Below are 115,343 nucleotides of genomic sequence, written 5' to 3' on the forward strand. Positions count from 1 at the left end.
ATCGACGTGCTTGCCACCGAGCTGGCGCTGGCCAATCCTGAAAACAATCAAGAACGTCTGCGGCGGATCAAACTCGCCCTCGACGATTACCGCGGCGGCGACGATCACTTGCCGCTGGGAGACTGACATGATGTACGACACACTGATCCGCAACGCCCTGGTCATCGACGGCAGCAACCGCCCCGGATACTCCGCCGATGTGGCGATTCTGAATGGCCGCATCGCGCGCATCGGCGACCTGTGCGATGACACCGCCCACGAAGAAGTTGACGCCGCCGGCCGCGTGCTGGCGCCCGGTTTTATCGATGTGCACACCCACGACGACACCGTGGTAATCCGCCAGCCGCAGATGCTGCCCAAGCTCAGCCAGGGCGTGACCACGGTGATTGTTGGCAACTGCGGGATCAGCGCGTCACCGGTGAGTTTGCGCGGCGATCCGCCGGACCCGATGAACCTGCTGGGTACCTCGGCAGCCTTTGTTTATCCTACGTTCAGCGATTACCGCGCAGCGGTCGAAGCCGCGAACACCACGCTGAACGTGGCGGCACTGGTCGGCCACACTGCGTTGCGCAGCAACCATCTCGACGACCTGTTCCGCACCGCCACGCCGGATGAAATCAGCGCGATGCGCGAGCAATTGCGTGAAAGCCTGGAGGCCGGCGCGTTGGGGTTATCCACCGGTCTGGCCTACGCCAGCGCATTTTCGGCGTCCACCGATGAAGTGATGCAACTGACCGAAGAACTGACCGCTTTCGGCGCGGTGTACACCACCCATTTGCGCAGCGAATTCGAACCGGTGCTGGAGGCCATGGACGAGGCGTTCCAGATCGGCCGCCATGCGAAATCCCCGGTGATCATTTCCCACCTCAAATGCGCGGGGGCCGGTAACTGGGGTCGCAGTCCGCAACTGTTGGCCTCGCTTGAGGAAGCGGCGAAAACTCACCCGGTGGGCTGCGATTGTTATCCCTACGCGGCGAGTTCTTCGACCCTGGACCTTAAGCAAGTCACCGACGCCCATCGCATCACCATTACCTGGTCCACGCCGCACCCGGAACTGGGCGGTCGCGACCTGATGGACATTGCCGCCGAGTGGAACGTGCCCCTGCTCGACGCTGCCCGCCGCCTGCAACCGGCCGGCGCGGTGTACTACGGAATGGACGAGGCCGATGTACGAAGAATCCTCGCTCATCCATTGTCGATGGTCGGCTCTGACGGATTGCCGGAAGACCCGTTCCCGCATCCGCGCTTGTGGGGCGCTTTCCCACGGGTGCTCGGGCACTTCAGTCGCGACGTCGGGCTGTTTCCGCTGCACACCGCCGTACACAAAATGACCGGGCTGTCGGCGGCGCGTTTTGGCTTGAAGGAGCGCGGCGAAATCCGCGAAGGGCATTGGGCGGACCTGGTGTTGTTCAATCCAGTGACCATTCGCGACGTGGCGGACTTCAACGACCCGCAACGGGCAGCAGAAGGAATTGACGGGGTATGGGTCAACGGCGTGTTGAGTTACAGCGAAGGCCAGGCGAACGGAAAGCGGGAAGGGCGGTTTCTTGCGCGGGAAGGGGATTTGCGTGGCGGGTTTCAGTAAAGATTCCGAGGAGTCCGTCACAGTGGTGGCACATTGCAATTAAAGAAAGCCATCGCCAAGCCGAAGCGCTGACATCCAGCCCAACTACAATGGGTGTCTTTTCAGTCAGGGAGCAACCCAATGAGCTTCGGCAAAACTACCCCGATCCTGCGGATTTTCGACGAAGCCAAGGCATTGGAGTTCTACGTCGACTTCTTGGGATTTACGGTCGACTGGCAACATCGATTTGAAGCCAACTTCCCGCTGTACCTGCAAGTCTCCCGGGGCGAATGCGTGCTGCACTTGTCCGAGCACCATGGCGACAGCACGCCGGGTTCGGCATTGCGGATCGAGACGGATGAACTCGAGGCGTTCCAGCAGCAATTGTTGGCCAAGGAATACACGTTTGCGCATCCACAGATTCAGGCCATGCCGTGGGGCAGCCAGGACATGACTATTGCCGACCCGTTCGGGAACCGGTTGGTGTTTACCAATGCGATTAGTGCGTAAGGCCGTTCGGCAGCTAAGCAAGTGTTGATGGGACAAGGTGTGATAGCCTCAATCAATGATTTCATTGATTGCAGGAGGCGTCATGGCCAGCATCACGATTAGAAACCTGGATGATCAGATTAAGGAACAGTTGCGTATAGCCGCGGCCCACAATGGGCATTCGATGGAGGAGGAGGCTCGTCTGATACTTGGAAGAGCCTTGGCAACCGTTGATCGCGCGGGAGGGCTTGGTAGCCGAATCCGTAACAGGTTCAACGCTGTCGGTGGGGTTGAGCTTGATCTTCCTTCTCGTCACGAGAAAGCGACAGCGGTGGATTTCTCCGAATGATAGTGCTCGATACCAATGTTCTTTCAGAGTTCATGCGGGTTGAGCCCAATACACAAGTGCTTGCCTGGGTTGATGCACAGCCAGCGATGGAATTGGCTATCAGTGCTGTCACCGTGGCGGAAATTCTCCATGGCATCGCCCGACTCCCGTTTGGCAAGCGCAAACAGAAACTTGAAGCTCATGCCATGGCGATGTTTGAAGAGGACTTTGTCGGAAGGATTTTGCCTTTTGACGCCCACGCCGCCGTGGAGTACGCGACGTTGGTAGCCGGCTGTGAAGCTAATGGTCGGACGGCGTCGATGGCCGATGCGCAGATTGCCGCCATCTGCCGAAGCCACGGAGCTCCTATTGCCACCCGTAATGTCCGGGACTTTGAATTCCCCGGCATAGAGGTGATCAATCCTTGGCAGACCTGAGCGCTTTTGGTGACGGGTAGATAACGATCGCGGGTAAGCCCGCACCCACAGGTTACTGATTGAACGTGTGGGAGCGGGCTTGCTCGCGAATGGTTCTTTCATTCACCGCAAAGCGGATGTCAGACGCGGAAGTGGCTCACCATCTGCTGCAACTGACCACCCAGCCGCGCCAGCTCAACACTGGATTTAGCGGTTTCGTCGCTGGCGGCGGCGGTCTGTTCCGACACGTCGCGCACGTTGATGATGCTGCGGCTGATTTCTTCGGCCACGGCGCTTTGTTGCTCGGCAGCGGCTGCGATCTGCTGGTTCATCGACTGGATGTTGGACACCGTGCGGGTGATGTTCTCCAGCGACACGCCCGCCTTGCGAGTCAGGGCGACGCTGCTGTCGGTGAGGGCGCGACTGTTGTTCATCACGGTGGACACTTGTTGAGTGCCATTTTGCAGACCGGCCACCAGACCTTCGATTTCTTCGGTGGATTTCTGTGTGCGCTGGGCCAGGCCACGGACTTCGTCGGCCACCACCGCAAAACCACGACCGGCTTCACCGGCACGCGCCGCTTCAATCGCGGCGTTGAGGGCCAGCAGGTTGGTCTGTTCGGCGACGGCTTTGATCACGTCCATGACGCTGCCGATCTTGTCGCTTTCCTGTTGCAACACGCTCATGGCCTCGGTGGAACGCGCCACTTCGCTGGCCAGACGCTCGATCTGGGCGATGGCTTCGTTGACCACTTTGTCGCCTTCGCGAGCTTCGCCGTCGGCGGCGGCTGCGGCCTGGGAGGCTTCTTCGGCGTTGCGCGCGACTTCCTGCACGGTGGCGGTCATTTCGTGCATGGCGGTGGCCACTTGATCAGTCTCGATCTTCTGGCTGTTGACGCCGGCACTGGTTTGCTCGGTGACGGCGGACAATTCTTCCGCGGCGCTGGCGATCTGCGTGACGCCGTCGCGGATGCCGCTGATCAAGTCACGCAGGGTCACGCCCATGCGCGCAATGCCTTGTTGCAACACGCCGAGTTCGTCGCGGCGCGTCACTTTAACGTCCTGGGACAGGTCGCCACTGGCGATGCGTTCGACCACGGCCAGGGTGTCGCGCAACGGGCCGGTGATCTGACGGGTGATGATCACGGCAGCGATGATGCCCACCAACAACGCCAGCAACGTGCTGATCAGCTGTAGGGTGCGCGCCTGGGCACTTTCGGCGTCACGACGATCGAGTTGGATCTGATACAGCTGATCGCTCAGGGTCACGATCGCGGCACCCTGGTCGGTCATTTCCTTGCGAGCCTGCACGGCATCGGTGTTGGCCGCTTTATAAGCTTGTAAGGCGCTGCGGTAGTTGCCCAGCGCGGTTTCCAGCTGGCGCAGGGCGTCTTGCTGAGTGTCGGCAAACTGCACGTTGAGGGGTTTCAGGCTGGCAATCGCTGAATCCAGTTGGACGACAGCTTTTTGCTCGGTCTCGGCATTGGTGGTGGCGGTGTAGCCGCGCACTTCGTAGCGGGCCAGGATGAACGCTTCCTTGGCGGCGGTGACGGCCTGGAACTGTTCGAAACGCTGATCGCCAAGAGGCATTTGTTGCACGCGGGTGCCGATGGCATCGATCAGCGTGCTGGCCGTTTCGGCATTGGCGGCCATGGTGTCGCGGGCGCTGTTGCCGGTGCGGTAGGCGCTGCGCATTTTGTTCAGCGACGTCTTGTAGGCGTCGATGTAAGTGCCTTGTTCTTTGAGCAGCTTGAGGTTTTCCGGGCTCTTGAACTTCGACAACAGCGATTGTTGCTGAGCGGAAAAGGCGTCAAGGGTGGTCTGTACGTTCTGAGCGGCGGTTTCATCGCCGTTGGTCAGCATGTATTGCAGGCGCACCACACGAAGTTTGGTCAGACCAGAGTTGAGCTGGGTGATGTCGCTCATCCAGTTGCTGCGGTCAATCAACCCGCCCAGGCTCGTCCAGCCGGTCAGGGCCAGTATGCAGGTCAGAGCCAGGACCAGGCCGAACCCCAGGCCCAGTTTCATGTTCACGCTGATGTTGCCGAACCAGCTATTCATCAAATTCCTCCAGGAACGTTGCGCTTTCGATCGTCGGTTGGCTGGAAGATTGTTGTTTTTAGGTGCCAGCAAGGGATGTAGCAGGTTTGTATCGGCAGCAATCACTAGAGCTGAAAGGATTTTGTCGGACGGATTCTGTAACAAGGTTTTTGTGGGCGGCTTAAGCTTTTTTTCACATGGGTTTCACCGGCCGCCGACGCGCGCCTCTCTACCCTCGCGGCATCGAATGACAAGGGTGCACGCGGGTGAGGCCGTTTGATGTGGAATTGAGACTGAGTCTGTTCGGGATCAAACGCTCGATCAATCTGAGCGTTTTGGCCCGGCATCGAAATATCGCGGTGGTACTGGCCTCGGCATTGCTGGTGGTTCCGCTGACGGTATGGCTGTTGCAGCCCGCCGCGGTGCCGGACCTGGCCCATGGCAATGTGGCGGGCGCACGAATGTTGGAAGCCGAATGGGCCAAAGGCGACGTCATTGTGCTGGTCCGCCACGTCGAGCGCTGTGATCACTCGAAAGCCGCGTGCCTGAGCGGCAACGATGGCATTACCGATCGCTCGCGCAGCGTTGCGGTGAATGTCGGTGCGCGGTTCGAACAGTTGGGGCTGGACAAGACCGATATCTACAACAGCCCGATGGTTCGCACGTCACAGACGGCTGGCTACATGTTCAACAAGGTCGGCGTGGGCGAGGACTGGCTGGTGAGCTGCAAGGGCACGATGCTGCGTGATGCCCTGGCGCACAAAGTGGCAGGCCGCAATTTGATTCTGGTCACCCACAGCGAATGCATGGCGCAACTTGAAAAAGACCTCAAGGTGTCGACCTCCACGCTCGGTTATGGCGCTTCGTTGTTTATCTCCGCCAAAAAACCTCTGACACCGCGCATGCTCGGCTTCATAGAAGCTTCCGACTGGCGTTCGGTGGCCACCCAATGAATTTTCCTCTGGATCAGGACGCACCATGCTGACTTCTTCCCGCAATCGCTTTTATTGGGCGAACTTCGGTATCCCGCTGGCCTGCGCGGCCGTGGTTTTCCTGATGTTCGACATGACCAACATCGACATCGCCTTCAGTAATCTGCTGTTTGATCCCGTCGCCCAGATCTTTCCCCTCGACAAGGTTCACTTCTTCGAGAAGTTGACCCACAAGTGGGCGCGGATCATTCCGAACTGGACCGGGGAAATCGCCGTGATCGGCGCGATGCTGTCGTTTGTCTGGCCGTTGTTAAACGTTCAAAGGCATCCGCGTCTCGGCAGTTTCATGGAACGCAGCAAAGCCACCCCGGTGCTCCGGTTTGCCTACGAGCATCGTCGCGATTTCCTGTTTGTGGTTGTCGCGTTCGCCATTTGCACCGGCGTGATCCATTTCCTCAAGGCGCACACCAGCGTGTACTGCCCGATTGAAACGACCCTCTACGGCGGGAAAATGGCCCACATAGAGTGGTACGAAAACTTCCAGCTGTTCAAGGAAGCCGGTGACGGCCGTTGCTGGCCGGGCGGCCATGCTTCCGGCGGCTTCACCATGCTCGCGTTGTACTTCGTGGCTCGCCGCTACCGCTGGCGATACTCCAAAGCGCTGATGTACGGCGCGTTGCTGCTCGGTTTCGTCTACGGCACGACACGGGTCCTGCAAGGCTGGCACTACATGTCCCACACTTTCTGGGCCGGGATCTTCGTGTGGCTGGCGTGTTTGCTGACGGCGCTGGCATTTTACGGTCGAGCGCGGCTGGAAGTGCCGGTGCTGCAAAAGGCAGGCGCGCAGACCGCTGAGCCGCTTACTGGTTTACAAAGTAGTAAGCCTGACGCCCCACCTTCATGGTCTTGAGCACTTTCAAGGGCGCGGTTGGTTCGGTTTCACCGGACATGACCGCCACGTTGGAGGGCGAGGCCGCCAGAAACTCATGCAGCTGCGCCTCGGTGTCCAGGCCCTTGAGCACTTGCCGGGTATAGAACACGCTGGCGCCGCCGACCCGTTCGTTGGCCTGGAACAGGGCGACGTGTTGTCCATTGGCTTGCATCGTTTGAATCTGCTCGGTCAGCGGCATAAACGACAATTTGCGGTCCGCGTGGGGCAGCGCCCATTGAGCGGCGGCCAGGTAGCTGCCGATCACCAGCATGATCATGCCAATCGCCACACCGCGTCGATGCCGTGCGATGTGCCCCAAAAGGTTCGAGGCCCCTTCGCGCATCTTCAGCCGCTCGAACAGAACGCCCGCATACTCCGCCGCAATCACCGCCGCCGCAGGCGTCATCGACATGAGATACACCGTGCGCTTGCTCGACGCCAATGTCAGCATCACAAACTGCGCCACGATCCACAGGGTGAAAAACAGCAAGTAACGATTGGCCATCAGGCGTTTGCGAAAATGCCACAGCCCCAGGTACACCAGAATATTCCACGGCAGAAACGCCTGGGGCAGCTTGGTCAGGTAGTAGTAGTACGGTTCGTAATGCCCGGCCTCGACAAAGGATCCACTGAAGCGCCCGACACTGTTGGTCAGCAGCACTTCCCCCACGGCCTGCGCGCCACCACGCTGGTACAGCACGGCGAGCCAAATCATCAGCGGGATCAATCCAGCCAGTGTCAGTAAACCGGGACGCAACCAGTCACGGATTTTCAGGCGCCTGTCCATCAAGGTCTCGGCCAGCAGATAGGCGAAAATCACCACGCCCGGCATCGCCAGGCCGAGGACGCCTTTGCTCAGTGTGGCGATAGCGATTCCCGAGGCGAACAGCAGCGCGTTGCCGGGCGTCGATTGACGTTGCCCCTGAAAGAACGCCAGCAACGCCAGGGTCACGCCGAGGGCGAGTAACGCGTCTTCACCGACGCCGCGCACGTTGCTCCAATAACTGGCCATGGTTGCCAGAAAGATTCCCGCCGTCCAGGCAATCGCCTTGGGCCGGCCGAACCGCCGCAGCATCGCGTACAACAGCATCACGCTGAACAGCCCGGCGAACGCCGAGGCCAGTCGCACCGCCCACGGCGTGCCGCCAAATGCACGGATGGCGCCGGCATCGAGCCACAAGCTCAAAGGTGGTTTTTCCAGAAACGGTTCGCCGAACAAACGGGGCGTTACCCAGTCGTTGTCCAGGTGCATCTGCATGGCGATCCCGGCCACCCGGGCCTCGGTGGACCCTTGCAGTTGATGATTGCCCAAGGCAAAGAAAAACAGCATGGCGGCAAGCAGAAACAGTGAAGTGGCGGGACGCGACATAGACTTCTGGCTTCCGGGAAGGTGGACCGGGAAGCCCGAGCATAAGGGGCAAATGCTTAATGAATTGTGAACAGCCGCGAAGTATTACGAGAGACGTCTGGACCAGCGCTGTTCCGGGGCTTCAAAGCGATCATTGATCAACGCCGTCAACACGTGATCCTGCCAGCGCCCGGCGATACTCAGGTAAGCCTTGGCGTAGCCTTCACGTTCAAATCCCAGACGCTCCAGCAACCGTGCGCTGCGTTCATTGCCGGGGATGTAATTGGCCATGATCCGGTGCAGTTTCTGCTCATCGAACATATAGCCGATGGCCGCTTCCAGCGCTTCCTGCATCAAGCCCTGACCTTGATGGGATTCGTCGATGTGGTAACCCAGATAACACGCTTGAAACGCCCCGCGAGTGATGCCGCTGAAATTGCAGGCGCCAATCATCTGGCCGTTGTCCGGGTCCAGCAACGCGAAATGCACCGCGAGGCCTGCCTGGAACGCGCTGGCTTGCACTTCAAGGCGCGGACGGATGTTTTCAGGGCTGTGGTAATCGGTGGGGCGAATCGGCGACCAGCGGGCGAGATGCCTTTGGTTGCGCCGGTAGAAGTCGCTTTCCAGTGCTGCCTGTTCAGGGTCGAGCACCGCCAGCGTCAAGCGTTTACAGGGCATGGACAACAGCGGCATAGGGCGCTCCGTTTCGGGGGGATCGTCGCGCAAGCATTGCGTGGTCAGCGGAAAAACTCAAACCGCCAAGGGCAATGTCACGATAAAGGTGCTGCCTTTGCCGTCACCGTCGCTATTGCCAATCACAGTGCCGCCATGGGCTTCCACCAGTTCGCGAACCACAGTCAGGCCAATGCCCAGGCCTGCTCCGTTGAAGCCGACGGCATGCACGTCTTGCACAAACGGCTCGAAGATAAACGGCAGTGCCTGGGCGGAAATACCGATGCCGTCATCACAAATGCTCATCTCCAGCACGTTGTCATTGGCCCTGGCCGACAACGTGACATGGCCCCCCGCAGGTGTGTACTTGGCCGCATTGCCCAGCAGGTTGCCGAGAATCTGCGTGAGCCGCACCGGGTCGCCGTCCACCAATAACGCGCAGGTGGGCAGTTCGGCGGTGAAATGCAGCTGCCGGGTGTTCAACAAAGGGCGGCACACCTCGATGGCCTCGTGGATAATTTGCACGATGTCGACGATCCGGCAATCGAGGCGCAGCTTGCCGGTGCTGGCGCGGGACACGTCGAGCAAGTCATCCACCAGCCGCGTCATGTGCCGCACCTGGCCCTCGATCAATGCCTGCATGCGCGGCAACTCTTCACTGGGCACCCGCACCAGGCGGCCGGCGATCATGCTGATGGGCGTCAGCGGGTTGCGCAGTTCATGGGCGACCGTCGTGAGGAGGTTGCGTTGCTGCGCCAGCATGTGTTCAGCCGAGGCTTGCAGGTTTTGCGCGCTGAGGGCGGCGATCACCAATTGTGCGTTGGCCTCGCGCATCTCCAGGAACAGCCGCTGCTCTTCTTGTGATCGATGGGGTTTTTCCGCATCCGATTGCGCCAGCAGAATAGCCAGCACCAGTTGCTGGTTGGCTTCGACCAATTGTTCAATTTGCTGGGCGTCCACCAGGCGGTTATTGGTATCGTTCAATTCCTTTTTCAGCGCCGCCAGCACCGCACGCGCTTCCACGGTCTTCTGGCCGAGCAGGAACAACTCACGAGCGGCGGTGGCCATCGTTTGTGCGTTCGTGCCATTGGCCTCGGTCATGGTCCTGGTTTACACCTCGTCCTTGTTGATCTGCCGGGTAGGCCGGCCCCCTAGTAACCCTTCTTGATCCGGCAACATCTCGCCGATCTGCAGACCTTTATCGTCGATGCGGTACAGGCGCAACTCATCGGAATGGGCGCTGGCCCGAACCTTGACCACCGCCATGATGCGCAACAAGCGACTCTCTACTTCAATATAGCGTTGGACGATGATGGCGTCGGTGAGAAATGCCGTGCCGTATGGGCTGAAGCGCAGGTCGGTGTAGCGGTCTTCCAGTTCCGAGGTCATCAAGACACTGACGCCGATGCTGGTCAGTGCCGTGACCATGCGCGACAGCGATTCACGGAAGTCTTCGCGGAAGGTCGGTGCCAGCGCCAGTTCGAAGCCCGACAACGAATCGATCACCACCCGGGTGGCTTTCAGTCGGCGGATCTCGCTGAGCAGCAACTGCACGATTTCGTCGATGGACAGGTCCGGCGCGCGGCTGTCCACCAGGCCGACTTGCCCGCTCTCGATCAGTCCCGCAAGGGCGGCATTCTGAGTGTGATTAGGCCGTTGCTCGAACACCGCGATCACGCCGGTCTCGCCATTGCGCGCGCCTTCGGCGAGGAAGGTTGACGCCAGGATGCTTTTGCCCGAGCCCGACGGCCCGGCGACCAGCAAGGAATAGCCACGGGGCAGGCCACCACCGAGCATTTCATCGAGCTGCGGCACCCCCATTTTCAGGCGCTGAATCGGAAACTTCAGTGGCGCTTCAACCCGGTTGAGTGGGGGCGGCGCGAAGACCTTGATGCCGGAGGCGGCGATACGGAAGGTGTGCAGCCCCGGCAACGTCGGCTGGCCGCGCATCTTCATGATTTCCATCTTGCGCACCATGGAGTTGCGCTGGACGCTCTGGCGCAGCCAGATCAGGCCATCGGCCACGGTGAAAATCGGGTTGGTGTCGGTTTCGGTGAAATATTCGCCAATCAGGAAGGTTGTCGCCTGCCAGGTGGTCATCAACATGCCCAGTTGCTGAACGAACTGCGGCAGGTTGTTGTTGGGGTTGTCCTGGGTCTGGCTGGCCAGCACCACGGAGCGGAACGAGTCGACGAACACCAGCGCCGGTGAGTGAGCCTCTACCTCGCTGATAATCCGTCGCAGCACCTCGTCCAGATTCCCGGCCAGGGTGTCGGTGGACAGGTTGATATAGCGAATCGACTGATTGATCGCTTCGCTGTCGAAAAAATCGAATTGCTGCTGATAGCGCAGCATCTTCAGCGGCGGCTCCCCCAGCACGGTGAAGAACAGCGCCGGACGTTCAGGCGTTGCCAGGGCGAACATCATCTGGTGCGCGAGGGTGGTTTTGCCGCAACCGGGAGGGCCTGCGATCAGGTTGAACGAAAACTCCGGCAAACCTCCGCCCAGCACCTCGTCCAGTCCTGGCACGCCGGTGGCCAGACGGTTGATAGTCACTTTGGTGCTCATGGCGAATTTTCCTGCGAAGGGGTGTCGCTCAAAGAAGGTTCCCACATGCCACGAAGCAAGCGTTCGGTGAGCGAGGGTCCGATGAGCGTGGACAGCAGTTCGTAAAAGGTCGTCAGCAACACTTCACCGAAAAACAGCGCATCGGCGTCGCTTTGCTCAACAATTACGGACTTGAGGGCCGCCATGTCCATGCCGGCCGGCACTTTGTCGCGGGTGCTGGCTAAACGCGGATGAGTAATGGCGCACAGGTGGAGGCTGCGGCGATAAAGCGCGGCAACCCCTTGCTGGCCGATGATGGGCGTGAGGGCTACTTCCATATCCCGCAAGGTTGAAATGATCGCTTGGGCGATCCTTGCGATGTCAGCGTCGGGGCCAACACGGTGCGCCAGAGAAGCAACGATCTGACGGCTCTCTTCGCTTTGCGTGGACATGGCTAACTGATATCTGATGAACAGACATCGATGGTACACCCAATAAGGTGGCTGGACGTGATTTGCAACAGTTCCGGGGAAGGTATTGGGTTATGGGCCGCCGCTCATCAATCAAAAGGCAAAAAAAAGCCCGCGGGAGGGCGGGCAAACCGTAGTTTCTTGAATGAGCGAGGGCAATGTACCGGCTGGAGAGGGTTGATGGGGTGAAGAAAAATTCATATGGATGGACCCGCGTTGCCCGCTCAGGGCAAATGATCTGCCGCAAAGTCTGCCTCGGAGCGAGCTTGTAACCGGCCCGTACGGCAGGCTTGCTGGAATCGCTCAAAGTCTTGCTCATTCTGCGTTGCATAACTTTTCGCATACTTGAACAGCGCGTCCGCCAGTGCATCGCTCTTGCCGATGTAACCGCTGATCTGCGCGGCCTGTCCGGACGATTTGGCATGTGCGCGGGCGAGGGCGCGACCACAGACGCGTCCATACGCGGCGAAGGTGTCCGCATCGAAAGTCTCGAGTTCTGCCGAAATTTTCATGTCGCGCAACTGCCGCACGTAGAAGTGTCGACCGCCGGGGCCGGTGGTCCAGCCGAGAAACAGGTCACTGGCCGACTGCATCAACCGTTGACCCTCGACCACCCGCTGACCGTTATGCCGCACTGTTGATTTTGTCTTCACGTAGTCGGCCAGTACCGAGCGCCGTGCTTCCTTGAATTGCAGGAACAGCGGGAACGCCTGATCATCAGTCAGCAAGGCCACCAGACAACGGGTACCAACACTGCCGACGCCCACCACTTTGAACGCCATGTCCTGAACGTGAAAACGTGAAAACAACGCTCGACGGTCAGCCTGCAGCGTGCCTGGATACTTGCGCATGAAGGCGTCGTAGATCGGTCGCCAATCCGAGTGGAGCAGCCAGTCATCGTCGGCATTCAGCAATGTGGTTTTTTTGTGCATGTGGAAAATTTCCGGCAGGTCATCGCGAATGATCAGACAGCCATCAGCGTCACGCTCGCTGATTTTCGGCAGCAGTTCGGCGTGCGAATGACCCTCGGCCTTTTCGATGGCACGCTCGATATGCTCCAGCGTTTTTTTGTTCGCCTGCTTGCGCAGGTCGTCGTAACGGATGGATTCGTACCAGGTTTCCAGGGAGCTTTGTTCGGCGCACTCGAGCATGGTTTTCTGATAGGCGCTGACCACGTCGCGGCAGACCGATTCTTCGACCGTTTCCCCATGACGCAGATCGCGGGCAGCCACCACGATACTTGTCACCAGCCGTTTGATATCCCACTCCCAGGGGCCGGGATGGACCTCGTCGAAGTCGTGGACGCCAAACAACAGATTGCGTTCGGGCGTGGCGAACCCGCCGAAATTCATCAGGTGGCAATCGCCGCAGATCGGCGAGGTCAGGCCCATATTCGGCGTGGAGGCCAAGTCGTGGGCCTGCAAAAGCGCGGTGCCGCGATAGAAGCTGAAGGGGGAGACGAGCATGCGGCCGTAGCGGAGTTCGACCAGGGATTTGATTCGGCCTTCGCTGGAGGCTTTGATCAGCGGGAGTGGGTCGCGGTTTGTTTTGCCCGTGGACGCTTGAGCATTGCGGGGGCAATTCTTGCGGGCATTTTTGCCTTGCTTCAAGCGGTCTTTTAGGGTGGTCATGGGAGCTCTTTTGGAAAGTGTTTTGGGCGTATGCGGGTTGAGTGTAGAAGGAGCCTACTGAGTCGACAGAAAGTTACAGTTTATGAAACCTTCTGTTGAGTCATCAGCCTCAGCGATGTTCTGTTTACGTAACATTCGGCTCCCAATGTCACGTATACGGAACATCGCACTCATTAAACTCAAAAAAGGCACCTGCGATATTCTCGTCAGGTGCCTTTTTCGTTACATCGACGAAACCTGCGCCTGCAATCTTCGCCCGACCACATCCATCAAATCGCAGCCATCGCGCAGCGAAGTCACCAACACCCGCGCCAGTTCAATGTGAACCCCCTCGTTCACAGCAAAACTCTCCAGCAATTGAGTCACCGTGCGAATTCGGTAAGCCGCAGTTTCGTGCAATACGTCCAGCGGTGCTTCAGTGTCGATCAGCAGCGACGCGATGGTGCAGTCGATGCCGGTGACAGGCATGTATCGATCCATGACAAAACCTCCATTTGGTAAAAGAGCGCGACCACTCAGGGGTGGCTGGCGGACGGAGCTTCGGATACGCCATCGGGCGGATCGAGGTTGTCCAGCGCCCGGTTTACCAACAGTTCACCCAGCACCGCCAACTGCTGAATCGCCAGAGCCACGTTGCGGCGCGAGCCTTCGAGATCGCAGGCCATGTCGGTGGTCATGACGTTGAGGGAGGCGAGTGTTCCGCAGGCGTGAGCGAGTAGGGTTGGTGTGTCGACGTCGGGGAGGATTGTGAAGACGTGGCTGATGGGATCGGGGTGGTTTGGGTTGCGGAGGCGGGCGCTGATGAACTGCCGTTGTACTGGCTGCCGATAGCGCTGTTACCGTCACATCGTGGAAGGATGGAAATCAAGAGCGCAGGTATTTCAAAGGTGCCAACAAGCTGTACGAGCTGTCTCGGGGAGGGCCAGTAGGGTTGATGATTTACGGATCAGCCGGGCTGCAAGGTGTTCCTTGGGAGCTACCTATCAAAGCGTTTCGAGAAACCCTCGGTAGCGACCAGTTTGACCGACTGGAAACGTACCCAGAGCGTTTTTTTGAGTTTCTACAGCACAACGACAAGCTCTTTTCTGAGGAGACCAAAAATAAAGCGCTTATTAATTTAGTCGGTGCGGCAGTGTTCCGGCTTCAGATGCTAATCGCTGTCTATGCAGAAGTGGATAAGGTTGAAGGCCTTGCCGATAAAACTGACGAAGAAATTGAGGCTGCGCTCACTCTTGCAGAAGCCCAAGTCGATGCAATGGAGCTGCCTCTACTTCTGACAGAAGCAGACTGTAGTGGTCAACTAATCCCGGACACGACGTTAAGTTTTTCCTCGGCCCGCGCTGGAGCCAACCCATCGTTGAATTGATGAGGCCGAATCCAGTTGTAGCGATGCATCAAAAAATGGCTGATATCGCGCTGTGCTTCCTGCGCAGTTCGATAGCCCACGGTCGGTATCCATTCTGTTTTCAAGCTGCGAAATACGCGCTCCATCGGTGCGTTATCCCAGCAGTTTCCTCGTCGACTCATGCTTTGGCGCATGCGGTATCGCCACAACCGCTGGCGAAAGAGTCGGCTTGCATATTGCGATCCCTGGTCTGAGTGGAATAGCAGATCCGAAGGCCTGCCACGCTGCTCGTAAGCCATATCCAGCGCTTTGATCACCAGCTCAGCGTCTGGCTTTTCCGACAGCGCCCAGCCCACGATCCGACGCGTACAAAGATCCAGGACGACAGCCAGGTAATGCCACTTTCCTTGCGCCCAAATGTAGGTGATATCGCCGCACCAGACTTGATTGGGCGCAGGCACGTCGAACTCGCGGTTCAATGTGTTCGGGATATCCAGTCTTTCAACTGTTGCTCGTTTGTAGGCATGGGAGCCGGGTTGTTTGCTGACTAAATCAAGCTCGCGCATCAAGCTACGCACTTTGAATCGACCGAGTTGCTCACCGTCTTCACGCATCAGTGACAGGATGCTGCGACTGCCCGCAGAGCTGCGACTTTGCGAGAACAGCTCACTTACGCGACTACGCAATCGAAGCCGTTCAACATCCGGCGTGCGGCGCCGCAGGCGCTGGGCGTAGTAACACGAGCGAGTGACATCAAACACCTTGCACAGCCAATCAACCGGCTCATGTGCCCTCAACTGGTCAATCAGCGCGAACGCTCGTGATCTTCCGACATCAAGAGCGCGGTAGCCTTTTTTAGTATTGATTTCTCTCGCTCAAGCCGAGCAATCCGGGCTTCCAGCTCCTGAATTTTTTGCTGTTCCGGAGTCAGTGCCTTGCTCTGCGGGGTGACGCCTTTATGTTCTTTCTGAATCTGGTCAACCCAGCGGCGTAATGCCGATTCACCAATGCCGAGTGAACGGCTGGCTTCGATGTAGCTGTAGTTTTGTTTGAGCACAAGGTCGGCAGCCTCGCGCTTGAATTCAGGAGTAAAGGAGCGGCGTTGTTTGGTCATCTGACACCTCGATCTGGCGAGCATTCTCGCCTAAATGGGTGTCCGGTTTCATTAGACCACTACATAATGAGCCAAGGATGATGGATGCCAATTCGCCTGCAGTGATTCAGCCCTTCGCTACTACTCACATGATCGATACGTTCCGCACAGGGGTAGCTCCGGATGTACTTGGCTCAATTTACGGCTCGACCAACCAAGCCTTGACGGACTTAGGTACACGAGTGATGGCTGAGTGCGGTGCCCAGGTGCCGTTAACCGAGGAGCGCTTGAGTATCCTCGTGCAAGAGGCTCATACCGAACACACCGACCGGTGGTATCAGCAGATACGAAACCAGCATGTATTTCCACTTTCCAATATTATACATTCGCTCCCTCTGCCGGATATGGCAGGCTTGGCAAAGAGCTTAATTGAGCTAGAGTCACTGAAAGAGAGGGTGACGCGGCCTAGCGAGTCTGTTTCTGGCCCGATTGACGTTGCCGTCATTAGTAAACATGACGGGTTCGTATGGATCGATAGGAAGCATTATTTTAGACCTGAATTGAACCCTCGATTCTTCAAGCGAGCAGAATAATGGAGTCAGATATGATCTTCTCAGCGCCACAACCATCGAAACCTTCGGCGTCGGCTGACGCAAGGGATGCGTTGAGCATCGAGAATCAGCAGATCCGCCCCGCTCGGCAGCTAAAGGGTGTCAGTCAATACGATCTGATGATGCGTAAGCTGGATAGCAAACCTAGCGTACATGAGATTCTTGTGGCTTATTCGCAAACGTAAACTCGTTCGATTTTCTAAATCCGTGCATAGCGCGGGTTTTTATGTTTTACAGTCGTCAGTAATCGGAATCACCGAAGGACCGAACCATCCATCTCTAACCAAGGGGCGAAGGGAGGGTTTTAACCTTCGGAGCTTCGCCTAATCTGAATGTTCCTAATACTCCACAACCCCATCCCCCCGCAAAACCCACCCAGCCTCCCCAGCTACCAACCGATACCGAATCTCCCGCATCTTCCCCGTCCGTCCCGCGCCCTCATCTGCACTTTCATACACCGGAAACCGCCGCACCAACACACCCTCCACCACCGCAAACTCATCTTCGCCCTGATACCCCTCCGCTGCTTTCGCATTCTCACTAACAACCGGAAGATAAATCTCGCTCAACGATTTCTTGCGATTGGCCGCGTATGCAACCAACTCCCCCGGCATCCCTCGCCCAGGGGATCTGGCGAAAACGTAAATTTCCGGCGAACCATCCCGATCAAGGTCCGCCACCTCGGCCCGAACAATATTGCCGGTCAGCGACCGTGTGACTTCTGCGTTATCGATCTCCAGCCCTTGGGGCGAGATGCGTACGGCAGGGTTGCCGTCGACCCATTTCCCCGTCACATGAAAACGAATGCCCTGCAATTCAAGCGTCTGGTCAAATGGCTGACTGCTGTCCGAGGTGTCGGAGGGGCTGAGGTTCAAGGAAAGGTTGTAGTTCGCCACTTCATTGCGCCGTGCGGCGTTGCGCATGAGGTACACCTGAACCGTGTATTCGCCATCGGTGGGCAACGGCCCCATGAAGTGGTTGCCCATGATCGAGCCGTTAAACAGCGCGTAGTCCGCGCCTTTGGCGGTGATGTTGAAATAGGCCGAGGTGTTGGAAGGCTTGAGGTCGACGGTCAGTATCTGGCCTGCTTTCGCACTCACACGGTATTGCGCCGTGAGCCGGCCCTGGATGGACTGCTTGATCTCGACGGCATTGTTGCCTTTGTCAAAAGGGACTTGCTCTACACGAGGCGCGACGTCGGTGGCGGCCTGTGCCGACAGGGAAACCATGACTGTCAGGGCGGCAGTGATCCAGATGTTCATATTTATCTTCCTTAGAACAGCGCACCCAATTGATTACAGCTCATCCGACCTCACCGTGCGCTTGAAATGATGCTCCCAAAGCTTCATCCGGGGCAGGTTTTTGATGAGTTTTTGAACGCCGTTAAGGAGCCATTGCGGCGGATCGAAGTTGGGTTGGACATCGATGATAAGCAAGGCGTGATGCATGGCGTAGGCTCCGCTCTAGACGAGTCTGTGGGTCGCGCGTGGCAATTGTATGACAGCCTGTAGCTAATAAATGCCGCCAAATAAATGACTGTTTTCTGGCGGAATAACCGTTCGGCGACAAAGCAGACAAACTATTGACACTCTCTTTCTGATCTCCCATTATCGGCCGCGTTTTGATGGCCTTGCGCCATAGATCAGCGGACTTTAGCCACTCGTATCCGCTCTACTGTTCAGGGAGAGATTTCATGTTTGTTGAGCGAATACTGGTGACTGGCGGTGCCGGATTTATTGGGTCGCACCTCGTAGAAGCGTTGCTTGACAAGGGCTACAAGGTTCGTGTGCTGGATAATTTGTCGACCGGCAAGGTCAGCAATTTGCCGATGGATAATGCCAATCTGAACCTGGTCATTGGTGATGTCGCGGACGGCGCAGTAGTGGCACAAGCCATGCGCGATTGCGGTGCTGTCGTTCACTTGGCCGCAGTGGCCTCGGTGCAAGCGTCGGTGGATGATCCGGTCAGCACTCATCAAAGCAACTTCGTCGGCACCCTCAACGTGTGCGAAAGCATGGTGAAGGCCGGGATCAAGCGTGTGGTATTCGCGTCCAGCGCCGCTATCTACGGCAACAACGGCGAAGGCACGGCGATTCACGAAGACACGCCAAAATCCCCGCTCACGCCGTATGCCAGCGACAAACTGGCGAGCGAGCAATACCTCGATTTCTATCGCCGCGAGCATGGCCTGGAACCGATGATCTTTCGGTTCTTCAACATCTTCGGCCCGCGCCAGGATCCGTCATCGCCGTACTCCGGCGTGATCAGCATCTTTACCAAGCTGGCCTTGGCCGAGCAGTCGGTGGCGATTTTCGGTGACGGTTCGCAGACCCGCGACTTTGTCTATGTCCAGGACTTGGTGAGCATTCTCGTGCAGTCCCTGGAAGTCAGTGAACCGAGCCCCGGCGCGGTGAACGTTGGCCTGAGTCGTTCCACCAGCCTCAACGATCTGATCGCCGAATTGGGCACCGTCACCGGCAGCCCGTTGAAGGTGATTCATCACGCGCCACGTCAAGGCGACATTCGCCATTCGCGCGCCAACAACAGTCGCCTGCTGGAGCGTTTCAAGCTCCCGGAACCGACCGCCATCGGCAAGGGGCTGTCGCAGCTTATTCGCAGCCTGTAACCCGGCCGGTTCCACTGTCCGACATCCAAGCAGTATCGGTTCAGTCCATTCAAGAGTGAGTTATGGAAATCGTTTTTCGCAGGACGCGTGTCCGCGCGGCCGCTAAACGGCTGCTCGCCGCTTTAGCGTTGTTCGTGAGCGGGCCCGCGGTCCAGGCCGCAGCATTACCGCAACCCGCCAGCGTGGTTTTCTGGTACGCCGATCAACCACCCATTTCCGAGTTGGCTCAGTTCGACTGGTCGGTGGTCGAGCCGGGGCATATGACCGCGGGCGACGTCAAAACCCTGCGCAAGTTGGGCAGTCAGCCGTTCGCCTATCTGTCGGTGGGCGAGTTCCATGGTGGCAAGGCCGAACTCGAAAAGGCATCCCTCACGGGAGCGGTCAGCCCGGTACGAAACGGCGCGTGGGACAGCCAGGTCATGGACCTCGCGGCACCCGCCTGGCGCGAACATTTGTTCGGCCGAGCCAAGGCGTTGCAGGCTGAAGGCTACGCCGGGTTGTTCCTCGACACCCTCGACAGCTTCCAGTTGTTGCCGGAGTCGTCGCGAGAAACACAGCGTGTGGCACTCGCCGGTTTCCTGCGGGAATTGCACCAGCGTCAGCCGAACCTGAAGCTGTTTTTCAACCGTGGCTTCGAAGTGTTGCCCGACCTCGATGGCGTCGCTGCCGCCGTGGCAATCGAATCGATTCACGCCGGTTGGGACGCTACCGCCAAGCGCTATCGCCCGGTGCCTGAAGCCGACCGCGAATGGCTGGAAACCCAGATCCAGCCATTGCGCACCAAAGGCATCCCGCTGGTAGCCATCGACTACCTGCCGCCGGAGCGCCGCGATGAAGCGCGCAAACTGGCCAAGCGTCTGCGCGAAGAGGGCTTCATTCCTTACATCGGCACGCCTGAGCTGGACTCGATGGGCATCAGCAGCATCGAAGTCCAGCCGCGCCGCATCGCGCTACTTTACGATCCGCGCGAAGGTGACCTGGTGCGTAACGCCGGGCACACCTTGCTCGGCGGTTTGCTCGAATACCTCGGCTACCGGGTGGATTACCTGCCCGTCGACGGCTCCCTGCCGCAACACCGTTTCAGTGGTTTGTACGCCGGGATCGTGACCTGGATGACCAGCGGCCCGCCGCAGGACGCATCGGCTTTCAATAGCTGGATCGGCAAACGTCTGGACGAACAGGTGCCAGTGGTGTTCTTTTCCGGCCTGCCGATTCAAGACCCGCTGCTACTCAAGCGCCTGGGCCTGAACCGCTCGGCGCCGATCGGTACTCAGGCCTTGACCATCAGCTATCAGGACAAGGCGCTGATCGGCGCTTTCGAAGCCCCGGTGCAGCCCCGGTCCCGTGACCTGACCGCAATCTCCCTGCTGCCCAAAGGCCCGAAAGCCGCGTTGCTGCTGACCGCTGCCGACGGCCAGACATTTGCTCCGGTGGCGACGGCCGAGTGGGGCGGTGTTGCCCTTGCGCCGTACATTCTCGAAACGAATAACGAGCGCAGCCGCTGGATTCTCGATCCGTTCGCTTTCCTCCAGGCCAGCTTGCGCCTGCCGGTTCAGCCACGCCCCGACACCACCACCGAAAACGGCCGCCGCATCGCCACCGTGCACATCGACGGCGATGGTTTTCCGTCGCGCGCTGAAGTGCGCGGCACGCCGTATGCCGGCAAGCAGGTGCTCGACGATTTCATCCGGCCCAACCCGTTCCTGACTTCGGTGTCGATCGTCGAAGGCGAGATTTCACCGCGCGGCATGTTCCCGTTCCTGGCGCGCGAACTGGAACCCATTGCCCGTGAGTTGTTTGCCAACCCGAAAGTCGAAGTCGCCACCCACACCTTCAGCCATCCGTTTTTCATGCAGCCGGAAGTGGCGCAGAAACGTGAGAACTTCAACCCGGAATACGGCTTGAAGATGGCCATTCCGGGCTACGACAAAATCGATTTCCGCCGCGAGATTTTTGGCTCGCGCGACTACATCAACCAGCAGCTCACCACCCCGGAAAAACCGGTGAAGCTGGTCTTCTGGCCGGGCGATGCCTTGCCCTCGGCAGCGACCTTGAAACTGGCCTACGACGCGGGCCTGAAAAACGTCAACGGCGCCGAAACCATGCTGACCAAGGCCAACCCGTCGCTGACCGGTCTCAATCCATTACTGCGCCCCACTGAAGGCGGCTTGCAGTACTACGCGCCGATCATCAACGAGAACCTCTACACCAACCTGTGGAAGGGGCCGTATTACGGTTTTCGCGATGTGATCGACACCTTCGAACTCACCGACAGCCCACGGCGTTTGCGCGGCCTGCACCTGTATTACCACTTCTATTCGAGCACCAAGCAGGCCTCGATCAAGGCGATGAACGAGATCTACGGCTACATGAAGGACCAGCAACCGATGTCGCTGTGGATGAGCGACTACCTCGATCGTGTGCACGGCTTGTATCAAGCCAGTCTGGCGCGCACCGCCGAGGGCGACTGGCAGGTTCGCGGCATGGACGCGCTGCGCACCCTGCGACTCGACCCGCAAATGGGCTGGCCGGACCTGCTGCGTTCGCAAGGCGTCGCCGGTGTTCGCGATTTGCCGCAAGGTCGGTATGTGGCGTTGAGCAGTGACAAGGCATTGCTGGTGTTGCGTCCCGACCGGGATCAACGGCCGGCGCTGGAGGAGGCCAATCTGCCGTTAGTGGACTGGAAGTATGTAGACGAAAAACAGGTGAGCTTTTCGTTTGCCGGGCAGGTCGACCTGACCTTCTCCGTGCGCTCGGCGAGCAGTTGCCGGGTGGAAGTGGACGGGCAACCTTTTGCAGGCAAGGCATCCGCCGGCCTGTGGACTTTTCAATTACCAATGAAGCAGGTGAGTCATGGTCAGCTCTACTGCATCTAACTCCTCAGCAACTAAAAGCCGACGCCTGCTCAATCCCTGGGCATTGGCGGTGGTGGCGGTCGCCGTGGGCGGCCTGCTGTGGCTGACGTTCCAGCGCGAAGAAGTGTTCCAGCCGGACGGCCGCGAGCCGGATGCGGTCTCGGCCAATTACGCCGAATTGCTGCTGGCGGCGCACCCGGATGACGATCAGTTGCGCTTGCAACTGGTCGATCTGCTGATCCGTCTCGGCGACTACCCAAAGGCGCGCCAGCACCTTGAGAACTGGCCGAAGCCGGTCGTCGAGTTGCAGGCCTATTACCGTCTCGAACTCGATGCGCTGGAAGCGGCGAAGGTCGACGATCCGGTGGCGCAGAAAGCCTTGATCGAACGCCTGAAAAGCTTTGATCACCGCCTGCTGCCGCTACCGCAATTGCAGAACCTGGCCAAGCTGGCGCTGACGTTACAGGCACCGGCCTTCGCTGCCAGCGTCTACGAAGAAATCGCCGACCGCGATCCGGCTCAGCGCATTGCTGCGCTCAAGTCTGCCGCACAGTGGTACCTGGCCGGTGAGCAACCTGGCCGTGCCGCCGACATTTATCTGCTGCTCAAGCAAGACAGCCAACAAGCGTCCGAGCGTCGTGAATACGCGCAACTGGCGTTCAACAGTCTGTTGGCCGCCGGTCGCGGTGAACAGGCCGCGCGTGTGCTGGTCGATGAACTGGATCAGCTCAAGGATCCGCAAACCGATTCGCCGTGGCTGGAGCAGGGCGTCGACGTTGCCGTCGGCAGCAAGCGCTTCGATCTGGCCCAGCGTTTTCTGGATCAGTGGCGCGTGTTGCAGCCGGACAACCCGCAAATCCTGCGCAAGGAATTCAACATGCGCCTGGCCCTCGGCGACCTGGCCGGTGCGTGGGACAGTGGCGAGCAGCTTGTAGCTGAGCACCCGGATGACCTGGCGTTGCTCGAACAAATGGGGCATCTGGGCGAATGGCGTGGCGACATTCAGGCCGCGCTGAGCTACTGGATTCGTCTGCTGAAACTGCACGAAGACCCGCAAACCCGTGAACACGCTTGGCGTCTGGCCAGCCAGCAGTTCGATTTCGACCGGGCGATCCCTTTGCTCGCCGACATCATGGAGCAGCGTGCGCTGACCGATATCGAACTCGACGCGCTGAACTACGCTCACGAATCCCGTGGCACACCGACCCAAGCCGAAGCCTGGTTGCACGCTTACTTGCGCAAGTACCCGGCGCATCGTCTGGCCTGGACACGCCTGCTGCAAAACCTCGAAAACACTGGGCAGTTTGCGCAGAAAACCGAAGTCTACCAGCGCTACTCGAAACGCTTCGCACTGACCACGACCGAGCGCATTGACTGGGCCAACACCGACCTCAAGCTGTTTGATAATCAGGCGGCGTGGGACGTGTTGCAGGTCGATAACCGCAAGATCACCGATGAGGGTTACTGGCGCCTGCGCGCCGCCTTGGCGTGGGATCTGGAACTCGACGACGAACTTCAGGCTTCCCTGGAACGACTCCTCGCGCTCAAGGGTTCGCTCAACAGTGGCGACGAGAGTCAGCTGATCACCCTGTATCGAACCAGCGATCCGAAGCGCGCCTTGACCATGATGGTCGGCAGCTGGAAGCGCACCCGTGATCCGCAGCGTTTGGTCGAATCCTTGCAGCAAGCTCAGGAATTGCAGGACTGGCCGCAAGTGGTTGCGCTGCTCAAAGACGCCGAGCAGTTCCCGGAAGCCAACGAGCAAGCACAAGTGTTGGCGGTTCGCGGTGCCTTGGCGGTGCAGCAAGGAAATATCGACGAGGCACAGCGTTTGTATCTGTTGGGCCTGTCGCGTTTCCCGGATGACAACCTGTTCCGCGAGCGCCTGATGTGGCTGTACGTCGACCAAGGCAACACCGCTGCGCTCAAGCCTTTGCTGGCGGAATGGAAGCCCCAGGCGCGTCAGGACCGAATCCTCTGGCTGCCGTTTGCCAGTGCCAGTCAGATGCTCGGTCGCGATACCGAAGCGTTGGCCTGGTATCGCCTGTACCTCAAGACCAGTCCGCAGGATTGGCTGGTGCGCGCGGCCTATGCCGATGCCCTCGAAAGCGCCGGTTATCAAGACGCGGCGCAACGCTTGCGCTTGAAGCTGCTGCGCAGTCCCGAAGGCGAAAACATTCAGCCATCGTCACAGCGTTACGCGATCTGGTTGCGCTTGATGGCCAGCAGCTACTCGCCGGGCAAGGCGCAGCAGGAAGTGGCGAAGTGGAAGGATGGCTCGCCGGCGATGCTGCAGTTGTGGTTCGAACGCTTGCTGGCGCGTCTCGACGCAACCAACCAGGAATCGCAGAAAGACCAGTGGCTTGATTGGGCACGCAGCCAGGGCTTGAAGGTCCAGCGTTACGAAGAAATTCAGCAAGCCTTGCGCAGCCGTAACAAGGCACAAGTCGAAACGCTGTTGGCCAGTAGCGACCTCAACCCGGCGCAACGCGCTCAGGCGTTGAGTCGTCTCGGCCGCTTCGACGAGGCCCTCGACCTCAGCCAGTCCGCACTGGGTGATGACCAGCCGGCCGCCGTGCGTGAGCAACTGCGCCGACAGGCTGTTGAGCTCCAGGAACTGACGCCGCAAGGCGCGCAGATCTCCTGGCATCAACAGGATTTCGGTGGACTGGAATTCAACGCCCCGCGCCTGCAAATCGCGCACAACCTTGGCGCTCAGTGGTACGCCAACCTTGAGCTTGAAAACGGCACCTACAACAGCGATCAACTGATCGAATCGCGCATGGGCGATGAGCGCAACGCCGCGCTGACCCTGCAACGTTCGGTGGAGGACGGCGGCTACAAACTGTTCGCCGACACCAGCCAGCGCAAGGACGATGACCGTACCGGTCTGGGCCTGTCCCGGTCCTGGCAGTTGAGTGCCAGCGACCAGATCGAGACCGGTCTGGACTGGCATCGCAAAAGCGAAGACAGCGGCCTGATGCGCGCTTTCGGCCAGCACGACAGCGTGTGGGTCGGCGGTCGTCACGGGCTCTCGGCGCGGGATCAGATCAGCTGGGAGGTGGCGCAGAAATCGTTCTCCACCCGTGCGGGCGATTCCCTGGGCAACGGCCAGGCGCTGAAGATGGAATACAACCACACGCTGGAATTCGCCGGGCCGAACTGGACCGTGCGCAGCGGTGTGGATTATCAGCACAACAACGTCAAGGACCGCACCCTGGACTACCTGTCCAGCGCCAACGGCGGCCCGGTGAAAAGCGTTGATGACTCGGACGACCCCGCGGTCGTGACGGCCGACGATCTGCTGCAAAGCCGTTACGGCCAACTGTATGTCGGCAGCTCATGGCGTCGCGGTTTGCCGGGCGCGCTGGTGCGCACTCGCCCGCAATACACCTGGCTGGTGGACGTGACGGCGGGCTGGCAATGGCTGGATCAAACCTTCAACTACGGCATCAACACCGGGATCGGCGTCGAGGTGCTGGGCGGTGACGAATTGGCCCTCACCGTCGGCTACCAGTCCGCGCCACAAGGCGGGGATGGTCAGGCAGGCGGAACACTGGGTGTGAGCTACGGCGTGCGATTCGGACGCTGATCATGAAATGTTTACAGGAGAAAAACTGATGCAAGCAATTCGTAATCTGAGCCTGGCTCTGGCAGTCCTGTTCGTCGCCGGTTGCGCGAGCTTCACCGGCGACACCAGCCCGAACCTTGCGCGTAATGCGAAGTGGGGTACCGTGCCGATGATCAACTATTCGCAAACCCCGCAAGCCGGTGAACGCGCCGAGCAGATTTTGCTCAGCGTGCTCAGCAGCCATGGTCTGCAACCACGGGTTTACCCGGTCAGCACTCAGGGCGAACAAGCGCTGATGGACGACAACGAACGCCTGGCTGGCGCCCTCGACTGGGCACGGGATCAGAAGCTTGATTACGTGGTCGCCGGCAGCGTTGAAGAGTGGCAGTACAAGAACGGTCTGGACGGAGAACCGGCCGTGGGCATCAGCCTGCGCGTGCTCGAAGCCAGCAGCGGTCGTGTGCTCTGGAGCAAAAGCGGCGCGCGTGCGGGCTGGTCCCGTGAAAGCCTCGCCGGCACCGCGCAAACGGTGCTCGACACACTTGTTGGCGCCCTTCGGTTCGAGTGAATGCAATGAATTCTCCTCACATGGATTACACCCTCGCGCCGCGTGCCAGCGGCCCGGTGTCTTGGCTGGAAACGCTGTTGGTCACCGGCGCGGCGATCGGCCTGGGCTTGTGGCTGACCCCGCAAGACCCGTTGCAAATGCACGCCGGTTTCCCTTGGCCGGTGCTGGCGCCGCTGCTGTTGGGTGTGCGTTATGGTTTTGTGCGTGGCCTGCTCAGCGCCAGCCTGTTGGTGGCGGCACTGTTTGCGCTGCGCTATATCGGGCATGAAGCCTACGCGCAGCTTGATCCGTCGTTTATTGTCGGCGTACTGGTCAGCGGCATGCTGGTGGGCGAGGTTCGCGATCTGTGGGAACGGCGCTTGCAGCGTCTGCAGATGGCCAACGATTACCGCCAGTATCGACTCGACGAATTCACCCGCGCGCACCAGATTCTGCGGGTCTCCCACGACCTGCTGGAGCAGCGCGTGGCGGGCAGCGATCAGAGCCTGCGCAGTTCGTTGCTGGGTTTGCGCGACAAGCTGCGGGTGATGCCGGATGAAGGTGATGCACTGGCCGTGTTGGCCGATCCGATCGTGGCCATGCTGGGTCAGTACGGCGCGTTGCGTGTGGCCGGTCTGTATCGCGTCGATGAGCGCGAAGAAAACGTGTTGCCCGAAGCCTTGGCGACCATCGGCGTCATGGGGCCTTTGGGCACCGAAGACGGTCTGGTCAAGCTGTGCCTGGAGCGCGGTGAACTGGTCAGCGTGCGTCAGGAACTGATTGATGCCGGCAGCTCGGCGCAGTTCTCGTCGTTGCAGGCCTGTATTCCGTTGATCGATGCCGAAGGGCGTTTGCTGGCGATCCTGGCGGTGCGGCAGATGCCGTTCTTCGCGTTTCAGGATCGCACGCTGAGCCTGTTGGCGTTGCTCGCCGGGCACATCGCCGACCTGCTGCGCCGCGACCCGCAAGTGCTGCAACTGGCCGACGCCGATGCGCAGCAGTTCACCCTGCAACTCAAGCGTTCACTGGTGGATGTCGAGCAGCACAAACTGGCGGCCGGCCTTTTCGCCTTTGAAATGACCCGTCCCAACGATGAGCTGTCGCGTCTGTTCGAACGCAGCCAGCGTGGCCTCGACCTGCAATTGCCGCTGCGCAACAACCGCGACCATCAGCTGTTGCTGGTGCTGTTGCCGTTGACCAGTCCGCAAGGCACCGAAGGTTATCTGGCGCGGATGAACCTGATGCTGCACGAACACTTTGGCATTGAAAGCAGCCTCGACAGCCTCGGCGTGCGCGTGTTGCCGTTCAACCTGGAGCCTGGCTGTGAACGCAACGGGCTGCGTAATTTCCTGTTCAACGAGTGTGGCCTGAATGATCAGCAAGTGGCTGTTTAGCGGAGCCTTGTTGTTAGAGGCGGGCAGTTGGGCCAGCTTGTGGCTCGCGGCGCCTGAGTTACAACAATTGCTGGTGTTCACCCTCAGCCATGGCTTGGCGTGCGTGATGTTGTGCGCGGCCGTGTGGCTGTTGCTGCCGGCGCGCTACCGTTCGCCGCTGCCGTGGAGCCCGCTGTTTATCTTCAGTCTGGCGTTCTTCGTGCCGGTGCTCGGCGCGGTCGGCGTGGTGGCGGCGATCTTCCCGGCGCTGTACCTGCCGCGCAAACGCGACAAGCAAGCGTGGCAAGCGGTGGGCATTCCGAAACTGCCGTTCCGGGCGCAGTTGCAACTGCACTCGCCGATCTTCGCCGATGGCGGTTTGCAGGACGTGTTGCGCCATGCGCCGGATCCGGATCAGCGTCTGGCCGCCCTGTTGGCGACGCGCCGCATGCCCGGCAAAGAAGCGGTGCCGATCCTCAAACTGGCCCTCGGTGACCCGAGTGACGATGTGCGCCTGCTGGCGTATTCGATGCTCGACAAGCAGGAAAGCGACATCAACCTGCACATCCAGATCGCGCTCGGCGAACTGGCCGGTGCCACTGCCAAAGCGGCAGGTGCGCTGCACGGCAGGCTGGCGCGCTGGTATTGGGAGCTGGCGTATCTGGGCCTGGCGCAAGGCAGTGTGCTCGATCACGTGCTCACTCAGGCCAGCGAACATGCCGAGCAAGGTCTGAAAGCGGGCGAGGGCGGTGAACTGTTCTTGCTGGCCGGGCGCATCGCTCTGGAGCGTGGTGACGTCGAGCGTGCCGAAGTGCTGCTGAGTCAGGCGCAAGAAAACGGCATGGGCGCCGCGCAGGTGCTGCCGTTTCGCGCCGAGCTGGCGTTTGAGGCCGGTCGTTACCACGAAATTCCCGGACTGCTCGCACGCCTTCCCGAGGAAACCCGTCAGCGGCCGCCGTTCGCCGCATTGGTCAGGAGCTGGACATGAGTCACAAGGAACAGGCACCGGTTGCCGACATCTGTCTGCTGCTCGAAGGCACCTGGCCTTACGTGCGCGGGGGCGTTTCCAGCTGGATTCACCAGATGATCCTCGGCCTGCCGGAACTGACCTTTTCGGTGATGTTCATCGGTGGCCAGCGTCAGGCCTATCCGTCTCGGCGCTACGAAGTGCCGGCGAACGTGCTGCACATCGAAGAAGTCTTCCTTGAAGATGCGACCCATCCGACCGACAGGCTAGTGGAGCCCCGCGAGGCTGATGAACAGCAGTTGCAGGATTTGTATCGCTTCCTGCATCACCCGGACGCGCCAGACCCGGCACTGGGCGAGCGCTTGCTTGACTGCATCGCCCAGGGTCGCATGACCCTCGACGACGTGCTGCGCAGCCGCGCCAGTTGGGAGTCGTTGAGCGAAGGCTATCGCCAGCATTGCGCCGACCCTTCTTTCGTCAATTATTTCTGGACCCTGCGTGCGATGCAGTCGCCGTTGCTGATGCTCGCCGAAGCCGCGCAACGGATGCCGAAGGCGCGGGTGCTGCATTCGATTTCCACCGGGTATGCGGGCTTCCTCGGCTGCATCCTCAAGCAGCGCTGGAACTGCACTTATCTGCTCAGTGAGCACGGAATCTACACCAAGGAACGCAAGATCGACCTGGCCCAGGCCAGCTGGATCGCCGAGAGTTCCGGCCAGGCGCTGAACCGCAGCCTCGACGCCGGCTCGGGTTACATCCGCACGTTGTGGGTGCGTTTCTTCGAACGCATCGGCCAGCTGACGTACAACAGCGCCGACAACATCATCGCGCTCTACGACGGCAACCGTCAGCGCCAGATCAAGGATGGCGCCCTCGCGGCCCGCACCCAAGTCATTCCGAACGGCATCGACTTGCCGGTGTGGACCGCAGCGCTGGAATCCCGCGCCCACGGCATTGCGCCTGTGGTCGGTTTGATCGGCCGTGTGGTGCCGATCAAGGACGTGAAAACCTTTCTGCGGGCCATGCGCGGCGTGATCAGCGCCATGCCGCAAGCCGAAGGCTGGATCGTCGGCCCGGAAGAGGAAGACCCGGAATACGTCAGCGAATGCCGCAGCCTGATGGCCAGTCTGGGCCTGGAGGGCAAGGTGCATTTCCTCGGCTTCCAGCGCATTCAGGACATCCTGCCGAAACTCGGCCTGATGGTGCTGACCTCGATCAGTGAAGCGCAGCCGCTGGTGATCCTCGAAGCCTGGGCCGCCGGTACACCGGTGGTCAGCAGCGACGTGGGGTCATGCCGCGAGTTGATCGAAGGCGGCAGCTCTGATGACCGCGACCTCGGGCACGCCGGCAAAGTGGTGGCGATTGCCGATCCACAAGCCACGTGCGCCGCGATCCTTGAACTGTTGCGCAGCCCGCGACGCTGGCAGGCCGCCCAGGCCAGCGGCTTGTTGCGGGTCAATCGTTATTACACCGAAGCCTTGATGTTGCAGCGTTACCGCGACCTGTATCAAGCCGCCATGGAGAACAGCTAAATGGCCGGTATTGGCTTTGAACTGCGAAAAATCCTTTCGCGCGATTCCTACACGGCGACCTTGCACGCCTACGTCTACGCCGGACTGATCAGCTCCGGGCCGTGGGTGTTGTCGATCATCAGTGTGATGCTGGTGGGCATCATCAGCATCGGCCTGCTGCTGCCGAACATGCTGGTCGGGCAGTTCCTGGTGACGGTGACGTACCTGATGGCCACCTCGTTGATCCTGACGGGTGGCTTGCAGTTGTTCTTCACACGCTTCGTCTCCGACCGCTTGTTCGAGCACAAGTACGATCAGATCCTGCCCAACCTGTTGGGCGTGTTGTTGCTGGTCACCCTCGGCGCCGGACTGCTGGGCATTGTCGTGCTGGGCTTGTTATTCGACGAACCGCTGATTTACCGCGTGTTGGTATTGGCGAACTTCGTGGTGCTGTGCAACTTGTGGCTGGTGATCATCTTCCTCTCGGGGATGAAGGCCTATAACCGCATCCTGCTGGTGATGCTGGTGGGTTACACGCTGATGGTCGCGAGCGCCTACCTGCTGAGCTTTTTGCAGATGCCGGGCTTGCTGCTGGCGCTGTTGATCGGGCACAGCACGCTGCTGTTCCTGTTCCTCTACGACATCCTGCGCGAGTACCGCGCCGAGAAACTGATCGCCTTCGATTTCCTCGACCGGCGCAACGTTTTTCTCAGCCTGCTGGCCACCGGCTTCTTCTACAACCTGGGGATCTGGATCGACAAATTCATGTTCTGGTTCAACCCCGGCACCTCCAACGAAATCGTCGGCCCGCTGCGCGCCTCGATCCTTTACGACTTGCCGATCTTCCTCGCGTACCTGGCGATCATCCCCGGCATGGCGGTGTTCCTGGTGCGCATCGAGACTGATTTTGCGGAGTGGTACGACCGCTTGTTCCGGGCGATCCGCGAAGGCGAAACCCTGCAACACATCGGGCAATTGAAAACCGAAATGACCTTGTCGATCCGCCAAGGTCTGCTGGAAATCTGCAAGGTCCAGGGGCTGACGGCGGTGCTGTTGTTCCTGTTCGCACCGCGCCTGCTGGAATGGCTGGGCATCTCCAGTTATTACCTGCCGCTGTTCTACATCGACCTGATCGGTGTGAGCATTCAAGTGGTGTTCATGGCGTTGCTCAACGTGTTCTTCTACCTCGACAAACGCACCGTGGTGCTGGAGCTGTGCGTGCTGTTCGCGGTGTTGAACGCGATGCTGACGCTGTTCAGCATGTACCTGGGGCCAAGCTTCTTCGGGTACGGGTTTACGCTGTCGTTGCTGATTTGTGTATTGCTGGGTTTACACAGGCTTTCGACGGCGCTGGAAGATCTGGAGTACGACACGTTCATGTTGTCTCGCTGACGTTACGGTCAGACAAAAAAGGCACTGGCGATGATCGCCAGTGCCTTTTTTTGTCCGACTGACGTCACTTGTGAGTCGAATTTACGCTGCTAGGCTTGTTCAGTCGGTCCATTCCGGCATGCTCAAAAACTGCTTCAGACTGTAGAACGTTGTACGCGGGAACCCATGTTTTTCTACTGGAGGTTTTCCCATGAGACTGCAGCTATTCAACGCAGCGATCATTGTCGCCAGCATGGCGGCCACCGGCTTGTCTCTCGCCGGTGAAGCAGCGTCCACATCCGCTTCACAACCCGACAAGACACAACCCGCCAACGCGGTAAAACAGCAGATCAAGCTCACCCGCATCACCCCCGAGTATTGGCGCGTCACCTTCCACAATCCGCCGTACAACATCTACGGCCCCGAGACCATGCCGCAGTTGAATGAGGTCGTCACGGCCATCGAGACCGATCCGAAAGTGGTGGTCGTGGTCTTCGACAGCGACGTCCCGGACTTCTTCCTCACTCACTACGACTTCGTCCCGCCGCTGACCGACACCACCAGCCTGCCCAACGGCCCGACCGGCCTGCCGCCATTGCCTGACATGCTGGTTCGTTTGAGCAAGGCGCCGGTGGTCTCGATCGTGTCGATCCGCGGTCGTGCCACTGGCGTTGGCAGCGAGTTGGCACTGGCCAGCGACATGCGCTTCGCCAGCCGCGAAAAAGCCATCCTCTCGCAATGGGAAATCGGCGCCGCCCTGGTGCCGGGCGGCGGCCCGATGGCGCGCCTGCCACGGCTGATGGGCCGCGGGCGCGCGCTGGAAGTGCTGCTCACCGGCAACGACATCAATGGCGAACTCGCCGAGCGTTACGGCTACGTCAATCGCGCGCTGCCCGACGCCGAACTCGATAAATTCGTCGACACCATGGCCCGGCGTATCGCCCGGTTCGACAAGCAGTCGATCACCGACATCAAACGTCTGGTCGACGCCGCCAGCCTGCCACCCAACGAAGCCATCGCCGCCGAATGGGAGGGTTTCATCGGCTCGGTCAAACGCCCGGCAGCGCAGCAACGCATCACCCAACTGATGGAGCTTGGCCTGCAGAAAAAAGCCGACGTCGAAAAACGCCTGGCGCACTACACCGGCACCTTGGGCGAGGCCTCGAAATGACCTCGCGGTTGTTCAATCCTGATCAGGAGTCACTGTCATGAGTGCAGCACTGGAAACCGTTCTCTACACCGCCAAAACCCACACCGTCGGCGGCCGCACCGGCACCGGCAAATCCAGCGACGGCGAACTGGACGTCAAATTCAGCTCCCCCGGCTCGGGCAAACCCGGCACCAATCCGGAGCAACTGTTTGCGCTGGGCTATTCCGCCTGCTTCATCGGCGCCATACAGGTGGCGGCGGGCAAGATGAAAATCAAATTACCGGAAGACACGTCGGTGGATGCCGAAGTGGACCTGGGTAAAACCGCCAGCGGGGACTTTCAGCTGGCGGTCAGGTTAAACGTCAACTTTCCTGGATTGGAGGAGGGCGTGAAACGAGAACTGGCTGACGCGGCGCATCAGCTCTGCCCGTATTCGCGGATGACGCGGGGGCATGTGTCGGTGGATTTGAAAGTGCTTTGAATGCGCTGAAGAAATCCCCGCCATACCCCTGACCAATGTGGGAGCGGGCTTGCCCGCGATAGCTGTAGGTCAGCCGATAAATATGTCGACTGACACACCGCCATTGCGGGCAGGCTCACTCCCACAGGTGATCTCCAGCGAAAACAAAATCTGTGTGCGACAAAAATCCACTGTGGGAGCGGGCTTGCCCGCGATAGCTGTAGATCAGCCGATAAATATGTCGAATGACACACCGTCATCGCGGGCAAGCCCGCTCCCACAAGGAATCAACTGCGTGGCGCAGATTTCGGCACGACGACGTTATCCAGCATCCGATTCACCGCCAGTTCCGCCAGCATCACAATCTGCTGGATCGCCATCGCCGTATGCCGATGCGGCCCTTCCAGATACCCCGCAAAATCACCCGCCATCACACTGGCTTGGGCCAATGATTCACAGGTATGGGCGAGCAGGTCTTCGTCCTTGATATCTGGGGCAACGAGAAACATCGTGCTCGGTTTGCGGGAAACAGGGGATTTCAGGGCGGAGGGGTTGAGGTAATGATCGAGCGCGCGGTCGGCGGCGTCGTGGAGTTTTTTGGAGTCGAGGGATTCGTAGGGGGAAACGTCGTCCGGGGCGGGCGGGTTTGGTGTTTCTTTGATCATGGCAATCGTCCTTTTAAGTCATTGGAGCTGCCACTCTTCCGATTCCACTCGAATAGGTGGCAACTGTGCGCGGGGTGGAAAAACCGAGATAAACGGACAAAACCCGGCAGACCCGAAGGCCTCCCACGCACAGCCGCCATAACTTGAACCTGCGGCCGAAAAAAGCGCCACAGTATGCCATGGGGGCATGTTTGTTTATCTTCGGGTTTCCACACCCGATCGCTGATGTGCAGCGACCGCCAAAGACTATCTACTCAGCTTCCTACCCGACAACCGCCGGGACTTGTCGGAAACCTCCCCGGAAATCATGGCGTCTGTAGGATCAGGGCGAGATTTGTTGTTTAAAAGAACCCCTTCAATCCCGGCGCTTCTTACAAGACCAGAACCTAGTTCGAAGCCCCAACCCCAAACTTCAACCCACCCCAACTCCAGCCCTTCGACTGCTTCGTATAACAGCCGGCCTGATTCCTGGGCTCGGCATCACAGGCAATCCGCCCGTTTTTGTTGGTGTCAGTGGTGCGGTCGTTGTAATGCGCACAACCGGACGCCAGGAACAGGGTAAACGCGACAACCAGTGCTTTGAATTTCATGGCGGCATCCTTGCGGGTAGATCGCCAGCATAGGTCTGGTTGTGTTTAACCACAAATCACCAACCCCCAGATGCAACAAAACCCGCACTTGGCGGGTTTTGTCTTGCTTCGTATTTGGTGGAGCCGGGGGGATTTGAACCCCCGTCCGCCAGTACTCCGCTGTCGGTACTACATGCGTAGCCGTTTCTATTAAGTTAACCCTCAGCGACCCGAAGGGCAGGGTGCTTTGGGCGAGTTGTGTAAGTTTTAGCCGCTTCGTCCACAACGTACTGCACGGCGATTCTGTTCTATATGACAATCACTTTGGGTTTACAGACATCCCCTGATGATTGCTGGACCCGAAGGTACCAGGAGGGAAGGGCTAAGGCTGCTTACGCAGCGAGAGCGTATTCCCCGTAGGTTTCGTCATTGGCAACTATAGAAAGTTGCAACAGTGGATTTACGAGTTCTGTTACCAACTCGGCATGCACCTAAAGTTTCGCAACCGGCGTCGAATCCTAAACGGCCCCGAGCCTGTTGCTCGGTGAATCAAAGTGAGCAACAAGCCTGCGCAGTGTACGCCAACACGCGTGAGAAGGCCAACCCGAAGGTTGGCCGCGAGTGGTTACGGGTTGGGTTTGTTGCTCAGTTTGTCAGCGCCAATGCCTGGATGGCCTCGGTGGCGCATTTTTTGTCGTCTCCGGCGGCTTTTGAAGTTTTGGCGCTGGCCAGCAGTCTTTTGATCTCCGGTGCGTTGGTGGAGGTCGCTGGTAGCGCATTCACTTTGGCTTCGAGCTCCTGCAGTTTGCTCGTACAAAGGTCGTTGTCCGCTGCAAATACGGGAGAGGCCAACATTGCAGCAGAGATGAACAAACCAGCGAGTGCGGTACGTTTCATGGATATCTCCTTGTACTGATGGTCTCGGTGCTGCCGTATGAGCGGGCGGCTCGGGCGAGTCCGAAAAGTAAGCCACGATTGATGAGGGCTTACCTAAAAGACTACGACGCCGCGCAGAAATTCGGTTTTTTCAGAAAGGCTATGAAAAGACTGTTTGATAGTCGATAGGGGCAGTGGCACTAAAAATGGGGGGCAATTGCTTCTGTATCGCTGGTGTGCCTCATCAAGGACAAATCGGATCGCTGCACCGCTCGCTCCTACGGGATTAGCGCCTTCCACGGGTTTTGGCTTGATGTCGAGTTTTTTTCTCAGCGACGCGGGCGGTTCACACATGACCAATCCTCCGATGCAACAAACCCGCACTTGGCGGGTTTGTTTTGGGGCGAGTTGTGTAAATTTTAGCCGCTTAAACCGGCGTCGAATCCTGAACGGCTCCGAGCCTGTTGCTCGGTGATTGAAAAGTAAGCAACAAGCCTGCGCTGTGTACGCCACCGCAGTGGATAAGGCCAACCCGAAGGTTGGCCTGGTCACACGGGATTACTTGTTGGTTGGGTTGCGCGTTTGAATTTTCTCAAGCAAACCGCTAGTGATTCCAACGCACCCCTTGTCGTCCCCTGCGGCTTGGGCTGCTTTTGCTTTGTCCAAGTCGGCTTGTACGTTGTCCTTGGCGTTTTCTGATGTGGCGGGATCAGAGTCCAGTACCTGCTGAATTTGGCTCATGTTTTGTTTGCAAAGGTCTTTATCTGCCGCAAACACCGGCGAGGCCAACAGTGCGGCGGTGATGAACAATCCAGCAATTGCAGAGTGCTTCATGGGTATCTCCTTGCGCATGAGGGCTCGGTGCTGCCGGTGAAGTAGGCTGCTGGCCGAGGTGGTTATAAGCCCGTTCACAGGGCTTAGCTAAATGACTATAGCCGCATGCTGGAGTTCGGTTTTTTTTTGAAGGAGTGTCGAGAAGTTCGGCGCAACGGCAGTGCATGAAAAAGGGGCGAAATCGCCCCATTTTCACCAAAGTACCCTCAAGCCGGACGCACTTGCGTCACACGATCCACCAAGTAAACCAAGCCGTGATAGTCGATCCCGCCATGTTGGCTCAGGCCGATTTCGCAGGTGCGGCTGGTGGAAATGCCTTCTGCGCAGAACTGCACGGCGTCTTTCAGGCTGCGCAGTGAGTGAGCGTTCAGTTCGGGAGTGGTGAAGCCCTTGTCCCCGGCAAACCCGCAACAGTGAATGCCCTCGGGAATGACCACGTTGTTGCTGCACTTACGCGCCAGATCAATCAGCGCCTGACTCTCGCCAAGGTGCTGGGTGCTGCAAGTGACGTGCACCGCGATCGGCGCTTCCTGCGGTGTGAAATCCAGGCGATCCATCAAATGCGTACGGATGAATCGCACCGGGTCGTAAAGGTCGAGTCGGACTTCGCCCAAATCCTGAACCAGCCGTAACGTGCACGGGCTGGTGTCGCAATAGATCGGGTCAAGCCCACCGCGACTGGCGTGCAGCAACGCGCCGATCAGTTCCTGGCGTTTGTGTTCGGCCTGTTCGGCGTAGCCCTTGGAGGCAAACGGCTGACCGCAGCAGAGGCTGTCCTGATTGTCCGGAAAGACTACCTGGTAACCGGCCTTTTCCAGCAGCCCACGGGTTTTGTCGTACAACGACATCTGCTCTTTATCACCCGCCGCCGGGCCCATGACTCGCGAGACACAGGCCGCCAGATAGACCACGCGGGGGCGCTCGTCCGATACGACCGGGCTGAAGCGAATGGCTTTTTCCGGCTGCGGCATGGCGTTGGTCCATTGCGGGACCTGGCCTTTGGACAACTTGGTCAGCGTTGCCGACAGCTTGGCCAGACGCGGCGCGCCCAGCAGCATCCGCGCGCCGTTGGCCACATGCAGGGTGAAGCGCGCGCCTTGCAATGCGGTGGCGAAATTTCCTTCAAGCCAGTTGGCGGTTTTCGTATGCGTCGCCTTACGGCTGCGGAGCTTTTTCACCAGCTCGCCGGTGTTGATGCCTACAGGGCAACGTTGCGCACATAACCCTGTGGCGGCACAGGTGTCGATGCCTTGATATTCGTAAGCAGCTTCAAGCTCGGAGGTGTCGACGCCTGCGCGTTTCTTCGCCTGGATATCCCGCCAGATCACGATGCGCTGGCGCGGGCTCAGGGTCAGTCCTTTCGACGGGCACACCGGTTCGCAGAAACCGCACTCGATGCACTTATCCACAATCTCATCGGCGGCCGGCAGCGGTTTCAGATGCTTGAGGTGGATCTGCGGATCCTCGCTGAGCACCACGTCCGGGTTGAGAATGCCATTTGGGTCCAGCAGGCGTTTGAGCTGCCACATCAACTGGTAAGCATCGCTGCCCCATTCCAGTTCGACGAAGGGCGCCATGTTGCGGCCGGTGCCGTGCTCGGCCTTCAGCGAACCGCCGAATTCCACCGCCACCAACTGCGCCACGTCGTCCATGAACGCTTGGTAGCGTGCGACTTCTTCCGGGTTGTTGAAACCTTGGGTGAAGACGAAGTGCAGATTGCCTTCCAGCGCGTGTCCGAAAAGGATCGCTTCGTCGTAGTGATGTTTGTCGAACAGCTCGATCAGTCGGTTCACGCCGATGGCCAGTTGTTCCACAGGGAAGGTCACGTCTTCGATGATCACCGTGGTGCCGGTTTTGCGCACCGCGCCGACAGCGGGGAAGGTGTCTTTGCGGATCGCCCAAAGCCGTGCGTTTTCTACCGGGTCCTCGGTGAAGTCGACTTGTTTCTCCACGGGGAACGAGGTCAACGACGCCATGATCTGCGCCAGTTGTTCCTGTAGCAAAGTGGACGATGCGGCGCGGGACTCGATCAGCAGCGCGCAGGCATTGTTCGACAGCTGTTGTACGAAAGCCGGCATGCCGGGTTTGTCCTGCACCGAACGCAGGCTGCGACGGTCCAGCAGTTCGACGGCGGACACCGGCTGGCTTTTCAGCACGGTGACGGCGTTGCAGCAGGTTTCCACATCTGGGAATACGATCAGTGCCGAAGCCTTGTTCGGGTGGTCGATGACCGTGTCGTAGGTCACCGCGCTGATGAAGCCGAGCGTGCCTTCGGAACCCACCAGCAAGTGGCTCAAGATATCCACAGGCTCGTCGAAATCAACCAAGGCATTGAGTGACAGGCCGGTGGTATTTTTCAGACGGTATTTGTGGCGGATTCTTGCGGCCAGTTCGGCATTGGCGCGGGTTTCGCGACCCAAGGTCGCCAGGCGCTCAAGCAGCGAAGCATGACTCTGGCGAAACGCCGCGACACTCGCCGCATCTTCGGTGTCGAGACGGCTGCCGTCAGCCAGCACCAGGCGAATGCCGGCCAGCGTGTGGTAGGTGTTCTGCGCGGTGCCGCAGCACATGCCGCTGGCATTGTTGGCAACGATGCCGCCGATTTTGCAGGCGTTGATCGAGGCCGGGTCCGGGCCGATCTTGCGCCCAAAAGGCGCCAGCCAAGCGTTGGCCTGCGCGCCGATCACGCCCGGTTGCAGGCGGATTTGCGTGCCTTGGCCGCGGATCTCGCGACCGTTCCAGTTATCCCCAAGCACGATCAGCACCGAGTCGCTGATGGCTTGGCCGGACAGGCTGGTGCCGGCAGCGCGGAAGGTCACCGGGACCTGATCCCGTTGCGCCAGTTTGAGCAGCGCGACCACTTCGTCTTCGGACTCGACGCGGATCACCAGTTTCGGAATCAGCCGATAAAAACTGGCGTCGGTGCCGAAGGCCAATGTCGACAGCGGGTCGTCGAAACGTCGCTCTTGAGGGATCAGTTGCTGCGCATCGCGCAGGAAAGCCGCGGGTAGACTCATTGGTCCTCCAGAATCAAAACCACCAGGTCTTTCGGGCCGTGCGCGCCGTAGGCCAGGACTTGCTCGATGTCAGCGGTTTTCGACGGACCGGACACCAGCAAGGCGTTGGTGGGCATGCCTTGGGCCCAGTTGAATTCCTGTTGCACCTGATAGAAGTTGTCGCGGATTTCACTGGCCTTGAGCAGGGCAAAATGCACCGGCGGTACCAGGCTCATCAGGCGCGGTTCTTCCCGCGTCGGCCAGAGAATCAGGCTACCTGTCGCGGCAATGGCGCCGAGGGTGGTGGTCAGGCTGGCTGGGGTGTCGTTGAACAGCTCGGCTTTCCATACTTCAACCGGGCGGACGTAGGACTTGAGTGTCGGCAGACCCGGATTGTTCGCCCAGTGTTGAGTGACACGTTGCCCATGAGGCGTCGTCGGTGCGATCAACAGACTCGGCAATTGGCGGTCCCACAGCAACTGTGCGAGCAGCGCCGGCCAATCTGCGCCGGACGTCAGATGGATTTCGGTGTGCACCGCTTCCATCAGCTTGCGCAGTTGCGGGATGCGTTGTTCGGCGGTGTAGGTATAAGGCGCAGTCACCAGCTCGACGTCGAATTCATCGGGCACGGGCGTGGTGCCTGTCAGACTTTTCCGTAACTTGGCGAGGATGTTTTGCTTGGCGCTCATCAACGATCTCCCTGTTTGGCCAGATGCTCGCGGGCCATGTCATGCAGTGAGCGGGCAGCGGGTTTCGGTGCGCTGTGGTTTTGCGTCCACGGGCCAACATTACTCGGTGCCAGGGCGCGCAGCCGTGTGGCGAAAAAGCCGAACAGACGATACAGCGTCGGCGAGCTGTTGAGCCTGGCCCAGGCGTTCCAGATAAAACGTTCCTTGCGCGAATACTTGCTGCCCTGGCCGCGCATGACTTGATGCGGACTGTCCGGGGCTTTGACGTTCTCTTCCCGCAGGCGACGCAGCAGGGCCGGGATCGGAATTTTTACCGGGCACACTTCACCGCAAGCACCGCACAGCGACGACGCGCTCGGATGGTCCGGGACGTTCGCCAGGCCGACCATGTGCGGGGTGATGATTTTTCCGATAGGCCCAGGGTAAACCTCCCCATAGGCGTGACCGCCGATTCGAGTGTAGACCGGGCAATGATTCATACACGCGCCGCAGCGGATGCAGTTCAGGGTCTGGCGCAATTCACTGTCGGCGAAGGCCTGACTGCGACCGTTGTCGAGCAATACCAGGTGCACTTCCTGAGGGCCGTCGAGTTCATGTTCCTTGCGCGGGCCGGAGATCATGTTGACGTAGGTGGTGATCGGCTGGCCGAGGGCCGAGCGGGTCAACAGTGATAGCAGCGGCACCACGTCGCGCAGGTTTTCCACGACTTTTTCGATGCCGGTGACGGCGATATGAACCGGCGGCACCGTGGTGGTCATGCGGCCGTTGCCTTCGTTTTCCACCAGCAGCAGGGTGCCGGTTTCGGCCACGGCGAAGTTGACGCCGGAGACGCCGATGTCCGCTTCGAAGAATTTCTGTCGCAAGACTTTGCGACCGATCTGAATGAGTTGGTCAACGTCCTTGGTGTACTCCACGCCAAGTTTGTCGTGGAACAAGGACGCGACCTGACCGGCATTCTTGTGGATCGCCGGCATAATAATGTGTGAAGGCTTCTCGTGGTCGAGCTGGACGATGTACTCGCCCATGTCCGATTCCAGGCATTCAATGCCCCGATCAGCGAGGAAGTGATTCATCTCCATCTCTTCGCTGACCATCGATTTGCCCTTGATCACTTGCCGCCCCTCGTGAGCGCGGATGATCGAGAGGACGATGCCATTGGCTTCGTCCACCGTTTCCGCCCAGTGCACTGTCACACCGTTGCGGGTCAGGTTCTGTTCAAGCTGCTCGAGCAGGTCGGGCAGCTTGGATAACGCTCGGGCGCGGACAGCATTGCCCAGCGCGCGCAAATGTTCTCTTTCGTGGGCATCGCTGAAGGACGCTGCCCGTTTGGTCATCAGAGAATCCATCGCAGTGCGAAAGTTATTTCGCAGTTGCTGGTCACCCAACGCCTTGTGAGCCCGGGTGCGAAAATCTTCTTCCACTGCAACCGTAGGAATAATCGCGGAAGCGTTCATAGAACACCTCCGGTTCGCCGCCAAAGGAAACTGGCCAGATGTTGGCCGCGCAACGCTTCCTTCTGTTTCTCCAGCGAGCCGTTGATGTTCATCAGGCAACCGCAATCGGCACTGAGTACCTTGTGCGCGCCGGACTCCTTCAACGACCGGGTCTTGTCAGCCACCATCGCGCCGGAAATGTCTGGCATACGGACGCTGAAAGTCCCACCGAAGCCACAGCATTCACTTTCATGGCTGTGGTCGACTCGCTCCACGTTGCTCAATTGCGACAACAACTCGCGACCGTGCAGGTGGGTGTTCATCTCACGACGCGCCGAACACGAGGTGTGCAAGGCCACTTTCACCGGCTCACCGCTGTCCTTGAGCTGCACCTTGCAGACAAACAGCAGGAACTCGGCGAGTTCATAGGTCCGGGCCGCCAGTGCCTGAACCTGTTTCAGCGTTTGCGGCTCGTCCTTGAACAAGTCTGCATAGTGTTCGCGCAACATCCCGGCACACGATCCCGACGGCACCACCACCGGGTAATCCCCGGCGAACAGCGCCAGTTGCGAGCGCGCCACGGTCCTTGCCTGCTCGGTGTAACCCGAGGTGTAGGCCGGTTGTCCGCAGCAGCTCTGCCCTTGCGGGTACTCGACACGAATGCCTTCACGTTCCAGCAAGTGGATCGCATCCATCCCGGCTTCGGGGTAGAACAGATCCACCACGCAGGTCCCGAACAGGTAGACCCGTGACGGTTTCTCGCTGGGGTATTGCCGAGGCTCAGGCAGTGGCGGGGCCACGCGGGTCGCGTTCGGCACGGCGTTGTAAAAAAGCTCGCTCATCAGGCGTGTCTCCGGGTGGTCCCGGTTATCCGTCCGTTGAGGCTGCTGAATATAAAGAGGGAAGCTTTCAGCAGCCTTACAGACCGGGTTGTGAATAGCTGACGCCGGAATCGTGGTCCGGCGTCGGTTTTTTCGATGCTGCTTGTAGGTCTTAGTGCACCAGCATGCCGGTGAGCCAGTAGGCCTGGATGTAGGTGATCAGGCCGACGATCGTTGCAAAGAACAGGCTGTGCTTGAGGGTGAAACGGAACAGATCCGATTCCTTGCCCACCAGGCCAGTCGCGGCGCAGGCCACGGCGATCGATTGCGGCGAGATCATCTTGCCGGTCACGCCGCCGCTGGTGTTTGCCGCGACCAGCAGCACATCGCTGACGCCGATCTGGTGCGCGGTGGTCGCTTGCAACGAACTGAATAGCGCGTTGGACGACGTGTCGGAACCGGTCAGGAACACGCCCAGCCAGCCGAGAAACGGCGAGAAGAATGGGAATGCCGCGCCAGTGCCAGCCAATACCAGCGCCATAGTCGAAGACATGCCCGAATAGTTGGTGACGAAGGCGAACGCCAAGACCATGCCGATGGACAGAATCGGCCAGCGCAGTTCGTAGAGAGTCTCTTTAAAAGTGGTCAGACCAGTTTTGATATTGATCTTCAGCACCAGCATCGAGATCAGTGCGGAGAAGAAAATCGCCGTGCCGGTTGCGGAAATCGGGTCGAGCTTGAACACCGCTGGAATGGCGGTCGGCGCGGTCACGATCGGCGCGACCTTGATCACCATCTGATCCAGGTGCGGGATGGCGAAGTTAAACACCCAGCTGTACATCGAACCGCCGGCAGCGAACATTGCCTTGAACGGTTTCAGGGTCCAGATGGTGACCAGCACGGTGAGAATCAGGAACGGCGACCAGGCTTTGATGATTTCGAACAGGCTGTAAGGCGACGCCACGCTGGTGCGCGGCTGGCCGAAACCACCGGCGCTGGCGGTCACCACCGAGGCCGAGACGGCACCGACGATGTGTTGGCCGGCGGCGCGTTTCGGCTGCCAGACTTTCAAGAACAGCGTCAGGGAAATCAGGCTGGCCAGGGCCGAGGTGATGTCCGGCAACTCAGGACCGATGAAGTTCGACGTGAAGTATTGGGTGATGGCAAAGCTCAAGCCGGCCACCAGCGCAGCAGGCCAGGTCTCACGAACGCCGCGCAGGCCGTCCATCATGAACACCAGCCAGAACGGCACGAACAGCGACAGCAGCGGCAGTTGACGACCGGTCATGGCGCCGATCTTGAACGCGTCGATGCCGGTCACTTGCCCGGCCACGATGATCGGAATCCCCAAGGCACCGAAGGCCACTGGCGCGGTGTTGGCGATCAGGCACAGACCTGCTGCATACAGTGGGTTGAAGCCCAGTCCTACCAGCAATGCGGCGGTAATCGCTACCGGTGCACCGAAACCGGCGGCACCTTCAAGGAACGCACCGAAGCAGAAGCCGATCAGCAGCACCTGCAAACGCTGGTCGTCGGTGATTGACAACACCGAGCTGCGGATGACCTCGAACTGACCACTCTTGACCGTCAGTTTGTAGAGGAACACGGCCGCGACAATGATCCACGCAATCGGCCACAGACCGTAGGCGAAGCCATACCCGGCGGCGGCGAACGCCATGTCGACTGGCATCTGGAAGGCGAAGATTGCGACGGCGATGGACAACGCCAGCGTGATACTGCCGGCCACGTGCCCTTTGAGGCGGAACACCGCCAACGCCAGGAAGAAAAACACGATGGGGATAACGGCGGCGAGCGCGGAGAAGCCAAGGCTGCCGAGCGGGGTATAGAGCTGTTGCCAGGTTTGCATATGGGGTGGCCCCTAATTGTTGTTGGTCAGGCACTGGTCAGCGTTCTTGGATAATTGGTAATACCAATTTACAATCGCTGTTGGCTAGGGTAAAAGCGTTGTGTGTGGCGTGTCAATTTGTCGCCCTAGAACTTTTGTCGAATAAGCGCTGTGACGCGTGCTTGATCCGCTTTAACAAATGCCGTCTGGTAGGTGCTGGCACAGCGCCGATAGGCCAGAATAGAGAGCCCGGCGAGCCGTCGGGACCGTGGAGAATTGAGTTATGGGGTTTGATCAGATTCGTCAGCGCCGTTTGTCTGACGATATTGTCGAGCAGCTCGAGGGCATGATCCTCGAAGGCACGTTGAAGTCTGGCGAGCGCTTGCCGGCCGAACGCGCGTTGGCCGAGCAGTTCGGCGTGTCACGCCCTTCGTTGCGTGAAGCGATTCAGAAACTGGCGGCCAAGGGCTTGCTGGTCAGTCGCCAGGGCGGCGGCAATTATGTGGTGGAGTCGCTGGGTTCGACCTTTAGCGATCCGCTGTTACATCTGCTGGAAAGCAACCCTGAAGCGCAGCGCGATCTGCTGGAGTTTCGCCATACGCTGGAAGCGTCCTGCGCCTATTACGCGGCATTGCGCGCGACGGATGTCGATCGCGAGCGTCTGACGGCAGCTTTCAATGAATTACAGGACTGCTACACGCGTCACGATGAAGTGAGCCGGGCGGAAGAGGGCGCGGCGGACGCGAAATTTCACTTGGCGATTGCCGAAGCCAGTCACAACGCCGTGTTGCTGCACACCATTCGTGGGCTGTTCGATCTGCTCAAGCGCAACGTGGTGACCAACATTGGCGGCATGTACAAACAGCGTACGGAAACCCGCGACATGCTGATCACGCAGCACCGGGAGTTGTACATGGCAATTATCGAGGGGCGGGCAGAGCAGGCGCGGGAAGTGTCCAGCCGACACATTCTGTATGTGCAAGAAGTGCTGGAAGAGGTGCGTCAGGAAGTGCAGCGCGTGGCCCGGGCGGAACGGCGCAAGGGGATGTAGTCAGGTGACCTGATGACCTGTGGCGAGGGAGCTTGCTCCCGCTGGGGCCCTAAGTGGCCCTCGCTAGTCGCCGCTGTCATGAAGACTGCTGGCGACTGCTGGCGACTGCTGCGCAGCCGAACGGGAGCAAGCTCCCTCGCCACAATCGGGTGGAAGATTATTCTTCCTTGCCCTTGTTGCGCACCGCACGCTGCAACTCGCGACCGGCATCGCGTTCGCGTTCGGTATCACGCTTGTCGTATTCCTTCTTGCCCTTGCCCAGAGCGATCTCGCACTTGACCATGTGCTTGCTCCAGTACCAGGACAGGCACACGCAGGCATAGCCTTTTTGTTGCACGGCGGCGGCCAGCTTTTCCAGCTCGCGGCGGTTGAGCAGCAATTTGCGGGTGCGGGTCGGATCGGCGATGACGTGGGTGCTGGCGGTCATCAGCGGCGTAATGTGGCTGCCGAGCAGCCAGGCTTCGCCATCTTTGAGCAGCACATAACTGTCAACCAGTTGCAGCTTGCTTGCCCGCAGACTTTTTACTTCCCAGCCGGCCAGGACCAGACCAGCCTCGAACTTATGCTCGATGAAGTAATCGTGTCGCGCCTTTTTATTTTGCGCGATGGTCCCTGTAGGGTGTTTCTTCTGTTTAGCCATAGGGGCGGCATTATAGGGAGTTGCAAGCAAGTCGGCTACGGTATCGCTACGTGCTTGAGCAGGTTGATTGAATCCCGGACAATGCGGCCTCTTTTTTGAACGCTTGGGCGTGATAACGATGTCGACAGACAAGGTTTCTGTCCACGGCAGTTGGGCTAGCCGCTGGGTCTTCATACTCGCCGCGACCGGTTCGGCCGTGGGCCTGGGTAGTATCTGGAAATTCCCGTACATGGTCGGCGTCTACGGCGGCGGCGCCTTCGTGCTGATGTTCCTGGCCTGTATCGCGCTGATCGGTGTGCCGGTCATGCTGGCCGAAACCCTGATTGGCCGCCGTGCGCGGCAGAGCCCGGCCAACGCCTTGAAGGTGCTGGCACAGGAAGCAGGGCATTCGGGCAAGTGGTCCTGGGGCGCATTCGCCGGGATGATCACGGCGTTGCTGATCCTGTCTTTCTATAGTGTGGTCGGCGGCTGGTCGCTGGATTACATCATCGACATGGGTCGTGGCGACTTCCAGGGGGCGACGCCTGATCAGGTCGGCGCGTACTTTGGCAATGTGATCGCCGATCCGTGGCGCCTGACACTTTGGCACACGATTTTCATGCTGCTGTCTGCCGTCGTCATCGCCAAAGGTGTGGTCGCCGGGCTTGAACGCAGTCTGCGGATCATGATGCCGCTGCTCTTTGTGATGATTCTGGTGCTGCTGGGCTATAGCATGACCACCGGGCATTTCATGGAAGGCGTGCATTTCATGTTCGACTTCCACCCGGAAAAAGTCCTCGACGGCTTGTTGCCGGCCATGGGGCACGCGTTCTTCTCCCTGAGCGTGGGTGTTGGTTCGATCATGATTTACGGCGCTTACATGCCGAAGCATTCATCCATCTCCGGCACCGTGGTCGGTGTGGCGCTGCTCGATACCTTCGTTTCGCTGGTGGCGGGTCTGGCATTGTTTCCGATTGTGTTCGCTGCAGGCCTCAACCCGAGCGAAGGCCCGGGCCTGATGTTCGTCAGTCTGCCGTTTGCCTTCGGTAACGTAGCGTTCGGCCAGTTGATGGGCGTAGTGTTCTTCGTACTGGTCGCGGTGGCAGCCTGGAGCTCGGCGATTTCCCTGCTTGAGCCGATGGTGGCTTACCTGGTCGAACGCACGAAAATCAGCCGCGCCTGGGTGACTTTCTGGCTGGCGTTTATCTGCTGGTTCGTGGGGCTGGGCACGGTGTTTTCCTTCAATATCTGGAAGGAAGCCAAATTTTTCGTGAACGAAGGCGGGATGTTCCATCTCTATCAATGGGGTGCGGCCAGTGGCTTGGACTTCTTTGGCGTGATCGATTTCTTCACTTCGCGGATCATGTTGCCACTGGGTGGTTTGTGTTTCGTGGTCTTTGCAGGTTGGATCATGGGCCGTGAAGCAGTACGCGATGAGCTATCGATCCGCAGTCCCATATTGTTCGGTCTGTCCCTGTTCTTGATGCGCTATGTGGCGCCCATCGGCATTCTCGTAGTGTTTGCCGCACAGCTGTGGAAGTGACGCTTACATGACGACACACATTCAACGTTCGGCGTTGCTGCCATATCCGGCGCAAGCGCTTTATGACCTGGTCAATGACGTGGCGCGTTACCCGGAATTCCTGCCGTGGTGTTCGACCGCCGAAGTGCTGGAAAGCACACCCGAGCACATGCGCGCGAGCGTCGGAGTGGCCAAGGGCGGGTTGAGTCAGCATTTCGTCACCAGAAACACGTTAGTGCCCGGTCATTCGATCGAGATGAACCTTGAGGAAGGTCCTTTCACCCAGCTGCATGGCATTTGGGTGTTCAAGCCGTTGGGCGAAAAGGCCTGCAAGATCAGTCTGGACCTGTCGTTCGATTACGCCGGGCCGATTGTCCGCGCGACCTTGGGGCCGCTGTTCAATCAGGCAGCGAATACGTTGGTGGATGCGTTTTGCCAGCGCGCCAAACAAATGCATGGTTGAGTCGATGGTTGACGTCGAGGTGGTCTACGCCGCGGTTGATCGTCAGGAGCTTCTTTGTGTGACGGTGCCGGCTGGAACGACCGTGCGCGCGGCTTTGCTGAAATCGGGCGTTGGCGAAACCTTTGCGGAGCTTGATCTGACGGATTGCCCGGTGGGGATTTTCGGTAAAGTGATCACTGATGCGGACAATCGTGCTGTCCAGGCGGGTGATCGCATCGAGATATACCGGCCATTGCTGGCCGATCCGAAAGAGGTTCGTCGGCTGCGTGCCGCCAAGGCTGCCGAGGCCAAAGCCCGGAATCAGTGAATCGCCCAAACGCCAGACAATAAAAAACCCGGAAATTCCGGGTTTTTTATTGCGTCGCAAATTATTGCGGCGAAGTATCCAGCGGTTCTGGCGTCGGGACCGGAACGGTTTCTACGCCGTCTACGTCCTTCTGGATCTGGTCCAGCAACGAACCTGGCTTGACCGGTTTTTCCGGTTTCGGCTTCTCGGCGTTTTCTGCCGGTGCAGTGACTGTCGTGCCACTGTCCTTGCCGAGAATGGCTTCGTCGCGGCTCACGCCTGGCATGAAATCACCAGAGAGGCTGACAAGCTGGTCATTTGGGTTGAAGATAACGCTAATGCGTTCCTGTTGGCGTTCACCGCCACCCGGTTGCAGGCTGTACAGATAATCCCAGCGATCGGCATGGAACGTGTCGGTCAGCAGGGGGTTGCCCATGATAAACCGTACTTGCTTACGGGTCATTCCCGGGCGTAACTGGTTTATCATGTCCTGCGTGACGACATTGCCCTGCTGGATGTCGATTTTGTAAACCCCGGGGAATGAACAACCGGCGAGTGCGAGCAGTCCCACAAAGGTGAAACTGGTTAGCAAGAGCTTGGTGTTTTGCATCGGTGGGCGACTTCCACTATCTTGGCTGGGACAACGTAAACGCCGATCATACCCGCATTAAGAGAAGCTGCGAAGCAGCATCGCGAGAAAGCTGACCATGGTTGAAAATAGCGAACTACGCAAAGCCGGCCTCAAAGTGACCCTTCCACGGGTCAAAATTCTGCAAATGCTCGATTCCGCCGAGCAACGCCACATGAGTGCCGAGGATGTTTACAAGGCGCTGATGGAGGCTGGTGAGGACGTCGGTCTGGCCACGGTTTACCGTGTACTGACTCAGTTCGAGGCAGCTGGCCTTGTGGTGCGGCACAACTTCGACGGAGGCCATGCGGTCTTCGAGCTGGATGACGGCAAGCATCACGACCATATGGTCAACGTCGAAACCAGCGAAGTGATCGAATTCTTCGACGAAGAAATCGAGCGCCTGCAGAAAGCCATCGTCGATAAGTACGGCTTCGAGATGGTTGATCACAATCTGGTGCTGTACGTGCGCAAGAAAAAGTAAGCATGTCGCGCGAATTTCACATTCGCGAAACGAGCGAAGGCGACCCCGTGGTCGCCTTCGTGCTTTCTGCCGTTCTCAAATTTTTGCGGTGACAACCATTTTTTTCGCGTGAGCCAGGGATTCCTTGGTCAGGTCGATGCCGCCCAGCATCCGCGCCACTTCTTCGACGCGATCATTCTTGCTCAACTTGGAAACAGCCGTGTGGGTTGCCTCCTCACCGCGCACCTTGTGCACGAACAGATGTTGATGGCCCTGAGCGGCCACTTGCGGCAAGTGAGTCACCGTCAGCACCTGTCCGCGCTCACCAAGGCGACGCAGCAATTGGCCAACGATTTCGGCAGTTGGGCCGCCGATGCCCACGTCCACTTCGTCGAACACCAGCGTCGGTACGCGCGAGGTCTGCGCGGTGATCACCTGAATAGCCAGGCTGATCCGTGACAACTCACCGCCTGAAGCGACTTTGGCCAAGGCTTTCAATGGCTGGCCGGGGTTAGCGCTGACCAGCAACTCTACCTGCTCAAGTCCATTAGGCAGCAGTTCATCGCTGCTGTTTGGGCGTAATTCGATGGTGAAGCGCCCACCGGGCATGCCCAGGCGCTGGATTTCCTGCTCCACTGCACTGGCCAGGCTGTTCGAGGCTTGATGACGCAAATCACTTAGCTCCCGAGCCTTCTCCTGATAATGACGGGCATAAGAAGCCAGCTCATCGCTCAGTCGCTCGATGGATTCGTCGTTGGCGTTCAGGGTTTCGATTTCATCCAGCAAACGCTGCTGCATCTCCGCGACCTCGGTCGGCTGGATGCGGTGCTTGCGCGCCATGGTGTAGATCGCGTCCAGGCGTTCTTCCAGGTACTGGAGTCGTGCCGGGTCGGCGTCGAAATTGTCGAGGAAGCGGTTCAGTTCACCGACGGCTTCTTCAACCTGTATCTGTGCGCTGGTCAGCAGGCTGCTGGCTTCGCCCAGTGCGCCGATCGAGTTATTGACGCTCGATAGACGATTAAGGCTGGCGGTCAGCGCGTTCAGGACATTCCCGGAATCACTTTCGCTGCATTGCTCGACCACTTGCCGGCAGATACCCAGCAGGGTTTCGGCGTTGGTGAGGTTCTTGTGTTCCTGTTCCAGTTGCTCCAGCTCGTTTTCGCCGAGGCCAAGGTTTTCCAGTTCTTCAAGTTGATAGCTGAGTAATTGATGGCGAGCGCGCTGCTCGTCGCCGGAATTGGAGAGACGCTCCAGCTCCTGGCGAGTCTGGCGCCAGCGTTGGGCTGCCAGTTGTACCTGGCGGGCAAGGTCGGTGGCGCCGGCGTATTCGTCCAGCAGGCGGCGGTGGGTGTCGGTCTTGAGCAGGGATTGGTGTTCGTGCTGACTGTGGATATCGATCAGCAGTTCGCCGAGGGCCTTGAGATCGCCGAGCGGGCAGGGCGTGCCGTTTATATAGCCGCGCGAGCGTCCTTCGGCGGTGATCACCCGACGCAGGATGCACGGGCCATCGCTCTCCAGATCGCGTTCGGCCAGCCAGGCGCTGGCTTCCGGGATGTCGACCAGGTCGAAGGTTGCGAGGATGTCGGCCTTGTCGGCGCCGGGACGGACCACGCCGCTGTCGGCGCGATCGCCCAGGGTCAGGCCGAGGGCGTCGAGCATGATCGACTTGCCGGCGCCGGTTTCCCCGGTTATCACGCTCATCCCGCGATCGAGTTCGAGATCGAGATGTTCAACGATGGCGTAGTTATGTACGGACAGGTGCACCAGCATAAAGGCCGCTCCCAGGCTTTAGGTCTGGTTATTTATACAGTGTTTTATTTGCGGCTGACAATGCCCCCTCTTAGCTCGATTTGCTCGGTCTGACGAAATGCTTGGTCCGTCGAGCAATCGCAATGCAGCGTTTTTTGTAGGGTTAATCGCAGTCCACCCCTTGAAGCTGATTTTTGCGGCCCCATATACCGGGACAGAAGCGCGAGTTGAGCTCGCGGACGTTATTGAAAGGAGAATTCTATGGCTGACGAACAGACAGTGGATACGCAAAATCTAGACGCCGATCAGGCTGCCCAGGATTCGGGTGATGAGCTGGCGGCTCGTGTACAAGTGCTCGAAGAGCAATTGGCTGGCGCTCATGATCAAGCTTTGCGTGTAGCGGCTGATCTGCAGAACGTCCGCCGTCGCGCCGAGCAAGATGTAGAAAAAGCGCACAAATTCGCCCTGGAAAAATTTGCGGGCGATTTGTTGCCGATTATCGACAGCCTGGAGCGGGGTCTGGAGTTGTCCAACCCGGATGACGAAAGCATCCGTCCAATGCGCGAAGGCATCGAGCTGACTCTGAAAATGTTCCAGGACACCCTGAAACGTTATCAGCTGGAAGCGATCGATCCGCATGGCGAACCGTTCAACGCCGTTCTTCATCAGGCGATGGCCATGCAGGAAAGCGCCGACGTAGAGCCGAACAGCGTTCTCAAGGTGTTCCAGAAAGGTTATCAGCTCAACGGTCGTCTGCTGCGCCCGGCCATGGTTGTGGTCAGCAAGGCCCCTGCGCCAGTTTCGCCTTCTATTGATGAGCAGGCTTGAAATTAGCCGCAAGGCCCCCATTTAGAAGTCAAGCGTTTAAGTGCTACCGCAGTTAGCCACCACTGCTGCGGCAACCAAATCCAAAGTTTCGGGAGAGTGAACATGGGCAAAATTATCGGTATCGACCTGGGGACTACCAACTCCTGCGTCTCCGTGATGGAAAACGGCAAAGCCAAAGTTATTGAAAACGCTGAAGGCGCGCGTACCACGCCGTCGATCATCGCTTACGCCAACGATGGCGAAATCCTGGTTGGCCAGTCGGCCAAGCGTCAGGCTGTGACCAATCCGCATAACACCCTGTACGCGGTGAAGCGTCTGATCGGTCGTAAGTTCGACGAAGAAGTCGTTCAGAAAGACATCAAGATGGTGCCTTACAAAATCGCCAAGGCTGACAACGGCGACGCGTGGGTAGAAGTGAACGGCCAGAAAATGTCGCCGCCACAGATCTCGGCTGAAATTCTGAAGAAAATGAAGAAGACCGCCGAAGACTACCTCGGCGAGCCAGTGACTGAAGCGGTGATCACCGTTCCGGCCTACTTCAACGACAGCCAGCGTCAAGCCACCAAAGACGCCGGCCGTATTGCTGGCCTGGACGTAAAACGCATCATCAACGAACCAACCGCAGCCGCTCTGGCTTACGGTATGGACAAGGCGAAGGGCGATCACACTGTGATCGTTTACGACTTGGGCGGCGGTACTTTCGACGTTTCCGTGATCGAAATCGCTGAAGTCGATGGCGAGCACCAGTTCGAAGTGTTGGCCACCAACGGTGACACGTTCCTGGGCGGTGAAGACTTTGACATTCGTCTGATCGACTACCTCGTTGACGAATTCAAGAAAGAAAGCGGCATGAACCTTAAAGGTGATCCGCTGGCCATGCAGCGCCTGAAAGAAGCCGCTGAAAAAGCCAAGATCGAACTGTCCTCGAGCATGTCGACCGACGTGAACCTGCCGTACATCACTGCAGATGCCACCGGTCCCAAGCACTTGAACGTGAAAATCTCCCGCGCCAAGCTCGAAGCGCTGGTAGAAGACCTGGTTCAACGCACCATCGAACCTTGCCGCATCGCTCTGAAAGACTCCGGCATCGACGTTGGCGCGATCAACGACGTGATCCTGGTCGGCGGTCAGACCCGTATGCCACTGGTTCAGAAGCTGGTGACCGAGTTCTTCGGTAAAGAAGCTCGTAAAGACGTAAACCCGGACGAAGCTGTTGCCATGGGTGCTGCGATCCAGGGCGCCGTACTGGCTGGTGACGTGAAAGACGTCCTGCTGCTCGACGTCAGCCCGCTGACCCTGGGTATCGAAACCATGGGTGGCGTGATGACCGCGCTGATCGAGAAAAACACCACGATTCCTACCAAGAAATCGCAAGTGTTCTCGACTGCCGACGACAACCAGGGCGCCGTGACCATTCACGTACTGCAGGGCGAGCGTAAGCAAGCCGCTCAGAACAAGTCCCTGGGCAAGTTCGACCTGGCCGAGATTCCACCAGCACCACGCGGTGTGCCACAAATTGAAGTGACCTTCGACATCGACGCCAACGGCATCCTGCACGTAGGCGCCAAAGACAAGGCCACCGGCAAGACTCAGTCGATCGTGATCAAGGCCAACTCGGGTCTGTCCGAGGAAGAGATTCAGCAGATGATTCGCGATGCTGAAGCCAACGCCGAGGAAGACAGCAAGTTTGCAGAGCTGGCCGCTGCCCGTAACCAGGGTGATGCACTGGTTCACTCGACGCGCAAAATGGTCGCCGATGCTGGCGATAAAGTGACTGCTGAAGAGAAAACTGCAATCGAAGCCGCTGTTGTTGCCCTGGAAGCCGCTGTCAAAGGCGACGACAAGGCTGCAATCGAAGCCAAGGTTGAAGAGCTGTCGAAAGTCTCCGCTCCAGTGGCGCAGAAGATGTACGCCGAACAGGCTCAGCCTGCTGAAGGCGCGGCACCGCAGGACGACAAGGCTGAAAAGGCTGACGACGTTGTCGATGCCGAGTTCGAAGAAGTCAAAGACCACAAGTAAGTTGTTGGTCGCCCGGTTGACTGCCTTCAGGCGGTGACTGGTAGGATGTCGCCGCGCGGGAGCTTGCTCCCGCGTTGGCGTGTCTGGAGTTAGCGAATTTTTACAGCATGCGACAACGCTCGGATGCTGATGGTATGGCCGGGAATGCTCCTGCTTTTCGAGCCGAAAGTACCGCATAGAATCAAAGACCAGGATCGTTGAATTGACGTGAGTTGGGTCCGGGCCTGTATTGGGGCTCAACGAGTTTGGCGAGGCTCAGGAGGGGTTTGCCGAACGTCCTTAAGAGTGCAAAGACTTATGGCAAAGCGTGACTATTACGAAGTATTGGGTGTTGAGCGTGGCTCAAGCGAAGCGGACCTGAAAAAGGCCTACCGTCGCCTGGCGATGAAGCACCACCCGGACCGTAATCCTGACGACAAAGCGTCGGAAGAGATGTTCAAAGAGGCCAACGAGGCCTACGAAGTGCTGTCCGATTCCAGCAAGCGCGCGGCGTACGATCAGTACGGTCATGCCGGCGTCGACCCGAGCATGGGTGGCGGCGGTGCCGGGTTTGGTGGTCAGAACTTCTCCGACATCTTTGGTGATGTCTTCAGTGACTTCTTCGGTGGCGGTCGCGGCGGTTCCCGTGGCGGCGCCCAGCGCGGCAGCGACTTGCGCTACACCCTGGAGCTGAACCTGGAAGAAGCGGTGCGCGGCACGACGGTGAATATCCGCGTTCCGACACTGGTCAACTGCAAGCCATGCGATGGCTCGGGTGCCAAGAAAGGCTCCTCGCCGGTCACCTGCCCGACGTGCGGTGGTATCGGCCAGGTGCGCATGCAGCAGGGCTTCTTCTCGGTGCAGCAGACCTGCCCGCGTTGCCATGGCCAAGGCAAAATCATTTCCGACCCGTGCAACTCCTGCAACGGCGAAGGCCGTGTGGAAGAGTACAAAACCCTTTCGGTGAAAGTGCCGGCCGGTGTCGATACCGGTGATCGCATTCGTCTGTCCGGCGAAGGCGAGGCGGGTGCGCAGGGCGGTCCGACGGGCGACCTGTACGTGGTGATCAATGTGCGCGAGCACGCGATCTTCCAGCGTGACGGCAAGCACCTGTTTTGCGAAGTGCCTATCAGCTTCGTTGATGCTGCGCTGGGCGGCGAGCTGGAGATTCCGACCCTTGATGGTCGAGTCAAACTGAAAATCCCTGAAGGGACCCAGACCGGCAAGCAGTTCCGTGTTCGCGGCAAAGGCGTTGCGCCCGTGCGTGGCGGCGGTGCCGGTGACTTGATGTGCCGTGTGGCGGTCGAAACCCCGGTCAACCTGGGCCGTCGTCAGCGCGAATTGCTGGAAGAGTTCCGCAGCTCGCTGGCAGACGATAACAGCCATTCGCCGAAAACCACCGGTTGGTTCGAAGGCGTGAAGCGCTTCTTCGGCGATTTGTAAGGAGACAGGCATGCGACGTATTGCAGTGATGGGCGCCGCGGGGCGCATGGGCAAAACCCTGATCGAAGCCGTGCAGCAGCAGCCGGGCGCCGGTCTGACGGCGGCCATTGATCGTCCGGACAGCTCGCTGGTCGGCGCCGATGCCGGTGAGCTGGCTGCGCTGGGTCGTATCGGTGTGCCGCTGTCGGGTGATCTGGATCGCGTGGTCGACGAGTTCGACGTGCTGATCGACTTCACGCACCCGACGGTGACCCTGAAGAACCTCGCGTTTTGCCGCAAGCATCACAAGGCGATGATCATCGGCACCACCGGTTTCAGCGTTGAAGAGAAGCAGTTGCTGGCAGAAGCGGGCAAGGACATTCCGATTGTCTTTGCGGCTAACTTCAGCGTCGGCGTCAACCTGTGCCTGAAGCTGCTCGACACCGCTGCTCGCGTGTTGGGTGATGATGTCGATATCGAAATCACTGAAGCCCACCACCGGCATAAAGTCGATGCGCCGTCCGGTACAGCCGTGCGCATGGGTGAAGTGATTGCCGATGCGCTGGGGCGTGATCTGAAGAAGGTGGCGGTCTACGGTCGTGAAGGTCAGACCGGCGCTCGTGCTCGCGAAACCATCGGCTTCGCCACGGTGCGTGCCGGTGACATCGTCGGTGATCACACCGTGCTGTTCGCCGCCGATGGTGAGCGTGTCGAGATCACGCACAAGGCGTCCAGTCGCATGACCTTCGCCAAGGGGGCCGTACGCGCCGCTTTGTGGCTGGACGGTCGCGAGCCTGGCCTTTATGACATGCAAGACGTGCTCGACCTTCGTTAAGAAGTGCCTGAAATCGGGTTCAAACACAGCGTTTGAGCCCGGTTTTACTCCGCCAAGCGACGTCCTGTCGCATTCTCCGGCCTTTAAGGCTCATTGGCGGTAGACCAAAAATGCCTTTTTCTGTAAGCTACAGCTTTAGTGTGTTCACTAAAAGCGCGCAGAATAATTCAGTGAATGAGCGGGGTGACGTGTCCATACGTCACTCCGCTTTTTTACACCTGCGATCGCCCTTTCAGGCTTTATTTACGGGAGGTCTTCTTGACTAAGCCAGCCATACTCGCCCTTGCTGATGGCAGCATTTTTCGCGGCGAAGCAATTGGAGCCGACGGTCAAACCGTTGGTGAGGTGGTGTTCAACACTGCCATGACCGGCTATCAGGAAATCCTTACCGATCCTTCCTACGCCCAACAGATCGTTACCCTGACTTACCCGCACATCGGCAACACCGGCACCACGCCGGAAGACGCCGAGTCCGACCGCGTATGGTCCGCTGGCCTGGTCATCCGTGACCTGCCGCTGGTTGCGAGCAACTGGCGTAACACGATGTCCCTGTCCGATTACCTGAAAGCCAACAACGTTGTGGCCATCGCCGGTATCGACACCCGTCGCCTGACGCGCATCCTGCGTGAGAAAGGCGCGCAGAACGGCTGCATCATGGCCGGTGACAACATCTCCGAAGAAGCCGCCATCGCCGCAGCCCAGGGTTTCCCTGGTCTCAAAGGCATGGACCTGGCGAAAGTCGTCAGCACCAAAGAGCAGTACGAATGGCGCTCGACTGTCTGGGACCTGAAAACCGACAGCCACGCGACTATCGACGCCTCCGAGCTGCCGTACCACGTGGTGGCCTACGACTACGGCGTCAAGCTGAACATCCTGCGCATGCTGGTCGAGCGCGGTTGCCGCGTGACCGTAGTGCCGGCGCAAACGCCAGCCGCCGACGTTCTGGCGATGAAGCCTGACGGCGTGTTCCTGTCCAACGGCCCTGGTGATCCGGAGCCTTGCGACTACGCGATCCAGGCGATCAAGGACGTGCTCGAAACCGAAATTCCGGTATTCGGCATCTGCCTTGGCCACCAACTGCTGGCCCTGGCCTCCGGCGCCAAGACCCTGAAAATGGGTCATGGCCACCACGGTGCCAACCACCCGGTCCAGGACCTGGACAGCGGTGTGGTGATGATCACCAGCCAGAACCACGGTTTTGCGGTAGACGAAGCGACCCTGCCAGCCAACGTTCGCGCGATTCACAAGTCGCTGTTCGACGGCACCCTGCAAGGCATCGAACGTACCGACAAGAGCGCCTTCAGCTTCCAGGGTCACCCTGAAGCCAGCCCTGGCCCGAACGACGTAGCGCCATTGTTCGATCGCTTCATCAACGAAATGGCCAAGCGACGCTAATCGCTCGCCTTGATGTTGCATAGCTTGAGGGGCGGTCCCGAACACCGGCGGCCCCCCTCAAGGCTTCACAGATTGAACAAGACGGCTTGCCGACTGACCTGCGGATTTGAGTGACAAACCCATGCCAAAACGTACAGACATAAAAAGCATCCTGATTCTCGGCGCTGGCCCGATCGTGATCGGCCAGGCCTGCGAATTCGACTACTCCGGCGCCCAGGCCTGCAAAGCCCTGCGCGAAGAGGGTTACCGCGTCATCCTGGTGAACTCCAACCCGGCGACCATCATGACCGACCCGGACATGGCTGACGCCACGTATATCGAGCCGATCAAATGGCAGACCGTGGCCAAGATCATCGAGAAAGAGCGTCCGGACGCGCTGCTGCCGACCATGGGTGGCCAGACCGCTCTGAACTGCGCACTGGATCTGGAGCGCGAAGGCGTTCTGGAGAAGTTCGGCGTAGAGATGATCGGCGCCAACGCTGACACCATCGACAAAGCTGAAGACCGCTCGCGTTTCGACAAGGCGATGAAATCCATCGGCCTGGACTGCCCGCGTTCGGGTATCGCCCACAGCATGGAAGAGGCTAACGCGGTCCTCGAAAAGCTCGGCTTCCCATGCATCATCCGTCCTTCCTTCACGATGGGCGGCACCGGTGGCGGTATCGCTTACAATCGCGAAGAGTTCGAAGAAATCTGCGCCCGTGGTCTCGATCTGTCGCCGACCAAAGAGCTGCTGATCGACGAATCCCTGATCGGCTGGAAAGAGTACGAGATGGAGGTTGTCCGCGATAAGAAGGACAACTGCATCATCGTCTGCTCCATCGAAAACTTTGACCCGATGGGCGTGCACACCGGTGACTCGATCACCGTTGCTCCGGCACAAACCCTGACGGACAAGGAATACCAGATCATGCGTAACGCCTCCCTGGCGGTGCTGCGTGAGATCGGCGTGGAAACCGGCGGCTCCAACGTTCAGTTTGGCATCTGCCCCGATACTGGCCGTATGGTCGTGATCGAGATGAACCCGCGTGTATCCCGCTCTTCGGCCCTGGCCTCGAAAGCCACTGGTTTCCCGATTGCGCGTATCGCTGCCAAGCTGGCGATCGGCTACACCCTGGACGAACTGCAGAACGAAATCACCGGCGGCGCTACTCCGGCCTCCTTCGAGCCGTCGATCGACTATGTAGTGACCAAGCTGCCACGCTTCGCCTTCGAGAAATTCCCGAAAGCCGACGCGCGCCTGACCACTCAAATGAAGTCGGTCGGTGAAGTCATGGCCATCGGCCGGACCTTCCAGGAGTCCCTGCAGAAAGCCCTGCGCGGTCTGGAAGTAGGCGTTTGCGGCCTGGACGAGAAGCTCGACCTGAGCAGCCCGGAAAGCATGAGTATCCTCAAGCGCGAACTGACCGTGCCGGGCGCCGAGCGTATCTGGTACGTGGCTGACGCGTTCCGCGCGGGCCTGTCGGTCGAAGACATCTTCGGCATGAACATGATCGACCCGTGGTTCCTGGTGCAGATCGAAGATCTGATCAAGGACGAAGAGAAGGTCAAGACCCTGGGGCTGGCCAGCATCGACCGCGACCTGATGTTCAAGCTCAAGCGCAAAGGCTTCTCCGACATGCGTCTGGCCAAACTGCTGGGCGTGACCGAGAAAGCTCTGCGCCGCCACCGTCACAAGCTCGAGATCTTCCCGGTCTACAAGCGCGTTGACACCTGCGCGGCCGAGTTCGCCACCGACACCGCCTACATGTACTCGACTTACGAGGAAGAGTGCGAAGCAGCGCCGTCGGGGCGCGACAAGATCATGATCCTCGGCGGCGGTCCAAACCGTATCGGCCAGGGCATCGAGTTCGACTACTGCTGCGTACACGCGGCACTGGCCCTGCGCGAAGATGGTTACGAGACCATCATGGTCAACTGCAACCCGGAAACCGTTTCCACCGACTACGACACCTCCGATCGCCTGTACTTCGAGCCAGTGACCCTGGAAGACGTGCTGGAGATCTGCCGAGTCGAGAAGCCAAAAGGTGTGATCGTCCAGTACGGCGGCCAAACCCCGCTGAAACTGGCGCGTGCCCTGGAAGAGGCCGGCGTGCCGATCATCGGCACCAGCCCTGACGCCATCGACCGCGCCGAAGACCGCGAACGCTTCCAGCAGATGGTTGAGCGCCTGAACCTGCGTCAGCCGCCAAACGCCACCGTGCGCAGCGAAGACGAAGCAATTCGTGCCGCTGCCAAGATCGGTTACCCGCTGGTGGTTCGTCCGTCCTACGTACTGGGCGGCCGCGCGATGGAAATCGTCTACGAAGAAGAAGAGCTCAAGCGCTACCTGCGTGACGCGGTGAAAGTATCCAACGACAGCCCGGTGCTGCTTGACCACTTCCTCAACTGCGCCATCGAAATGGACGTGGATGCGGTCTGCGACGGCACCGACGTGGTGATCGGCGCGATCATGCAGCACATCGAGCAGGCCGGCGTTCACTCAGGTGACTCCGCATGCTCCCTGCCGCCGTACTCGCTGCCGGCGCACATCCAGGACGAAATGCGCGAACAGGTCAAGAAAATGGCCCTGGAACTGGGCGTTGTCGGCCTGATGAACGTTCAGTTGGCGCTGCAAGGCGAAGACATCTACGTCATCGAAGTCAACCCGCGCGCTTCCCGTACCGTACCGTTTGTGTCCAAGTGCATCGGTGTTTCCCTGGCAATGATCGCTGCCCGCGTCATGGCCGGTAAAACCCTGAAAGAAATCGGCTTCACCAAGGAAATCATTCCGAACTTCTACAGCGTGAAAGAGGCGGTGTTCCCATTCGCCAAATTCCCTGGTGTGGACCCGATCCTGGGCCCGGAGATGAAGTCCACCGGTGAAGTGATGGGCGTGGGCGACACCTTCGGCGAAGCGTTCGCCAAGGCCCAGATGGGCGCCAGCGAAGTGCTGCCGACCGGCGGCACCGCGTTCATCAGCGTGCGCGATGATGACAAGCCACTGGTTGCAGGCGTGGCCCGTGATCTGATCAACTTGGGCTTCGAAGTGGTCGCCACTGCCGGGACTGCCAAGCTGATCGAAGCGGCAGGCCTGAAAGTGCGTCGTGTGAACAAGGTGACTGAAGGTCGTCCGCACGTGGTCGACATGATCAAGAATGACGAAGTCACCCTGATCATCAACACCACCGAAGGTCGTCAGTCGATCGCTGACTCGTACTCCATTCGTCGTAATGCCTTGCAGCACAAGATCTACTGCACCACCACCATTGCCGCTGGCGAAGCCATCTGCGAAGCGCTGAAGTTCGGTCCCGAGAAGACTGTGCGCCGCTTGCAGGATCTACACGCAGGATTGAAGGCATGATCAAGTACCCAATGACCGTCCAGGGCGCGAAAGCCCTGGAAGAAGAACACGCTCACCTGACCAAGGTCGTCCGTCCGAAGCTCAGCCAGGACATCGGCACGGCCCGCGAGTTGGGTGACCTGAAGGAAAACGCCGAATACCACGCTGCTCGCGAGCAGCAGGGGATGGTCGAGGCGCGGATTCGTGACATCGAAGGCCGGATTCAGAATCAGGTCATCATCGACGTCACGACCATTCCTCACACAGGCAAAGTGATTTTCGGCACCACCGTTGAAATCGCCAACGTTGAGACGGATGAAAGCGTCACTTACCACATCGTGGGTGAGGATGAGGCTGACTTCAAACTCGGCAAGATTTCGGTCGGCTCTCCACTGGCCCGCGCCTTGATCGCCAAGGAAGAGGGTGATGTGGTTGCCGTGAAAACGCCGGGTGGCGTTATCGAGTACGAGATTGTCGAAGTCCGCCACATCTGAAAGACGGCGCCCGCTCCGTGCGGGCGCCATGCTTTGGCAACTGGCCCAGATGTTATGGGTGGGTGGCTTGTGGCTGTTACACATTGGTCTGCTGCCGGTGCTGGGCCAGATAGGCCTGGCGCCGCTGCTGATCGACGAAATTGCAGGCGTGCTGAATGCGCTGATGGTGGGATTCGCCACAGCGTGCGTGATTTTTCAGGCTTTGGTGCTGGTTCAGGCCGAGGGCCTTGCCAGTCTATGGCGCGATATTCGCGGGCAAATGCTGCTGATGGCACTGTATGCGTGCGGGATGTTTTTCGCGGTGCGAGTCGGTTGGCCGGATGCAGTGCGTTGGCAGGTGTTCAGCTATCTGGTTCTGGGGCTTTCCGGGCTGGTGCTGGTGTTGCAGCCGGTGCCTGGATGGAGTGGCAGGGTGCGCGAAGCACACCCTTGACCCTTGCCATCACTTGAAGCGATGAACGTTCGACAGCTGCTTGTTGACGCTGAAGTTCTTGCGATAAATCAGTGCCATCTTGCCGATGACCTGAACCAGATCCGCTTTGCCGACCTTGCACAGTTCTGCAATGTTCGCCAGGCGCGACTCGCGATCGAGGATGTTGAGCTTGATTTTAATCAGCTCGTGATCCGCCAAAGCGCGTTCAAGTTCGGCTAACACACCTTCAGTCAAACCGTTGTCAGCCACAATCAAAACTGGTTTCAGATGGTGGCCAATGGATTTGTACTGTTTCTTCTGCTCTTGAGTGAGCGGCATAATCTGACCCCTGCGTCTGATCTTGTAAAAAGCGGCGGCCAGTTTACCCGAGCGAGTCCCGGACCGCCCAGTTAATCACGACCCGTTTTATTTTCGAGGTGGCCCGTGGCCCGTTCCAAGACAAGCCTTAAATGGCTGCAAAGACATGTCAATGATCCCTATGTGAAGCAGGCGCAGAAGGATGGTTATCGCTCGCGTGCGAGTTACAAGCTTCTGGAGGTCCAGGAGAAATACAAACTGATCCGTCCGGGTATGAGCGTTGTCGATCTGGGAGCGGCGCCCGGCGGCTGGTCGCAGGTCACTAGTCGGCTGATCGGTGGTCAGGGGCGTCTAATCGCCTCGGACATCCTGGAAATGGATAGCATTCCGGACGTGACTTTCATCCAGGGTGACTTTACCCAGGACGAAGTGCTCGCTCAGATCCTTGAAGCCGTGGGTAATTCGCAGGTGGACCTTGTGATTTCCGATATGGCCCCCAATATGAGTGGTACGCCTGAGGTGGACATGCCAAAAGCCATGTTTCTATGTGAGCTGGCTCTTGATCTGGCGGCTCGGATACTCAAGCCGGGTGGTAATTTCGTGATCAAGGTGTTTCAGGGCGAAGGGTTTGATGCTTACGTGAAGGACGCTCGTCAGAAATTCGACAAGGTCCAGATGATCAAGCCGGACTCTTCCCGTGGCAGTTCCCGCGAGCAATACATGCTGGCTTGGGGCTACCGCGGCCGTAGTGAGTAAATCGAGGTTTTTTTGCGGGTCGATAGGATTTTCGTATTTCGCCCCGTGAGCATTAGCGAATATTGTGTAGAAAGTGTTTCACAAAGGGTTACAGACGGCGCCTGCCAGAGTCGTAGGTAATGTAGTAAGTTAGGCCGGTGAATATCATGCGAAGCGCGCGCCATTAGCGGAGCTTGCTTCAGAGGGTAGTTAATTGAACGATATGGCAAAGAATCTGATCCTGTGGTTGATCATCGCGGCTGTCCTGGTGACAGTGATGAACAACTTCTCCAGCCCTAACGAGCCGCAGACCCTCAACTATTCCGACTTCATCCAGCAGGTCAAGGATGGCAAGGTCGAGCGCGTAGCGGTTGACGGCTATGTGATTACCGGCAAACGCAACGATGGCGACAGCTTCAAGACCATTCGTCCTGCAATCCAGGATAACGGTCTGATCGGCGACCTCGTGGATAACCACGTTGTGGTCGAAGGCAAGCAGCCTGAGCAGCAAAGCATCTGGACTCAACTCCTGGTCGCAAGCTTCCCGATCCTGGTGATCATTGCCGTGTTCATGTTCTTCATGCGGCAGATGCAGGGCGGTGCAGGCGGCAAGGGCGGGCCGATGAGCTTCGGCAAGAGCAAGGCGCGCCTGCTCTCCGAGGATCAGGTGAAAACCACCTTGGGTGACGTTGCCGGTTGCGACGAAGCCAAGGAAGAAGTGGGTGAGCTGGTCGAGTTCCTGCGTGATCCGGGCAAGTTCCAGCGCCTGGGCGGCCGCATTCCACGCGGCGTGCTGATGGTGGGGCCTCCGGGTACCGGTAAAACCTTGCTGGCCAAGGCGATTGCCGGCGAAGCCAAAGTGCCGTTCTTTACCATTTCCGGTTCCGATTTCGTCGAGATGTTCGTCGGTGTCGGTGCCAGTCGTGTTCGCGACATGTTCGAGCAGGCCAAGAAACACGCGCCATGCATCATCTTCATCGATGAAATCGACGCCGTCGGTCGCCACCGTGGCGCCGGCATGGGTGGCGGTCACGACGAGCGCGAGCAGACGCTCAACCAATTGCTGGTTGAGATGGATGGCTTTGAAATGAATGACGGCATCATCGTCATCGCCGCAACCAACCGTCCTGACGTACTGGACCCTGCGTTGCTGCGTCCAGGCCGTTTCGACCGTCAGGTTGTGGTCGGGCTGCCGGATATTCGTGGTCGTGAACAGATTCTCAAGGTTCACATGCGCAAAGTGCCAATGGGTGACGACGTCGCTCCTGCAGTGATCGCACGTGGTACCCCTGGTTTCTCCGGTGCGGACCTGGCTAACCTGGTGAACGAAGCTTCGTTGTTTGCAGCTCGTACCGGCAAGCGCATCGTCGAAATGAAAGAATTCGAGCTGGCCAAGGACAAGATCATGATGGGCGCTGAGCGCAAATCCATGGTCATGTCCGAAAAAGAGAAACAGAACACCGCTTATCACGAAGCAGGCCACGCTATCGTCGGTCGTGTCGTGCCAGAGCATGATCCGGTCTACAAGGTGTCGATTATCCCGCGTGGTCGTGCGCTGGGTGTGACCATGTTCCTGCCGGAAGAAGATCGCTACAGCCTGTCCAAGCGTGCACTGATCAGTCAGATCTGCTCGCTGTACGGTGGCCGTATCGCTGAAGAAATGACCTTGGGCTTCGACGGTGTTACCACTGGCGCGTCCAACGACATCATGCGCGCCAGCCAGATTGCGCGGAACATGGTGACCAAGTGGGGGCTGTCGGAAAAACTCGGTCCGTTGATGTATGCCGAAGAAGAGGGCGAAGTGTTCCTCGGTCGCGGCGGCGGTGGTCAGGGTGCGAGCTTCTCCGGTGAGACAGCCAAACTGATCGACTCCGAAGTGCGCAGCATCATTGACCAGTGCTACGGCACGGCTAAACAGATCCTCACGGATAACCGTGACAAGCTCGACGCCATGGCTGACGCCTTGATGAAATACGAGACGATCGATGCCGATCAGATCGATGACATCATGGCCGGTCGTACGCCTCGCGAACCACGCGATTGGTCGGGCGGTGGCACCGGTACTTCCGGGACACCTCCGGTGGTGCAGGATGAGCGTCCGGAAACACCGATCGGCGGTCCGGCTGCTGACGTCTAAGGTTTGAAATGACTTCTGTTCAGTCCTCGACCCGGTTGCCTTGCGGCAACCGGGTTCTTGATTTGGCCCAGACGCATGTCATGGGCATTCTCAATGTCACTCCCGATTCCTTTTCTGATGGCGGCCGATACAGCCAGCTCGATGCGGCCTTGCGCCACGCCGAGTCGATGGTTGCGGCGGGCGCCACGCTGATCGATGTCGGTGGCGAATCGACGCGGCCCGGAGCAAGGGCGGTTTCGCCTCTTGAGGAGCTGGAGCGCGTAGCGCCTATCGTTGAGCGCATCAATCGCGAGTTGGATGTCATTATTTCGGTCGATACTTCCACTCCCGCAGTCATGCGTGAAACCGCACGGCTCGGGGCGGGTTTGATCAATGATGTGCGCTCGCTACGTCGAGACGGTGCTCTGGATGCGGCAGCCGCCACCGGATTGCCGGTGTGTCTGATGCATATGCTCGGTGAACCGGGTGACATGCAGGATAATCCGCACTACGGGGACGTGACCAAAGAGGTCGGCGAGTTTCTCTCTGAGCGCATGGCCCAATGTGCGTTAGCGGGAATTCCGGCCGAGCGGATTATTCTTGATCCTGGCTTTGGATTCGCGAAAACCTTGCAGCACAATCTAAGCTTGTTCAAACATATGGAAGCCCTGCATCTCTTGGGGCGGCCCCTCTTAGTCGGGGTTTCGCGAAAGAGCATGATAGGTCAGGCCTTGAATCGCCCGGTTGGAGAACGCCTGTTTGGCGGTCTGGCGCTCGCGGCGCTGGCTTCGGCCAAGGGTGCGCGTATATTGCGCGTCCATGATGTAGCCGAAACAGTGGACGTGGTGCGGATGATCGCCGCAGTGGAATCAGCCGAATAAGAATGATGGAGCACTTATGAGCAAAAAATATTTTGGCACCGACGGTATTCGTGGTCGGGTCGGCGAATACCCGATTACTCCTGATTTCATGCTCAAGCTTGGTTGGGCCGCAGGCATGGCGTTCCGCAAAATGGGCGCCTGCAAGGTGTTGGTTGGCAAGGACACCCGGATTTCCGGTTACATGTTCGAGTCCGCGCTCGAGGCCGGGCTGACGTCGGCAGGTGCTGACGTGATGCTGTTGGGTCCGATGCCGACGCCGGCGATCGCCTACCTGACGCGCACCTTTCATGCTGAAGCCGGTATCGTGATCAGTGCCTCGCACAATCCTCACGACGACAACGGCATCAAGTTCTTTTCCGGAAAGGGCACCAAGCTGCCGGACGAAGTCGAACTGATGATCGAAGAGTTGCTCGACACCCCGATGACCGTGGTTGAGTCGAGCAAGATAGGTAAAGTGTCGCGAATCAACGACGCCTCTGGCCGCTATATCGAATTTTGCAAGAGCAGCGTACCGACCGGTACCAACTTCTCTGGCCTGAAGATAGTGATCGACTGCGCTCATGGCGCGACCTACAAGGTTGCACCTAGCGTTTTCCGCGAGTTGGGTGCGGAAGTCGTTGTGCTTTCCGCCCAGCCTGACGGCCTGAACATCAATGACAATTGTGGTTCGACCCATATGGGCCCATTGCAGGCTGCCGTATTGGCCGAGCACGCCGATCTGGGTATTGGCTTCGATGGTGACGGTGATCGCGTCCTGATGGTCGATCACACTGGCGCCATCGTTGATGGTGACGAGTTGCTGTACATCATTGCTCGCGATCTGCATGAGCGCGACAAACTGCAAGGCGGTGTGGTCGGCACATTGATGAGTAACCTGGGGCTGGAATTGGCTCTGGCGGATCTATCGATTCCTTTTGTGCGTGCCAACGTCGGCGACCGTTATGTGATAGCCGACCTGCTGGAGCGCAACTGGTTGGTAGGTGGTGAGAACTCAGGTCATATCGTCTGCTTCAATCACACCACCACAGGTGATGCGATCATCGCTGCACTCCAGGTGCTGATGGCGCTGAAGACTCGTTCCGAAGGTCTGGCGCAGGCTCGCCAAGCGTTGCGCAAGTGCCCTCAGGTGCTGATCAATGTCCGTTTCGGCGGTGGTGCGAGTCCGCTCGACCATCCGGCAGTCAAGGAAGCCAGCGCCCGTGTTACCGAGGCTATGGCTGGTCGTGGGCGCGTACTGTTGCGCAAGTCCGGGACAGAGCCACTGGTGCGGGTGATGGTTGAAGGCGAGGACGAAACACAGGTTCGCGGTTACGCCGAAGAGCTGGCAAAACTGGTTACTGAAGTTTCTGCCTGAATTCGGCTTGCCAGCCATGATTGTGTTGGGTAACATCTGCGCCCACTTTGACCGACGAGGTACAGCATGCGTCGCCCTATGGTAGCTGGTAACTGGAAGATGCACGGTACCCGCGCCAGCGTCGCTGAGCTGATCAATGGCCTTCGTCATCTGGCCTTGCCGAGCGGTGTTGATGTAGCGGTATTCCCGCCTTTCTTGCATATCAATCAAGTGATTGATGGTTTGGACGGTAAGTCGATTTCGATCGGCGCGCAGAACTCTGCGGTGGAATCCATGCAAGGCGCTTTGACCGGTGAAGTTGCACCGAGTCAGTTGGTGGATGCAGGTTGTTCCCTGGTTCTTGTCGGGCACTCCGAACGCCGCCAGATTATGGGCGAGCAGGACGGTGTGCTGATTCGCAAGTTCGCGGCGGCACAGGCATGTGGCTTGATTCCGGTGTTGTGCATAGGGGAAACCCTTGAGCAGCGCGAAGCCGGGAAAACTCTTGAGGTTGTCGGGCGTCAGCTAGGCAGTATCATAGAAGAGCTGGGTGTCGGTGCCTTTGTAAATGCAGTGATTGCTTACGAGCCGGTCTGGGCCATTGGCACCGGGCTGACTGCTTCGCCGCAACAAGCGCAGGATGTGCATGCAGCCATCCGCGCTCAGTTGGCGGCAGAGAATTCTGAAGTCGCACAAGGTGTGCGGCTTCTATACGGCGGCAGCGTGAAGGCGGCCAATGCGGTCGAACTGTTCGGCATGCCGGATATCGATGGGGGGCTCATTGGTGGAGCTTCCCTGAATGCAGATGAGTTCGGTGCGATCTGTCGCGCCGCGGGAAACTGAAAAAATGCTGGAAACAGTCGTAGTCGTTTTTCATCTGCTGGGTGCATTGGGCGTAGTTGCTCTGGTATTGCTGCAGCAGGGTAAAGGTGCGGATGCTGGTGCGTCTTTCGGAGCAGGTGCTTCAAATACTGTGTTCGGAAGCCAAGGTTCCTCTACCTTTCTTAGTAAGTTTACTGCTATACTTGCCGCCGGTTTCTTCATAACCAGCTTAGGGTTAGGTTACTTTGCTAAAGAGAAAGCTCAGCAGCTGACTCAAGTAGGTTTGCCAAACCCGGCAGTGTTGGAAGTTCCAAAGCAACAACCGGCTTCTGATGATGTACCGGTGCTTCAAGAGCAAAAGTCGGCTACTCCAGCGACTGACGTGCCTCCAGCTCAAGAGCAAAAGTAAGAAGGGTTTCAAACGTAGTATTGCCGAGGTGGTGGAATTGGTAGACACGCAACCTTGAGGTGGTTGTGCCCATAGGGTGTAGGGGTTCGAGTCCCCTTCTCGGTACCAATTATCAGGAGAGCCCGCTGTTGCGGGCTTTCTTGTAGGTGGAAGGTTACATTGACCCTGTCAGGGATCGGTCGTATACTTCCGCCCCAGCTTTGTCGCGGGGTGGAGCAGTCTGGTAGCTCGTCGGGCTCATAACCCGAAGGTCGTCGGTTCAAATCCGGCCCCCGCAACCAGTTTAAGGAGCCCCTTTTAAGGGGCTTTTTGTTAGCTGGACACTTTCTACGCCGCTGTTCGACGGCGTTTCAAGGATGGGCGTTTCGCCCATTTTTTTATTTTGCATAGCATGCACATACATGCACGAGGGGGTTCAGGTGTCGAGCAAGCTAGAAGAGTTGCAGGCCTTGTTGGCCCCGGTGGTCGTGGCCCTGGGCTATGAATGCTGGGGTATTGAGTTTTCGGCTCAAGGTCGCCACTCAATGTTGCGCGTTTATATTGATAAAGAGGGCGGTGTGCTGGTGGACGATTGTGCCATCGTCAGCCGTCAGATCAGCGGTGTCCTGGATGTTGAAGATCCAATCGCCGTTGAATACACCCTTGAAGTTTCCTCGCCTGGCATGGAACGCCCACTGTTCACTATTGAGCAGTTTGCAAAATTTGCCGGTGAACAAGTGAAGATCAAGCTGCGCTCGCCTTTTGAAGGACGACGCAACTTTCAGGGCCTTCTGCGCGGTGTAGAAGAGCAGGACGTCGTGGTGCAGGTAGAAGACCATGAGTTCCTGTTGCCGATCGATATGATCGACAAGGCCAACATTATTCCCAGTTTTGACTGAGACGCGGATCCCGCGGATCCAATGGCTTGCGAAAGGCGAGGCGTACGATGAGCAAAGAAGTACTGCTGGTTGTTGAGTCGGTATCCAATGAAAAGGGCGTACCGGCAAACGTAATTTTTGAAGCGCTGGAGCTGGCTCTGGCCACTGCTACCAAAAAGCGTTTCGAGGACGAAGTCGATCTGCGTGTGGAAATCAATCGCCACACCGGTGCTTACGAGACCTTCCGTCGCTGGACGGTCGTCGAAGAAGCAGACCTGGATGATCCGGCCATCGAAACCTGGCCGAGCAAGGTTGCGGAAACGCACCCGGGTGCCCAGGTAGGTGATGTAGTCGAAGAGAAAATCGAATCCATCGAGTTCGGCCGCATTGCTGCACAGACTGCCAAGCAAGTCATCGTGCAGAAAGTTCGCGAAGCCGAGCGCGCTCAAGTCGTTGATGCCTATCGCGAGCGCCTGGGGGAAATCATCTCCGGCACCGTGAAGAAAGTCACCCGCGACAACGTGATCGTCGACCTGGGCAACAACGCTGAAGCGTTGCTGGCTCGTGAAGACATCATTTCTCGCGAAACCTTCCGGGTTGGCGTGCGTTTGCGTGCGCTGCTCAAGGAAATCCGCACCGAGAACCGCGGCCCGCAGCTGATCCTGTCGCGTACCGCGCCGGAAATGCTGATCGAGTTGTTCCGCATCGAAGTGCCGGAAATCGCTGAAGGCCTGATCGAAGTAATGGCTGCGTCCCGTGATCCGGGTTCGCGCGCCAAGATCGCGGTCCGCTCGAAAGACAAACGTATCGACCCGCAAGGCGCTTGCATCGGTATGCGCGGTTCGCGCGTCCAGGCAGTGTCGGGTGAGTTGGGCGGTGAGCGTGTTGATATCGTCCTGTGGGACGATAACCCGGCTCAGTTCGTAATCAACGCCATGTCCCCGGCTGAGGTTGCGGCAATTATCGTTGACGAAGATGCCCATGCAATGGACATCGCCGTTGGCGCAGACAATCTGGCTCAGGCCATCGGTCGCGGTGGTCAGAACGTGCGTCTGGCTAGCCAATTGACTGGCTGGACCCTGAACGTGATGACCGAATCGGACATCCAGGCTAAGCAGCAAGCAGAAACCGGCGACATCCTGCGCAACTTCATCGACGAGCTGGAAGTCGACGAAGACCTGGCACAGGTGCTGGTAGATGAAGGCTTCACCAGCCTGGAAGAGATTGCCTACGTACCGTTGGAAGAAATGCTCAACATCGACGGCTTTGACGAAGAAACCGTCAACGAGCTTCGCGCTCGCGCCAAGGATCGTTTGTTGACCAAAGCCATCGCTACTGAGGAAAAGCTGGCAGACGCCCATCCGGCCGAAGACCTGCTCTCGCTTGAGGGTATGGACAAGGATCTGGCGATGGAACTGGCGGTGCGCGGCGTAATTACCCGCGAAGACCTGGCCGAGCAGTCTATTGACGATCTGCTCGACATCGACGGCATTGACGATGATCGTGCCGGCAAGTTGATCATGGCCGCCCGAGCCCACTGGTTCGAGTAATTAGGCGCGGCCTGAGGAGAGAAGTGCATGACGCAAGTCACGGTGAAACAACTGGCCGATGAGGTCAAAACACCGGTAGAGCGCCTGTTGCAGCAGATGCGTGAGGCAGGTCTGCCGCACACCGCCGCCGAAGAACATGTGACTGACAGTGAGAAGCAATCTTTGCTGACTCACTTGAAAAGCAGCCACAAGGCGAAAGTGGAAGAACCACGCAAGATCACACTGCAGCGTAAAACCACCAGCACCCTGCGTGTTGCTGGCAGCAAAAGCATCAGTGTTGAAGTCCGTAAAAAGAAAGTTTTCGTACAGCGCAGCCCGGAAGAAATCGAAGCCGAGCGCAAACGCGAACTGGACGAACGTCGCGCAGTAGAAAATGCTGCTCGTCAGAAGGCTGAAGAAGAAGCCAAGCGTCGCGCCGAAGAAGAAGCGCGTCGCCAGCCTGCTGCTGCGCAATCCGCTACTAACGACGCCGTTGCAGCGCCTGCTGCAGTTGCCGAACCAGTACGCGAAAGCGCACCGGTTGTAGCCGCTGCTCCAGCTCCGTCTGCTGACGTTCGCAACAAGCAGAACGAACAGCGCCGTCCGGACAAACCACGTGCCGACGATAACAATCGTCGTGGCAGTGGCGATGGTGAGCGCAAAAACGCTCCACATCGTGCTTCGGTTAAAGAGAAAGCGCCTGCTCCACGTGTTGCGCCACGTACTACCGACGAAGAAAGCGATGGCTTCCGTCGTGGTGGTCGCGGCAAGGCCAAGCTGAAGAAACGCAACGCTCACGGTTTCCAGAACCCAACCGGTCCTGTTGTGCGTGATGTGCAGATCGGCGAGACCATCACTGTTGGCGATCTCGCCCAGCAGATGTCGGTCAAGGCTGCTGAAATCATCAAGTTCATGTTCAAACTGGGTACCCCAGCGACCATCAACCAGGTACTGGATCAGGAAACTGCCCAACTGGTTGCTGAAGAGCTGGGCCACAAAGTGACCCTGGTTAGTGACACTGCCCTGGAAGATTCCCTGGCCGAGTCCCTGAAGTTTGAAGGTGAGTCGTTCTCCCGTGCACCGGTTGTGACCGTAATGGGCCACGTTGACCACGGTAAGACCTCGCTGCTCGACTACATCCGTCGTGCCAAGGTAGCTGCTGGCGAAGCCGGCGGTATCACCCAGCACATCGGTGCGTACCACGTTGAAACTGATCGCGGCATGGTCACTTTCCTTGATACCCCGGGTCACGCTGCGTTTACCGCAATGCGTGCCCGTGGTGCCAAGGCGACTGACATCGTGATCCTGGTAGTTGCAGCGGACGACGGCGTGATGCCGCAGACCATTGAAGCTGTCCAGCACGCCAAGGCCGCCGGTGTTCCACTGGTAGTTGCTGTGAACAAAATCGACAAGCCGGGCGCCGATCTCGATCGCATCCGTAGCGAACTGTCGGTTCACGGCGTGACTTCTGAAGAGTGGGGCGGCGACACCCCGTTCGTATCGGTTTCGGCGAAAGTCGGTACCGGCGTGGACGAGTTGCTCGAAGCTGTTCTGCTGCAAGCCGAAGTTTTGGAACTGAAAGCGACGCCTTCGGCTCCTGGCCGTGGTGTTGTAGTTGAATCGCGTCTCGACAAAGGTCGTGGCCCGGTTGCAACCGTTCTGGTTCAAGACGGTACCCTGCGCCAAGGCGACATGGTGCTGGTCGGTTCGAACTACGGCCGTGTACGTGCCATGCTCGACGAGAACGGCAAGCCAATCAAAGAAGCCGGTCCTTCCATCCCTGTCGAGATTCTCGGCCTGGACGGTACCCCGGACGCTGGCGACGAGATGAGCGTGCTGTCGGACGAGAAGAAAGCCCGTGAAGTGGCTCTGTTCCGTCAAGGCAAGTTCCGCGAAGTCAAACTGGCCCGTGCTCACGCCGGCAAGCTTGAAAACATCTTCGAAAACATGGGCCAGGCAGAGAAGAAGACGCTTAACATCGTCCTCAAATCCGACGTCCGTGGTTCGCTGGAAGCGTTGAACGGCGCCTTGAACGGCCTGGGTAACGACGAAGTGCAAGTGCGTGTTGTCGGTGGCGGCGTCGGTGGTATCACCGAGTCCGACGCTAACCTGGCACTGGCCTCCAACGCTGTACTGTTCGGCTTCAACGTGCGTGCCGATGCTGGCGCTCGCAAGATCGTCGAGCAGGAAGGTCTGGATATGCGTTACTACAACGTGATCTACGACATCATCGAAGACGTCAAGAAAGCCCTCACCGGTATGCTGGGCAGCGATGTTCGCGAGAACATCCTGGGTACCGCTGAAGTGCGTGACGTGTTCCGTTCGCCGAAGTTTGGCGCGATCGCCGGTTGCATGGTTATCGAAGGTGTTGTTCACCGTAACCGTCCAATCCGTGTACTGCGTGAAGACATCGTTATCTTCGAAGGCGAGCTGGAATCCCTGCGCCGCTTCAAGGATGACGCTTCCGAAGTACGTGCCGGCATGGAATGCGGTATCGGTGTGAAGAGCTACAACGACGTCAAAGTCGGTGACAAGATCGAAGTCTTCGAGAAGGTTCAGGTTGCTCGCAGCCTCTAACTCGCGCACTTCAAGGGCCACGCCAAGCCGCCGCATGCAAATGCGCGGCACAGCGTCAGGACTCTAAACGCAACGCCCGGTCTGGCTTTTGTCAGGCCGGGCGTTTGCCGCTTTCAGACCCCTCGGGTTTCACCGTGGGGCAGTAACAGGTAACAAGACATGGCAAAAGAATACAGCCGTACCCAACGTATCGGCGATCAGATGCAGCGTGAGCTGGCACAGCTGATCCGTCGTGAAGTCAAAGACCCGCGCGTCGGCTTGGTCACCATTACCGCTGTTGAAGTCAGCCGTGACGTCGGTCACGCCAAGATCTTCATCACCGTGATGGGGCAGGACAACGCCGAAGACATCGCACAAAGCATCAAGGTGCTCAACTCCGCCGCCGGTTTCCTGCGTATGCAGTTAGCTCGCGAAATGAAGTTGCGCAGCGTTCCTCAGCTGCACTTCCACTACGACGAAAGCGTCGTGCGTGGAGCGCATCTGTCGGCCCTGATCGAGCGTGCGGTGGCTGAAGACAATCAGCACCCGGTAGCGGCTGAACCCGAAGACGCCAAGGAGTAATCGGTGGCTCAGGTCAAACGTATCCGTCGTAACGTCAGCGGTATCATTCTGCTCGACAAGCCGTTGGGGTTTACCTCCAATGCCGCGTTGCAGAAGGTTCGCTGGTTGCTGAACGCCGAGAAGGCCGGACACACCGGCAGTCTCGATCCGCTGGCCACCGGCGTGTTGCCGTTGTGCTTCGGTGAGGCCACCAAGTTTTCGCAATACCTGCTCGATTCCGACAAGGGTTATGAAACCGTGGCGCAACTGGGCAAGACCACCACCACGGCCGATGCCGAGGGTGAAGTTTTGCAGGAACGCCCGGTGACCGTTGGTCGCGCCGATGTCGAAGCTGTATTGCCGAATTTTCGCGGGCAAATCAGTCAGATACCGCCGATGTACTCGGCGCTCAAGCGTGATGGCCAGCCGCTGTACAAGCTGGCCCGTGCAGGCGAAGTAGTGGAGCGCGAACCGCGTTCTGTTACTATTGCGCGCTTGGAATTGCTGGCCTTTGAGGGTGATACTGCGCGGCTTGCGGTGGATTGCAGCAAAGGCACCTATATTCGCACCCTGGTGGAGGATATCGGTGAGCAACTCGGTTGTGGCGCTTACGTGGCTGAATTGCGACGTACCCAGGCCGGGCCTTTCACGCTGGCGCAGACGGTCACGCTTGAAGAGTTGGAAGCAGTACATGCCGAAGGCGGCAACGAAGCGGTCGACCGCTTCCTGATGCCATCGGACAGCGGCCTGCTGGATTGGCCGCTGTTGCAGTTCTCGGAGCACAGCTCGTTCTACTGGCTTAACGGCCAACCGGTACGAGCCCCGGATGCACCGAAGTTCGGCATGGTACGGGTACAGGATCACAACGGTCGCTTCATCGGTATCGGTGAAGTGAGCGAAGACGGGCGCATCGCGCCGCGTCGACTGATTCGGTCAGAATGACCGGACGAGGGTGGCTGTTAACAGGCACGGTCACTACTCATTTTTAGATACAGGGATTTGTCCCTGGCCTGTTGAAATCGTCCTCTGGATGGTTTCCTGATAAAAGGATTGCCTCATGGCTCTCGACGTTCAAGAAAAAGCTCAAATCGTAGCTGACTACCAGCAAGCTGTTGGTGACACTGGTTCGCCAGAAGTGCAAGTTGCACTGCTGACCCACAACATCAACAAGCTGCAAGGTCACTTCAAGGCCAACGGTAAAGATCACCACTCCCGTCGTGGTCTGATCCGCATGGTAAACCAGCGCCGTAAGCTGCTGGACTACCTGAAAGGCAAGGATCTGGGCCGTTACCAGGCTCTGATCGGTCGCCTGGGTCTGCGTCGCTAATAAGCGATTGCGCTAGAGGTTGGTTGTTTGCTGTGTGTCAGCGGGTTTCCCGCGGGCGCATGGCAGGCTCCCAGCCTCAAGTTTTATCTGGATAGTCGTTTTACCCTGGACAGGCGTTGGGCCGATTCCCGACATTGCCCAAGAATTTCGCAAGAAGACAAGTTCCCCAAGAGCCACAAAAGAAGGTAGGACACCGTGAACCCGGTAATCAAAAAATTCCAGTTCGGTCAGTCGACCGTTACCCTCGAGACTGGCCGTATCGCCCGTCAGGCCTCCGGCGCAGTATTGGTCACCGTTGACGACGACGTCAGCGTATTGGTGACTGTGGTCGGCGCCAAGCAAGCCGATCCAGGCAAGGGCTTCTTCCCTCTGTCCGTTCACTACCAGGAAAAGACTTACGCTGCCGGTAAGATCCCTGGCGGTTTCTTCAAGCGTGAAGGCCGTCCTTCCGAGAAAGAAACCCTGACTTCCCGACTGATCGACCGTCCGATCCGTCCGCTGTTCCCTGAAGGTTTCATGAACGAAGTGCAGGTTGTCTGCACCGTCGTATCCACCAGCAAGAAGACCGATCCGGACATCGCTGCGATGATCGGTACCTCGGCTGCGCTGGCTATCTCCGGCATTCCTTTCGATGGCCCGATCGGCGCTGCCCGCGTTGCGTTCCACGAAAGCACCGGCTATCTGCTGAACCCGACTTACGAACAACAGAAAGCTTCGAGCCTGGACATGGTCGTTGCCGGTACTTCGGAAGCTGTTCTGATGGTTGAATCGGAAGCCAAAGAGCTGACCGAAGACCAGATGCTGGGCGCGGTACTGTTTGCTCACGACGAGTTCCAGGTGGTGATCAACGCTGTTAAAGAACTGGCCGCTGAAGCTGCCAAGCCGACCTGGACCTGGGCTCCGCAGCCAGAAGCCACCGCTCTGCTGGGCGCCATCCGTGCCGAGTTCGGCGACGCGATCTCCCAGGCTTACACCATCACCATCAAGGCCGACCGTTATGCTCGTCTGGGCGAACTGAAAGACCAGGTGGTTGCCAAGCTGTCCGGTGAAGAAGGCCAGCCTTCCTCCAGCGAAGTCAAAGCAGCTTTCGGCGAAATCGAATATCGCACCGTTCGCGAAAACATCGTTAACGGCAAGCCACGTATCGACGGCCGCGATACCAAGACCGTACGTCCTTTGAACATCGAAGTGGGTGTGCTGCCAAAGACCCACGGTTCGGCGTTGTTCACCCGTGGCGAAACCCAGGCGCTGGTCGTTGCAACACTGGGCACCGCCCGTGATGCACAGCTGCTGGACACCCTGGAAGGCGAGAAAAAAGACCCGTTCATGCTGCACTACAACTTCCCTCCGTTCTCGGTAGGTGAGTGTGGTCGCATGGGTGGCGCTGGTCGTCGCGAAATCGGTCACGGCCGTCTGGCCCGTCGTTCGATTGCAGCCATGCTGCCTGCTGCTGACGTGTTCCCGTACACCATCCGTGTTGTATCGGAAATCACCGAGTCCAACGGTTCGAGCTCCATGGCTTCGGTCTGCGGCGCTTCCCTGGCCCTGATGGACGCCGGCGTTCCGATGAAGGCACCGGTTGCCGGTATCGCCATGGGTCTGGTTAAAGAAGGCGAGAAGTTCGCCGTCCTGACCGACATCCTGGGTGACGAAGACCACCTGGGCGACATGGACTTCAAAGTAGCCGGTACCGCCAAAGGTGTGACCGCGCTGCAGATGGACATCAAGATCAAAGGCATCACCGAAGAAATCATGGAAATCGCTCTGGGCCAAGCCCTGGAAGCGCGCCTGAATATCCTCGGTCAGATGAACCAGATCATTGGCCAGTCGCGTACCGAACTGTCGGAAAACGCTCCGACCATGATCGCGATGAAAATCGACACCGACAAAATCCGTGACGTCATCGGTAAAGGCGGCGCGACCATTCGTGCGATCTGTGAAGAGACCAAGGCTTCGATCGACATCGAAGACGACGGCTCGATCAAGATCTTCGGCGAAACCAAGGAAGCGGCTGAAGCAGCACGTCAGCGCGTTCTGGGCATCACCGCAGAAGCTGAAATCGGCAAGATCTACGTCGGCAAGGTTGAGCGCATCGTCGACTTCGGCGCATTCGTCAACATCCTGCCAGGCAAGGACGGTCTGGTTCACATCTCGATGCTGAGCGATGCTCGCGTTGAGAAAGTGACCGACATACTGAAAGAAGGCCAGGAAGTGGAAGTTCTGGTACTGGACGTGGACAACCGCGGCCGTATCAAGCTGTCCATCAAAGACGTAGCAGCGGCCAAGGCTTCGGGCGTTTAATCACCCCAGCCTGACCGTTTCGACGTTATAAAAAATGCCCCGCAGTGAAAACTGCGGGGCATTTTTTTATCTGCCATTAACCGAAACGGACTTGCGGTTGCGACTCGTGAAAGCTGTGCTAGGTTTAGCTCACCGCCCGTGTAGCTCAGTTGGTAGAGCAGCGCACTCGTAACGCGAAGGTCGCAGGTTCGATTCCTGTCTCGGGCAAAAATTATCTGTTACTTCACCTTTCTGCTTAAGTCTTCCACGGTGCGTTTGAGCTGATCCAGTTGATTGTCCTGATCGCTGACTTCCCGCTTAAGGCTGGACAGGTCGCTGGAGCTCGAGCTGGAGTTCGAACCGGCGCTGCGCTTGAGGTCTTCCACTTGGCTGGCAAGCCGTTTCAGGTCGTTTTCCTGTTCGTTGACAGTGCGCTTGAGGTCGTTCACTTCGCTGGAGCTGGAGCTTGAACTGGAGTTCGAACCGCTGCTGCGTTTCAGTTCGTCCATCTGACTGGCGAGCTTCTTCAGTCCGCTTTCCTGTTCACTTACCGTACGCTTGAGATCGCTCACTTCGCTGGAGCTAGAACTCGAGCTGGAACTCGAGCTGCTGCTGCGCTTGAGATCGTCCATCTGGCTGGCGAGTTTTTTCAGTCCGTTGTCCTGTTCGCTGACCGTGCGCTTGAGATCGCTGACTTCGCTGGAACTGGAGCTGGAATTCGAGGTGCTATTGCGTTTGAGTTCGTCCACGGCCTTGGCGAGGTTTACCAAACCGGTGTTCTGATCACTGACCGTGCGTTTGAGGTCATTAACTTCGCCGGCGCTGGCGCTGGAACTCGAGCCGCTGCTGCGTTTGAGTTCGTCCATGGCCTTGGCGAGGTTTTTCAGCGCCGTTTCCTGGTCCCTGACGGTGCGCTTGAGTTTGTCCACTTCGCTGGCAGTCGAGCTCGAACCGGACACCGTGTTCTTTTTCAACTCTTCGATGAGCCGCGCCTGTGCAGTGACGGTTTTCTTCAGCTCTTCCAGATCAGCCGTACTGGTTTTTACAACTCTTTGTAATGTTTCCACCTCCTCGATACTGACGTCGGATCTGACCATCACGTTTGTGCCGTAATAGTTGTGGAAAACGAGGAATTTATCGGAAGAATTAGCGCTGTCGGGTTTGTATTCCAGACTGGCTTGAGCGGTGCTGGGCAGTGCCAGGCTGCCGAGAAGAAGGGCAGCCATGCCGGTTGCAGACAGGATGGACGAAAGCTTGGAAAAATTGCGCATCACGGGTTCCTTGTGACGTGCCTAGATGGCACATCGCTATGACTTTACCTTTTGAACGTTGTTCCCGGGTAGCGACTGGAAATTTTCAGAAAGTCCGATCAAAGGTTTTTTTGTAGATTTGATGTAAAAGTCCATATAAATCGTCGACCAAACGTCCTATATTCGAACGTTGCACACGTACCACTTTGCAGTTTTCAGATGATCCCCGAATGGTTCTGAAGGCCAGACAAACCGGGCTTCAAACGGTTTTTTGCGTCAGAGAGATCCTTGATGATCCAGATCCATCTTCCATTCCCCAGATCAGCGAGAACGCCATGACCGTTAAAGAATTGACTCAAGAAGCCAGACACGAAGAAGCGCTGAAAAAGTACCTGCTGGATTCGCCCCAGCTAGCCGAAGAGATCAAGGACCTGCCAGCCGACGATCAGAAAGACCAGATCCAGTGGGCATTCGAGGATGAGGCGGAATCCCAGGGCTTGCAGCCGTGGGAGTTGACGCTCAAGTACACCTCGACCCCTGAAGAGTTCGAGGCTGCGCGCCTGGTGCTGCACAAGGAGGCGGCCGAGGTATTGGGCGTCGAGTGGGAAGAGTACTGCGAGATGAACAATCTGGTGGTGTGACAAAAACGCCAGCCTCAATGAGGCTGGCGTTTTTTCATTCTCAGAGGCTCAGAGGCTCAGACGCATCGACAGGTCGACAGCCTTCACATCCTTGGTCATTGCACCAATCGAAATGTAATCCACCCCGGTTTCGGCGATCGGCAGCAGCGTGCTTTCGTTGATACCGCCGCTGGCTTCCAGTTTTGCCTTGCCGCCGTTGAGGCGCACCGCTTCACGCATGTCCTCCAGGCTCAGCTCATCGAGCATGATGATGTCTGCACCCGCCGCCAGGGCTTCCTTGAGCTCATCCAGGCTTTCCACTTCAATCTCCACCGGCTTGCCCGGGGCGATCTTGTGCGCAGCGTTAATGGCTTCAGGAATGCCACCGCAGGCGGCGATGTGGTTTTCCTTGATCAGGAAGGCGTCGTACAGGCCGATGCGGTGGTTGTGGCAACCGCCGCAGGTCACGGCGTACTTCTGCGCCAGACGCAGCCCTGGCAGGGTTTTACGGGTATCGAGCAGCTTCACCTGAGTCTCGGCGACAAAGTCCGCCAGGTATTGCGCGCGAGTGGCCACGCCCGAGAGCAATTGCAGGAAATTCAGTGCGCAGCGTTCACCGGTCAGCAGTGACCGTGCCGGGCCTTCGAGGTGGAACAGCGCCTGATTGGGATTCACTCGTTCGCCATCGCGCACCTGCCAGTGCACCGCGACCCGTGGATCAAGCTGCCGGAAAACGGCATCGACCCATGCGGTGCCGGCAATGACCGCGGCATCGCGGGTGATGATGGTGGCTTTGGCCAGGCGTTCGGCGGGGATGAGCTGCGCGGTGATGTCGCCGCTGCCGATGTCTTCGAGCAACGCACGGCGCACGTTGGCTTCGATTTCGGCGGTCAAATCGGCGAGACGTAGATTCGGCATAACGGGCTCCACAAACAAAGTGGCCCGATTATAGGGCCATGGCGTGAGGCAACCCAAGGCATCAAAGGCGTTCCCGTGGCCTGCACACCTGCATTTGGTCGATTCCCTTGAATCATCGGCCCTGAGTCGGCGTCTTCCCTACGCGTCTATTTCAATGTGGAGCACAGAGTCTGCTGGCACATCGAGGCTCTTTTACCAGATAATCCGCCTTGCTTTTGACGTCATGGCTTTGACGTGCTCTTGGGTTAACGACTATTCGCAGAATCACCGTTTCAGGAGGCTTGGATGCACAATGACGGGAATGTAGTGCCTTTGCACAAGGCGACTACCGAACAGGCGACGCAATCGCCGCTCGCCCGCCTGCCGGTGATTCTGCTTCAGGTTCGCGACAAGGCCACTCAACAGCTCAGGCACGGTTTACAGGAACTGTTTGATAACGCTGACGACACGCTGTTCGAAATGGCCGATCGCGCCCGCAACGACGTCGAGCAGAACCTCTTCTTCGAAGCCATGCGCGACTTGCGCCTCAAGCGAAAAAGCATCGAGCGCGGTTTTCTCGAACAATTTTTCGAGGCGTTCGTCAGCCTCTCGCAGTACGACAACCCCCAGGCAGCCTTGCCTCAGGCATTGGTGGTCGATGCCGATGCTTTGCCCAATGACGATCTGGAGCGTAGCGTCGCGGTGGAGGCCATGGTCAGCAAGGTGCTGAATCGCGACGGCTTTGCCCTTGACCAACTGACGGCCCGACTCAGCGCTCTGCTGGGCAAGGCGCTGGACAATCAGCACAACCCGTTGGGACCGGAAAGGCTCTGCGAGTATTTCTTGCAGGCCTGGCGCAACCTGGGGGTGGAGATCAAGGTCAAGTTGATCATCCTCAAGCTGTTCGACCGCTACGTGCTCAGCAGCGCGGATCAGTTGTACGCTGAAGCCAATCAACTGCTCATCGCTACCGGCGTGTTGCCCGACCTCAAGCCTGCTCCCACGCGGCGAGCCAGCGATCATGCAGCCGCCAGCGCGCATGCCGAACCAATCGAAGTCGGCATCCATTCAGGCGAGACGCCGATCGACGACGGCGTGCAGGAAGTCTTTGCCGCGTTGCAGGAACTGTTGTTGCATGTGCGCGGCAGCGTCGCACCGACCCTCGACGCCAGCACCCAGACCCAACCCATTTCCACCCGCGACCTGTTGCGCCTGCTCTCGCACTTGCAGCAATACGTGCCGGCGCTGGCGACCCAGGACGACTTCGATCTGCGCAATCAGCTCGAACAACTGCTGACCCGGGTCAGCGTCAAAAGCGGCAAATCGCGCGTGGTCGGTGTAGCTGACGAAGACGTGATCAACCTTATTGCGATGCTCTTCGAATGCATCCTTGATGACCGCAACTTGCCGGACTCTCTCAAGGCGCTGATCGGTCGATTGCAGATCCCGATGCTCAAGGTTGCGGTGCTCGACAAGAGCTTCTTTAGCCGCGCCAGCCACCCGGCCCGGCGCCTGCTCAACGAAATCGCCGCTGCCGCAATGGGCTGGGGAGCGTGCGACGACCATGAGCGTGACAGCCTGTACGTGCGCATTGAACAAGTAGTGCAGCGCCTGTTGAACGACTTTGCTGACGATCCGGCGATCTTTTCCGAGTTGCTCGCCGATTTTCTCACGTTCACCAGTGATGAGCGTCGCCGCAGTGAATTGCTGGAGCAGCGCACCCGTGACGCCGAAGAAGGCCGAGCCCGGACCGAACTGGCGCGCCAGCGTGTCGAGCAGGCGCTGAATCAGGCGTTGTTGGGCAAAGTGCTACCCCAAGGAGTGGTGGTTTTCGTCCAGGACGCCTGGGGCAAAGTGCTGTTGTTGACCTGCCTCAAACACGGTGATGCGTCGACTCAATGGCAGGCCGATGTGCAGACCATGGAGCAATTGATCTGGAGCGTGCAGCGCCATGACGAGCCCGATGCCGGCCTGCGTTTATTGGCGCTGGTGCCCGGATTGCTTAAGGCCTTGCGCGACGGGTTGAGCCGCTCGGCGTTCGATCCGTTTGCCACCAGTGAATTTTTCAGTGAGCTGGAAACCTTGCACGTGCAACTGTTCGAGCGTCCGGGCCAGGCAGTTGCACAGTCCATCGAGCCGCCGGTGATGGTCGAAGTGCTGCAGCACATCGTGCTGCGAACCGCCGACGAGGGCCCGGTAGATGTTGTGTCGGTGCGGTTGCCTGCAGACGATGTCGGATTGCTTCAGGTCGATCGACTGCGTCCGGGTAGTTGGGTCGAGTTCCAGGAAGACGATGAAAACACCCTGCGCTGCAAGCTGGCTGCAATCATAGAAGCCACCGGGAAATACATCTTCGTCGACCGCACCGGCATGAAAGTGCTGGAGCGCAGCCGCACCGGCCTGGCCCTGGAATTTCGCCGTGGCGCGGTGCGGGCGTTGGACGACACGTTGCTGTTCGACCGGGCGCTGGAATCGGTGCTGGGTAATCTGCGGCGTCTCAATCGCGGCAAGTGATCGCGCCCCGAGGGTCTATCGCGGCATACTGGGCGCCAACACAGTCGTCGTTGAAGGAACCTGTATGCAGTTGGACCCCGCGAGCGGTTGGTGTCAGGGCGTGCGTGTATGCCCATCGCCCAACTTCAATGCGCGCCCCTCGAACGAAATTTCCCTGCTGGTGATCCACAACATCAGCCTGCCGCCAGCGCAGTTTGCCACCGGCAAGGTGCAGGAATTTTTCCAGAATCGTCTGGATGTCACGGAGCATCCCTACTTTGAAGGGATTGTTGACCTGCGGGTGTCTGCGCACTTTCTGATCGAACGTGACGGTACCGTCACTCAGTTTGTCTCTTGTCTGGAGCGCGCCTGGCACGCCGGTGTCTCGAGTTTCGAGGGGCGGGACACCTGTAATGATTTTTCCGTGGGCATCGAGCTTGAAGGCACGGATGATTTGCCTTTTACCGATGCTCAGTATCAAGCGTTGACCAAGCTGACCCGACAGCTGCAAAGCACGTTTACGGCGATCACACCGCAGCGCATCTGTGGGCATAGCGACATCGCACCGGGGCGCAAGACGGACCCGGGACCCGCGTTCGACTGGGCACGCTATCGCGCCGCCCTGGCAAAAGCCGCTTTGGAACAAGAGGAAGGACAATGAGTTTTCTGGTGTTGCTGTTGGCTGTCTGGATCGAGAAGTTCTCGGCCCTGCGCCATCGGGTTCAACGTGACGGCGGTTGGGTGCGTGAGCTGAACAAGCTGGAAGTCAGCCCGCGTCTGATCGATCAGCCATGGCTGATATTGGTGGTGCTGGTGTTGCTGCCGGTAGCGCTGTTGGGTTTGTTGTTGGTGGTGCTGGAACCAGTGGCCTATGGGTTGCTGGCGTTGCCGGTGCACTTGCTGGTGGTGATTTACAGTCTGGGTCGCGGCGATCTGCTGGCCGGCCTTGGGCCGTTTCGTGATGCCTGGCGCCGGGAAGACCTGCAAGCGGCTGCCCATGTGGCGAAGCGCGACCTGGACATCTGCGCCGATAGCGGCGAGCAACTGCTTGAGCGGGTTGAAGGCCATTTGCTGTGGGAGGCTTACCAGAGCTTTTTTGCGGTGATTTTCTGGTACTTCGTGCTGGGCCCGGTCGCCGCCCTTAGCTACCGGCTGCTGGCGCTGGCCGAAGAACACGGGCAGAACCCGGCCGTGGTCGAACGCGCGGCGCAGTTGCGTCACGCGTTTGATTGGGTGCCGGTGCGTCTGCTGGCGGCCAGTTTCGCGCTGGTCGGAAACTTTGTGGCGGTCAGCCGGGTGATGTTGCATGAACTGCTGAACTGGAACATCAGCGCCGCTCAGTTGATCGAGAAGGTCGGGCTGGTGGCCGGTGAAATTCCCGCACCGGTCGTCGGACCGGATGGCATCAACAGCCTCGACCGGATCTGGGAGTTGCTGCTGCGTGCGGCGGTGCTCTGGTACGCCGGTTTTGCGTTGTGGACAGTGTTGCCGTAGCGCTGAAGTGAACACCATTGTGGCGAGGGGGCTTGCCCCCGTTCGGCTGCGGAGCAGTCGTAAAACCTGCGATTCGGTTTCACAGAACGAACGCTGGGGGACGCTTCGCGACCCAGCGGGGGCGAGCCCCCTCGCCACAGGGATATCAATCGTCCCAAGTGCGCATCCTGCCGTTAACCTTAAGTTACAAAACCCCCTGCCGATTTAAGCTATACAGGGATAGCGCTGAATAGTGGCTATCTGCCGTCGACCTGCGCCTGCCAATAAAAATAAGAATCAAAAGGGAGACTTCCAGTGAAGAGCTTGCTCTATCCCGCCGTCGCGCTGATGAATCGCCTGAGCTTCGGCATGAAGTTCAGCCTGATCAGTGTGCTGTTCCTCGTGCCGATGCTGGTGACCAACTTCTATCTGGTTCGCGATTCCTATCGTGAATTCCAGGGCACCCAAGTCGAGTTGCAAAGCCTTGACCTGCTCGGCAGCAGCCTGACCCTGCGGCGTGATCTGGAAACACTGAACAACCTGGTGCAGATCAACGTCACCCTCGGCCAGTCCGGCAAGGCCGGCAATGTCGAGACCAAGATCAGCGCCCTGGAACAAAGTGTTCTGGCTCGCCTGCAAGGGCTGATGGCGATGACCACGGACCCGGAGCAGATCACGGTGTTCGATGGCAAGCGCGATGAAATGATCGCGGCGTTCAAGGCCCAGCAAGCGGAAACATCCCTGCAAAGTAAAAGTGCGCTGATCGGCAAACTGCTCGGCAACGCGCAGATTTTCAGCCAGATCATCGCCACTCAAGCCGGTCTGAGTCGCGACAGTCAAAGCGACATGCGTCAGCTCAGCGAGCTCATTACCAACGTCACTCCGCCTGTTACTCAGCTTCTGGGCGACGGTCGGGCGATGGGTTCCTATTCGCTGGGGCAAGGTTTTCTGAATTCGTCGTCGAGCACCCGATTCGATGAGCTGCTGGCGCAAATCGAAAAGCTCCAGGGTGAGTACAGTCTCAAGCTCAATGACGCATTGGGCTCCAGCAAGGCTGCGCGTGAAACCCTGGCGGCACAGGCCGAAAGCAGCAAGGCCTCGCTGAAAAAGGCCAGTGAACTGTTCGAAGAACAGGTGGTGATGGCCGACACCCTCGATGCGCCGTGGCAGGCTTTTTACGACCAAGTCACCAGCCTGATGGAACAGACCTACCAACTCAACGAAGCCACTCTGACTTTTCTCGGCACTCAGTTGCAGCAGCGACTGGAGCAGAATCGCACCCATATGGTCTTGCAGGCCGTGGCGCTGTCGGTGGTGTTTGTGTTGATTTTCTACCTCTACGGCGGCTTCTACGCCTCGACCCGCACCACCCTCAAACGCCTCGGCGCGACGCTGGACAAAGTCGCAGCGGGCGACATGACCGTCACGTTCCGCGCCGAAAGCCGCGATGAGTTGGGCGAGTTGGGCGAGGTGTTCAACGGCACCGTGAAGAAAATCCATGACCTGATCGAACGCGTTGGCCAAACCGTGAATGAGGTCGAGCGCCAGGCTGGGCAGGTCGAAAGTGTGTCTGCCCAGAGCAACCAGGCGGTGGCGGGGCAGCGCTCGCAGATTGAGCAGGTCGCCACAGCCATGAACCAGATGTCGGCCACTTCACTTGAGGTGGCGCGCAGTGCCGCCGCGGCGGTCAGCAGCGCTCACAGTGTCAACGACGAGACCATCAGCGGTCGCGGCCTGGTGGCGTCCCAGCAGGGCAGCATCGCGCAACTGGCCAGTGAGATCGATCAGTCGGTGCGGGTGGTCAACCAATTGGCCAGCGACAGCCAATCCATCAGCCGCGTGCTGGAAGTGATCAAAAGCATCGCCGAGCAGACCAACCTGCTGGCGCTCAACGCCGCGATCGAAGCTGCTCGGGCCGGTGAACAGGGGCGTGGTTTTGCGGTGGTGGCCGATGAGGTCCGGACCCTGGCCAAGCGCACCCAGCAATCGACCGAAGAAATCGAGCAGATGATCACCAAGCTTCAAAATGGTGTCGGCGCGGCGGTGAAAGCCATGGGCGTCAGCCACCAAGTGGCCGATGGCACCGTCGGGCAGTCGGAAAAGGTCCAGCAGGCGCTGGAAAACATCCTCGGCGCGGTCGGCATGATCGTCGACCAGAACCAACAGATCGCCGCAGCCGTGGAGCAGCAGACCGCAGTGGCCCACGACATCGACCAGAACATCGTCGAGATCAACCGCGCGGGTGAACGCACCGCCGAAGGGGCGCATCAGACCGAGGATGCCAGCCGTGCGCTGTCGGCCCAGGTGGTGGAACTCAAACAGCTGATCAGCGCGTTCCGGGTCTGAAAACACCGCTCACACAGGGTTTTGTGCAAGGCGGATTACCAGTTGAACAGCTCACAGGCATTGGCCGTGCTGGCGGCAGCCAATTGTTCAGGGCTGATCGACATGATCCCCGCCAGTGCCGAGCAGATTGCCGGCAAATGCGCCGGGCTGTTGCGTTGGCCGGGAAACATGGCGGGCGCCATGTCCGGTGAGTCGGTTTCCAGCACCACCGACTCAAGGGGCAGCTCGGCGAGCACGCGGTGCATGCGCAGCGCCTGCGGCCAGGTCGCGGCACCGCCCAGGCCGAGTTTGAAACCAAGCTTGATGTACTCGCGCGCCTCTTCCTTGCTGCCAGCGAAGGCATGAATGATGCCCGCGCGTTTCAATCGAAACCGTTTGAGCGTGGCAATCACCGCGGCATGGCTGCGCCGCACATGAATCAGCGCCGGAAGATTGAAGTCCACCGCCAGTTGCAGTTGCGCGTCGAACAACGCTTGCTGGCGCTCACGGTCGAGGGTTTCGATGAAGTAATCCAGACCGATTTCGCCCACGGCACACAATTGCCGATGACCCGCCAAGCGGGTCAGCCAGGCACCGAGTTCGGACAAGTCTTCAGGACGATGCTGATCCAGATACACCGGATGCAACCCGAACGCCGCATGCAGATCGGGATCGCTCTGCACCAGGTCCCAGACCCGCTGCCAATTCCCCTGATACACCCCCAGCACCACCATCCGCCGCACCCCGAGGGCGCGGCTTTCGGCGAGCAGCGCCGGGCGGTCCTCGTCGAAGTCCGGAAAATCCAGATGAGTGTGGCTGTCGATCAGCTCCACGGTTCAATCCTGGCGAATACGCTGCTTGAAGGTCCGCGCGATGGCTTGCACGCCGGGTTGGTAATCGGACTGCTCGATGGCGGCCAATGCCAAGGCCAGCGCCTTGTCGGCAATCAACTGATGCTGCTGGGCCATGGCGTTGACCGGCAGCGGCAGGAAGTCCAGTAACTGCGTGTCGCCGAAGGTGCCGAGGCGCAGCGGACGGGTTTTCAGCGGGTAATCGTGCAAGGCATCGAACACGCCTTGAAGCAGCACGTAGGACGTGGTCACCAGCGCATCCGGCAAATGCCCCAGGCGCTGCAGCAACTCTTCCATCAACTGTTTGCCGCACTCGCGGCTGAACGACTCACCGTGCTCGATCAGCACCTCGCCTTTGAACCCGGTCAACGCTTCCTTGAACCCGGCAGCCCGTTCCTGGCTGATGCTCAGCTCGGGACGGGCGCCGATCAGCGCGATTTGCTTGGGCAGTGGATCGAGCAGACTGCGGGTCAGTTGCAGGCTGGCCTCGCGATCATCGCTGATCACCGAGCAGAAATGCTCAGGTTCCATCACCCGGTCGATGGCGATGATCGGAATGCCTTTGGCTTGCAGCTGACGGTAGCTGTCGTCACCGGCCGGCAGGCAACTGGCGACGATCAACGCATCACAACGCCGGGCGCGGAACAGTTGCAACAATTGCCGTTCGCTGTCCGGCGCATCGTCGGAACTGGCGATCAGCAATTGATAACCGCGAGCCCGGGCACCTTGTTCCAGCAGTTTGGCAATGCGGGCGTAACTGGGGTTTTCCAGGTCCGGCAGAATGAAGCCCAAGGTGCGGGTATGCCGACTGCGCAGTCCTGCCGCCTGGGGGTTAGGTGTAAAACCATGTTGTTCGACGACCGCACGAACGCGCTCGACGGTGGCACTGCTGATACGTTGCTGTTCGGCCTTGCCATTAATGACATAACTGGCGGTGGTAACGGACACACCGGCCAACTGTGCGATATCACTGAGTTTCAACTCGGGATTTCCTTGTTTTTTCGAGCTTGCCCCGACATTTTCGCCAATCCTACCCGATTCGGGCAGACGACCATCGTCACAACGCTTCCGACAAGTTGGACTTCAAGGATGGGACATAATCGAGTAACGTGCCAATCATTCTAGATTAAACGTTTCAGCAAGCGTATTTTCTACGTTATAAGCGCATTTGGCCGGTTCTGCCGCGAAACCGCCAAAAGTGATGACTAAGCGCCTAAGCTGGAATCATTCAAAACAATACCTGGCGCCAACAGACGCCAAAAAGGAGAAAGCATGCTCGAGCTCACCATAGAGCAGATATCCATGGGCCAGTCGGCTGTGGATAAGTCCGACGCGTTGCAATTGCTGGCCCGGCATCTGGTCACCGATGGCTTGGTGGCCGAGGGTTATCTCGCCGGTTTGCAGGCGCGCGAAGCCCAGGGCTCGACCTTTCTCGGTCAAGGTATTGCCATCCCCCACGGCACGCCGGAAACCCGCGATCAGGTTTTTTCCACCGGTGTGCGGTTGATGCAATTCCCCGAAGGCGTGGACTGGGGCGACGGTCAGATCGTCTACCTGGCGATTGGTATCGCCGCCAAATCCGACGAACACTTGCGATTGCTGCAATTGCTGACCCGCGCCCTCGGTGAAACCGACCTGGGGCAGGCCCTGCGTCGCGCCGGTTCCGCCGAAGCCTTGTTGAAACTGCTGCAAGGCGCACCGCAGGAACTGGCGCTGGATGCACAGATGATCGGCCTCGGTGTTTCCGCCGACGACTTCGAAGAACTGGTCTGGCGTGGTGCGCGTTTGCTGCGTCAGGCCGATTGCGTCAGCAACGGGTTCTCCGCCGTGTTGCAGCAGGTCGAAGCGCTGCCGCTGGGCGATGGCTTGTGGTGGCTGCACAGCGAGCAAACGGTCAAGCGTCCGGGCCTGGCCTTCGTCACGCCGGATAAACCGATGCGCTACCTCGGCCAGCCCCTCAGCGGCCTGTTCTGCCTGGCCAGCCTCGGCGAGGCGCATCAGGCTCTGCTCGAACGTCTTTGCGCGTTGCTGATTGAAGGTCGTGGCCACGAATTGGGCCGCGCCACCAGCAGCCGTAAAGTCCTCGAAGTGCTGGGCGGTGAACTGCCGGCGGATTGGCCGAGCGCGCGCATTGCGTTGGCCAATGCCCACGGTTTGCATGCTCGCCCGGCGAAGATCCTCGCGCAGTTGGCGAAAAGTTTTGAAGGCGAAATCCGCGTGCGCATCGTCGATGGCCAGGACAGCGCCGTGTCGGTGAAGAGCTTGAGCAAATTGCTCAGCCTCGGCGCCCGTCGCGGTCAGGTGCTGGAGTTCGTCGCCGAACCGAGCATCGCCGCCGACGCGTTGCCAGCCTTGCTGGCCGCCATCGAAGAAGGCCTCGGTGAAGAAGTCGAACCGTTGCCCGCCGTGAGCCAGCAGCGCGAAGTGTTTGCTGATGTGGCGCAAGTGCTTCTCGCGCCAGCGTCCGGCAGCCAGGTCCAGGCGATTGCCGCTGCACCGGGCATCGCCATCGGCCCGGCGCATATTCAAGTGCTGCAAACCATCGATTATCCGCTGCGAGGCGAATCTGCGGCGATCGAGCGCGAGCGTCTCAAACTAGCGCTGGAGCACGTGCGTCGCGACATTGAAGGCCTGATTGAACGCAGCAAATCCAAGGCCATTCGCGAGATTTTCATCACCCACCAGGAAATGCTCGACGACCCGGAATTGACCGATGAAGTCGACACCCGCCTCAAGCAAGGCGAAAGCGCCGAAGCAGCGTGGATGGCGGTGATCGAAGCGGCGGCCAAACAACAGGAATCGTTGCAGGACGCCTTGCTCGCCGAACGTGCCGCCGACTTGCGCGACATCGGCCGTCGGGTGCTGGCGCAACTCTGTGGCGTCGAAACCCCGAGTGAACCCGATCAGCCATACATTCTGGTGATGGACGAAGTCGGCCCGTCCGACGTTGCCCGTCTCGACCCGGCTCGCGTGGCCGGCATTCTCACGGCCCGCGGCGGCGCGACCGCTCACAGCGCGATTGTCGCCCGGGCGCTGGGCATTCCGGCCTTGGTCGGCGCCGGTGCAGCGGTGTTGCTGCTGGCGCCGGGCACGCCGCTGCTGATTGACGGACAGCGCGGTCGCCTGCACGTGGACGCCGACGCGGCGACCCTGCAGCGCGCCACCGAAGAACGCGACACCCGCGAGCAACGCCTCAAAGCCGCCGCCGAACAACGCCATCAACCGGCACTAACCACTGACGGCCACGCGGTCGAAGTGTTCGCCAACATCGGCGAAAGTGCAGGTGTGACCAGCGCGGTGGAGCAGGGTGCCGAAGGCATCGGCTTGCTGCGCACCGAACTGATTTTCATGGCCCATTCCCAGGCGCCGGACGAGGCCACCCAGGAAGTCGAATACCGCCGCGTCCTCGATGGCCTGGCCGGGCGTCCCCTGGTGGTTCGCACCCTCGACGTCGGTGGCGACAAACCGCTGCCGTACTGGCCGATCGCGAAAGAAGAAAACCCGTTCCTCGGCGTGCGTGGCATTCGCCTGACCTTGCAGCGTCCGCAGGTCATGGAAGCGCAGTTGCGCGCCTTGCTGCGTGCTGCGGATAACCGCCCGCTGCGGATCATGTTCCCCATGGTCGGCAGCGTCGATGAATGGCGCCAGGCCCGGGACATGACCGAACGCCTGCGTCTGGAAATCCCGGTCGCGGACCTGCAACTGGGGATCATGATCGAGGTGCCATCGGCGGCCTTGCTGGCGCCGGTGCTGGCCAAGGAAGTCGACTTCTTCAGCGTCGGCACCAACGACCTGACCCAGTACACCCTGGCCATCGACCGCGGTCACCCGACCTTGTCGGCTCAGGCGGACGGCTTGCACCCGGCGGTGCTGCAATTGATCGACATTACCGTGCGCGCGGCCCATGCCAACGGCAAGTGGGTCGGCGTGTGCGGCGAGCTGGCGGCCGATCCGCTGGCGGTGCCGGTGCTGGTCGGGCTGGGCGTGGACGAACTCAGCGTGTCGGGCCGCAGCATTGCCGAGGTCAAGGCGCGGATCCGCGAACTCAGCCTCAGCCAAACCAAAATTCTCGCCCAACAGGCCCTGGCCGTGGGCAGCGCCAATGAAGTGCGCGCATTAGTGGAGGCCCTGTAATGGCCAAAATCCTGACCCTGACGCTCAACCCGGCGCTGGACCTGACGGTGCAATTGCCGCGACTTGAACCCGGCCAAGTCAATCGCAGCGACGAGATGCACACCCACGCCGCCGGTAAAGGCGTGAACGTCGCGCAGGTGCTGGCCGACCTCGGGCATCAGCTGACGGTCAGCGGGTTCCTCGGTGAGGACAACCTTCAAGCGTTCGAAACCCTGTTCGCCAAGCGCGGTTTTGTCGATGCGTTCATCCGGGTGCCCGGTGAGACGCGCAGCAACATCAAACTCGCGGAAAACGACGGTCGGATCACCGACATCAACGGTCCGGGGCCGATGGTCAATGAGGCGGCGCAGCAGGCGTTGCTGGATCGACTCGATCAGATCGCCCCGGGTCATGACGCGGTCGTCGTGGCCGGCAGCCTGCCGCAAGGGATCAGCCCGCAGTGGTTGCAGGCGTTGATTGAACGTCTGAAAACCCTCGGTCTGAATGTCGCCCTCGACAGCAGCGGTGAAGCATTGCGCGCCGCACTCAAGGCCGGCCCGTGGCTGATCAAACCGAACACTGAAGAGCTGGCCGACGCGCTCGGCTGCGAGGTGATATCGGTGGCGGCACAAGCCGAAGCGGCGAGCCGTTTGCACGCTCAAGGCATCGAGCATGTGGTGATTTCCCACGGTGCCGACGGCGTGAACTGGTTCAGTGTCGGCTCGGCGATGCACGCCACGCCGCCCAAGGTCAGCGTCGTCAGCACCGTGGGCGCAGGCGATTCGTTGCTGGCCGGCATGCTCCACGGTTTGCTCAGCGCCGACACGCCTGAACAAACCTTGCGCACCGCCACGGCGATTGCCGCGATGGCGGTCACGCAGATCGGTTTCGGTATTGGCGATGTCGCGCAGTTGGCGCGGCTCGAACAGGGCGTGCGCATTCGCACCCTGACAGAACAATAAGAGGGTTTGTCATGAAGTTAGCCATTGTTACGGCCTGCCCGAACGGCATGGTCACCAGTGTGCTGTGCGCCCGCTTGCTTGATGCAGCGGCCCAGCGTCAGGGCTGGAGCACCAGCGTCGAAGTGGTGGATGCCGCGCATCCGGAACGTCAGCTGTCGGCGGCCACGATTGAAGCCGCCGAGTGGGTGTTGCTGGTCACCAGCACGCCGGTGGACATGTCGCGGTTTGTTGGCAAACGCGTGTTCCAGAGTACGCCGGCCCAGGCGTTGCAGGATGTCGAAGCGGTGCTGCGCCGAGGTGCTGAAGAGGCTCAGGTGTATGTCGCGACCGAAGCTGTCGCGCAACCTGCGGCCACCGTTCAAAACGCGCCACGTCTGGTGGCGATCACGGCGTGTCCGACCGGTGTCGCCCACACGTTCATGGCTGCCGAAGCCTTGCAACAAGCAGCCAAGCGTCTGGGGTACGACCTGCAAGTGGAAACTCAGGGATCGGTTGGTGCGCGCAATCCACTCAGCGCCGCAGCGATTGCCGATGCTGATGTGGTGCTGTTGGCCTGCGATATCGAAGTCGCCACCGAGCGTTTTGCCGGCAAGAAGATTTACCGTTGCGGCACAGGTATTGCGTTGAAGCAGGCCGAGGCGACGCTGAACAAAGCGCTGACCGAAGGCAAGCAGGAAACCGCTGCGACCGGTGCCAAGGGTCCGGCCAAGCAAGAGAAAACCGGCATCTATAAACACTTGCTGACGGGGGTGTCGTACATGCTGCCGATGGTAGTGGCGGGCGGTCTGATGATCGCCTTGTCCTTCGTGTTCGGCATCACTGCCTTCAAGGAGGAAGGCACACTCGCCGCCGCCCTGATGCAGATCGGCGGCGAGACCGCGTTCAAGTTGATGGTGCCGCTGCTGGCGGGTTACATCGCCTATTCGATCGCCGACCGTCCGGGCTTGGCACCGGGGATGATCGGTGGTCTGCTGGCGAGCACTTTGGGCGCCGGTTTTATTGGCGGGATCATTGCCGGTTTCATCGCCGGTTACGCGGCGCAGGCGATCAATCGATACGCGCGTCTGCCGCAAAGTCTTGAGGCGCTGAAACCGATCCTGATCATCCCGTTGCTGGCGAGCCTGTTCACTGGCCTGGTGATGATTTACATCGTCGGCAAACCGGTGGCCGGGATGCTTGAAGGGCTCACGCACTTCCTCGACAGCATGGGCACCACCAACGCGATTCTGCTGGGTGTGCTGCTCGGCGGGATGATGTGCGTCGACCTTGGCGGGCCGATCAACAAGGCCGCGTATGCGTTCTCGGTCGGGCTGCTGGCCTCGCAAAGTTATGCCCCGATGGCCGCGACCATGGCCGCCGGCATGGTGCCGCCGATTGGCTTGGGCATCGCCACGTTTATCGCCCGCCGCAAGTTTGCCCAGACTGAGCGCGAGGCCGGTAAGGCAGCGTTGGTGTTGGGGCTGTGTTTTATCTCCGAAGGCGCGATTCCGTTTGCCGCCAAGGATCCGTTGCGGGTGATTCCGGCGAGCATTGCCGGCGGCGCGCTGACCGGTGCGCTGTCGATGTATTTCGGCTGCAAACTGATGGCGCCGCACGGAGGGTTGTTTGTGCTGGCGATCCCGAATGCGATCAACCATGCGCTGTTGTATTTGCTGGCGATTGTGGCCGGGAGTTTGCTGACGGCGGTGGCGTATGCGCTGCTCAAGCGGCCTGAAGTCGTTGAACTGGCAATAGAGCCCGTCAGCGCCTGACACCCAACCCTGTGGGAGCGAGCTTGCTCGCGATGACGGTTTAACATTCAACGAAAATAGTGACTGTTACACCGCTATCGCGAGCAAGCTCGCTCCCACAGGGATTGCATTTTCACATCAGCGTCATGCGTACATGCTTTAGTTTTCCTTTTCAGGGAGAACACCATGAGCGAATTCGACCTCGGCCGCCGTCGTGTCATGCAAGCCGTCGGCGCCGGGCTTTTGCTTCCGGGCCTGGCGCCGGCCGTCATCGCTTCGGTCAAGGACCGTCCGCAACTCACCGATGGTGTGCAGTCCGGCGATCTGCAGGGCGACCGGGCGATGATCTGGAGTCGCAGCGACCGGCCGGTGCGGATGGTGGTGGAATGGGACACCCGCAGCCTGTTCGGCAACCCTCGTCGATTTGTCTCGCCATTGGCTGATGCGCGTACTGACTTCACCGCGCGGGTCGAACTCACCGGCCTGCCCGTCGATCAGGCGATTTTCTACCGCGTTTATTTCGAAGACGCCCAAAGCGGCGTCGCCAGCGAACCCTGGTTCGGCCACTTGCGCAGCGTGCCGCAAACCCGGCGCGACCTTCGTTTCGTCTGGAGCGGCGACACCGTCGGCCAGGGCTTCGGCATCAACCCGGACATCGGCGGTATGCGCATCTACGAAGCCATGCGTTTGCGCCTGCCCGACTTCTTTATCCACAGCGGCGACACCATCTACGCCGACGGCCCGGTGCCGGCGCAACTGACCACCGAAAGCGGCCGGGTGTGGCGCAATATCACCAGCGAAGCCAAGAGCAAAGTCGCCGAGACACTGGACGATTATCGCGGCAACTACCGCTACAACCTGATGGACGAAAACGTCCGCCGCTTCAACGCCGAGGTCCCGCAGATCTGGCAATGGGACGACCACGAAGTGGTGAACAACTGGTCGCCGGGCAAGCAGTTGGATGAGCGCTACACGAGCAAAGATATCCACAGCCTGGTGAGCCGTGCCCGGCAGGCGTGGCTCGAATATGCGCCCATGCGTTTGCAGAGGGCGGACGGCGGCGGGCGGATTTATCGCCAGCTCGGCTATGGGCCGATGCTGGATGTGTTTGTGCTGGACATGCGCAGCTATCGCGAAGCCAATGACGACAACCTCGGCGCTGCCAAACCCTTTCTCGGTCGTGAGCAACTCGAATGGCTGAAGGCTTCGTTGAAAGCCTCCACTGCCCAATGGAAAGTCATCGCCGCCGACATGCCGATCGGCCTCGGCGTTCCCGACGGTGAAGTCAGCCCCGGTGTGGCGCGCTGGGAGGCGGTGGCCAATGGTGATCCCGGACCGGCCCAGGGACGTGAACTGGAAATCGCCGAGCTACTGGGCTTTTTGCGGGCGCAGCAGGTGCGCAATTTTGTTTTCCTGACGGCGGATGTGCATTACTGCGCGGCCCATCATTACCACCCGGATCGTGCTGCGTTCCAGGACTTTGAACCGTTCTGGGAATTTGTGGCCGGGCCGTTGAATGCTGGTAGCTTCGGGCCCAATCCGCTGGACAAGACGTTCGGGCCCGAAGTGGTTTTCGAGAAGGCACCGCCGGCGCAGAACACCTCACCGTTTGCCGGGTTTCAGTTTTTTGGCGAGGTGAATATCGATGGGCAGACGGGGGAGATGAGTGTGTTGTTGCGGGATCTGGATGGGGTGGCGGTGTTTGAGCAGAAGCTGCAGCCTGTCTGATAGATCCACCCCTCACCCCAGAGGGGAGAGGGGGAAAGGGAGCAGATATTCATCGTATCCAAACCTGAGTTCGACTCGATTTTTCAGGTCGATGTAACTCTAAGAACAACTCGGTCAGTCCCCTCTCCCTCCGGGAGAGGGTTAGGGTGAGGGTGGATTTAAGATCAGAATCACGACGTTCGATTCACAGCAATCCTTATGATTTGTTCAAGCACTTCACTCATCCGCTCAATTACTTCCAGATTGCTAAACCGCACAATCTCAATACCTTGCTGCTGAAGGTAAAGCGTTCGACGCTGGTCATGTATTTTTGCCGCCGTCTCGTAATGCTGACCACCATCCAGTTCGATGGCCAACTTCAGTTCCACGCAATAAAAATCCAGGATGTATGGCGGGCATGGAAACTGCCGACGGAATTTCAGATTGGCGATTTGCCGAGAACGAAGTTTTTGCCAGAGCAGCAGTTCGCAGTCGGTTTGGTGGGTGCGCAGGTGGCGGGCGAATTGGCGTTGGTTGAGGGTGGGGCGGGTGGGCATGCTTCACGTCCGTGTGAAGGGGGATGGAGGTTTAACTGTAGTCTGGATTTTGCGGATGATTTGAAATCGACCCCCTCATCCCAGCCCTCTCCCCAGAGGGGAGAGGGGGAAAGGGAGCAGATATTCATCGTTCTCGATGCTTGAGTTCGACTCGATTTTTCAGGTCGATGTATGACGTGAGACCCCTCGGTCAGCCCCCTCTCCCTCTGGGAGAGGGCCAGGGTGAGGGGCTCTTTCAGTAGACGTCGCGGCGGTAGCGACCCTGCTCGATCAGGCGGTCGACTTCTTCAATGCCAAGCACTTCGTTGAGCACGTGATCCACACCTGAAGCCATCCCTTGCAAGCTGCCGCAAATGTAAATCACGGCACCGTCGGCCAGCCATTGCTTCAGTAGATCAGCCGACTCGCGCAGTCGATCCTGCACATAAATCTTCTCGGCCTGATCCCGCGAGAACGCCAGGTCCAGTCGCTCCAGGTCGCCTGACGTCAGCCACTCTTCAAGCTCATCGCGACACAGGTAGTCGAATTCCCGATTACGCTCGCCAAACAGCAGCCAATGCCGTTGCTGCCCATCGGTAATGCGCGCCTTGAGCAAACTGCGCAGCCCGGCCAGCCCGGTGCCGTTACCCAGCAGGATCATCGGTACCGGCTCGGTCGGCAGGTGGAAACTACTGTTGCGCCGCACCCGCAGGCTGATGGTGCCACCCACCGGCGCGTGTTCGGTCAGCCAGCCGGAGCCGATGCCGAGGCTGCCGTCGGCGTGCAGCTCCTGACGCACGATCAGCTCCAGCATGCCGTCGGCGGCGATCGAGGCGATGGAGTATTCGCGCATGGCCAACGGCACCAGAGCGTCGACCAGCGCTTGCGCGTGCAGGCCGACCAGATGCGCTCTGTTCTCGGGCAGTTGGCGACTGGCGAGGGCGTGCTCCAGCGGTTGCGACAGGCCATCGAAGGTCACCATCGCCCGGCCTTCAATGCCCAGGCCATCAAGGAAATGCTCGATCGCCCACGGGCAATTGCGTGGCAACACTTCCACCAGATCCCCGGCCAGCCAGCTGCTGGTCGTCGGGGCGGTGAGGCCCAGCAAGTACACCGACGAGCCACTGCTGTCCGGGTTCATCAACTCGCGGCGGGTCAGGGTCCAGTTGTCGAAGTTCGGTGCTTGCCAGGTGTCGACCGGCGCTTGCCCGGTCAACAGGCCGAGTTGCTGCTGCCAGTGGCGCAAGGCGTAAGGGTCGCCGCTGTCGACTTCCACCGGGGCGAACAAGGTCGTGCCGCCATGCTCGCCGAGCCAAGTGTGCAAGCGTCGGGCGAAGCCACAGAAGTGTTGATACTGGCGATCACCGAGACCCAGGACTGCGTAGTTCAGGCTTTCCAGGTTCGACGCATGGCCCAGCACCTTGCGTTCGAAACCCCGGGCGCTGTCCGGTGCTTCGCCATCGCCGAAGGTGCTGACCACGAAGAGCGCGTTGCTGGATTCGCGCAAATCCTGTTCGCTGACATTCGCCAGCGGCTGAACCTTCACCGGCAGGCCGGCCGCCTGCAATTGCCCGGCGGTCTGCCACGCCAACTGCTCGGCAAACCCGCTTTGGCTGGCGAAACCGATCAACCAGGCGGGGGCATTGTTGCCCGTTTGCGCGAAGTCTTTGCGGGCGTCCCTGATCTGCTTTTTCTTGCGCCGACGATCGAGATACAGCAACCAGCCAGTGACGAAAAACAGCGGCATGGTCAACGCGGTGATCGTCAGGATGATCCGCCCGACGATGCCGAAGTAGCTGCCGACGTGCAGCGCGTAGAGGCTGGTCAGCAGCTGCGCCTTGAGGCTCTTGTCGCTGTAACGGTCATGCCGTTTGACGAGGCCGGTGGCCGGATCGAGGGTGATCTGGTTCAGCGCCCGATCATGGGGCGAGGTGTTCAACAGGTAGAAAACAGTCGCCGGTTGCCCGGCCACTGGTGGCATGCGGATGTTGTAGGCGCTGAGTGCCGGACCTGCGGCGCTGTAAATGCTGCTCCACATGGCGGCGTAATCCGCGGTCGGCGCCGGGCCGCTCGGTGCAGGGCCACGACCACCGCGAACGCGCTCGTTTTGCGGTGAGTCGGAAAGCAGTCGGGTCAGGCCCTTGTTGTACCACTCATAGGACCAGGACAACCCGGTCAGCGCTGACAGGAGGTAAAACACCAGGCACCAGGTGCCGGCCACGGAGTGCAGGTCCCAGTTGAAGCTGCGGCCCTTTTTCTTCCAGTCGAGGGTCAGCCAGGCGCGCCAGTTTTTCCATTGGCGCGGCCACCGCAGGTACAGGCCGGACAGGCAGAAAAACACCAGGATCAGCGTGCAGGCCCCGGTGATCTGCCGACCGGTATCGCCCATGGCGAGGAAGCGGTGCAGTCGCAGCATCAGGCCGAAGAAATCCTGGCCGGTGGCCTCACCCATGAACTCGGCGGTGTACGGATCGAAGTAGCGCATCTCGCCCCGGCGTTCACCCGGTGGCGGCGTGAAGCTCACCCGCGCGGCGTTGCCGCTGTCGGTATCGACCCAGAGCATCGCGACTTTCTTGCCGGAGGCACCCTCGATTTTTTCCACCAGTTCGGCAGGCGGCAAGACGCCGGCAACCTGCTTCTCGACCTGCAGCACGGAAGGATTGAGCACGCTGAGGATTTCATCCTCAAACGAGACCATCGCCCCGGTGATGCCCATCAGGGCCAGGACCAGCCCGGCACTGATGCCGAAAAACCAGTGCAACTGGAACAGGGTTTTCTTCAACACGTCGCTCGCCTTGTTCGTTCGAAATAATCATCACGGCGCGCATTATGCCGTGGGTTGCTGAGAAACATTCTTTTTACGCACAAAAGCCCCGTTCATATGGATGAACGGGGCCTGACCTTGTTGGCCACTCCATGTGTGAGCGAGCCAGTGTGGCGAGGGGGCTTGCCCCCGTTGGGTCGCGAAGCGGCCCCAATATTTGAGCCCGGGCCATATTTGACACACCGCGCGTTCAGGTTATGGGACTGCTGCGCAGTCCAACGGGGGCAAGCCCCTTCGCCACAAAGGCTCGCTCCCGTATTTGATCAGAAGTGGAAGTTGGTGCTCAGCAATGCCGTGCGCCCCGCCGCCTGGTTGGCGAAGTGGGTCGAGAAGGCTTTGTCGTAGTAGGTTTCGTCGGTCAAATTCTGCACGTTCAATTGCAGGTCGACGTTTTTGCTCAACTTGTACGCCGCCATTGCGTCGTAACGAACGTAGGAATCGACCATGGTGGTGTTGGCCACGCTGCCGAATACGTCGTCGACATAGAACGCACCACCACCGATGGTCAGCTTCGGCGTGACCTGATAGGTCGTCCACAGGCTGGCACTGTTTTTCGGGGTGTTCGGCAGTTCGTTGCCATCGTTGGCTGCGCCGAGTGGGCCGCCATCGACTTGCTCGCTGTCCATGTAGGCATAACCGGCGAAGACTTGCCATTTCTCGGTGATCTTGCCGCTGGCCGACAGTTCGATACCTTGAACCCGGGTTTTGCCGGCGTTTTCATAGGACGTGGTATCAACCTGAACGCGGGCGTTTTCTTTCTCGGTGCGGAAGATATCGGCGGTCAGCGACAGACGATCGTTGAGCAAGTCCCACTTGGTGCCAATTTCGTAGTTCTTGGTGGTTTCCGGCTCCATGTCGCTGCTCAACAGATTGCCGCTGCGATCCGGAGTGCCGCCCAACGGGTTGCCTTCCTGGCCATCGCCCAGGGTATTGCCTGGCGGAGTGGCGGAGGTGGCGTAGGACGCATAGATGCTGCCGTTTTCCGCCGGCTTGTAAACCACGCCGAACTGGCCGGTCACGAATTCGCTGACGTCATCGCCCTTGGACGTGGTCACGCTGGAGGCGTTGTAGGTTTTGTACTTCGTATCGAAATGGTCGTAACGCAGGCCCATGTTCACCAGCCATTGCTCGGACAATTCCAGGGTGTCGAACACGTACAGCGCGTAGGTGTCGGCCTGGGTGTCGGTGCCGGCGTAGTTACGCGAGATGGCACCGTTCCACGGATCGTTCGGGTTCGGGTTGGCCAGCGAGGTGCAGTTGTAGCCGCTTGGCGCGCCGATCAATGCCGGGGAGCAGTTGGTGGTCGAAGCCGCCGTTCTCGGGGTGGTGTCGACGTTGACGTTGTACGAGGATTTCTGGCTCTCCTCGCGGCTCAACTCGATGCCGGTGGCGAAGCTGTTCTTGAAGCCGGCGATGTAGACGTCACCAAACAGGTCGGTCTGGTTGGTGGTGGTCTCGGTGTTGCTGACACGGGTGTTGGCCCGGCGCCAGACGCTGCCGTTATTGACGTTGCCCTTGCTGTCGTCCGGCTGGGTCAGGATGTAATCCTGCATGCTGCTGCCGTGGCGCAAGGTGTTCTTGACGGTCAGCGCATCGCTCAAGTCATGCTCGATGGCGAAGGTTGCCGTGTCGGTGCGGCCCTTGCGGAAATCGCGATCCAGCCCGTAGAAGTTGCTGTGATCGCCGCCGGCGAACGGCTTGTCCGGGTTGGACTTGGTGCGCGCGGCCGAGCCGGCGACAGGGATGGTGTACGGAATGCCCGAGTCTGGCGTGTCGTTGCTTTCGAGATGGTAGTAATCGAGGTTGACCCGGGTGTCGGTGCCCAGGCCGAACGCCAGCGACGGTGCGATGCCCCAGCGGTCGTAATCGACGCTGTCACGGCCGGCGACGTTGCTTTCGTGGCTCATCAGGTTGAGTCGGCCGGCAGCGGAGTCGGTGAACTGGTAGTTACCGTCCAGGGTGTAACGCTGGGTCTGGTCCGAGCCCCAGGTAAAACCACCGTCAAACGAGTCGCCCAAGTGCGCCTTTTTGCTCACCAGGTTAATGCTGCCGCCCGCAGCGCCACGGCCGCCAATGGCCGAGTTCGGGCCTTTGCTGACTTCGATCGACTCGACGGCGAAGATCTCGCGGCTCTGCGAACCGGTGTCGCGCACGCCGTCCAGGTACGTATCGCCCTGAGCGTCGAAACCACGAATGAACGGACGATCGCCTTGAGGGTTGCCACCTTCACCGGCACCGAAAGTGATGCCCGGAACGGTGCGCAGTGCGTCCTGCATATTCAGGGCGCCGGTGTCCTTCAGCACCTGCTGCGGGATGACGGTGACCGAACGCGGCGTGTCCACCAGCGGAGCGGTGTACTTGGGAGAGGAGGCTTTTTCGACGTTGTAGGCCGTCGCATCCTGGGCTTCGCCAGTGATGGCGGTAGCGCCCAGGGAAATCGCGTTACTCGGCGCTTTTTCCTCGGTCTTTTCAGCCGCGAAAACCATGTGGCCAGCAGAGCCGGCAGTGATCGCCACGCCAATTGCAGACGCGAGCAAACGCGGTGAACTGACCGGTAATTGTGAGTGTTGGCGTGACATGTGAATTCCCCTCCCCAAGGATTTGAGGCCGCGGAATATAGGGTAGACGCGTATTTGTATCAATTGCGAAACGTTACTATTCGCGAGGAATTTACATTCTTTACAATTTAACCTTACGGTTTTTGCTGATTCGTTCGTCGTGGGGGTTTTACACAGTCAATAAGAATCAATACCATTAGCGCCTCTTTACCCTCAGGTGTCCTCCCATGCTGCTGCACATTCCCGGCGTGTTCGCGAAAGAAGAAGTGCAGCGCATCCGCGAGGCTCTGGAACAGGCGGATTGGGCCGACGGCAAAATCACCGCCGGCTACCAGTCGGCCAAAGCCAAGCACAATCTGCAGTTGCCCGAAGGTCATCCGCTGGCCAAGGAAGTGGGCGCGGCGATGCTTGAGCGGCTGTGGAAAAATCCGCTGTTCATGTCCGCGGCGTTACCGCACAAAGTCTTTCCACCGTTGCTGAACTGTTACACGGCGGGCGGCAGTTTCGACTTCCATATTGATAACGCCGTGCGCCAGCCCAAAGGCGGTATCGAGCGGGTTCGCACCGATCTGTCGGCGACGCTGTTCTTCAGCGAGCCGGAGGACTACGACGGTGGCGAACTGGAAATCCAGGACACCTTCGGCACTCAGCGCGTGAAGCTGCCGGCCGGGGACATGGTTCTGTATCCCGGCACCAGCCTGCACAAGGTCAACGCCGTCACTCGCGGCAGCCGTTACGCGTCGTTCTTCTGGACCCAAAGCCTGGTGCGCGAAGACAGTCAGCGTGCGTTGCTGTTCGAGATGGACGGGGCGATCCAGCAACTGACTCAGGACATGCCTGATCATCCTTCGCTGATTCGTCTCACGGGCACTTATCACAACCTGCTGCGTCGCTGGGTTGAGGTATGAGCTATCAATTACGCCGCGAGGAAATCCTCGACGGTGATGCGCTCAAAGCCATGCTCGACGAAAGCCCCGCCCGGGCTGCCCAGGCGATTCTGATCGCCGCCGGCGAAAACATCCTCGATGCTCAGGCCTTGCTCGGGCAGATTCTGCTGGACGGGCAGGGCATCGGGCAGGACCAGCCGCTGGCAGTGCGCTGGTTCGAGATCGCCGCCCGGCGCGGGCATCTGATGGCGCGCAACATGCTCGGTCGTTGTCATGAACATGGCTGGGGGTGTGCGGCGCAGGCTTCGGTTGCCGCGCAGCATTATCGAGTCGCGGCAGAAGCCGGGCTGGATTGGGCGATGTACAACTACGCCAATCTGCTGGCGACCGGGCGTGGCGTGACAGTGAATCAGCTGCAAGCCTTGAATCTGTATCGACAGGCGGCCGAACTGGGCCATGCAAAGTCCATGAACCTGCTGGGACGTTATTTGGAAGACGGCAAGGTGTGCCTCGCCGATCCACTCGCGGCACGGCAGTGGTATCAACGCTCTGCCGAAGGCGGGGACTTTCGGGGGCAGTTCAGTTACGCGGCGGTGCTGGCCGATGAGGGGCGAGTCGATGAAGCGCTTGGCTGGTTGCGCAAGGCACTGGTCGGGGGGAACGCGAACTTCTTGCGGGTGAGTTGTGAGTCATTACAAAGTTCAGATCACCCACAAATCCGCAGGATGGCTGATGCTTATCGGCTACGGCTATCTCAGTTGGTTGCGTTGTAATCTTTTATGCCATTGATTTATCCCACCCACATAACGCTCACTCTGCTAACGCATTAAACCTTGTCAGGTAATGCTATCGCCCCCTGCGACGTTCTGACTGAAAAACGTTACTTCGCCAGGTTGGTTGATGGTGTTGATGTGGCTATTGCGTCAAATATAGGGGGCGGATATCGCAGTGTGGAGTGTATGAGTTGTATTGAATTTTAATATTTAAAGGCTTGTGAGTAGTTGTCGTTGTGCTCTAAGTTTCGTTTGTCGATATCTGTAATTGGGTTGCATGAAGCGACTTATCAGCATTGATGGGAACTTAAATAATACTAACGTCTGGAATGACAAGGAGTCTCTAATGACGTTCAAGATAGATGATAAGGTAATTGAGGCAGCTGTCAAAGCGCCAAAAATATTTGTGGACGCATCGCTTGGTGAGGGTGATGAATATAATCGGGATCCTGGCCTGCAAGTGACCAAGGCTCAGATTATTAGTCTGAGGAAGTACGAGACCCTGGGGCTTTCTCTTCCCGTTCGTCTGCAAGACGTAGTTGCGTACTTGAACTACGGCGCCGGAGAAACAGGCGGCACAGGACTTGCTGCCCAAGATTTTCTGCGCACGTTCACCATGACGTATGATCATGCCAGTCGCTGGTCGCCATTGCGCGAAAAAATAATGCTGACAGGCACCGATCTTAAAGTTTTCGCCGGTAGCATTATCAGAGCGGGTAATGAAATTGTAGAGGTCTATGCACAACACAGAGCATCGAAGTATCTGGAAGAAAACAATATCAATAAACCCGAGGAGTTTTTGAAACTCCCGTTCACGGATCTTCCCGATATTGAGTTGCACCCGGATGATGTAACGGATATCAGATCCTCCCTCAATGACTTGCTTGGAAAAGTTAAGTTTTGTCATGATAAGGCGGAGGTTGTAAGGTCAGAGCTGGATAGTTTTGGTTCTGATATGCGCAAGGTCGTATTGCCGGAAATAAAACTGCGATTGGAATTTGTTAAAAAGAATACCTATCAGAAAGATGTTCAGGACCTGCAAGATGAAATTGACCAGCATTCCCAACAAATCGATGAGCTCAGTAAACAGTACGATCAGCTGGTTCAGGAAGCGATCAAGGCTGCAGCGACTTTAAATGTTGGCGGGTTGATTCTCGGCATCTATCAAGGGGTCAAGGCTGAAAAGATTCGCCGCGAACGAAATCAACTGAAAGAAGCACAGCATGTCGCCAACCAAAAGATGGCTGGCAAAAACCAGACGCTGGCCGCCTTGAACAAAGTGCGTGATGATCTGCAAAACCTCACCGACGTCGCAATTGAAGCTGAAGTTGCCACTCAAAATCTCATGCTGGTATGGAATGCGCTGAGTTTATACATTACGGCGTCCTATGATGAGGTCGGCAAGCTGGATGAAGCGGCTTCTTTGAGACGGTTCAAAAATCAGATCATCAGTATCGTTGAACCGTGGGTGCAAATTCGGGGCAGTTCGGATCAATTGCTTCGAGTGTTCGCAGAGGCGGACGCAGAGTATGAAAATAATCGGTTGGTTTTCAAGAGTAAGATGGCCATGCATTCGTTATTTAATAGTTCGGAAAGCCCTGCTTTCAATATCGCAGACTTACGTAATCATAATGCCGCGTTACAAGCAGTAAATACCACCGCGCAAATGCTTGTGGAGCAATATAAATATTTGCCTGGCACCGTGGGGACTATGAATAATCTGGCGGTCGCTATCAATAAGACAACGTTTGATCTGCGTAACCAGGCCCAGACAAATATCATCGCTTTGGGCCGTGCGAAGAAAGAACTGGAGATCCTACAATCAGATCTTGGAAGTCCAGACGAGTTGGAGGAGATTCGTGAGGATATGGAGAAGCAACTCAATAGTGTGCGCAACACAATATCCACACAAGCGGTGGATCTAAAAAGTGTCCATAGAAGTATTAGCGCCCCCTATGACAGGGCTAATTCGGAAGCGTTGATTGTTGCGTTGCAGCAGGATCGGACACTTGCTGAAGAGCTGAAAAGCAAATCCGAAGAGAAACTGGCTGAACTGAACGAGCAGATAAAGTCCGTGTCCGAAGCAATTGATTTGATCGTGAAGGCCGGAGTTGAAAAAATCGGGGAAGAGGCTCAGTTGTCGCTGGATAATCTGAAAGCATTGGGTTTGGCGCCGCCGCAGGTTCAAATCGCATTGTTGGCCATTGATACGCTTAAAAAGTTGATCTCTGGTATTGGGGAGGCTATTAACTATCTAAACATGCTGGCGGCGTATAACAGGCTCAGGCAGAAAGCTGTCGATCTGAAAGCGCAGGCGCAAATACAAATCAACCATGTCACCCAAATTGATGGGAAGCTTGAATTGTTAAAGACTCTGGACGAGCTGGACGATGGGCGCTGGGGTTTCGTGAGTGAATTTTCGAATCTGGTTGCCGACGTTGAAAAGTTCTCTCGCGAATTCAAACTAGATGAATCGCTGTCCGTTGAAGAACAAGCTGATTCTGCGATTTCCCGGATTTCAGAAGTCATCACGTACTTGAATCCCATTAAGCAGCTATAAAGAGCAGAGGGAGTGGGCGCATGCCTACTCCCTCTAAGAGGGAATATGAATATTCTTGCCTATGAATTCACCGCGGCTCAGCGGCGTGTGTTAGACCGTTACACCCGTTTTCTTGGTTCCTTGCAGCCGACGTTCAATAATATACCGATTGTGTTCGAGCGCCGTAGAAACAGCGGCCATCAACTCGCGGTTTTATCCTCCGATTCGCGCTTGAATAACGCCATGTTTAATGAGCGATATTTGCAAGAGTTCTGGAAGCGTACTGAAGAAACCAAGCGACTATGCAACGGTTATGTTGAAGATCTCGCGATGTTTGTCTGTGAATCTCTTGAGCTGACTAAGCAAACCACCAGGAACGAACCTATGGGTCAGGTGGATTTTAACGCGTATACGTTAACCAGATCCTCGACATGGATGTTGTTTCCACCGAAGAATGTGCAGGATCTGGTTCACGAACTGTACCTTCGCTTTGATAATCTGAAATCTGCTGTGCGACAACTGAAATTCACCAATACCGAGTTGTATCGGGAGTCGTTCGGGCTGAACTCGGTATTCACTGGGGCCATGAACCATAAATCCTGTAACTGCCATTCACAACCGGCTGTGGTGGAGGAGTTGTTTCGTGAGAATGGCACCACACCTGTGTGGGACATCGCTTACTCTTCCAGGGATGCGTTGGTGAGGGCGACCGAATATAAAGCCGATATTGCTGCGTTGTTTAACGGATTCGCTTCTGTGAATTCCCAGATGGGGTTATTTATCGAGGAAATACATCAGCGCATGAATAGCGTAATCAACGAACTGTTGAGTGCAAAGCGAGCCTCCAGACTCGGAGAATTGAATTTCAAGTTGGAAGCGGCTATGGAGGGCGCACATGAGTGCATGGTGATGATGAACCACCTTGAGGGATCGTTGCGCAAATAAAAAAAGGTCCATGTTTCCATGGACCTTTTACTTCATGAGATTGCTTACACGTAAAACGATTTCAGCGGCGGAAAGCCATTGAACTCAACCGCGCTGTAACTGGTGGTATACGCACCGGTGGAAAGCCAGTACAAACGATCACCAATCGCCAGGTTCAGCGGCAAACCGTACTTGTAGTTTTCATACATGATGTCGGCGCTGTCGCAGGTCGGGCCGGCGATGACCACTTCTTCCATTTCGCCTTTCTTCTCGGTCCAGATCGGGAACTTGATGGCTTCGTCCATGGTTTCGATCAGGCCGGAGAATTTGCCCACATCCGTGTACACCCATCGCTCTACAGCGGTACGGGATTTGCGCGCAACCAACACCACTTCGCTGACCAGGATGCCAGCGTTGGCGATCAACGAACGGCCTGGCTCGAGGATGATTTCCGGCAGCTCGTCGCCAAAGTCTTCCTTGAGGAAACGGATGATTTCTTCAGCGTAGGTTTCCAGGCTGTTGGTGCGGGTGATGTAGTTGGCCGGGAAGCCGCCGCCCATGTTGATCAGCTTCAGGTGAATGCCGTCTTCTTCTTTCAGGCGTTCGAAGATCACTTTGACCTTGGCGATCGCCGCGTCCCAGACGCTGATGTCGCGCTGTTGCGAGCCGACGTGGAACGAGATGCCGTAAGGCACCAGGCCCAGGTCGCGGGCGAGGATCAGCAGGTCCATGGCCATGTCGGTCTGGCAGCCAAATTTACGCGACAAAGGCCAGTCAGCGGTGGTCGAGCCTTCGGTGAGGATGCGCACGTAGACTTTCGAACCCGGTGCTGCCTTGGCGATGTTGCGCAGGTCAGCTTCGGAGTCGGTGGCATACAGACGCACGCCCTTCTCGTAGAAGTAGCGAATGTCTTTGGATTTCTTGATGGTGTTGCCGTAGCTGATGCGATCCGGGCCGACGCCCTGGTTCATCACTTTGTCGAGCTCGTAGATCGACGCGATGTCGAAGTTCGAGCCTTTCTCTTTGAGCAGGTCGATGATTTCGACGGCCGGGTTGGCCTTGACCGCGTAGTAGACCTTGGCGAATTCGAAACCGGCGCGCAGGTCGTCATAGGCCTGGCTGATCATCGCGGTATCGATCACCACGAACGGGGTTTCTTGTTTGTCGGCGAAGGCCTTCATTTTGTTGAAGGTATCGCGCGCGAAATAGTCTTCGACGTTGATCGACATGCTGGGAACTCCTACTGGCAAACTGAAATTAACAATGGGTGCAAATGAACGTCCTCCGTATCCCCACTTTGGTTCGCCTACTTCCCAAGGCATGTCGCCGAAAGCAAAAAGGCCACGGGAGGCGGTGCTTCCCTTGGCCTTGCTGTCTCGTCGTCAGTACTTGAGCCGGATGGATCGTTTCCAGCATGGACGTTCGGCGCGAACTTTAGGGCGTGAGGGGCTCGAGATCAACAAAAAATGTCGCGTTTTTGCACGCTTCCGTCGTGCGGTCCCCGACAGCTACTGATGTAACCGACCTGCATGACAGTGTGATGTTCCCCGGATGAGGAATTCTGAAGGGATTTACACATAGCCTTTGTGGCGAGGGAGCTTGCTCCCGCTGGGCTGCGAAGCGGCCCCAAAATCAGCCAATGCGGTTCTTCAGAAATGACCGCATCGGCTGACTTTACGACTGCTTCGCAGCCGAGCGGGAGCAAGCTCCCTCGCCACAAAAGCACTGGAGTCTCAGAAAGAGATCAGGCCATTGCAACTTCGGCTGGCGAAACAATGCTGGTCTTGCCCCCACGGGACTTGCCGGAGCTCAGGTACTCGGCAATCGATTCCTGCGTCACTTCCCCCAGGAACACCCGCTCGGCATCCATCACCGGCAGCCACGAGCGGTTGAACTCGTACATGCGCGACAGCAGGATACGCAAATGCTCGTCGAACGCCGCGGTGGCGTTGAACTCGCGCAGGTACTGTGCGCAAGTCCCGGTCTGACGGTGCAGGTCGCGACGTCGTACATAACCGAGCGCCTTGTTCTCACCGTCCGTGACCACCACATAACGGCGGTCCAGTTCGTCCATCAACTCCAGGGCTTCAGCCACTGGGGTTTCCGGGCTCACCGACGGTGCGTTGTCCGCCGCGTCTTCGGCTTTCACCAGCAACAGTCGCTTGAGCGTACTGTCCTGGCCGACGAAGTTGCTGACAAAGTCATCCGCCGGGTGCGCCAGCAGCGTGTCCGGGTGATCGATCTGCAGCAGCTTGCCGGCGCGGAAGATCGCAATCTTGTCGCCCAGCTTGATCGCTTCGTCGATATCGTGGCTGACCATGATCACGGTCTTGTTCAGCGCGCGCTGCATCTCGAAGAACTCGTTCTGGATCATCTCGCGGTTGATCGGGTCGACCGCGCCGAACGGTTCGTCCATCAACAACAGCGGCGCATCCGCCGCCAGCGCACGAATCACGCCGATCCGCTGTTGCTGACCGCCGGACAATTCACGCGGGTAGCGATTCAGGTACTGCTTGGGTTCGAGCTTGATCATGCTCATCAACTCGCGGGCGCGGTCGTGGCATTTCTGTTTGTCCCAGCCCAGCAGGCGCGGAACGATGGTGATGTTTTCCTCGATGGTCATGTTCGGGAACAGGCCGATCTGCTGGATCACATAACCGATGTTGCGACGCAGGGTTACGGCGTCGAGGTCGGTGGTGTCTTCGCCGTTGATCAGGATCTTGCCCGAGGTCGGCTTGATCAGGCGGTTGATCATTTTCAGCGTGGTGCTTTTGCCGCAGCCCGATGGCCCGAGGAATACGCAGATTTCGCCTTCATTGACGGTCAGGCTTACCGAGTCCACGGCTTTCACATCTTTGCCGTTGCTTTGGAAGGTCTTGCTGAGGTTTTGAAGTTCGATCATTTGAGCAGTCCTTTTGGAGTCAGCGTGCGTTGCAGCCATTGCAGAAGCAGGTCGGCGAAGATGGCCAGGAGACTGACCAGCACGGCGCCGACGATCAGCATCGACATATCGCTGCGGCTGATTGAAGCGAGAATAAGTACACCGAGGCCACCGGCACCGATGGTCGCGGCGATGGTCATGACGCCGATGTTCATGACCACGGCGGTGCGCACACCGGCGAGGATCACTGGCACGGCGATTGGCAGTTCGACCATGCGCAGGCGCTGGCCGAAGGTCATGCCGATGCCGCGGGCGGCTTCGCGAATACCCGGTTCGACGCCGGTCAACGCCAGGTAGGTGTTACGCATGATCGGCAGCAGCGAGTACAGAAACACCGCGGTAATCGCCGGCATCGGACCGAGGCCCTGGCCGAACTTGGAGTAGAACGGCAGCAGCAGGCCGAACAGGGCAATCGACGGAACCGTCAGCAGCACCGTGGCGCTGGCTTGCAACGGGCCGGCGAGGGTCGGGAAGCGCGTCATCAGCACGCCCAACGGCACGCCAACGAGGATCGCCAATGTCACGGCGATGCCGACCAGAGTGATGTGCTGCCAGGTCAGGTGCAGCACCAGCGGCCAGTCGAGATGGGAAAAGGCGTTCAGAAATTCCATGTCTTCTCCTCCTCAGTTCAGGGGATGCTGGCGCAGGAAGTCTGCGGCAACGGATGAAGGGCTTTCGTGGTCGACATCGACCCGCGCATTGAGCTGGCGCATGGTGGCGTCGTCGAACAGTTCAGCCAGCGGCTTTATTTCTTCCGCCAGTTTTGGATGGGCGTCGAGGTAGTCCTGACGCACCACAGGCGCGGCGGTGTAGTCGGGGAAGTAGTGCTTGTCGTCTTCGAGCAGTTTGAGCTTGAAGGCATTCAAACGACCGTCGGTGGTGTAGACCAGGCCGGCAAACACCTGGCCATTGCGCAGGGCGGTATAGACCAGCCCGGCGTCCATCTGCCGGATGTTCTTACGGGTCAGGTTCATGCCGTAGAGGTCGACCATGCCGTCCAGACCGTCGGAACGGTTGGCGAACTCGGTGTCCAGTGCGACGAGGTGATTGGTCTTCGCCTCAGCCTGCAGCACCGTGTTCAGCTCGCTGATGGTGTTGATCTGCGGGTAAGCCTTCGCGGTGCTTTCCGGCAAGGCCAGGGCGTAGGTGTTGCTGAACTTCGACGGGGTCAGCCAGATCAGGCCTTTTTTCGCGTCGAGTTCTTTCACCTTGGCGTAGGACTGGGCGCTGTCGAGTTTCTCGGTAATGTGGTTGTAAGCCACCAGCGATACGCCGGTGTATTCCCACATCAAATCCAGCTGGCCACTTTCGTGGGCGCTGCGGGCCAGGTTGCTGCCCAGTCCGCCGGTCACCTGGGTGTCATAACCCTTGGTACGCAGGTATTGGGAAGTGATTTCCGCGAGCAGTGTTTGCTCGGTGAACACCCGGGCGCCGATGCGGATTACGGGTTTTTCAGCGGCTTGGGCGAATCCTGCGAACAGCAGAACGCAGCCCATTATTAAGGTCAGTCTTTTCATAAAAATTCCTTTGCCGAGGCTTAAGACGGGCGCAAGCCGCGTTCGAGCCAGAGGCGGCTGGCGAGTGTCACCAGACCGTCGAGCAGCAAGGCCAGCAGGGCGGTGCAGGCCGCGCCGAGCAGCAGTTGCGGCTGATTGTTCAGGGCGATGCCAGGGAAAATCAGGCTGCCCAGACTGTTGGCGCCAATCAGGAACGCCAGCGGTGCCGTCCCGACGTTGATCGCCAGGGCCACGCGCACGCCGCCGATGATGATCGGCACGGCATTCGGCAATTCGACCCGCCACAGCACCTGGGTCGGTGTCATGCCGATGCCGACGGCTGCCTCCTTGAGTGAACCCTGAACGTTTTTCAGGCCTTCATAGGTGTTGCGCACGATCGGCAACAGCGAAGCGAGGAACAGGGCGAAGATCGCGGGGCCGCTGCCGATGCCGAGGATCCCCAGGGCGATGGCCAGTACGGCAAGAGGCGGCACGGTGTTGCCGATGTTGAAGATCTGCATGAAGCGTTCAGCGCGGCCCACCATGCTCGGGCGGCTGAGGAAGATACCGGCGGGGATGCCCACAACAAGGGCGGCCAGCATGGAGACAAGGACGAGAATCAGGTGAGCTTGCAGGTAAAACAACAAATCGTCGCGGTAATGTTCGATCGTGTTGATGCCAATCCAGTGGACCAGCAGGGCCAGGAGAGCGACGACAACCGCACCTCCTATCAGCCCCTTGCCATAGCGAATAGCCACAGGCGGACTCCTTTTTTCTTTGTCGGCGAACGCAGTCCCGAGTGGCAACGCCATTCCTGGCTGCCGGGATTATCAACGTTCGCGAGAAGCAGCTCTTCATGCTGATGCAACCGCATGAGATCGAGCCATAAGCGCAGCCTCGTCAGGCTAACTTGCAGGTTTTTCAAACCCTGCTACGAGAGCTGTAACAGGGGAGTGGACGCCTCCACCTTTTAAAAGGTTCCATATTTAGCAGCAATTAGCCACCCTGGATCTCCCTTTGAGCCCGTCAATCGCCATGGGCGACAGGGCGAACGGTGGTCCGTAAGACTCGGTTTGCGCTATACTCGCCGCCCTTTTTTGAATCACCTGCCAGGCGATTTCCCATGACCAAACAGGCCGCCGAAGTCGCGAAACGCCGCACTTTCGCCATTATTTCCCACCCCGATGCCGGTAAAACCACCATCACCGAGAAGCTCTTGCTGATGGGCAAGGCGATTGCGATTGCGGGCACGGTGAAATCCCGCAAGTCCGACCGCCATGCCACCTCCGACTGGATGGAAATGGAAAAGCAGCGTGGTATCTCGATTACCACGTCGGTCATGCAGTTCCCGTATCGCGACCACATGATCAACCTGCTCGACACCCCGGGCCACGAAGACTTCTCCGAAGATACCTACCGTACCCTGACGGCAGTGGACTCGGCATTGATGGTCCTCGACGGCGGTAAGGGTGTAGAGCCACGGACCATCGCGCTGATGGACGTCTGCCGTCTGCGTGATACGCCGATCGTCAGCTTCATCAACAAACTCGACCGCGACATCCGCGACCCGATCGAACTGCTCGACGAAATCGAAGCCGTCCTGAAAATCAAGGCAGCGCCGATCACCTGGCCGATCGGCTGCTACCGCGATTTCAAAGGCGTTTATCACCTCGCCGACGACTACATCATCGTGTACACCGCCGGTCACGGCCACGAACGTACCGATGTGAAAATCATCGAGAAGCTCGATTCCGATGAAGCTCGCGCGCACTTGGGCGACGAGTACGATCGCTTTGTCGATCAGCTGGAACTGGTGCAGGGCGCCTGTCACGAATTCAATCAACAGGAATTCCTCGACGGCCAACTGACCCCGGTGTTCTTCGGTACTGCATTGGGCAACTTCGGTGTCGATCACGTGCTCGACGCCGTGGTCAACTGGGCGCCGAAACCGCTGGCCCGTGTCGCCAACGAGCGCACCGTTGAACCGGTTGAAGAGAAGTTTGCAGGTTTTGTGTTCAAGATCCAGGCGAACATGGACCCGAAACACCGCGACCGCATCGCCTTCATGCGTATCTGCTCCGGCAAATACGAAAAAGGCATGAAGATGCGCCACGTGCGTACCGGCAAGGACGTGCGGATTGGCGATGCCCTGACGTTCTTCTCCTCCGAGCGTGAGCAACTGGAAGAAGCGTTTGCCGGCGACATCATTGGCCTGCACAACCACGGCACCATCCAGATCGGCGACACCTTCACCGAAGGCGAAGTTCTGGGCTTCACCGGTATTCCGCACTTCGCCCCGGAACTGTTCCGTCGTGTGCGTTTGCGTGACCCGCTGAAATCCAAGCAACTGCGCCAGGGCTTGCAGCAGTTGGCGGAAGAGGGCGCGACCCAGGTGTTCTTCCCTGAGCGCAGCAACGACATCATCCTCGGCGCCGTTGGTGTGCTGCAGTTCGATGTGGTCGCCAGCCGCTTGAAAGAGGAATACAAGGTCGAGTGCTCCTACGAGCCGATCACCGTGTATTCCGCGCGCTGGATCGATTGCGACGATAAGAAGAAGCTCGAGGAGTTTCGGGTCAAGGCCGTGGAAAACCTGGCGGTCGACGGCGGTGGTCACCTGACCTACCTGGCCCCGACACGGGTCAACCTGGCGCTGATGGAAGAACGCTGGCCGGACGTGAAATTCCGTGCGACGCGTGAGCATCACTAAGCGTTGAGTTGCAAAATCAAAAGCCCCGGTCGCGAAAGCACCGGGGCTTTTTCATGCCCGACCCAACTCCCTGTGGGAGCCAGCCTGCTGGCGATAGCGGAGTGACATTCAACACATTCATTGAATGAAAGACTGCCATCGCCAGCAGGCTGGCTCCCACAGGGATCAGTGTTGTTGATGGGTTTGGGTATATACATTATTCCAAACCAGTCTCCCCACTCATGGCATTTCCCGCGCATCGTCAGGGTCCTATCTGGAGAACCCGCCCCATCGGAACCGGTTGTCTATCAGTGCCGTCGGGCTTTCACGTTTCACCTGCAAAAGGATGGAATCGGCCATGAGTATTTTTCAACGCATTGTGTTGTTGCTGAAGGTTTTCGTAATGCTGTCCGTAGGCCTGTCGTCGGCAGCGTGGGCTGAGTGTCCGGATCATGATGAACAAGCGTCGAGTGGGCAGGTGACGCACACTGGGCTGATGATCGCCGCGTCCGAGTCGGAGCCAGGCGACCAGGGGCAGGGCGGCAGCGCGGACGATGACGACTCGACCACCGAGGATCCGGATGCCGATACCGATGAAGATGAAGGGGCTTGAGGAACAGGCAAAAGAAAACCCCTTCTCCCCCGGACTGATGCGCAGCCGGGGCAGAAGAGGTTATTGAACAGCTCAGATATCCCAGTGGGAGCGGCGGTGCGACGATTCGACTTGCTCGCGAAAGCGGTGTGTCATTCACATAAATGGTGACTGACACACCCTCTTCGCGAGCAAGCCCGCTCCCACATTTTTACGCGGCGCCGTCGAGGAACTGCTCGGCGTAGTGGCACGCCACTTGGCGGCTGTCGAGCAGGCGCAGGGCCGGCTCTTCAGTGCTGCAACGCTCGGTCGCGTACGGGCAGCGCTTGTGGAAAGCGCATCCCGACGGCGGGTTCAACGGATTGGGCAACTCGCCGACGATCTTGATTTTCGGCTTGTTCGGGTCCGGGTGAATGGTCGGGGTAGCCGACAGCAGCGCCTGGGTGTAGGGGTGCAAAGGACGTTCGTAGATGTCGTTCTTCGGGCCCATTTCCACCGGGCGACCGAGGTACATCACCATCACGTCATCGGCGACGTGTTGCACCACTGCCAGGTTATGCGAGATGAACACGTAGGCGGTGTTGAACTCTTGCTGCAAATCCATGAACAGGTTCAGCACCTGGGCTTGAATCGACACGTCCAGCGCCGAAGTCGGTTCGTCCGCGACCAGGACTTTCGGTTGCAGCATCATCGCGCGGGCGAGGGCGATCCGCTGGCGCTGACCGCCGGAGAACATGTGCGGATAACGCTGATAGTGCTCAGGACGCAAGCCTACCTGTTTCATCATTGCCTGAACTTTCTCGCGACGTTCGGCCGCGCTCAGGCTGGTGTTGATCAGCAATGGCTCGGCCAGTTGATCACCGACTTTCTGCCGTGGGTTCAACGACGCGTAAGGGCTCTGGAACACCATCTGCACGTCTTTGCGCAATTGCTTGCGCTGGGACTTGTCGGCGCCGGCGACTTCCTGCCCGGCGATTTTCAAGGAGCCGGAGGAAGGTTCTTCGATCAGCGTCAGGGCACGGGCCAGAGTGGATTTTCCGCAGCCCGATTCGCCTACGACGGCGAGGGTCTTGCCGGCTTCCAGTTCGAATGACACACCGTTGAGGGCGCGCACGGTCGCATGACCCTTGAACAGGCCGCGGGACACTTCGTAGTGACGGGTCAGGTCGCGGGCGGTAAGTACGACGGCCATTACGCCACCTCCTGATTCAGCGGGTAGAAGCAGCGGGCAAGGCTGTTGCTTTTCGGATCGAGGGCCGGACGCTGGGCACGGCAATTCTCTTGCACATACGGGCAGCGCGGCGACAGCAGGCAACCCTGCGGACGGTCGTAACGACCGGGAACAATGCCCGGCAGCGTGGCCAGGCGTGTGGCGCCCA

General features: G+C 58.7%; 98 protein-coding genes, 3 tRNA genes, 1 other RNA gene and 4 pseudogenes (2 of these 106 cut by a window edge). 64 read left to right on the forward strand and 42 right to left on the reverse strand.

The window, feature by feature from the left end; translation table 11 throughout:
- The 5 genes from DJ564_RS04665 to DJ564_RS04685 form a co-directional block, all read left to right on the forward strand.
- Positions 1-126, forward strand: partial view of a MurR/RpiR family transcriptional regulator gene (locus tag DJ564_RS04665; RefSeq protein WP_109627860.1) — the 3' end only. The gene continues 735 nt to the left of window position 1, outside the view; 126 of the gene's 861 nt are visible here — the last part of the coding sequence; its start codon lies beyond the left edge, outside the window; it ends in the stop codon at positions 124-126.
- Position 127: 1 nt separating this feature from the next.
- A complete protein-coding gene (locus DJ564_RS04670) occupies positions 128-1,585 on the forward strand; it encodes an amidohydrolase family protein (protein WP_109627861.1) in 1,458 nt (485 codons plus the stop codon).
- 120 nt (positions 1,586-1,705) lie between these two features.
- Entirely contained in the window at positions 1,706-2,074 is a 369-nt protein-coding gene (locus DJ564_RS04675) for a glyoxalase superfamily protein (protein ID WP_109627862.1), read from the forward strand.
- A gap of 82 nt (positions 2,075-2,156) precedes the next feature.
- The gene (locus DJ564_RS04680) at positions 2,157-2,402 is read left to right on the forward strand and encodes a plasmid stabilization protein (protein WP_109627863.1); all 246 of its coding nucleotides are present in this window, start codon (positions 2,157-2,159) and stop codon (positions 2,400-2,402) included.
- Complete coding sequence (locus DJ564_RS04685; RefSeq protein WP_109627864.1) at positions 2,399-2,818, forward strand: type II toxin-antitoxin system VapC family toxin; 420 nt, start codon at positions 2,399-2,401, stop codon at positions 2,816-2,818. Before DJ564_RS04680 ends, DJ564_RS04685 begins: the two co-directional genes overlap by 4 nt.
- 119 nt (positions 2,819-2,937) lie before the next feature.
- On the opposite strand, the gene DJ564_RS32735 is transcribed toward DJ564_RS04685, so the two are convergent.
- Together DJ564_RS32735 and DJ564_RS32740 are read right to left on the reverse strand one after the other, a co-directional pair.
- Positions 2,938-3,801 carry a methyl-accepting chemotaxis protein gene (locus DJ564_RS32735; RefSeq protein WP_371922073.1) on the reverse strand — a complete coding sequence of 288 codons (864 nt, stop codon included), beginning with the start codon at positions 3,799-3,801 and terminating at the stop codon, positions 2,938-2,940.
- Between the two features lie 42 nt (positions 3,802-3,843).
- Positions 3,844-4,857 (reverse strand): annotated as a pseudogene (locus DJ564_RS32740) (methyl-accepting chemotaxis protein); the annotation flags it as partial.
- 260 nt (positions 4,858-5,117) lie between these two features.
- Between DJ564_RS32740 and DJ564_RS04695 the strand changes: the two are divergent.
- Both DJ564_RS04695 and DJ564_RS04700 read left to right on the forward strand, forming a co-directional pair.
- A complete protein-coding gene (locus DJ564_RS04695; protein WP_109627866.1) occupies positions 5,118-5,789 on the forward strand; it encodes a histidine phosphatase family protein in 672 nt (223 codons plus the stop codon).
- A 25-nt stretch (positions 5,790-5,814) separates the two neighbouring features.
- Positions 5,815-6,678 (forward strand): phosphatase PAP2 family protein, encoded by an 864-nt coding sequence (locus DJ564_RS04700; RefSeq protein ID WP_109627867.1) that lies wholly within the window; start codon positions 5,815-5,817, stop codon positions 6,676-6,678.
- Here DJ564_RS04700 and DJ564_RS04705 read toward each other — a convergent pair.
- The 8 genes and pseudogenes from DJ564_RS04705 to DJ564_RS04740 form a co-directional block, all read right to left on the reverse strand.
- Positions 6,629-8,068 (reverse strand): glycosyltransferase family 39 protein, encoded by a 1,440-nt coding sequence (locus DJ564_RS04705; protein WP_109627868.1) that lies wholly within the window; start codon positions 8,066-8,068, stop codon positions 6,629-6,631. The genes DJ564_RS04700 and DJ564_RS04705 overlap by 50 nt on opposite strands.
- An 84-nt stretch (positions 8,069-8,152) precedes the next feature.
- Positions 8,153-8,740, reverse strand: a complete 588-nt coding sequence (gene rimJ / locus DJ564_RS04710) for a ribosomal protein S5-alanine N-acetyltransferase (RefSeq protein ID WP_109627869.1) — start codon at positions 8,738-8,740, stop codon at positions 8,153-8,155.
- A gap of 57 nt (positions 8,741-8,797) precedes the next feature.
- Positions 8,798-9,820, reverse strand: a complete 1,023-nt coding sequence (locus DJ564_RS04715) for a sensor histidine kinase KdpD (RefSeq protein WP_109627870.1) — start codon at positions 9,818-9,820, stop codon at positions 8,798-8,800.
- A gap of 9 nt (positions 9,821-9,829) precedes the next feature.
- Positions 9,830-11,287: an ATPase domain-containing protein gene (locus tag DJ564_RS04720; protein ID WP_109627871.1), complete on the reverse strand. Its 1,458-nt coding sequence runs from the start codon at positions 11,285-11,287 to the stop codon at positions 9,830-9,832.
- A complete protein-coding gene (locus DJ564_RS04725) occupies positions 11,284-11,718 on the reverse strand; it encodes a hypothetical protein (RefSeq protein WP_256597469.1) in 435 nt (144 codons plus the stop codon). Before DJ564_RS04725 ends, DJ564_RS04720 begins: the two co-directional genes overlap by 4 nt.
- 242 nt (positions 11,719-11,960) lie before the next feature.
- A complete protein-coding gene (locus DJ564_RS04730) occupies positions 11,961-13,367 on the reverse strand; it encodes a DUF2252 domain-containing protein (RefSeq protein WP_109627873.1) in 1,407 nt (468 codons plus the stop codon).
- A gap of 222 nt (positions 13,368-13,589) precedes the next feature.
- Positions 13,590-13,847, reverse strand: a complete 258-nt coding sequence (locus tag DJ564_RS04735) for a hypothetical protein (protein ID WP_109627874.1) — start codon at positions 13,845-13,847, stop codon at positions 13,590-13,592.
- A 35-nt stretch (positions 13,848-13,882) separates the two neighbouring features.
- Positions 13,883-14,170, reverse strand: a pseudogene (locus DJ564_RS04740) (DUF6124 family protein); the annotation flags it as partial.
- Positions 14,171-14,298: 128 nt separating this feature from the next.
- Between DJ564_RS04740 and DJ564_RS04745 the strand changes: the two are divergent.
- Positions 14,299-14,733, forward strand: coding sequence for a hypothetical protein (locus DJ564_RS04745; RefSeq protein WP_218277776.1), 435 nt, complete (start codon positions 14,299-14,301; stop codon positions 14,731-14,733).
- Here the strand turns inward: DJ564_RS04745 and DJ564_RS04750 are convergent.
- A protein-coding gene (locus DJ564_RS04750) for an IS3 family transposase (RefSeq protein ID WP_109627876.1) occupies positions 14,664-15,826 on the reverse strand; the annotation gives its coding sequence in 2 pieces (ribosomal slippage) (positions 14,664-15,571 and positions 15,571-15,826; 1,164 coding nt in all). The genes DJ564_RS04745 and DJ564_RS04750 overlap by 70 nt on opposite strands.
- A 77-nt stretch (positions 15,827-15,903) precedes the next feature.
- Here DJ564_RS04750 and DJ564_RS04755 point away from each other — a divergent pair.
- The gene (locus tag DJ564_RS04755) at positions 15,904-16,398 is read left to right on the forward strand and encodes a hypothetical protein (protein ID WP_109627877.1); all 495 of its coding nucleotides are present in this window, start codon (positions 15,904-15,906) and stop codon (positions 16,396-16,398) included.
- Positions 16,399-16,754: 356 nt separating this feature from the next.
- Here the strand turns inward: DJ564_RS04755 and DJ564_RS04765 are convergent, their stop codons facing one another.
- Together DJ564_RS04765 and DJ564_RS31930 are read right to left on the reverse strand one after the other, a co-directional pair.
- Positions 16,755-17,678, reverse strand: coding sequence for a hypothetical protein (locus DJ564_RS04765; RefSeq protein WP_109627879.1), 924 nt, complete (start codon positions 17,676-17,678; stop codon positions 16,755-16,757).
- A gap of 33 nt (positions 17,679-17,711) precedes the next feature.
- Positions 17,712-17,864, reverse strand: coding sequence for a hypothetical protein (locus tag DJ564_RS31930; RefSeq protein ID WP_162556171.1), 153 nt, complete (start codon positions 17,862-17,864; stop codon positions 17,712-17,714).
- A gap of 245 nt (positions 17,865-18,109) precedes the next feature.
- Between DJ564_RS31930 and DJ564_RS04775 the strand changes: the two genes are divergently transcribed.
- From DJ564_RS04775 to DJ564_RS04820, 10 genes are all read left to right on the forward strand, one after another.
- Entirely contained in the window at positions 18,110-19,042 is a 933-nt protein-coding gene (locus DJ564_RS04775; RefSeq protein ID WP_109627881.1) for an NAD-dependent epimerase/dehydratase family protein, read from the forward strand.
- Between the two features lie 62 nt (positions 19,043-19,104).
- Positions 19,105-21,918, forward strand: a complete 2,814-nt coding sequence (locus DJ564_RS04780; RefSeq protein WP_109627882.1) for a bifunctional glycoside hydrolase 114/ polysaccharide deacetylase family protein — start codon at positions 19,105-19,107, stop codon at positions 21,916-21,918.
- Positions 21,896-25,489 (forward strand): tetratricopeptide repeat protein, encoded by a 3,594-nt coding sequence (locus DJ564_RS04785; RefSeq protein WP_109627883.1) that lies wholly within the window; start codon positions 21,896-21,898, stop codon positions 25,487-25,489. Before DJ564_RS04780 ends, DJ564_RS04785 begins: the two co-directional genes overlap by 23 nt.
- A 28-nt stretch (positions 25,490-25,517) precedes the next feature.
- Positions 25,518-26,036: a penicillin-binding protein activator LpoB gene (locus DJ564_RS04790; protein ID WP_109627884.1), complete on the forward strand. Its 519-nt coding sequence runs from the start codon at positions 25,518-25,520 to the stop codon at positions 26,034-26,036.
- 5 nt (positions 26,037-26,041) lie between these two features.
- Positions 26,042-27,409: a PelD GGDEF domain-containing protein gene (locus DJ564_RS04795; RefSeq protein ID WP_109627885.1), complete on the forward strand. Its 1,368-nt coding sequence runs from the start codon at positions 26,042-26,044 to the stop codon at positions 27,407-27,409.
- On the forward strand, positions 27,387-28,376 hold the full coding sequence (locus tag DJ564_RS04800; protein WP_109627886.1) for a HEAT repeat domain-containing protein: 990 nt from the start codon (positions 27,387-27,389) through the stop codon (positions 28,374-28,376). Before DJ564_RS04795 ends, DJ564_RS04800 begins: the two co-directional genes overlap by 23 nt.
- Positions 28,373-29,887: a GT4 family glycosyltransferase PelF gene (gene pelF, locus DJ564_RS04805; RefSeq protein ID WP_109627887.1), complete on the forward strand. Its 1,515-nt coding sequence runs from the start codon at positions 28,373-28,375 to the stop codon at positions 29,885-29,887. The genes DJ564_RS04800 and pelF overlap by 4 nt, the downstream gene beginning before the upstream one ends.
- On the forward strand, positions 29,888-31,258 hold the full coding sequence (gene pelG / locus DJ564_RS04810; protein WP_109627888.1) for an exopolysaccharide Pel transporter PelG: 1,371 nt from the start codon (positions 29,888-29,890) through the stop codon (positions 31,256-31,258).
- A 190-nt stretch (positions 31,259-31,448) separates the two neighbouring features.
- Positions 31,449-32,408: an enoyl-CoA hydratase/isomerase family protein gene (locus tag DJ564_RS04815; protein WP_178082283.1), complete on the forward strand. Its 960-nt coding sequence runs from the start codon at positions 31,449-31,451 to the stop codon at positions 32,406-32,408.
- A 37-nt stretch (positions 32,409-32,445) separates the two neighbouring features.
- On the forward strand, positions 32,446-32,868 hold the full coding sequence (locus DJ564_RS04820) for an organic hydroperoxide resistance protein (protein WP_094469208.1): 423 nt from the start codon (positions 32,446-32,448) through the stop codon (positions 32,866-32,868).
- A 266-nt stretch (positions 32,869-33,134) separates the two neighbouring features.
- On the opposite strand, the gene DJ564_RS04825 is transcribed toward DJ564_RS04820, so the two are convergent.
- From DJ564_RS04825 to DJ564_RS04870, 10 genes are all read right to left on the reverse strand, one after another.
- Positions 33,135-33,512 carry a DUF6124 family protein gene (locus DJ564_RS04825; protein WP_109627889.1) on the reverse strand — a complete coding sequence of 126 codons (378 nt, stop codon included), beginning with the start codon at positions 33,510-33,512 and terminating at the stop codon, positions 33,135-33,137.
- A 386-nt stretch (positions 33,513-33,898) separates the two neighbouring features.
- The gene (locus tag DJ564_RS04830; RefSeq protein ID WP_109627890.1) at positions 33,899-34,102 is read right to left on the reverse strand and encodes a hypothetical protein; all 204 of its coding nucleotides are present in this window, start codon (positions 34,100-34,102) and stop codon (positions 33,899-33,901) included.
- Between the two features lie 115 nt (positions 34,103-34,217).
- Positions 34,218-34,611, reverse strand: a transfer-messenger RNA (tmRNA) gene (ssrA, locus tag DJ564_RS04835).
- Between the two features lie 115 nt (positions 34,612-34,726).
- A complete protein-coding gene (locus tag DJ564_RS04840; protein WP_056741045.1) occupies positions 34,727-34,978 on the reverse strand; it encodes a hypothetical protein in 252 nt (83 codons plus the stop codon).
- A 537-nt stretch (positions 34,979-35,515) separates the two neighbouring features.
- Positions 35,516-35,791 carry a hypothetical protein gene (locus tag DJ564_RS04845; protein ID WP_109627891.1) on the reverse strand — a complete coding sequence of 92 codons (276 nt, stop codon included), beginning with the start codon at positions 35,789-35,791 and terminating at the stop codon, positions 35,516-35,518.
- Between the two features lie 206 nt (positions 35,792-35,997).
- Entirely contained in the window at positions 35,998-38,808 is a 2,811-nt protein-coding gene (locus DJ564_RS04850) for an FAD-binding and (Fe-S)-binding domain-containing protein (protein ID WP_109627892.1), read from the reverse strand.
- Positions 38,805-39,476, reverse strand: coding sequence for a lactate utilization protein (locus DJ564_RS04855; RefSeq protein ID WP_109627893.1), 672 nt, complete (start codon positions 39,474-39,476; stop codon positions 38,805-38,807). Before DJ564_RS04855 ends, DJ564_RS04850 begins: the two co-directional genes overlap by 4 nt.
- Positions 39,476-40,930, reverse strand: coding sequence for a LutB/LldF family L-lactate oxidation iron-sulfur protein (locus DJ564_RS04860; RefSeq protein WP_109627894.1), 1,455 nt, complete (start codon positions 40,928-40,930; stop codon positions 39,476-39,478). Before DJ564_RS04860 ends, DJ564_RS04855 begins: the two co-directional genes overlap by 1 nt.
- Positions 40,927-41,751 carry a (Fe-S)-binding protein gene (locus DJ564_RS04865; protein ID WP_109627895.1) on the reverse strand — a complete coding sequence of 275 codons (825 nt, stop codon included), beginning with the start codon at positions 41,749-41,751 and terminating at the stop codon, positions 40,927-40,929. Before DJ564_RS04865 ends, DJ564_RS04860 begins: the two co-directional genes overlap by 4 nt.
- 151 nt (positions 41,752-41,902) lie before the next feature.
- Positions 41,903-43,597, reverse strand: coding sequence for a lactate permease LctP family transporter (locus DJ564_RS04870; protein ID WP_109627896.1), 1,695 nt, complete (start codon positions 43,595-43,597; stop codon positions 41,903-41,905).
- A 262-nt stretch (positions 43,598-43,859) separates the two neighbouring features.
- Here DJ564_RS04870 and DJ564_RS04875 point away from each other — a divergent pair, with 262 nt between their 5' ends.
- On the forward strand, positions 43,860-44,627 hold the full coding sequence (locus DJ564_RS04875; RefSeq protein ID WP_109627897.1) for a GntR family transcriptional regulator: 768 nt from the start codon (positions 43,860-43,862) through the stop codon (positions 44,625-44,627).
- Positions 44,628-44,784: 157 nt separating this feature from the next.
- Here DJ564_RS04875 and smpB read toward each other — a convergent pair whose 3' ends face one another.
- On the reverse strand, positions 44,785-45,267 hold the full coding sequence (gene smpB, locus DJ564_RS04880; RefSeq protein WP_109627898.1) for an SsrA-binding protein SmpB: 483 nt from the start codon (positions 45,265-45,267) through the stop codon (positions 44,785-44,787).
- Between the two features lie 118 nt (positions 45,268-45,385).
- On the opposite strand from smpB, the gene DJ564_RS04885 reads away from it, so the two are divergent.
- From DJ564_RS04885 to DJ564_RS04895, 3 genes are read left to right on the forward strand one after another with little or no spacing between them, the layout of a single operon-like run.
- Positions 45,386-46,789: a sodium-dependent transporter gene (locus DJ564_RS04885; RefSeq protein WP_109627899.1), complete on the forward strand. Its 1,404-nt coding sequence runs from the start codon at positions 45,386-45,388 to the stop codon at positions 46,787-46,789.
- Positions 46,790-46,796: 7 nt separating this feature from the next.
- Complete coding sequence (locus tag DJ564_RS04890; RefSeq protein ID WP_010463538.1) at positions 46,797-47,231, forward strand: type II toxin-antitoxin system RatA family toxin; 435 nt, start codon at positions 46,797-46,799, stop codon at positions 47,229-47,231.
- Positions 47,224-47,538, forward strand: a complete 315-nt coding sequence (locus DJ564_RS04895; RefSeq protein ID WP_109627900.1) for an RnfH family protein — start codon at positions 47,224-47,226, stop codon at positions 47,536-47,538. The genes DJ564_RS04890 and DJ564_RS04895 overlap by 8 nt, the downstream gene beginning before the upstream one ends.
- A gap of 61 nt (positions 47,539-47,599) precedes the next feature.
- Here DJ564_RS04895 and DJ564_RS04900 read toward each other — a convergent pair whose 3' ends face one another.
- Entirely contained in the window at positions 47,600-48,127 is a 528-nt protein-coding gene (locus DJ564_RS04900) for an outer membrane protein assembly factor BamE (RefSeq protein ID WP_109627901.1), read from the reverse strand.
- Between the two features lie 97 nt (positions 48,128-48,224).
- Between DJ564_RS04900 and fur the strand changes: the two genes are divergently transcribed.
- Entirely contained in the window at positions 48,225-48,629 is a 405-nt protein-coding gene (gene fur, locus DJ564_RS04905; protein WP_003197684.1) for a ferric iron uptake transcriptional regulator, read from the forward strand.
- 75 nt (positions 48,630-48,704) lie between these two features.
- On the opposite strand, the gene recN is transcribed toward fur, so the two are convergent.
- Positions 48,705-50,378 carry a DNA repair protein RecN gene (recN, locus tag DJ564_RS04910; protein ID WP_109627902.1) on the reverse strand — a complete coding sequence of 558 codons (1,674 nt, stop codon included), beginning with the start codon at positions 50,376-50,378 and terminating at the stop codon, positions 48,705-48,707.
- Positions 50,379-50,618: 240 nt separating this feature from the next.
- Here recN and grpE point away from each other — a divergent pair, with 240 nt between their 5' ends.
- The 8 genes from grpE (at position 50,619) to DJ564_RS04955 (ending at position 61,084) form a co-directional block, all read left to right on the forward strand.
- The gene (grpE, locus tag DJ564_RS04920) at positions 50,619-51,185 is read left to right on the forward strand and encodes a nucleotide exchange factor GrpE (RefSeq protein ID WP_109627904.1); all 567 of its coding nucleotides are present in this window, start codon (positions 50,619-50,621) and stop codon (positions 51,183-51,185) included.
- 102 nt (positions 51,186-51,287) lie between these two features.
- On the forward strand, positions 51,288-53,204 hold the full coding sequence (dnaK, locus tag DJ564_RS04925; RefSeq protein ID WP_109627905.1) for a molecular chaperone DnaK: 1,917 nt from the start codon (positions 51,288-51,290) through the stop codon (positions 53,202-53,204).
- 297 nt (positions 53,205-53,501) lie between these two features.
- Positions 53,502-54,626 carry a molecular chaperone DnaJ gene (dnaJ, locus tag DJ564_RS04930; RefSeq protein WP_109627906.1) on the forward strand — a complete coding sequence of 375 codons (1,125 nt, stop codon included), beginning with the start codon at positions 53,502-53,504 and terminating at the stop codon, positions 54,624-54,626.
- A 10-nt stretch (positions 54,627-54,636) separates the two neighbouring features.
- Positions 54,637-55,440 carry a 4-hydroxy-tetrahydrodipicolinate reductase gene (dapB, locus tag DJ564_RS04935; RefSeq protein WP_109627907.1) on the forward strand — a complete coding sequence of 268 codons (804 nt, stop codon included), beginning with the start codon at positions 54,637-54,639 and terminating at the stop codon, positions 55,438-55,440.
- A gap of 258 nt (positions 55,441-55,698) precedes the next feature.
- Complete coding sequence (gene carA / locus DJ564_RS04940; protein ID WP_045060050.1) at positions 55,699-56,835, forward strand: glutamine-hydrolyzing carbamoyl-phosphate synthase small subunit; 1,137 nt, start codon at positions 55,699-55,701, stop codon at positions 56,833-56,835.
- Between the two features lie 121 nt (positions 56,836-56,956).
- Positions 56,957-60,178: a carbamoyl-phosphate synthase large subunit gene (carB, locus tag DJ564_RS04945; RefSeq protein WP_109627908.1), complete on the forward strand. Its 3,222-nt coding sequence runs from the start codon at positions 56,957-56,959 to the stop codon at positions 60,176-60,178.
- Positions 60,175-60,651 carry a transcription elongation factor GreA gene (greA, locus tag DJ564_RS04950; protein ID WP_010463507.1) on the forward strand — a complete coding sequence of 159 codons (477 nt, stop codon included), beginning with the start codon at positions 60,175-60,177 and terminating at the stop codon, positions 60,649-60,651. Before carB ends, greA begins: the two co-directional genes overlap by 4 nt.
- Before the next feature lie 28 nt (positions 60,652-60,679).
- Positions 60,680-61,084, forward strand: coding sequence for an MFS transporter (locus DJ564_RS04955; RefSeq protein ID WP_109627909.1), 405 nt, complete (start codon positions 60,680-60,682; stop codon positions 61,082-61,084).
- A gap of 9 nt (positions 61,085-61,093) precedes the next feature.
- Here the strand turns inward: DJ564_RS04955 and DJ564_RS04960 are convergent, their stop codons facing one another.
- Positions 61,094-61,402: a YhbY family RNA-binding protein gene (locus DJ564_RS04960; protein WP_008057408.1), complete on the reverse strand. Its 309-nt coding sequence runs from the start codon at positions 61,400-61,402 to the stop codon at positions 61,094-61,096.
- Between the two features lie 105 nt (positions 61,403-61,507).
- On the opposite strand from DJ564_RS04960, the gene rlmE reads away from it, so the two are divergent.
- The 16 genes from rlmE (at position 61,508) to DJ564_RS05040 (ending at position 77,015) form a co-directional block, all read left to right on the forward strand.
- Complete coding sequence (gene rlmE, locus DJ564_RS04965) at positions 61,508-62,137, forward strand: 23S rRNA (uridine(2552)-2'-O)-methyltransferase RlmE (protein WP_008005470.1); 630 nt, start codon at positions 61,508-61,510, stop codon at positions 62,135-62,137.
- A 202-nt stretch (positions 62,138-62,339) separates the two neighbouring features.
- Complete coding sequence (gene ftsH / locus DJ564_RS04970) at positions 62,340-64,253, forward strand: ATP-dependent zinc metalloprotease FtsH (RefSeq protein WP_109627910.1); 1,914 nt, start codon at positions 62,340-62,342, stop codon at positions 64,251-64,253.
- Positions 64,254-64,261: 8 nt separating this feature from the next.
- Positions 64,262-65,113, forward strand: coding sequence for a dihydropteroate synthase (gene folP / locus DJ564_RS04975; protein WP_109627911.1), 852 nt, complete (start codon positions 64,262-64,264; stop codon positions 65,111-65,113).
- Between the two features lie 16 nt (positions 65,114-65,129).
- A complete protein-coding gene (gene glmM / locus DJ564_RS04980; RefSeq protein ID WP_109627912.1) occupies positions 65,130-66,467 on the forward strand; it encodes a phosphoglucosamine mutase in 1,338 nt (445 codons plus the stop codon).
- A 66-nt stretch (positions 66,468-66,533) separates the two neighbouring features.
- Positions 66,534-67,289 (forward strand): triose-phosphate isomerase, encoded by a 756-nt coding sequence (gene tpiA / locus DJ564_RS04985; protein WP_109627913.1) that lies wholly within the window; start codon positions 66,534-66,536, stop codon positions 67,287-67,289.
- Between the two features lie 4 nt (positions 67,290-67,293).
- Entirely contained in the window at positions 67,294-67,677 is a 384-nt protein-coding gene (gene secG, locus DJ564_RS04990; RefSeq protein ID WP_010463489.1) for a preprotein translocase subunit SecG, read from the forward strand.
- 22 nt (positions 67,678-67,699) lie between these two features.
- Positions 67,700-67,785: transfer RNA gene (locus DJ564_RS04995), tRNA-Leu, on the forward strand.
- Between the two features lie 96 nt (positions 67,786-67,881).
- A tRNA-Met gene (locus DJ564_RS05000) sits at positions 67,882-67,958 on the forward strand.
- 138 nt (positions 67,959-68,096) lie between these two features.
- Complete coding sequence (gene rimP / locus DJ564_RS05005; RefSeq protein WP_010463487.1) at positions 68,097-68,555, forward strand: ribosome maturation factor RimP; 459 nt, start codon at positions 68,097-68,099, stop codon at positions 68,553-68,555.
- A 47-nt stretch (positions 68,556-68,602) separates the two neighbouring features.
- Positions 68,603-70,084, forward strand: coding sequence for a transcription termination factor NusA (gene nusA, locus DJ564_RS05010; RefSeq protein ID WP_008024459.1), 1,482 nt, complete (start codon positions 68,603-68,605; stop codon positions 70,082-70,084).
- A gap of 27 nt (positions 70,085-70,111) precedes the next feature.
- Positions 70,112-72,640 (forward strand): translation initiation factor IF-2, encoded by a 2,529-nt coding sequence (gene infB, locus DJ564_RS05015; RefSeq protein WP_109627914.1) that lies wholly within the window; start codon positions 70,112-70,114, stop codon positions 72,638-72,640.
- Positions 72,641-72,799: 159 nt separating this feature from the next.
- Entirely contained in the window at positions 72,800-73,201 is a 402-nt protein-coding gene (gene rbfA, locus DJ564_RS05020) for a 30S ribosome-binding factor RbfA (protein WP_007942872.1), read from the forward strand.
- A gap of 3 nt (positions 73,202-73,204) precedes the next feature.
- Complete coding sequence (gene truB / locus DJ564_RS05025; protein WP_109627915.1) at positions 73,205-74,122, forward strand: tRNA pseudouridine(55) synthase TruB; 918 nt, start codon at positions 73,205-73,207, stop codon at positions 74,120-74,122.
- Positions 74,123-74,237: 115 nt separating this feature from the next.
- The gene (rpsO, locus tag DJ564_RS05030) at positions 74,238-74,507 is read left to right on the forward strand and encodes a 30S ribosomal protein S15 (protein WP_003176135.1); all 270 of its coding nucleotides are present in this window, start codon (positions 74,238-74,240) and stop codon (positions 74,505-74,507) included.
- A gap of 195 nt (positions 74,508-74,702) precedes the next feature.
- Positions 74,703-76,808: a polyribonucleotide nucleotidyltransferase gene (gene pnp / locus DJ564_RS05035; RefSeq protein WP_010463478.1), complete on the forward strand. Its 2,106-nt coding sequence runs from the start codon at positions 74,703-74,705 to the stop codon at positions 76,806-76,808.
- Between the two features lie 134 nt (positions 76,809-76,942).
- Positions 76,943-77,015 (forward strand) — tRNA-Thr (locus tag DJ564_RS05040).
- 11 nt (positions 77,016-77,026) lie between these two features.
- On the opposite strand, the gene DJ564_RS05045 is transcribed toward DJ564_RS05040, so the two are convergent.
- Positions 77,027-78,058: a hypothetical protein gene (locus tag DJ564_RS05045; RefSeq protein ID WP_109627916.1), complete on the reverse strand. Its 1,032-nt coding sequence runs from the start codon at positions 78,056-78,058 to the stop codon at positions 77,027-77,029.
- Positions 78,059-78,372: 314 nt separating this feature from the next.
- On the opposite strand from DJ564_RS05045, the gene DJ564_RS05050 reads away from it, so the two are divergent.
- Positions 78,373-78,678: a DUF6388 family protein gene (locus DJ564_RS05050; RefSeq protein WP_059403417.1), complete on the forward strand. Its 306-nt coding sequence runs from the start codon at positions 78,373-78,375 to the stop codon at positions 78,676-78,678.
- A 48-nt stretch (positions 78,679-78,726) separates the two neighbouring features.
- On the opposite strand, the gene nadC is transcribed toward DJ564_RS05050, so the two are convergent.
- The gene (gene nadC, locus DJ564_RS05055) at positions 78,727-79,575 is read right to left on the reverse strand and encodes a carboxylating nicotinate-nucleotide diphosphorylase (RefSeq protein ID WP_109627917.1); all 849 of its coding nucleotides are present in this window, start codon (positions 79,573-79,575) and stop codon (positions 78,727-78,729) included.
- Positions 79,576-79,860: 285 nt separating this feature from the next.
- Between nadC and DJ564_RS05060 the strand changes: the two genes are divergently transcribed.
- The 4 genes from DJ564_RS05060 to DJ564_RS32745 all read left to right on the forward strand — a co-directional run bounded on the left by DJ564_RS05060 (position 79,861) and on the right by DJ564_RS32745 (position 85,866).
- Positions 79,861-82,068, forward strand: a complete 2,208-nt coding sequence (locus tag DJ564_RS05060; RefSeq protein WP_109627918.1) for a DUF1631 domain-containing protein — start codon at positions 79,861-79,863, stop codon at positions 82,066-82,068.
- 64 nt (positions 82,069-82,132) lie between these two features.
- Positions 82,133-82,708 carry a 1,6-anhydro-N-acetylmuramyl-L-alanine amidase AmpD gene (gene ampD / locus DJ564_RS05065; RefSeq protein ID WP_109627919.1) on the forward strand — a complete coding sequence of 192 codons (576 nt, stop codon included), beginning with the start codon at positions 82,133-82,135 and terminating at the stop codon, positions 82,706-82,708.
- Positions 82,705-83,541, forward strand: coding sequence for a regulatory signaling modulator protein AmpE (gene ampE, locus DJ564_RS05070; RefSeq protein WP_109627920.1), 837 nt, complete (start codon positions 82,705-82,707; stop codon positions 83,539-83,541). The genes ampD and ampE overlap by 4 nt, the downstream gene beginning before the upstream one ends.
- 1,620 nt (positions 83,542-85,161) lie before the next feature.
- A complete protein-coding gene (locus tag DJ564_RS32745; protein ID WP_371922074.1) occupies positions 85,162-85,866 on the forward strand; it encodes a methyl-accepting chemotaxis protein in 705 nt (234 codons plus the stop codon).
- A 35-nt stretch (positions 85,867-85,901) separates the two neighbouring features.
- Here the strand turns inward: DJ564_RS32745 and DJ564_RS05080 are convergent, their stop codons facing one another.
- Together DJ564_RS05080 and cra are read right to left on the reverse strand one after the other, a co-directional pair.
- Positions 85,902-86,678, reverse strand: a complete 777-nt coding sequence (locus DJ564_RS05080) for a TatD family hydrolase (RefSeq protein ID WP_109627922.1) — start codon at positions 86,676-86,678, stop codon at positions 85,902-85,904.
- Positions 86,679-86,681: 3 nt separating this feature from the next.
- The gene (cra, locus tag DJ564_RS05085) at positions 86,682-87,677 is read right to left on the reverse strand and encodes a catabolite repressor/activator (RefSeq protein WP_109627923.1); all 996 of its coding nucleotides are present in this window, start codon (positions 87,675-87,677) and stop codon (positions 86,682-86,684) included.
- Positions 87,678-87,968: 291 nt separating this feature from the next.
- Here cra and ptsP point away from each other — a divergent pair, with 291 nt between their 5' ends.
- The 4 genes from ptsP to DJ564_RS05110 all read left to right on the forward strand — a co-directional run bounded on the left by ptsP (position 87,969) and on the right by DJ564_RS05110 (position 95,229).
- Positions 87,969-90,830 carry a phosphoenolpyruvate--protein phosphotransferase gene (ptsP, locus tag DJ564_RS05090; RefSeq protein ID WP_109627924.1) on the forward strand — a complete coding sequence of 954 codons (2,862 nt, stop codon included), beginning with the start codon at positions 87,969-87,971 and terminating at the stop codon, positions 90,828-90,830.
- Complete coding sequence (pfkB, locus tag DJ564_RS05095) at positions 90,830-91,771, forward strand: 1-phosphofructokinase (RefSeq protein WP_109627925.1); 942 nt, start codon at positions 90,830-90,832, stop codon at positions 91,769-91,771. The genes ptsP and pfkB overlap by 1 nt, the downstream gene beginning before the upstream one ends.
- Positions 91,772-91,782: 11 nt before the next feature.
- Positions 91,783-93,522, forward strand: coding sequence for a PTS fructose-like transporter subunit IIB (locus DJ564_RS05100; RefSeq protein ID WP_109627926.1), 1,740 nt, complete (start codon positions 91,783-91,785; stop codon positions 93,520-93,522).
- A 165-nt stretch (positions 93,523-93,687) separates the two neighbouring features.
- On the forward strand, positions 93,688-95,229 hold the full coding sequence (locus DJ564_RS05110) for an alkaline phosphatase (RefSeq protein ID WP_109627927.1): 1,542 nt from the start codon (positions 93,688-93,690) through the stop codon (positions 95,227-95,229).
- A gap of 170 nt (positions 95,230-95,399) precedes the next feature.
- Here the strand turns inward: DJ564_RS05110 and DJ564_RS05115 are convergent, their stop codons facing one another.
- The 3 genes from DJ564_RS05115 to DJ564_RS05125 form a co-directional block, all read right to left on the reverse strand.
- The gene (locus DJ564_RS05115) at positions 95,400-95,765 is read right to left on the reverse strand and encodes an endonuclease domain-containing protein (RefSeq protein WP_109627928.1); all 366 of its coding nucleotides are present in this window, start codon (positions 95,763-95,765) and stop codon (positions 95,400-95,402) included.
- Between the two features lie 235 nt (positions 95,766-96,000).
- Entirely contained in the window at positions 96,001-98,529 is a 2,529-nt protein-coding gene (locus DJ564_RS05120; RefSeq protein ID WP_109627929.1) for a sulfite reductase flavoprotein subunit alpha, read from the reverse strand.
- A 302-nt stretch (positions 98,530-98,831) separates the two neighbouring features.
- Positions 98,832-101,147, reverse strand: coding sequence for a TonB-dependent siderophore receptor (locus DJ564_RS05125; protein ID WP_109627930.1), 2,316 nt, complete (start codon positions 101,145-101,147; stop codon positions 98,832-98,834).
- A 206-nt stretch (positions 101,148-101,353) separates the two neighbouring features.
- On the opposite strand from DJ564_RS05125, the gene DJ564_RS05130 reads away from it, so the two are divergent.
- The 3 genes and pseudogenes from DJ564_RS05130 to DJ564_RS32750 form a co-directional block, all read left to right on the forward strand.
- Positions 101,354-102,034 carry a Fe2+-dependent dioxygenase gene (locus tag DJ564_RS05130; RefSeq protein WP_109627931.1) on the forward strand — a complete coding sequence of 227 codons (681 nt, stop codon included), beginning with the start codon at positions 101,354-101,356 and terminating at the stop codon, positions 102,032-102,034.
- Positions 102,031-102,786 (forward strand): tetratricopeptide repeat protein, encoded by a 756-nt coding sequence (locus DJ564_RS05135; protein ID WP_109627932.1) that lies wholly within the window; start codon positions 102,031-102,033, stop codon positions 102,784-102,786. Before DJ564_RS05130 ends, DJ564_RS05135 begins: the two co-directional genes overlap by 4 nt.
- 346 nt (positions 102,787-103,132) lie before the next feature.
- Positions 103,133-104,272, forward strand: a pseudogene (locus DJ564_RS32750) (alpha-xenorhabdolysin family binary toxin subunit A); the annotation flags it as partial.
- Here DJ564_RS32750 and DJ564_RS32755 read toward each other — a convergent pair.
- A pseudogene (locus DJ564_RS32755) lies at positions 104,201-104,359 on the reverse strand (hypothetical protein); the annotation flags it as partial. The pseudogenes DJ564_RS32750 and DJ564_RS32755 sit on opposite strands and share 72 nt — an antisense overlap.
- A 294-nt stretch (positions 104,360-104,653) precedes the next feature.
- Between DJ564_RS32755 and DJ564_RS32760 the strand changes: the two are divergent.
- Together DJ564_RS32760 and DJ564_RS05145 are read left to right on the forward strand one after the other, a co-directional pair.
- Positions 104,654-105,346: an alpha-xenorhabdolysin family binary toxin subunit B gene (locus tag DJ564_RS32760; RefSeq protein ID WP_371922075.1), complete on the forward strand. Its 693-nt coding sequence runs from the start codon at positions 104,654-104,656 to the stop codon at positions 105,344-105,346.
- Positions 105,347-105,391: 45 nt separating this feature from the next.
- Positions 105,392-106,270 carry a hypothetical protein gene (locus DJ564_RS05145; RefSeq protein ID WP_109627934.1) on the forward strand — a complete coding sequence of 293 codons (879 nt, stop codon included), beginning with the start codon at positions 105,392-105,394 and terminating at the stop codon, positions 106,268-106,270.
- Positions 106,271-106,314: 44 nt separating this feature from the next.
- On the opposite strand, the gene DJ564_RS05150 is transcribed toward DJ564_RS05145, so the two are convergent.
- From DJ564_RS05150 to DJ564_RS05175, 5 genes are all read right to left on the reverse strand, one after another.
- Complete coding sequence (locus DJ564_RS05150; RefSeq protein ID WP_033058084.1) at positions 106,315-107,478, reverse strand: type III PLP-dependent enzyme; 1,164 nt, start codon at positions 107,476-107,478, stop codon at positions 106,315-106,317.
- 515 nt (positions 107,479-107,993) lie between these two features.
- Positions 107,994-109,151: a betaine/proline/choline family ABC transporter ATP-binding protein gene (locus DJ564_RS05160; protein WP_109627935.1), complete on the reverse strand. Its 1,158-nt coding sequence runs from the start codon at positions 109,149-109,151 to the stop codon at positions 107,994-107,996.
- Complete coding sequence (locus DJ564_RS05165) at positions 109,148-109,801, reverse strand: ABC transporter permease (RefSeq protein WP_010463438.1); 654 nt, start codon at positions 109,799-109,801, stop codon at positions 109,148-109,150. Before DJ564_RS05165 ends, DJ564_RS05160 begins: the two co-directional genes overlap by 4 nt.
- Before the next feature lie 12 nt (positions 109,802-109,813).
- Positions 109,814-110,707: a glycine betaine ABC transporter substrate-binding protein gene (locus DJ564_RS05170; RefSeq protein ID WP_109627936.1), complete on the reverse strand. Its 894-nt coding sequence runs from the start codon at positions 110,705-110,707 to the stop codon at positions 109,814-109,816.
- A gap of 20 nt (positions 110,708-110,727) precedes the next feature.
- Positions 110,728-111,444 carry an ABC transporter permease gene (locus DJ564_RS05175; protein WP_010463434.1) on the reverse strand — a complete coding sequence of 239 codons (717 nt, stop codon included), beginning with the start codon at positions 111,442-111,444 and terminating at the stop codon, positions 110,728-110,730.
- Between the two features lie 365 nt (positions 111,445-111,809).
- Between DJ564_RS05175 and DJ564_RS05180 the strand changes: the two genes are divergently transcribed.
- Entirely contained in the window at positions 111,810-113,393 is a 1,584-nt protein-coding gene (locus DJ564_RS05180) for a peptide chain release factor 3 (RefSeq protein ID WP_007942808.1), read from the forward strand.
- Positions 113,394-113,730: 337 nt separating this feature from the next.
- Positions 113,731-113,985: a hypothetical protein gene (locus DJ564_RS05185; protein WP_109627937.1), complete on the forward strand. Its 255-nt coding sequence runs from the start codon at positions 113,731-113,733 to the stop codon at positions 113,983-113,985.
- Between the two features lie 190 nt (positions 113,986-114,175).
- On the opposite strand, the gene DJ564_RS05190 is transcribed toward DJ564_RS05185, so the two are convergent.
- Positions 114,176-115,156 (reverse strand): peptide ABC transporter ATP-binding protein, encoded by a 981-nt coding sequence (locus DJ564_RS05190; protein WP_109627938.1) that lies wholly within the window; start codon positions 115,154-115,156, stop codon positions 114,176-114,178.
- A protein-coding gene (locus DJ564_RS05195; RefSeq protein WP_109627939.1) for an ABC transporter ATP-binding protein crosses the window boundary here: on the reverse strand, positions 115,156-115,343 show its end. 781 nt of this gene lie beyond the right edge of the window; 188 of the gene's 969 nt are visible here — the last part of the coding sequence; its start codon lies off the right edge, out of view; its stop codon occupies positions 115,156-115,158. The genes DJ564_RS05190 and DJ564_RS05195 overlap by 1 nt, the downstream gene beginning before the upstream one ends.

Origin of the sequence: Pseudomonas sp. 31-12, from assembly GCF_003151075.1 — a bacterium.
Classification (GTDB): domain Bacteria; phylum Pseudomonadota; class Gammaproteobacteria; order Pseudomonadales; family Pseudomonadaceae; genus Aquipseudomonas.

Coding starts and splice junctions, on each gene's coding strand:
- DJ564_RS04700 (WP_109627867.1), top strand. CDS start 5,815: ATGCTGACTTCTTCCCGCAATCGCTTTTATTGGGCGAACTTCGGTATC.
- grpE (WP_109627904.1), top strand. CDS start 50,619: ATGGCTGACGAACAGACAGTGGATACGCAAAATCTAGACGCCGATCAG.
- DJ564_RS04730 (WP_109627873.1), bottom strand. CDS start 13,367: ATGACCACCCTAAAAGACCGCTTGAAGCAAGGCAAAAATGCCCGCAAG.
- DJ564_RS05130 (WP_109627931.1), top strand. CDS start 101,354: ATGCTGCTGCACATTCCCGGCGTGTTCGCGAAAGAAGAAGTGCAGCGC.
- smpB (WP_109627898.1), bottom strand. CDS start 45,267: ATGGCTAAACAGAAGAAACACCCTACAGGGACCATCGCGCAAAATAAA.
- DJ564_RS05110 (WP_109627927.1), top strand. CDS start 93,688: ATGAGCGAATTCGACCTCGGCCGCCGTCGTGTCATGCAAGCCGTCGGC.
- DJ564_RS05190 (WP_109627938.1), bottom strand. CDS start 115,156: ATGGCCGTCGTACTTACCGCCCGCGACCTGACCCGTCACTACGAAGTG.
- DJ564_RS04675 (WP_109627862.1), top strand. CDS start 1,706: ATGAGCTTCGGCAAAACTACCCCGATCCTGCGGATTTTCGACGAAGCC.
- DJ564_RS05135 (WP_109627932.1), top strand. CDS start 102,031: ATGAGCTATCAATTACGCCGCGAGGAAATCCTCGACGGTGATGCGCTC.
- DJ564_RS04855 (WP_109627893.1), bottom strand. CDS start 39,476: ATGAGCGCCAAGCAAAACATCCTCGCCAAGTTACGGAAAAGTCTGACA.
- fur (WP_003197684.1), top strand. CDS start 48,225: ATGGTTGAAAATAGCGAACTACGCAAAGCCGGCCTCAAAGTGACCCTT.
- rbfA (WP_007942872.1), top strand. CDS start 72,800: ATGGCAAAAGAATACAGCCGTACCCAACGTATCGGCGATCAGATGCAG.
- DJ564_RS04850 (WP_109627892.1), bottom strand. CDS start 38,808: ATGAGTCTACCCGCGGCTTTCCTGCGCGATGCGCAGCAACTGATCCCT.
- DJ564_RS04795 (WP_109627885.1), top strand. CDS start 26,042: ATGAATTCTCCTCACATGGATTACACCCTCGCGCCGCGTGCCAGCGGC.
- pelG (WP_109627888.1), top strand. CDS start 29,888: ATGGCCGGTATTGGCTTTGAACTGCGAAAAATCCTTTCGCGCGATTCC.
- DJ564_RS05185 (WP_109627937.1), top strand. CDS start 113,731: ATGAGTATTTTTCAACGCATTGTGTTGTTGCTGAAGGTTTTCGTAATG.
- greA (WP_010463507.1), top strand. CDS start 60,175: ATGATCAAGTACCCAATGACCGTCCAGGGCGCGAAAGCCCTGGAAGAA.
- DJ564_RS04900 (WP_109627901.1), bottom strand. CDS start 48,127: ATGCAAAACACCAAGCTCTTGCTAACCAGTTTCACCTTTGTGGGACTG.
- DJ564_RS05150 (WP_033058084.1), bottom strand. CDS start 107,478: ATGTCGATCAACGTCGAAGACTATTTCGCGCGCGATACCTTCAACAAA.
- DJ564_RS04720 (WP_109627871.1), bottom strand. CDS start 11,287: ATGAGCACCAAAGTGACTATCAACCGTCTGGCCACCGGCGTGCCAGGA.
- DJ564_RS04865 (WP_109627895.1), bottom strand. CDS start 41,751: ATGAGCGAGCTTTTTTACAACGCCGTGCCGAACGCGACCCGCGTGGCC.
- ptsP (WP_109627924.1), top strand. CDS start 87,969: ATGCTCGAGCTCACCATAGAGCAGATATCCATGGGCCAGTCGGCTGTG.
- DJ564_RS04725 (WP_256597469.1), bottom strand. CDS start 11,718: ATGTCCACGCAAAGCGAAGAGAGCCGTCAGATCGTTGCTTCTCTGGCG.
- carB (WP_109627908.1), top strand. CDS start 56,957: ATGCCAAAACGTACAGACATAAAAAGCATCCTGATTCTCGGCGCTGGC.
- DJ564_RS05115 (WP_109627928.1), bottom strand. CDS start 95,765: ATGCCCACCCGCCCCACCCTCAACCAACGCCAATTCGCCCGCCACCTG.
- DJ564_RS05145 (WP_109627934.1), top strand. CDS start 105,392: ATGAATATTCTTGCCTATGAATTCACCGCGGCTCAGCGGCGTGTGTTA.
- ftsH (WP_109627910.1), top strand. CDS start 62,340: ATGGCAAAGAATCTGATCCTGTGGTTGATCATCGCGGCTGTCCTGGTG.
- DJ564_RS05060 (WP_109627918.1), top strand. CDS start 79,861: ATGCACAATGACGGGAATGTAGTGCCTTTGCACAAGGCGACTACCGAA.
- DJ564_RS04785 (WP_109627883.1), top strand. CDS start 21,896: ATGGTCAGCTCTACTGCATCTAACTCCTCAGCAACTAAAAGCCGACGC.
- DJ564_RS04670 (WP_109627861.1), top strand. CDS start 128: ATGATGTACGACACACTGATCCGCAACGCCCTGGTCATCGACGGCAGC.
- dnaK (WP_109627905.1), top strand. CDS start 51,288: ATGGGCAAAATTATCGGTATCGACCTGGGGACTACCAACTCCTGCGTC.
- tpiA (WP_109627913.1), top strand. CDS start 66,534: ATGCGTCGCCCTATGGTAGCTGGTAACTGGAAGATGCACGGTACCCGC.
- DJ564_RS05100 (WP_109627926.1), top strand. CDS start 91,783: ATGAAGTTAGCCATTGTTACGGCCTGCCCGAACGGCATGGTCACCAGT.
- DJ564_RS04775 (WP_109627881.1), top strand. CDS start 18,110: ATGTTTGTTGAGCGAATACTGGTGACTGGCGGTGCCGGATTTATTGGG.
- recN (WP_109627902.1), bottom strand. CDS start 50,378: ATGCTGGTGCACCTGTCCGTACATAACTACGCCATCGTTGAACATCTC.
- DJ564_RS04830 (WP_109627890.1), bottom strand. CDS start 34,102: ATGAAATTCAAAGCACTGGTTGTCGCGTTTACCCTGTTCCTGGCGTCC.
- DJ564_RS05170 (WP_109627936.1), bottom strand. CDS start 110,707: ATGAAAAGACTGACCTTAATAATGGGCTGCGTTCTGCTGTTCGCAGGA.
- DJ564_RS05050 (WP_059403417.1), top strand. CDS start 78,373: ATGACCGTTAAAGAATTGACTCAAGAAGCCAGACACGAAGAAGCGCTG.
- DJ564_RS04800 (WP_109627886.1), top strand. CDS start 27,387: ATGATCAGCAAGTGGCTGTTTAGCGGAGCCTTGTTGTTAGAGGCGGGC.
- ampE (WP_109627920.1), top strand. CDS start 82,705: ATGAGTTTTCTGGTGTTGCTGTTGGCTGTCTGGATCGAGAAGTTCTCG.
- DJ564_RS04680 (WP_109627863.1), top strand. CDS start 2,157: ATGGCCAGCATCACGATTAGAAACCTGGATGATCAGATTAAGGAACAG.
- DJ564_RS32760 (WP_371922075.1), top strand. CDS start 104,654: ATGGAGAAGCAACTCAATAGTGTGCGCAACACAATATCCACACAAGCG.
- dnaJ (WP_109627906.1), top strand. CDS start 53,502: ATGGCAAAGCGTGACTATTACGAAGTATTGGGTGTTGAGCGTGGCTCA.
- DJ564_RS04705 (WP_109627868.1), bottom strand. CDS start 8,068: ATGTCGCGTCCCGCCACTTCACTGTTTCTGCTTGCCGCCATGCTGTTT.
- rpsO (WP_003176135.1), top strand. CDS start 74,238: ATGGCTCTCGACGTTCAAGAAAAAGCTCAAATCGTAGCTGACTACCAG.
- DJ564_RS04715 (WP_109627870.1), bottom strand. CDS start 9,820: ATGACCGAGGCCAATGGCACGAACGCACAAACGATGGCCACCGCCGCT.
- DJ564_RS04885 (WP_109627899.1), top strand. CDS start 45,386: ATGTCGACAGACAAGGTTTCTGTCCACGGCAGTTGGGCTAGCCGCTGG.
- DJ564_RS05165 (WP_010463438.1), bottom strand. CDS start 109,801: ATGGAATTTCTGAACGCCTTTTCCCATCTCGACTGGCCGCTGGTGCTG.
- DJ564_RS05125 (WP_109627930.1), bottom strand. CDS start 101,147: ATGTCACGCCAACACTCACAATTACCGGTCAGTTCACCGCGTTTGCTC.
- nusA (WP_008024459.1), top strand. CDS start 68,603: ATGAGCAAAGAAGTACTGCTGGTTGTTGAGTCGGTATCCAATGAAAAG.
- DJ564_RS04895 (WP_109627900.1), top strand. CDS start 47,224: ATGGTTGAGTCGATGGTTGACGTCGAGGTGGTCTACGCCGCGGTTGAT.
- DJ564_RS32745 (WP_371922074.1), top strand. CDS start 85,162: ATGTCGGCCACTTCACTTGAGGTGGCGCGCAGTGCCGCCGCGGCGGTC.
- rimJ (WP_109627869.1), bottom strand. CDS start 8,740: ATGCCGCTGTTGTCCATGCCCTGTAAACGCTTGACGCTGGCGGTGCTC.
- DJ564_RS05180 (WP_007942808.1), top strand. CDS start 111,810: ATGACCAAACAGGCCGCCGAAGTCGCGAAACGCCGCACTTTCGCCATT.
- DJ564_RS05045 (WP_109627916.1), bottom strand. CDS start 78,058: ATGCGCAATTTTTCCAAGCTTTCGTCCATCCTGTCTGCAACCGGCATG.
- DJ564_RS04955 (WP_109627909.1), top strand. CDS start 60,680: ATGCTTTGGCAACTGGCCCAGATGTTATGGGTGGGTGGCTTGTGGCTG.
- DJ564_RS04960 (WP_008057408.1), bottom strand. CDS start 61,402: ATGCCGCTCACTCAAGAGCAGAAGAAACAGTACAAATCCATTGGCCAC.
- ampD (WP_109627919.1), top strand. CDS start 82,133: ATGCAGTTGGACCCCGCGAGCGGTTGGTGTCAGGGCGTGCGTGTATGC.
- DJ564_RS04840 (WP_056741045.1), bottom strand. CDS start 34,978: ATGAAACGTACCGCACTCGCTGGTTTGTTCATCTCTGCTGCAATGTTG.
- DJ564_RS04875 (WP_109627897.1), top strand. CDS start 43,860: ATGGGGTTTGATCAGATTCGTCAGCGCCGTTTGTCTGACGATATTGTC.
- DJ564_RS04825 (WP_109627889.1), bottom strand. CDS start 33,512: ATGATCAAAGAAACACCAAACCCGCCCGCCCCGGACGACGTTTCCCCC.
- DJ564_RS31930 (WP_162556171.1), bottom strand. CDS start 17,864: ATGCATCACGCCTTGCTTATCATCGATGTCCAACCCAACTTCGATCCG.
- DJ564_RS04790 (WP_109627884.1), top strand. CDS start 25,518: ATGCAAGCAATTCGTAATCTGAGCCTGGCTCTGGCAGTCCTGTTCGTC.
- DJ564_RS04735 (WP_109627874.1), bottom strand. CDS start 13,847: ATGGATCGATACATGCCTGTCACCGGCATCGACTGCACCATCGCGTCG.
- DJ564_RS04860 (WP_109627894.1), bottom strand. CDS start 40,930: ATGAACGCTTCCGCGATTATTCCTACGGTTGCAGTGGAAGAAGATTTT.
- DJ564_RS04685 (WP_109627864.1), top strand. CDS start 2,399: ATGATAGTGCTCGATACCAATGTTCTTTCAGAGTTCATGCGGGTTGAG.
- DJ564_RS04890 (WP_010463538.1), top strand. CDS start 46,797: ATGACGACACACATTCAACGTTCGGCGTTGCTGCCATATCCGGCGCAA.
- DJ564_RS04820 (WP_094469208.1), top strand. CDS start 32,446: ATGAGTGCAGCACTGGAAACCGTTCTCTACACCGCCAAAACCCACACC.
- DJ564_RS04845 (WP_109627891.1), bottom strand. CDS start 35,791: ATGAAGCACTCTGCAATTGCTGGATTGTTCATCACCGCCGCACTGTTG.
- DJ564_RS04870 (WP_109627896.1), bottom strand. CDS start 43,597: ATGCAAACCTGGCAACAGCTCTATACCCCGCTCGGCAGCCTTGGCTTC.
- DJ564_RS04765 (WP_109627879.1), bottom strand. CDS start 17,678: ATGAACATCTGGATCACTGCCGCCCTGACAGTCATGGTTTCCCTGTCG.
- DJ564_RS05160 (WP_109627935.1), bottom strand. CDS start 109,151: ATGATCGAACTTCAAAACCTCAGCAAGACCTTCCAAAGCAACGGCAAA.
- DJ564_RS04755 (WP_109627877.1), top strand. CDS start 15,904: ATGATGGATGCCAATTCGCCTGCAGTGATTCAGCCCTTCGCTACTACT.
- pfkB (WP_109627925.1), top strand. CDS start 90,830: ATGGCCAAAATCCTGACCCTGACGCTCAACCCGGCGCTGGACCTGACG.
- DJ564_RS04780 (WP_109627882.1), top strand. CDS start 19,105: ATGGAAATCGTTTTTCGCAGGACGCGTGTCCGCGCGGCCGCTAAACGG.
- dapB (WP_109627907.1), top strand. CDS start 54,637: ATGCGACGTATTGCAGTGATGGGCGCCGCGGGGCGCATGGGCAAAACC.
- secG (WP_010463489.1), top strand. CDS start 67,294: ATGCTGGAAACAGTCGTAGTCGTTTTTCATCTGCTGGGTGCATTGGGC.
- folP (WP_109627911.1), top strand. CDS start 64,262: ATGACTTCTGTTCAGTCCTCGACCCGGTTGCCTTGCGGCAACCGGGTT.
- DJ564_RS04815 (WP_178082283.1), top strand. CDS start 31,449: ATGAGACTGCAGCTATTCAACGCAGCGATCATTGTCGCCAGCATGGCG.
- nadC (WP_109627917.1), bottom strand. CDS start 79,575: ATGCCGAATCTACGTCTCGCCGATTTGACCGCCGAAATCGAAGCCAAC.
- DJ564_RS32735 (WP_371922073.1), bottom strand. CDS start 3,801: ATGGGCGTGACCCTGCGTGACTTGATCAGCGGCATCCGCGACGGCGTC.
- infB (WP_109627914.1), top strand. CDS start 70,112: ATGACGCAAGTCACGGTGAAACAACTGGCCGATGAGGTCAAAACACCG.
- pelF (WP_109627887.1), top strand. CDS start 28,373: ATGAGTCACAAGGAACAGGCACCGGTTGCCGACATCTGTCTGCTGCTC.
- glmM (WP_109627912.1), top strand. CDS start 65,130: ATGAGCAAAAAATATTTTGGCACCGACGGTATTCGTGGTCGGGTCGGC.